The organism is Tumebacillus permanentifrigoris (assembly GCF_003148565.1).
Taxonomy (GTDB): domain Bacteria; phylum Bacillota; class Bacilli; order Tumebacillales; family Tumebacillaceae; genus Tumebacillus; species Tumebacillus permanentifrigoris.
In genome coordinates this window covers 208,003-298,076 of record NZ_QGGL01000004.1, presented here as the reverse complement: position 1 = coordinate 298,076, position 90,074 = coordinate 208,003, and the positions used below count along the sequence as shown (strand labels likewise).

At 52.6% G+C, this 90,074-nt stretch carries 60 protein-coding genes, 2 pseudogenes and 2 riboswitches (1 of these 64 running past the window's edge); of the genes and pseudogenes, 55 read left to right on the top strand and 7 right to left on the bottom strand.

Going from position 1 to position 90,074, the window contains the following annotated elements:
- A partial coding sequence (locus tag C7459_RS06475; protein ID WP_211320351.1) for a hypothetical protein occupies positions 1-860 on the top strand: 860 nt, incomplete at its 5' end.
- On the opposite strand, the gene C7459_RS06470 is transcribed toward C7459_RS06475, so the two are convergent.
- Positions 853-1,056: an aspartyl-phosphate phosphatase Spo0E family protein gene (locus C7459_RS06470; RefSeq protein ID WP_109687564.1), complete on the bottom strand. Its 204-nt coding sequence runs from the start codon at positions 1,054-1,056 to the stop codon at positions 853-855. The genes C7459_RS06475 and C7459_RS06470 overlap by 8 nt on opposite strands.
- A 467-nt stretch (positions 1,057-1,523) precedes the next feature.
- On the opposite strand from C7459_RS06470, the gene C7459_RS06465 reads away from it, so the two are divergent.
- From C7459_RS06465 to C7459_RS06420, 9 genes are all read left to right on the top strand, one after another.
- On the top strand, positions 1,524-1,745 hold the full coding sequence (locus C7459_RS06465) for a metal-sensitive transcriptional regulator (protein ID WP_109687562.1): 222 nt from the start codon (positions 1,524-1,526) through the stop codon (positions 1,743-1,745).
- Positions 1,746-1,762: 17 nt separating this feature from the next.
- Positions 1,763-2,743, top strand: coding sequence for an MATE family efflux transporter (locus C7459_RS06460; RefSeq protein ID WP_109687560.1), 981 nt, complete (start codon positions 1,763-1,765; stop codon positions 2,741-2,743).
- Positions 2,744-3,881: 1,138 nt separating this feature from the next.
- Positions 3,882-4,033, top strand: a riboswitch (cyclic di-AMP (ydaO/yuaA leader).
- 236 nt (positions 4,034-4,269) lie between these two features.
- Entirely contained in the window at positions 4,270-4,641 is a 372-nt protein-coding gene (locus C7459_RS06450) for a Na-translocating system protein MpsC family protein (protein ID WP_109687556.1), read from the top strand.
- Between the two features lie 277 nt (positions 4,642-4,918).
- Positions 4,919-4,999, top strand: coding sequence for a K(+)-transporting ATPase subunit F (gene kdpF, locus C7459_RS24140; RefSeq protein WP_109687554.1), 81 nt, complete (start codon positions 4,919-4,921; stop codon positions 4,997-4,999).
- Positions 5,000-5,016: 17 nt separating this feature from the next.
- Positions 5,017-6,702, top strand: a complete 1,686-nt coding sequence (kdpA, locus tag C7459_RS06440; protein ID WP_109687552.1) for a potassium-transporting ATPase subunit KdpA — start codon at positions 5,017-5,019, stop codon at positions 6,700-6,702.
- A 21-nt stretch (positions 6,703-6,723) separates the two neighbouring features.
- Positions 6,724-8,757, top strand: coding sequence for a potassium-transporting ATPase subunit KdpB (kdpB, locus tag C7459_RS06435; RefSeq protein ID WP_109687550.1), 2,034 nt, complete (start codon positions 6,724-6,726; stop codon positions 8,755-8,757).
- Positions 8,758-8,776: 19 nt separating this feature from the next.
- Positions 8,777-9,346 (top strand): potassium-transporting ATPase subunit KdpC, encoded by a 570-nt coding sequence (kdpC, locus tag C7459_RS06430; RefSeq protein WP_109687548.1) that lies wholly within the window; start codon positions 8,777-8,779, stop codon positions 9,344-9,346.
- Positions 9,343-10,485 (top strand): KdpD-like non-kinase potassium sensor, encoded by a 1,143-nt coding sequence (gene kdpDN / locus C7459_RS06425; protein WP_109687546.1) that lies wholly within the window; start codon positions 9,343-9,345, stop codon positions 10,483-10,485. The genes kdpC and kdpDN overlap by 4 nt, the downstream gene beginning before the upstream one ends.
- Before the next feature lie 166 nt (positions 10,486-10,651).
- Positions 10,652-10,972 carry a hypothetical protein gene (locus C7459_RS06420; protein ID WP_109687544.1) on the top strand — a complete coding sequence of 107 codons (321 nt, stop codon included), beginning with the start codon at positions 10,652-10,654 and terminating at the stop codon, positions 10,970-10,972.
- Between the two features lie 883 nt (positions 10,973-11,855).
- Here C7459_RS06420 and C7459_RS23955 read toward each other — a convergent pair.
- Positions 11,856-11,990 carry a low affinity iron permease family protein gene (locus tag C7459_RS23955; protein WP_146200958.1) on the bottom strand — a complete coding sequence of 45 codons (135 nt, stop codon included), beginning with the start codon at positions 11,988-11,990 and terminating at the stop codon, positions 11,856-11,858.
- A 117-nt stretch (positions 11,991-12,107) separates the two neighbouring features.
- Between C7459_RS23955 and C7459_RS06410 the strand changes: the two genes are divergently transcribed.
- From C7459_RS06410 to C7459_RS06390, 6 genes are all read left to right on the top strand, one after another.
- On the top strand, positions 12,108-12,329 hold the full coding sequence (locus C7459_RS06410; protein WP_109687540.1) for a DUF1659 domain-containing protein: 222 nt from the start codon (positions 12,108-12,110) through the stop codon (positions 12,327-12,329).
- Positions 12,330-12,358: 29 nt separating this feature from the next.
- Positions 12,359-12,577 carry a DUF2922 domain-containing protein gene (locus C7459_RS06405; RefSeq protein ID WP_109687538.1) on the top strand — a complete coding sequence of 73 codons (219 nt, stop codon included), beginning with the start codon at positions 12,359-12,361 and terminating at the stop codon, positions 12,575-12,577.
- Positions 12,578-12,784: 207 nt separating this feature from the next.
- Complete coding sequence (locus tag C7459_RS06400) at positions 12,785-13,048, top strand: helix-turn-helix domain-containing protein (protein WP_109687536.1); 264 nt, start codon at positions 12,785-12,787, stop codon at positions 13,046-13,048.
- Entirely contained in the window at positions 13,030-14,124 is a 1,095-nt protein-coding gene (locus C7459_RS06395) for a tetratricopeptide repeat protein (RefSeq protein WP_109687534.1), read from the top strand. The genes C7459_RS06400 and C7459_RS06395 overlap by 19 nt, the downstream gene beginning before the upstream one ends.
- A 16-nt stretch (positions 14,125-14,140) precedes the next feature.
- Complete coding sequence (locus C7459_RS23220; protein WP_170119310.1) at positions 14,141-14,314, top strand: hypothetical protein; 174 nt, start codon at positions 14,141-14,143, stop codon at positions 14,312-14,314.
- 208 nt (positions 14,315-14,522) lie between these two features.
- On the top strand, positions 14,523-15,812 hold the full coding sequence (locus C7459_RS06390; RefSeq protein WP_109687532.1) for a helix-turn-helix domain-containing protein: 1,290 nt from the start codon (positions 14,523-14,525) through the stop codon (positions 15,810-15,812).
- Positions 15,813-16,563: 751 nt separating this feature from the next.
- Here the strand turns inward: C7459_RS06390 and C7459_RS06385 are convergent.
- Positions 16,564-17,952: a hypothetical protein gene (locus C7459_RS06385; RefSeq protein ID WP_109687530.1), complete on the bottom strand. Its 1,389-nt coding sequence runs from the start codon at positions 17,950-17,952 to the stop codon at positions 16,564-16,566.
- A gap of 440 nt (positions 17,953-18,392) precedes the next feature.
- Here C7459_RS06385 and C7459_RS06375 point away from each other — a divergent pair, with 440 nt between their 5' ends.
- The 14 genes from C7459_RS06375 (at position 18,393) to C7459_RS06310 (ending at position 31,308) form a co-directional block, all read left to right on the top strand.
- Positions 18,393-18,545 (top strand): helix-turn-helix domain-containing protein, encoded by a 153-nt coding sequence (locus C7459_RS06375; RefSeq protein WP_109687526.1) that lies wholly within the window; start codon positions 18,393-18,395, stop codon positions 18,543-18,545.
- Positions 18,546-18,920: 375 nt separating this feature from the next.
- Positions 18,921-19,574, top strand: coding sequence for an IS21-like element helper ATPase IstB (gene istB / locus C7459_RS06370; protein ID WP_245884412.1), 654 nt, complete (start codon positions 18,921-18,923; stop codon positions 19,572-19,574).
- Between the two features lie 500 nt (positions 19,575-20,074).
- Complete coding sequence (locus C7459_RS06365) at positions 20,075-20,866, top strand: DUF5986 family protein (RefSeq protein WP_109687525.1); 792 nt, start codon at positions 20,075-20,077, stop codon at positions 20,864-20,866.
- A gap of 23 nt (positions 20,867-20,889) precedes the next feature.
- Positions 20,890-22,059, top strand: a complete 1,170-nt coding sequence (locus C7459_RS06360) for a helix-turn-helix domain-containing protein (protein ID WP_109687523.1) — start codon at positions 20,890-20,892, stop codon at positions 22,057-22,059.
- A gap of 559 nt (positions 22,060-22,618) precedes the next feature.
- Entirely contained in the window at positions 22,619-23,014 is a 396-nt protein-coding gene (locus tag C7459_RS06355) for a hypothetical protein (protein ID WP_146200956.1), read from the top strand.
- A gap of 169 nt (positions 23,015-23,183) precedes the next feature.
- Positions 23,184-23,351, top strand: a complete 168-nt coding sequence (locus C7459_RS23950) for a cyclophilin-like fold protein (protein ID WP_170119312.1) — start codon at positions 23,184-23,186, stop codon at positions 23,349-23,351.
- 80 nt (positions 23,352-23,431) lie between these two features.
- Entirely contained in the window at positions 23,432-23,629 is a 198-nt protein-coding gene (locus tag C7459_RS06345; RefSeq protein ID WP_109687517.1) for an SDR family NAD(P)-dependent oxidoreductase, read from the top strand.
- Positions 23,630-23,660: 31 nt separating this feature from the next.
- On the top strand, positions 23,661-24,815 hold the full coding sequence (locus tag C7459_RS06340) for an MFS transporter (RefSeq protein ID WP_109687515.1): 1,155 nt from the start codon (positions 23,661-23,663) through the stop codon (positions 24,813-24,815).
- 103 nt (positions 24,816-24,918) lie between these two features.
- The gene (locus C7459_RS06335) at positions 24,919-25,314 is read left to right on the top strand and encodes a MerR family transcriptional regulator (protein WP_245884419.1); all 396 of its coding nucleotides are present in this window, start codon (positions 24,919-24,921) and stop codon (positions 25,312-25,314) included.
- 121 nt (positions 25,315-25,435) lie between these two features.
- Positions 25,436-26,491 carry an NAD(P)-dependent alcohol dehydrogenase gene (locus C7459_RS06330; protein ID WP_109687511.1) on the top strand — a complete coding sequence of 352 codons (1,056 nt, stop codon included), beginning with the start codon at positions 25,436-25,438 and terminating at the stop codon, positions 26,489-26,491.
- Positions 26,492-26,506: 15 nt separating this feature from the next.
- Entirely contained in the window at positions 26,507-27,490 is a 984-nt protein-coding gene (locus tag C7459_RS06325; RefSeq protein ID WP_109687509.1) for an aldo/keto reductase, read from the top strand.
- 324 nt (positions 27,491-27,814) lie between these two features.
- Positions 27,815-28,429 carry a TetR/AcrR family transcriptional regulator gene (locus C7459_RS06320; RefSeq protein ID WP_109687507.1) on the top strand — a complete coding sequence of 205 codons (615 nt, stop codon included), beginning with the start codon at positions 27,815-27,817 and terminating at the stop codon, positions 28,427-28,429.
- 119 nt (positions 28,430-28,548) lie between these two features.
- The gene (locus C7459_RS06315; RefSeq protein ID WP_109687505.1) at positions 28,549-29,994 is read left to right on the top strand and encodes a DHA2 family efflux MFS transporter permease subunit; all 1,446 of its coding nucleotides are present in this window, start codon (positions 28,549-28,551) and stop codon (positions 29,992-29,994) included.
- A gap of 192 nt (positions 29,995-30,186) precedes the next feature.
- Positions 30,187-31,308 (top strand): NADH-dependent flavin oxidoreductase, encoded by a 1,122-nt coding sequence (locus C7459_RS06310; RefSeq protein WP_109687502.1) that lies wholly within the window; start codon positions 30,187-30,189, stop codon positions 31,306-31,308.
- 101 nt (positions 31,309-31,409) lie between these two features.
- Here C7459_RS06310 and C7459_RS06305 read toward each other — a convergent pair whose 3' ends face one another.
- Entirely contained in the window at positions 31,410-31,877 is a 468-nt protein-coding gene (locus C7459_RS06305; RefSeq protein WP_109687500.1) for a MerR family transcriptional regulator, read from the bottom strand.
- A gap of 15 nt (positions 31,878-31,892) precedes the next feature.
- Positions 31,893-32,438: a TetR/AcrR family transcriptional regulator gene (locus C7459_RS06300; RefSeq protein ID WP_109687498.1), complete on the bottom strand. Its 546-nt coding sequence runs from the start codon at positions 32,436-32,438 to the stop codon at positions 31,893-31,895.
- Positions 32,439-32,697: 259 nt separating this feature from the next.
- On the opposite strand from C7459_RS06300, the gene C7459_RS06295 reads away from it, so the two are divergent.
- Positions 32,698-34,053: an MATE family efflux transporter gene (locus C7459_RS06295; protein WP_109687496.1), complete on the top strand. Its 1,356-nt coding sequence runs from the start codon at positions 32,698-32,700 to the stop codon at positions 34,051-34,053.
- 694 nt (positions 34,054-34,747) lie between these two features.
- On the opposite strand, the gene C7459_RS23785 is transcribed toward C7459_RS06295, so the two are convergent.
- On the bottom strand, positions 34,748-35,461 hold the full coding sequence (locus C7459_RS23785; RefSeq protein WP_146200955.1) for a cohesin domain-containing protein: 714 nt from the start codon (positions 35,459-35,461) through the stop codon (positions 34,748-34,750).
- 156 nt (positions 35,462-35,617) lie between these two features.
- Positions 35,618-36,376: pseudogene (locus C7459_RS24135) on the bottom strand (RCC1 domain-containing protein); the annotation flags it as partial.
- A gap of 291 nt (positions 36,377-36,667) precedes the next feature.
- Here C7459_RS24135 and C7459_RS23610 point away from each other — a divergent pair.
- The 24 genes and pseudogenes from C7459_RS23610 to C7459_RS06200 form a co-directional block, all read left to right on the top strand.
- Positions 36,668-36,802, top strand: a complete 135-nt coding sequence (locus C7459_RS23610) for an FDLD family class I lanthipeptide (protein WP_211320350.1) — start codon at positions 36,668-36,670, stop codon at positions 36,800-36,802.
- A gap of 30 nt (positions 36,803-36,832) precedes the next feature.
- Complete coding sequence (locus tag C7459_RS06285; RefSeq protein WP_109687491.1) at positions 36,833-36,952, top strand: lantibiotic paenibacillin; 120 nt, start codon at positions 36,833-36,835, stop codon at positions 36,950-36,952.
- A 437-nt stretch (positions 36,953-37,389) separates the two neighbouring features.
- Positions 37,390-37,512: a hypothetical protein gene (locus tag C7459_RS23945; RefSeq protein ID WP_281272744.1), complete on the top strand. Its 123-nt coding sequence runs from the start codon at positions 37,390-37,392 to the stop codon at positions 37,510-37,512.
- A 197-nt stretch (positions 37,513-37,709) separates the two neighbouring features.
- Positions 37,710-40,880, top strand: coding sequence for a lantibiotic dehydratase (locus C7459_RS06280; RefSeq protein WP_146200954.1), 3,171 nt, complete (start codon positions 37,710-37,712; stop codon positions 40,878-40,880).
- The gene (locus C7459_RS06275; RefSeq protein WP_109687486.1) at positions 40,877-42,721 is read left to right on the top strand and encodes an ABC transporter ATP-binding protein; all 1,845 of its coding nucleotides are present in this window, start codon (positions 40,877-40,879) and stop codon (positions 42,719-42,721) included. Before C7459_RS06280 ends, C7459_RS06275 begins: the two co-directional genes overlap by 4 nt.
- Complete coding sequence (locus C7459_RS06270) at positions 42,718-44,091, top strand: lanthionine synthetase C family protein (RefSeq protein WP_109687484.1); 1,374 nt, start codon at positions 42,718-42,720, stop codon at positions 44,089-44,091. Before C7459_RS06275 ends, C7459_RS06270 begins: the two co-directional genes overlap by 4 nt.
- Positions 44,092-44,312: 221 nt before the next feature.
- The gene (locus C7459_RS23605) at positions 44,313-44,405 is read left to right on the top strand and encodes an FDLD family class I lanthipeptide (protein ID WP_245884417.1); all 93 of its coding nucleotides are present in this window, start codon (positions 44,313-44,315) and stop codon (positions 44,403-44,405) included.
- Positions 44,406-44,582: 177 nt separating this feature from the next.
- Positions 44,583-44,714, top strand: a complete 132-nt coding sequence (locus C7459_RS23940) for a hypothetical protein (protein WP_281272743.1) — start codon at positions 44,583-44,585, stop codon at positions 44,712-44,714.
- A gap of 431 nt (positions 44,715-45,145) precedes the next feature.
- Positions 45,146-45,277 carry a hypothetical protein gene (locus tag C7459_RS23935; RefSeq protein ID WP_281272742.1) on the top strand — a complete coding sequence of 44 codons (132 nt, stop codon included), beginning with the start codon at positions 45,146-45,148 and terminating at the stop codon, positions 45,275-45,277.
- Positions 45,278-45,396: 119 nt separating this feature from the next.
- On the top strand, positions 45,397-45,513 hold the full coding sequence (locus tag C7459_RS23600) for an FDLD family class I lanthipeptide (RefSeq protein WP_211320348.1): 117 nt from the start codon (positions 45,397-45,399) through the stop codon (positions 45,511-45,513).
- 264 nt (positions 45,514-45,777) lie between these two features.
- A complete protein-coding gene (locus C7459_RS06265; protein ID WP_109687482.1) occupies positions 45,778-46,503 on the top strand; it encodes an ABC transporter ATP-binding protein in 726 nt (241 codons plus the stop codon).
- On the top strand, positions 46,500-47,546 hold the full coding sequence (locus tag C7459_RS06260) for an ABC transporter permease (protein ID WP_109687480.1): 1,047 nt from the start codon (positions 46,500-46,502) through the stop codon (positions 47,544-47,546). The genes C7459_RS06265 and C7459_RS06260 overlap by 4 nt, the downstream gene beginning before the upstream one ends.
- A 51-nt stretch (positions 47,547-47,597) precedes the next feature.
- Positions 47,598-48,251 carry a TetR/AcrR family transcriptional regulator gene (locus C7459_RS06255; protein ID WP_109687596.1) on the top strand — a complete coding sequence of 218 codons (654 nt, stop codon included), beginning with the start codon at positions 47,598-47,600 and terminating at the stop codon, positions 48,249-48,251.
- Between the two features lie 56 nt (positions 48,252-48,307).
- Positions 48,308-48,503: riboswitch (cobalamin riboswitch) on the top strand.
- Positions 48,504-48,654: 151 nt separating this feature from the next.
- Complete coding sequence (locus C7459_RS06250; RefSeq protein ID WP_109687478.1) at positions 48,655-49,455, top strand: HoxN/HupN/NixA family nickel/cobalt transporter; 801 nt, start codon at positions 48,655-48,657, stop codon at positions 49,453-49,455.
- Positions 49,456-49,652: 197 nt separating this feature from the next.
- A complete protein-coding gene (locus tag C7459_RS06245; protein ID WP_109687476.1) occupies positions 49,653-50,684 on the top strand; it encodes a beta-ketoacyl-[acyl-carrier-protein] synthase family protein in 1,032 nt (343 codons plus the stop codon).
- A 13-nt stretch (positions 50,685-50,697) separates the two neighbouring features.
- A complete protein-coding gene (locus C7459_RS06240; protein WP_109687474.1) occupies positions 50,698-52,605 on the top strand; it encodes an HAD-IIIC family phosphatase in 1,908 nt (635 codons plus the stop codon).
- Positions 52,602-52,841, top strand: a complete 240-nt coding sequence (locus tag C7459_RS06235; protein WP_170119308.1) for an acyl carrier protein — start codon at positions 52,602-52,604, stop codon at positions 52,839-52,841. The genes C7459_RS06240 and C7459_RS06235 overlap by 4 nt, the downstream gene beginning before the upstream one ends.
- Positions 52,842-53,179: 338 nt before the next feature.
- Positions 53,180-56,614, top strand: coding sequence for a condensation domain-containing protein (locus tag C7459_RS06230; RefSeq protein ID WP_109687468.1), 3,435 nt, complete (start codon positions 53,180-53,182; stop codon positions 56,612-56,614).
- 39 nt (positions 56,615-56,653) lie between these two features.
- Positions 56,654-60,424 (top strand): non-ribosomal peptide synthetase, encoded by a 3,771-nt coding sequence (locus C7459_RS06225; protein WP_109687466.1) that lies wholly within the window; start codon positions 56,654-56,656, stop codon positions 60,422-60,424.
- A gap of 73 nt (positions 60,425-60,497) precedes the next feature.
- Positions 60,498-63,962, top strand: a complete 3,465-nt coding sequence (gene fabD, locus C7459_RS06220) for an ACP S-malonyltransferase (protein WP_109687464.1) — start codon at positions 60,498-60,500, stop codon at positions 63,960-63,962.
- 50 nt (positions 63,963-64,012) lie between these two features.
- The gene (locus C7459_RS06215) at positions 64,013-70,177 is read left to right on the top strand and encodes a type I polyketide synthase (protein ID WP_109687462.1); all 6,165 of its coding nucleotides are present in this window, start codon (positions 64,013-64,015) and stop codon (positions 70,175-70,177) included.
- Positions 70,178-81,796, top strand: coding sequence for an SDR family NAD(P)-dependent oxidoreductase (locus C7459_RS06210; protein WP_109687460.1), 11,619 nt, complete (start codon positions 70,178-70,180; stop codon positions 81,794-81,796). It begins immediately after the preceding gene.
- 274 nt (positions 81,797-82,070) lie between these two features.
- Positions 82,071-87,767, top strand: a pseudogene (locus C7459_RS24130) (SDR family NAD(P)-dependent oxidoreductase); the annotation flags it as partial.
- Positions 87,751-90,074, top strand: partial view of a beta-ketoacyl synthase N-terminal-like domain-containing protein gene (locus C7459_RS06200; RefSeq protein WP_109687456.1) — the 5' portion only. The gene runs 5,926 nt beyond the window's last position; the window shows 2,324 of its 8,250 coding nt (coding positions 1-2,324); the start codon lies at positions 87,751-87,753; its stop codon lies off the right edge, out of view. The pseudogene C7459_RS24130 and the gene C7459_RS06200, both read left to right, overlap by 17 nt.

Sequence of the window (90,074 nt, the reverse complement as noted above, 5' to 3'; positions counted from 1 at the left end):
TTCCTTTTCTAGGATATGTACGATGGTCATTATATCCGTCAACCTTTGGACAGGCAATAGCGTCAGCTTTTGGTCATTTAGCATCGTCGGTAACACTATTTGATAACTTGCTGTACAGTCAGCCCGTTCTTAAGGCCGAGGTGTTGATGCATCTTGCAACTGTAAGTAACCTACTTGGCGAGTACCAGGAAGCCCTCCTCTATTATCAGGAGGCGTACAAGATGCTTAACAAGACAGACAATCTCAAGGAGATCGGACTTCTCTACATGGAGATGGGGTCTGGGTACGCTCAAGTTCAGGAGTTCGAAAAGGCAGGCGAGTACGCGCAACATGCGATCGCGATTTTTGATGCCTTGAACATGATCAAACTTCGCTTGAAGATCAACATTCAGTACGCAGTTTCTCTTCGTGAGCAAGGGAAAGCCAAGGAATCCCTGCAGATCCTCGTCACTTGTATCGAGACGTGCCACCAGCAGTCACTCGAGGAAGAACGCTGCCTTATTTATGGAGAGATAGCTCTTCACCATTACTACCAACATGAATTCGATCAGGCACGAGAAGCCGTTCAGCATGGGCTTGCCTCCTTGTCGATTGATTCTCTACTTTCGGGGCATTTGTACAAGACGAAGGGTAAAATTGAAGCGGCGTGTGAGGACGTTACCTTGGCCCTTCAAAACTTCGAGGGTGCAGTCACAGTGTATCTAGAGCACAGCCGGCATCTCGACTTGGCGACGACCTACAAGGAGATTGCGGATTTGTATGAAAAAGCGGGCGATTTCAAAAAGTCCACGCAATATCTCAATCTCATGAATGAAGCCTATTTGGAAAACCTGCGAGAGCGCGGAATCCTACTCACGTAAACGTACTGGAGCTGGAAACATCGACTTCGGTTTTTACTTTAGACTTGAGGCTTTGGGCTCTCACGATGTGGGTATCCAGCTCCTGACTAATGGCAATCACACAGGCATCCGTGAGGGTGCCCTTTTCTTCATAGGCTAGCGTCATTTGTTGGCGTAATTGGTTGATCAGGGTCTCCAGCTCGAGTTCATCCTCCAAAAACCGTCACACCTTTCACAAAAAAACAAGGTAGCGCCAGGCTACCTTGGTTCAATCTATGTCGCTCTGGGGATACCAAAGCGACATTTAGGGAGGCCATCCAAAATGTCGTACTCCCCCTACCCATAGGTGAGAGAACCTACAAAATGAATGGTTTGCAAGGGCATCCGGCAACACTCATCTTCATGAATGACCTCCCTTGCAAACTAATCGTAACAAGGAGTGTTCACAACAACAATGGTTTAGTGAAATTATTGCCTTGTAGTAGCGATTGAAGTGTTGAAAAGCAAAAGCATCCATTGGAGACAGGGCTGCTATCCTACTTGAGTACGCTTGCTGAGGGCGTTGGATGCTTTTGCAAGGGCATCGTAGCTCGGTGTTCCAACAATATCAAGGAAACAGTAAATTGAACAAAAACTGCGCGATTGAAGGTTTGACTGCTTAGTAAGTGAAGGGTGTGCAAGCCGATGAGCAATGGTTGGAAAGAGGTAATTGTGAAATGGGAAGATGTGGAGGAGGGGAGGGTTCATAAAATAAATGGGGTATTGCTAACAGCGGATCTCGACAACACGGCGAAAGTCATTCTGCAAGATCACATCGAAAGCTGTGTTGCACATGCCATGACTCATGGCGAAGAGGGGCAGGTCTTGGAGGACCTTCGAAAAGCCTTGGAGCACTTCATTCGCTAGGGAAGGCCGGAACACATATGTATGAGAAGCTACGAGTTATCCTCGCACTGGCGGTGCCGGCCATTGTCGAGAACATTTTGCAGACGGTTGTTGGATTTGTAGACACGCTGTTCGTCTCCCGGTTGGGTTTGGTCAACGTGACCGCCGTCGGTGTGGCAAACTCGATCCTCGCGATCTACATCGCGGTTTTCATGGCGCTGGGGGTAGGAACTTCCTCGTTGATCGCCCGAAGCGTCGGAGCCGGTGACCTTATGCGTGCAAAAGCCATTGCGAGGCAATCGACTTGGATTTCAGGCGGGATGGGCTTATTGTTTGGCTTGATCACTCTGTTTTTGGCAAGTCCTTTGCTAGAAGTAATGGGTGCAGAACCTGATGTTCTCCAAGCCGCGACCGTTTATTTTCGAATTGTCGGGATGCCGGCTGTTTTTTTGTCGCTCATGACGATTTTCGGAAGCATACTGCGCGCGTCAGGGGATACCAAGTCGCCGATGCGGGTCGGTCTCTGGATGAACGCCGCGCACATCGTGTTGGACTACTATTTGATCTTCGGCCTGTGGAGCGTACCGGGTCTTGGTCTCGCCGGGGCAGCATGGTCCACGGTGCTGGTGCGGGCGGTCAGTACGGTCGCTTTGTATTGGAAGATTCGCCAATCACCCGTCTCTTTTCACTTGTTAGGCCGTTCCTCAGGAGATGAACGGGAAACAGGCAAGGAACTGCTCACACTTTCCACGCCAACTGCCATTGAAAGATTGGTCATGCGCGGCGGGCAAGTTCTGTATTTTGGTCTCATCGTTCATTTAGGCACGTCCACGTTTGCCGCGCACACGATCGCCGGAAACATCGAGTCGTTTGCCTATATGCCCGGCTATGGACTTGCCATCGCCGCCACGACTCTGGTAGGCAAAAGCATGGGGGCCAAGCAGGAGCGTGATGTCATTTTTGGTGATTTTGCCAGCAAGATAGACTTTTTTCATTTTATAATCCCTTCTTATAGGTAATTCGATCATACTTTAAATTAAGAGTGCGTAGCTGTTAATAAATGTGATCACTTTTGATCGTTGGGAACTTTTTCGAAATACTGAGAGAGAACATCTGTATCAGGCCGGCAGCACAACGAGGAGGATCTCGATAAGGAGCTGATCATTTTAGAATGCATTGCAGCCAAACGATTACAGAAATCATCCTTGCGGGGATTGAATAAAGTAAAATGTCTTACATTCCTCGTAAAACGTCTTACTTTAATCATCATTGGGTTAGTGGTCTAAGATTCAGAGGAAACGAGGACGTCAGATCCAAACGGAGTCTCGAATCATGTGACCAGTAGGTTCGTAGAACGCGTCCATAATTCCAAGGCAGGCTGGCACGATGACAGGGAGAATGCAACCTGAGATGGCCAGAGAAAATTAGGCACACGTATGATTCAACTTTATTATCACTCTTCAAGAGCAGGAAGTTTTACTGGCTCTATCTAGACCCGTTCAGTATAGAACTTTTTTATCACTGAACACATGGTACGAATCAAAAAATCACCTCTAATATAGGTTCGACATTGAAAACCCGTCAGCTCATCTAGCGAACTGTCCATGTATTTCCAGTGTACCCCATTTGGAACGCTCTAGGTGAAAGAATTTGGGGCTGTTGTACCCAATCAAGAAGGAAAGTACGCCAAGCACGCGATCGATTTTCGATGCCCTCAACATTATCAAACTCCGGGTGAATATCAACGTTCAGTACGCGGCGACTCTCCGGGAGCAAGGGCAGGCTTACGAGCACTTGCAGATCCTTGAAGCGTGCATCAAAACGTGCAATCAGCTCTTTATCATTACTTCCTAGGTGATTAAGAACATGCGAGAAATACGGTTCCGCAAGTGTTTGCCTCCTTGTCATCGGATTCGTTGCCTTCGGGGCATTTAACCATCTCGAGGAGATTCTCGAGATGGTTGGCTTTTGGATATCAGGAATCGGAACTTGAGATACTGGAGTATCTTTTGGTGTAATTCAAAGAAATAGTGAGTGGGAGTGAGAAAAACACCCCAACAATTCGGTTGGACAGCAATTACGGGCAAATCTGCATGATAATTCATCCAAAACCGAGAGTGTCAAACTCCCTGCCATCGGAGTATGATTATCTCAACAACTTCAACACGGCCTAAACTTGGGAATACTCAAGTACGGAGGAACCAATCTTTTGGGGTTAATCCTGCGCATCTGCGCGGGAGGGATGAGGAAGTCACTTCTCTGCCATCCTACCCGTCAGCTAACTTCGTCGGCTAAAGCAGGGAAGGTCAGGAGACCTTCGATTGAGATGGTCTTTTTGTGTGTTGAACATGGAGAGTCCCTTTGAATCGAAGATTCCGATTGAAGATGTCTGACAATGGATGACAGAGAGCAAAGAATGCCGATCAAAAGGCAGACTGGGCTTTACGTAGACCCATGCAGACTTTGACCACCTTACGATGCATTGCATTGAGATAGGTCAAAGCCGCATGGGTCTATTTTATGCGCAGTTTTAGGAGGCAAGGTCATGAGCCAATCGCTCAAAGCAAAAATGGAAGCTGACATTTCCGAGGCGTACGTCAAATTCCAGCGTGAAATTCTGGGACGTGGCCCGCAGGAAACGAAAACCTACATCCTTAAAGACATGGTCATCGTGCGCATGAAAGGCGTGTTGACCAAAGGCGAGGAAACGCTCGTCAAAACCGACAAAGGCAAACGGCTAGTCAAAGAGTTGCGGCAGACGCTACGCGAGCATCACAGCAGTGATATTGAGGTGCTGATCTCGCAAATCACGGGGTGTAAAGTCATCTCAAGCCACTTTGATATCTCCACCAAGATCGGCGAGCTGATGGAAATGTTCATTCTCGACCGAGACCTGGATAAAATTATTAAGGATTAAGGAGTCGGGACACCGGAAGACAGTGCACAAGGGGGCTTATAAAAGCAGCCGGGTGTGAAGTAGACCGATGTAGACTTCGAATTTTTGAGCATGAGGTATTCAACCGTGCTCTGAAAATTCGAAGTGTGCATCGGTCTTTTTTTGTCCCATATGACGAAATGGAGGAGTTGCGAATGGTGGATGTTTTGATGGTGGCAGGCATTCTCGTGTTGACGGGGCTGTCTCTGGGCACAACTCGTTGGGCTTCAAGGGTCCTGGAAGAAGGGAGTGAGCGCGCATGACTTTCGTGTTGGGCTTTCTCATCGCAGGTTTGTTTCTGTACTTGACCTACGCGCTCATTAACCCGGAAAAATTCTAACATTGTAGAAGGAGTGAATGTTTGTGAGTCTTACGATTGTTTCGGTCGCCATCACCCTGTTGATCGCGTTGGCTTTGGCAAAGCCGACTGGTAACTATCTGGCGAACGTGTTTGATTATGAGTCCCGTCGCGGGGGCGCGCGTTTCTTCGCCCCGATTGAAAAGCTTCTGTTGGGTATCGGCGGGGTTGAGGCCCGCGACCAATCGTGGAAACAGTATGCGAAGGCATTGGTTCTCGCGAATACCCTCATGATCTTGCTCGTCTATCTGGTCTTCCGTTTCCAAGGCGCGTTGCCGCTCAACCCGAACCATATCGAATCGATGGAACCGACGTTGGCGTTTAACACAGCCATCTCGTTTATGACCAACACCAACTTGCAGCACTACAGCGGCGAAAGCGGGTTGTCGATCCTCTCCCAATCAATCGGGATCGTCTTCATGATGTTCGTAGCACCGGCCTCTGCATTCGTGGCCGCCATCGCCTTTATGAGAGGCTTGGCGGGGAAATCGCTCGGAAACTATTTCGTCGACTTGGTTCGAAGCATCGTCCGGGTCTTGCTCCCGATCTCGCTGGTATGCGCCTTTTTCTTCATCGCGCAGGGCGTTCCGCAAACGATGGATGCCACGCACACCGTTACCACCTTGGAAGGCGCACAACAATCGATCGCCGTCGGTCCGGTCGGATCCTTCCTCTCGATTAAAGAACTGGGCAACAACGGCGGTGGTTTCTTCGGCGTCAACTCGGCACACCCGTTTGAGAACCCAACCGCACTCTCGAACGCACTGCAGATGATCTTAATGTTGCTGCTTCCGATCTCGCTGCCGTTCACGTACGGTCGCATCGTTGGAAACGCGAAGCAAGGACGCGTCCTGTTCGTCGCGATGGCGATGTTGTTCCTCGTAGGGCTTGGCATCACGTGGGGGATGGAGAATGCTGGGAACCCTGTGATCAACGCAATGGGTGTCCAGCATGACGCCGGTTCAATGGAAGGCAAGGATGTCCGATTCGGCACCGCACTCTCCGCGTTCTACGCGACAGTCACGACCGCTTCAGAAACGGGTGCTGTCAATACGATGCACGATTCGTTGACGCCGCTTGGCGGTCTGATGGCGCTCTCCAACATGTTGCTGAACACCGTATTTGGCGGTGTCGGTGCCGGGATTCTCAACGTCTTGCTCTACGCAATGGTCGCAGTCTTCCTGTCTGGACTGATGGTAGGACGTACGCCGGAGTTCCTCGGTAAGAAACTGGAGCCGCGTGAAATGAAGCTGATCGCGGCGACGCTGTTGATCCATCCCTTCTTGATCTTGGGCGCGACGGCGATTGCCTTCGCGACACACTACGGATTTGACGCGATCTCCAATCCTGGCTTCCATGGAATTACGCAAGCGTTGTATGAATACACGTCTTCCGCAGCCAACAACGGATCTGGTTTTGAAGGACTTGGTGACAACACTCCGTTCTGGAACCTCTCGACCGGGATCGTCATGTATCTGGGGCGATACCTCTCGATCATCTTGCTGTTGGCGGTCGCAGGATCGCTTGCTAGCAAACGTCATGTGCCGGAAACGGTCGGCACCTTCCGCACCGACAACGCACTGTTTGCAGGCGTTTGGGTCGGCACCGTCTTGATCGTCGGCGCGCTGACATTCTTCCCTGCACTCGTGCTAGGGCCGATTGCTGAGTTTCTCACGTTAGGGTAAGGAAAGAGAGGAGATTTCATCATGAGTCGCAATCAACGGAAAAGCCTGAGTGGAGAACTGGTTCGCTCGGCCATCCAACATTCGTTTATTAAACTAAATCCTCGGGTGATGTTCCGCAACCCAATTATGTTTGTTGTCGAAGTCGGTATGATCATCACCTTTTTGCTTTGCATCTGGCCGAACGCGTTCGGCGGAGAGAGTTCCCGTGCGTTCAACATCGTGACCACGATCATTTTGTTCCTGACGGTGCTCTTCGCCAACTTCGCTGAAGCCTTGGCAGAAGGCAGGGGGAAAGCGCAAGCCGACTCGCTGAAACAGACCAAGAAGGACGTCGCCGCCCGCAAACTCCAATCTGATGGCACGGTGAAAAACGTCCCGGCCACTGATCTGCGCAAAGGCGACATTGTGATCGTCGACGCCGGAGAGATGATCCCCGGCGACGGCGAAGTCATCTCGGGTCTTGCTTCTGTCGATGAATCGGCGATCACAGGTGAATCGGCTCCAGTGATCAAAGAGGCGGGTGGCGACTTCTCCTCCGTTACTGGCGGAACCCGTGTCGTGTCCGACTCGATCAAAATTCGCATCACTACAGACCCCGGCGAATCGTTCCTCGACCGCATGATCTCTCTGGTCGAAGGGGCAAAACGTCAAAAAACGCCGAACGAGATCGCGCTGAACACGGTGCTGATCTCGCTTACCCTGATCTTCTTGCTCGTTGTCGTCACGCTACCCGTTCTGTCGAAGTACGTGCACGTCTCTTTGGAAGTCCCGATCTTGATCGCCTTGCTCGTCTGCTTGATTCCAACCACGATCGGCGGTCTGCTCTCCGCCATCGGGATCGCTGGGATGGACCGCGTCACCCAATTCAACGTCCTCGCGATGTCGGGGAAAGCAGTTGAAGCCGCAGGTGACATCAACACGATCATCCTCGACAAAACGGGGACGATTACCTTTGGGAACCGTATGGCGAGCGACTTCGTGCCGGTGAATGGCGTGAGTATTGCAGACCTTGCAGGCTGGGCAGCGCTCTCCTCAATGGCGGACGAAACCCCTGAGGGTCGTTCGGTGCTGGAATATATGAAAAAACAAAACCTCGTCTACAACGCCGAACTGGCGCAGGGAAGCCAGTTCATCGAATTCAAAGCAGAGACCCGGATGTCGGGCACTGATCTGCGAGATGGTCGTCAAGTTCGCAAAGGCGCCGTCGATTCAGTAAAAAAATGGGTGCTCGCCAACGGCGGCAACGTGCCGTCTGATCTGGGCAGTAAAAGCGACGAGATTGCACGCGTAGGCGGCACTCCCCTTGCCGTGGCGGTCGACAACCAGATTTATGGCTTGATCTATCTGAAAGACACTGTGAAGCCCGGCATGCGTGAACGCTTTGAACAACTGCGCGCTATGGGGATCAAAACGATCATGTGCACCGGCGACAATCCGCTGACGGCTGCGACCATCGCGAAAGAAGCGGGCGTGGATGACTTTATCGCCGAATCGAAACCGGAGGACAAAATCGCCGTCATCCGCCGAGAACAGGCAGAAGGCAAGCTGGTTGCCATGACGGGCGACGGCACCAACGATGCACCGGCGCTGGCCCAAGCGGATGTCGGGCTTGCGATGAACACCGGCACCATCGCCGCGAAGGAAGCGGCGAACATGGTGGACCTTGACTCCAACCCGACGAAGATCATCGAGGTGGTTTCCATCGGGAAGCAGTTGCTAATGACCCGCGGGGCACTCACGACCTTCTCGATTGCCAACGACATCGCGAAGTACTTTGCGATCATTCCGGCGATGTTCATGGTTGCGATTCCGCAGATGGAAGCACTAAACATCATGCGCCTCGGCTCTCCGACGTCCGCGATCCTCTCCGCTCTGGTGTTTAACGCGATCATCATTCCGTTGTTGATCCCGCTGGCGATGAAGGGCGTCGCGTACAAACCGATGAGCTCGTCCGCCCTGTTGCGCCGCAATCTATTCGTCTACGGTCTGGGCGGCGTCATCGTTCCGTTCATCGGGATCAAACTCATCGACCTGATTGTCAACCTGTGGGTGTAAACGAGAGGAGTTCCATTTAATGAAAACCTTCATCACATCGCTTCGCCTGAGTCTCGCTTTCATGTTGCTTTGCGGTCTCGCCTACCCCTTCGCTGTGACGGGGGTGGCGCAGGCGGTTCTGCCGGACCAGGCGAACGGCAGTATCATTTCGAACCAAGGTAAAGAAGTCGGTTCCAAGCTGATCGGCCAAGACTTCCATGATCCGAAATACTTCCAAGGTCGAGTATCTTCTATTAAAAGTGACGCGGCAGGTTCGGGGACTCCGAACTACGCGCCGTCCAACGAGGACATGAAAAAACGCGTCGAGGAATCTATCTCCACGTGGAAGCAAACCAATCCGGACGTCCCGCTGAATCAAGTCCCAGTCGACCTCATCACCAACTCAGGTTCCGGTCTCGATCCACACATCTCGCCGGAAGCAGCCTTTGCGCAAATTCCGCGCATTGCGAAGGCAATTGGCCTCTCATCAGACCGCCTGCACCAGCTAGTGGAAAAAAACACCCAAGGCCCGGAGCTCGGTCTGTTTGGAGAGAAGCGCGTCAACGTGTTGGAACTCAATCTCGATTTGAACCGTGAACTGCAACGATGAAGCGACCCTGTCCCGATGACCTTTTGAAAAAAATTCAGCGGGAGTCACGCGGGTACTTTAAGCTCTACATCGGGGCGGCCCCCGGAGTTGGCAAAACGTACAACATGCTACGGCAAGGAAACGAGATGCTCGAGGAAGGCGTGGACATCGTCATTGGGTTGGTGGAAACACACGGTCGCTCCGGGACGGAGAAGCAGATCGAACGCTTGCCGATCCTAGCAAAAAAGCAGATTGAGTATAAAGGTAAGTTGCTCGAAGAGATGGATCTGGAAGGGATCTTGGCACGGCGACCGCAGTTTGTCATCATTGACGAGTTGCCCCACACGAACGTCCCAGGCTCAAAACATCAAAAGCGGTACGAGGACGTGCTGGAAATTCTACATGCGGGTATTAACGTGATCTCCGCCATGAACATTCAGCACTTGGAAAGCCTGAACGACACGGTCGAACAACTGACGGGCGTCAAAGTCCGCGAACGCATCCCGGATTTGATTCTGCACGAAGCCAACGAAATTCAATTGATCGATACCCCTCCTGGAGTTCTGCGGGAACGTTTGAAGTCCGGTATGATCTATAAACCGGAGAAGATCGAGCAATCGTTGCAACACTTCTTTAGGGAAGGCAACTTAAACGCCTTGCGTGAGCTGGCGTTACGTGAAGTGGCCGACGATGTAGATGAACGGCTGAATTCCTACAAGCAAGAAAACGGCATCGATGGCATGGTCGGTGCCAATGAAAAAATTCTCGTGTGCGTAAACTACCGCCCGAATGCGGAACGTCTGATTCGACGAGGGTGGCGAATTGCCAGCCGCTTGAAGTGCGATTTGCACATCTTGAATGTGCAGGCGAAACCGGTCGCAGAGTTTGCTCAAGCGACGTTACGCAAACGAAATGCCTTAGAACAATTGTCGAAGGATTTCGGGGCGGAATTTCACATCGAACCCCCCAACGGACGCAAACCGGCCGACGTCATCATCGACTTCGTCGTGCGATACGGCATTACGCAGATCGTGCTCGGTCAGTCGGCGCGCTCCCGTTGGGAGGAAATTCTCAAAGGTTCGATCATCAACAAGATTTTGAATGAAACCAAGTATGTCGATGTCTTGATCGTTGCAGACGGTGTGGACAATCGCGATTAGGCAGACTGAGTGCAAGGGGTCCGTGGACGCCGGGCCGTACGTAAGCCTGCGAGATCTCATAAGGTTTCGGTGCAAGCCCAAGGAGACATTCGGGCTGGTGCACGGAGATCGTTTGAGAGCCCGCAGGCTTTTTTTGATCCAAAGCAAGCAAAGGAGAATAACAACGATGTTCGTCTATGTATATGGAAACTCGACCGTAGCAGGAACTATCCGCGAAGCTCTTCACAAGCGGGCGGTGCAGGTTCTTGATCAGACAGCCGAGATGGAAGCCTTGGCTGAATGCTCAGTGGCTTTGTTGTGTGTTGATAGTCTGGCGCATGCAGAAAAGTCACTTCGTCCCGTGGAAGGGTTGAGAAGCCTGTTCAAAATTCTCATCGTGACCGACCCGAAGTTGTATCCCGTCTATCGTAAAATGGGCGCTGAGCTAGTGCTCTTGACTAGACAGAAGCCGGAGAATCTGGACTGGTTGATTGCAGACTTGGTGTAAGCGATGGAGGTGCTCGATATGCATTGTTCCAGATGTTGTGAATCGATAAAGTTGCAGCAAAAAAAGTGCGAGGTTTGCGGAAGTGTCGTGTTTCGGTTTGAGATAGAGCCCACCACTCAGCCATTGCCCCCACAACGAGCGGTAGACGTAATGCGTTTCTTCGTGCTCGTAGCGTTCATTCTGCTGTTGACGTTTGTATTCAAGTGAAAGGGTGATTCGTTTGGATCTGCATATCGCTTTACAGACGATAGCCGGACTGACAGTTGGATGCGTCTGCCTCGTTGTTCCTGTATTCATCATCGTTCCTATACTCGGGAAAAGGACCAAGAGGAAGCAGAAGGAGAGGAGATAAAACACATTGTTGTTCCTCTCAAAACATCAAAAAGAGCCACCAATTTATTGCGTGGCTCTTTTTGATGTTTTGAGATTCCTGATGTAAACCAAAAATACGAGGACTTCCTCGATATGATAATACAAGTAATTGTGGTGCGTTCCAGTATACAACTTTTTTGTCACAAAAAAATGTGCAGAGATTTCAAAGGGCATTTTGAGTATACAACTTTTTTGTCATCTACATAGTCCAAAGGAACGGTACATCAAGGCTTCGCGGGCTCTCCCAGTATACAACTTTTTTATCACTGAACAGGGCTCTGTGTAGCCTCTCTCTTTTTTTGTACGCTCTAGTTCATGCAGAGGGGTGGCTGTCCAACAAACTCGCTATGTGTGTACTTAAGAGACTACATCCAAAAGTCTATCATCAACCCGCATCAGGCAACACTCGGAACAAAGGCAAGCGCAACTGACGCACTGGTAGCGTATTTCAGAGCGCAGAGAAACCAAGTAGAGAGAAAAGAGAACGGGTCATGATGCCCGTTCTCTTTTTTTACGCCAATCGCTTACAAAGCTCCCGAAGTTCATGCTTGGTTAGGTGCTCCAGCAGTGCATTCTTTAACCGCTTCGGTTCCACGGAAGCGATGAGATCGTCCAGCGCGGCATCGCGATTGGGAACCAGTTCCACGAGGATGCATCTTAGCCTACCGGTGTTAAGAAAAAAATATTTTCCCGCTGTCCCAGAATCGCCCCTCTCATTGCATGGTAGAAGTGTAAGGCCAAACTCACCCAGGAGGGATGCTAGATGATCAATTCCAACCAAGGCTGGACGAGCATGATGCTACGTCTGCAAACGGGCTTCGACGAGAAAGGAACCCCGCAATACAAAGACAAGGCCTATTCCCGAGTCCTCCCGTCCGCCGCAGAGGACGATGTGTACGCCGTCGGCGAAGCGCTTGCCAGCCTGAGCACGTACAAACTGCACCACATCCAACTGCTTGAACGCGAAGACCTGACCCGCATCTAAACCACCAGACATAAAGGAGGGAACCGCTCATGCAAAAGCGCGATCTCGAACTGTTCTTCACCATCAACCTCAATAAAAAAGTCAAACTCGTCATCCCGGAACCGAAGCAAGACCTCACCGCTACTGAGATTCAGAATGTCATGGATCTCGTGATTTCAAAAGGGATTTTCGACTTCCCGCAAGGCGTTGCGGTCGCAAAACACTCGGCTCGCATCGTTGGGTCGAACGTGCAGAAAATCGAAATCTAAGTACAAATATGACAGGCCGAATCCCGGCCTGTCCTTTTTATAGAAAGACACTCTCAATAATTGAGGATTGGAGTCTATTTGGTAAACATCTTGAATGAATTCGATTACCGAGTAAGATGCTACATAGTAATTAAGAGAAGAATCTGTTATATTTATGAAATATTTGTTATAATTGTCTGACGTATAATAAAAACGGGAGGGCTCGACATGAGCGATAACATAAACATGCTAGTTCTAGGTCAAAAAATCCGTGAATGGCGAAAAGCTGCGGGTATGACCCAAAAGGAACTAGCAGAAGGGGTTACCTCAGAATCTTTGATTAGCCAATTGGAGAATAATTCGTATCCTACCCTTCCGAATGAGGATATCTTGGTGGGGATTTGCAATAAATTAGGAAAGCCGGTCAGTGAGCTTTTGCGGAATCGGGAATCGACAAGCGCCTCTGGGACAATGTGGTTTTACTTGATCTGATCAAGGTCCTGTTGCACCAAAAAGAGTTAGATCAAGCCTACGAATCGATCCAAGAACTCATGGGGCGTGACAACGTTGCTGAACACCAAAAGTACAGGCTCATCCTTTGTCTTGGGGAGTATCATATCCGAAAACAAGATTGGTCGCAGGCTATCGAAATACTCACAGGGTTGGCAGAAAAGTTGCAAGGCAAGCGAGAGGCATTTGGTCGTTTGTTCGCTGACCTGTACAACTTACTTGGGACTGCATGGTACCTTTCGAACAAGTTCTTAGATGCCTATAAATACTACTCGTTGGCGTTTCAATATAGTAACAGATATCACGAGACCGACTTATTGGTGGCACGAATTACATATAATCTTGGCAACACCTGTCGTCAATTGCGATTCCATGATGAGGCGAAGGAGTACTTAGAAAAAGCACGAACATACTTTATTGATTTGTCTGATCAATTGAACTTGGCAAGGTCCTTGTACCTCCTTGGAATCGTCCACCGCAACATGGACGACCTCGAAAATGCAGGGGGATATTTAAAGCAATCGCTTGCTTTATATGAATCCCTTGAAATCATTGAATGGGTTGAGACTGCCAAACGAGTATATGCATTTTATGTTCTGTCTTACGATCATCCGCAGGAAGCAATTGAAGAATTGAGGTCTCAGGCATTGATATTGAAAGAAGCGAAGGATTTCAATACCTTAGCTTTAACGTACGCACGAATAGCCGATCTGCATTTAGAGTCAAAGGAAACAAGTGAGGCAGGCCGTTTCGTTGGAATGGCAGCCAGTCTTTTCGAACATGTCATCGAAGAACCGAATAAAGAATATTTTGCTCATGTCTTGACGACGAACGCAAAGTACCATCTACAGATTAATAAGTATGAGGACTGTATTGAACTAGCATTCAAGTCTGCTGAGATTCTTGGTAAAATGGATCTAGACAGGGAGATGGCGGAATCATTGGAAATTGTCAAATCGGCCTATAAAGCAAAGGGCGACACGTCCAAGGCTTTGGAGACGGCGGAGCAAATTAACTCGGTACTGTTCCGGACATTGAGACCGCAGGTTATGCCCTAACCAAGGAGGATGAAAGATGAAAAAAATGCTACTTGCAGTCGTTGCTGTTTGCTTGGCATGGAGTTTTATTAGCCTTACGGTATCTTCTGCTATCACGGCGGCAGTTGAAGACCCGGGTCCTTTGTTCATAACCAAACAAGTGTCCTATGTTGAAGATCCGGGTCCCTTGGGTATTACGAGGAACGCCTAAATTGTATAACCCTTTTTGATCTCCCGCACGTAGCGGGGGATTTTTTTTATGCTCAAAACCACCGTATTTCTACAATTAACTAAAGATTTATTGTTGTTCGGAATGGAGTTAAGATTATTGCATATAAAGGGCTCCGTGCTAACTGCAAGTGATTTCAACAGCATGTACTAACAACCCTTAACTCTACGAAACAGGAGGCACATTCCACATGTCACTTGGGACGAAAATCAGAGCGTTACGGCTCACCAAAGGACTTACGCAGTCCGACCTTGGTGCAGGACTTGTTACACCCAGCATGATCTCGCAGATCGAGTCGGATAAGGCAAAACCTTCTTACAAAGTACTGGAGGCAATCGCCACAAAGTTAGAGGAGCCTCTGGAATACTTCTTGGCCGATATCGCTGCACAGATGGAGCAGGCTAGTAGCTTTAAAGTTGCGAGGGCTCTGATGAACGCAGAGAAGTTCGATCATGCGGTCTCGTTGTTGGAGAATCTGTTGGAGGACATGTCTTCGGGTTTGAATGAAGCGGAGGTTCGTTTCAGTCTGGGGATCTGTTACATGAACTTGGGGGAGTTGGAGAGGTCAAAGTTGTCTCATGAACAAGCTATCGAGCTGTACGAGTCCAAACTAGATTATGAGGGAAATATCAAAGCATTGATTCAGTTGGGGCTCGTCTTCAAGAATCAGAAAAAACCTCACAAGTCCATCTATGAGTGGAGAAGATCGTTAGTTCTTTTTGATAACTTGCTTCACAGTCAACCTGTGCTTAAAGCCGAGGTGTTGATGCATCTAGCCGCTGTATGTAACCAGCTAGGCGAGTACCAGGAAGCCCTCCTCGATTATCAGGAGGCGTATAAGATGCTCAACAAGACAAACCAGCTCAAGGAGATCGGACTTCTCTACATGGAGATGGGGTCTGGGTACGCTCAAGCTCAGGAGTTTGAAAAGGCAGGCGAGTACGCGCAACATGCGATCGCGATTTTCGATGCCTTGAATATGATCAAACTCCGCTTGAAGATCAACATTCAGTACGCGGTTTCTCTTCGGGAGCAAGGGAAGGCCAAGGAATCCCTGCAGATCCTCGTCGCTTGTATCGAGACGTGCCACCAGCAGTCACTTGAGGAAGAACTCTGCCTTGTTTATGGCGAGATAGCCTTTCACCATTACTACCAAAGTGAATACGATCAGGCACGAGAAGCTGTTCAGCACGGGCTTGCCTCCTTGTCGAATGATTCGCTACCTTCGGGGCATTTGTACAAGACCAAGGGTAGAATTGAAGCGGCATACGGCGACGCTTCCTTGGCCCTTCAAAACTTCGAGATTGCGGTCACCGTGTATATAGAGCATAACCGGCATCTCGACTTGGCGACGACCTATAAGGAGATTGCGGATCTGTACGAAAGAATAGGCGATTTCAAAAAGTCCACGCAATACCTCAATCTCATGAATGAAGCCTATATGGAAAACCTGCGAGAGCGTGGAATCCTGCTCACGTAAGCATACTGGAACTGGAACCATCGACTGCGGTTGTTACTTTAGACTTGAGACGTTGGGCTCTCACGATAAGGAGTTCCAGCTCTTGACTAAGGGCGATCACACAGGCATCCGTGAGGGTGCCATTTCTTAATAGGCTTTCGTCAGTTGTTGGTGTAATTGACTGATCACGGTCGTCAGCCCGAGTTCATCCTCCAAAACCGTCACACCTTTCACAAAAAAACAAGGTAGCGACATGCTACCTTGGTTCAATCTATGCGCTCAGGGACTACAAGAGCGACATTAGGGGAGGCCATCCAATATGCTGTTTCCCCCCTTACCCAGGTAGATACAGCAAAATGAACAGTCTGCAAGGGCATCCGGTAACACTCATCTACATGAATGACCTCCCGTGCAAAATTAGTTGTAGCAAGGCGTGTGAACAACAATTGTCTAGGGACATAGCTGGCACTCACTGTGAGTTTGATCTTGGCTGTTGCGTTGCAGGGCGCTGGTGACACAAAAAGCCCGATGTACAGCACGCTGATCGGGGTGTAGGTCATCAGGATCTTCGGCATATATGTGTTGGCAATCCTGATGGGCATGGGAATCGCGGGGGGTTGGTTTCTCAATTGTGATCGACTTGGTGGCACGGCCATCTATCTGTACGTACAGCATAAAACGGCTTGCCTATTCGTAGGGCGAGCAGTGGGAAAATGTGATAAATAAGTCCTCGTGCATACGTGCACGAGGACTTTGGTTTGTATTGAAAGGTTCATTTTCCTTTGACTATCGTTCCAACCTTGTCTAGCAAATTTAGCATTGCCTCTTGACTCATGATCTCGGGTTTGTCGTCGGCTGAAGAGACACCCATCATTTGGTCAGCTCGTCCAAAGAGTTTTTCCGCAAGCTTGCTCTTGATGTCCTTAGAGACCTCAGGCCCCAGAGTCGTAATGTACGGTTCAAGAGCAGAAAGTTCAAGCTGAGTTTGTCGGTTATACCTTTCATGTTTTCGATGCACGGTTAACTGTCTCAAACAGAAAGCAAGAAAAGAACCAAACGCAATCGAGACGGGAATCTTAGGTGCAAATTTAGCCCATGTGAAATCGTCCGTATTGCTATAGGCATTGTAACTAGTGACACCGATGAGCAGAACAAACACAATCGTAGAGATCCATTTCCAAAGGTTTTCGGACGATTTTTCACGGTCTGCGATACCTTTGTAAAAGCCGGCCATAGAAGTTATCGACACGGATCCTGCCAATTCTTCGACTTCGCTTTTCTTCTTTTCGAGATGCTTCCACAGTTCATCCAATTTATTTTTTTCAGTATCGATGAGTGTCGTTACTCTCTCTTCGAATGCTTTGATCCCATTTTCAGTGCTGTCTTGCATTGCGGTCGCACTCGTTTCGAGAGTGGCTGCGAAGACTTCCATTTGGGACTCAACAAGCTCATTAATTTGATTTTTGAGAGCGGAGAGATTTTCATCCCAGTTTGTGATCTTCTCTCTGGTTTCTTGATCGATTTCTTCGAGTTGATCCCTGAGTTTTTGTTCTGAAGTGGTAAGGTCTGCAACGAATTGTTCCCTGCCTCGTGTATATTCTTCTTTTAAAGTATCGACATCAGCCAGAAAATTTGAAACCGTATCTTCCGTTTGCTTTTTTAGTTCGGAGACTTGTTTTGTGATCCCCTGTAGTGATTGGTCAGCTTTTTCTGTTAGGGACTCAACCTGTTTGCTGGCATGTGAGATATGTTGACCGAAGGATCTCTTAAACCCAGTGATCGCTTCCTTCAGGGAAGTAAGGTCCTCAAGGTTTTGTGGGGTAAAGATGCCGGATTGTTGCTGTAGAATACTTATTAACTGGGTGTCAATGTTGTGTAGATGACCTACGTTTGCTGTTGAGACGAAGTTATTGATCTGTGATTGGATTTGGGATATGAGCTGATCTATTGTATTCAATGTGGTGATTGAAACTAATAAAGGATCTACACAAGCCAATTTATTCTGAATGTACTTCAGAACGTATTCAGCATGCTGAATATATTCGTCAGCGGGTATGTCATCATAGTGCCTTCGTTCCTTGATCTGGTCCAGCTCGTTAAGCATGTTCACGATAGAAGCATTCACTGGATGTCCATATACTCTATCAATCATTTGTTGCATTTTTTCCACCTCCGTATGCTATATTAGCATATCAATCGCAGTAATACGACTAACTTCATAAGGCGTAGCCGTTCACTTGGTCATCCACTTTGGCAACCAGCACGAAGTAATAATCCTGCCTAATATCGAACCGGGATTTCATGTATGCGAGGTTTTTCATCTGAGATTCAAAGGTTGCAATGCGGTCTACGAAAAAGCTGGCATCATGGGCTTTGCGAATGAGTGTCAATGAAATTACCTGTATGGAAGATTTAGTATTCTGGTTTTCTATACTAAAGTTGGGCCAAGGTAACAAAGAAAAGCTTCCCGAGTCGAGGACGCTAGATGCGATGGTATTGTACACTCATGAGTAGTGTGGACAACGGTTGTAAAATCCTCAATATAAACAGTTGAAAATCCCCACTTCCAACGAATAGTCTCTCCGAGAGGAGAGAGATTTCATGGTCAAGAATGGGGAGTTTTTTGTGATCAAAGAGATGAAACAGCGTGGCATGAGCATCACTGCCATAGCAAAAGAACTAGGTCGAGACCGCAAGACAATCCGAAGATGGTTATATGAGGATTATCCGGACACGTACCGATTCGGTTCGTAGGTCACCTCGTCCATGTGAAGGATGACCGTCGCGGCGGGATTCAAATCGACTACGAAAACAAGATCATATCTGAACATCGAAAGTCCTCTGGACAACGGGAAATTTTGCAAAACAAAAACCACTTCGAAGGCATTCGAGAAGACACTGTCGCAAAACCGGTTCCCCAACCAACACCGCGACTTATGCCCTCTTCACCAATACCCGAAGTGGTCGTACGCTCCCTTGCCGTGTATGAACAGTTCACGGAAGAGGAGGTGACGCGCTCATGATCATTCAAGAGCGCCTGCAATTGCCTTTCAACAGTTCGGATGGGTACGGATTCCCAAAACCCTCCATGCTCATGCGGAAGAAGCAACTAAACACAATCTAACGTATTTGGAGTTTCTGGACAAGCTTCTCCAGGAAGAATTAACGATCAAACACTACCGCTATCTTCGTATGAGGACACGTCTCGCCAAGCTTCCTTATCATAAGACGATTGATCAATTTGACTTCGATGATGAACGTCGTTTACGTGATCTGGCCACCTTACGATTCGTAGACCATCAGGAGAATGTCATCCTTCTGGGTCCACCCCGAGTAGGGAAAACACATCTTGCCGTAGCTCTGGCCATGCAAGCCATCACTCAACGCAAGACCGTTTACTTTACGTCAGCCCACGACCTCGTTATAACGCTTCAAGATGCTCATCACAGTCGATCTATTCAGCAAAAAATGTGGGTCTATACGAAGCTAGATCTGCTCATTATTGATGAGATTGGGTATCGAAAAATGGATGCAACTGCTGCCCATTTCATTTTTCAGATTGTGTCAGAGCGATACGAAAAAAGGTCAATTGTGCTCACGTCCAACAAATCGTTTGGCATGTGGGGGAACATCTTTGGAGATACAGTCTTGGCGACAGTCATTCTAGCCCGTCTACTCCATCATTCCAACACAATTAACATTAAGGGGGAGAGCTGTCGCGTGAAGGAACAGAAGAAAGCAGGGTTCTTTAGGTCGGAGACAACTGGGGATCAAAACGGATAAAAGTTTTGCTCGGACCGGCGAAATTGGGGTTTTTTCAAACGGTATTTTTGAGGAGTTCTCAACTGATGTTGACACATGAGTACAGTGTCCGTCCAAATCAGTGATTACCTTATGGTATTGGTGGAGGTGAAAACGGCGAACTCATCATCCCCAATGGCCTCCGGCACCCCTTGCTATCGGTGGTTAGTCTCTTCAGTTGTAATGGTTCGTCAGAAAGAGAGTTCAGACAATTGGTATTGATCTACTTCCTCCTGTAAGGATCTTGCGCATCCTAGCGACGGGATTAAGCGATCACACAGTCTCTGTGACTGTTTACCGCAATTCGTGTACTCATAGTACTCTGAACTGTATTGGGTGAAGATCTGGTCTCTACGACGAGGGCTCGAAGCGTTTAAAATCATTGATTATTACCTGTAAGGTAGACATTTCAGTTGACAAATTCCAAGTATTTTGTAGAATTGGTTTATGAAACTACGTTTCATCTAAAAGGAGGATGCAATATGGCAGATGTAAATCTGGATATTCCTATGAAGGATCGAAACAAAAAAATAGCAATAAATGGTGTAAAAGCTGCAATAAAGGACGATGTCGCAGAATTTCTGGCGATTCGAAAACTTATAACCTTCAATTCGCGGCACAACTTGAAATGGGACTTTATAAATACGAACGTTGTACATAACTTGCCGACAAGTGACTATCAGCATGTCTTGATTCCGAGAGGCAGTCTTTGGGAAGTTGCTTGTTTGTACGAAAAGGAGTCGGGATACTTATACGCGTTCATGAGAGATAAGAACTTCCGTTCCTTATCCACACGTCGTCGACGAGTCAAACCGCATTATTTGGATGCACTTGCCGCCATTAATAAGGATCTTTCAATAGATACAAACTACCGTGTAGGGCAGCAAATGCAATTGTTCGATACGCTCAGTGACGAATGGAATCAAGGGATGCAGGGGATTCTGTCTGAAATCACCGAACAACTGCAACAACCGCTCAATCGTTTTGTATTGATTTCGTTTGATACGCATCGGGAAGATTTAATTTCTGTTAACGCTTGTATGCTCACGCCCAACTTAGGGATTGCATATAAGGAGGATTGGAGTGAGTTTATAACGCTGGACTTCAGTGCAGCTCTTGCATTTGGTGACGGAGCTCAACTTGATCGTGAAGATGAGATTGAACTTAGTCTTCGTGAAGAGATTATAAACGATGAAAGTGATTATTTGTTAGGCATTAAAACGGAAGAAGACGAAAATGAAGGCGATAAAGATCATAAAAAGGGAAAAAAGTAACTTAGGTTTAGGAGGTCTTAGTGATGTCGAATCGAAGGGCTTTTAATGGAAGTAGACTAAAGCAGGCAAGAACTTTTCGAGGTATGACGATCGCTGAGTTAGCTGAGGAAACATCAGTCACAAAGCAAGCGATTTCAAACTACGAAAACGGTAAGGCTAACCCAAGTTTAGAAACACTCTTACGATTAATTAGTGCCCTTGGCTTCCCAAGGGACTATTTTTATGAGGAGGACATACAAGAAATAAAAGCAGGAACCACTTTTTTTAGAGCATTGCTTACTACCAATAAAAAGGATCGCCTATCTCAGGAGGAAAAAACGAAAGTACTTTCTAAAATATATTATGTCCTTGATAAGTATATTAAGTTCCCGAAACTATCAGTTCCAGTTATTACTCATGAAACAACCCCTGATATTGAATCTATAGCCCTACAAGTCAGGGAACATTGGAACTTAGGAACCGAACCAATTTCCAATATGGTACATCTACTAGAGAAGAACGGTCTTATACTAACTTCAATTTCCACTGGTGGGAATAATATCGATGCGTTTAGTCAGCGTCAAGAAGTGGATGGTCGTGAATTTTATTTTGTCGTTTTGGGTGACGATAAAGGATCTGCAGCAAGAAGGCAATTTAGTGCTGCACATGAACTTGGACATATCATTTTACATGATTGGTCTACCGATTTAGAGGTGATATCACGAGAAGAGTTTCGGGAAATCGAGAATGAAGCGAACCAGTTTGCTGCTGCATTCTTATTGCCTAAGGAATCATTTCTGAATGATCTAATATACCCCAATAAGCTTGACTATTATATTGAGCTAAAAAGAAAATGGAGAGTATCAATTTCTGCAATGGTTGTCAGGGCCTTTCAATTAAAAGCTATAAATCACAATCAATATCAGTATTTAATGAGACAGATATCAAAAAAAGGTTGGCGTAGCCAGGAACCGTTGGACGATGTGATACCGATTCCAAAACCATCGTTGCTAAAGAAAGCAATCGAATTGCTGAAAAGTAAAGGTGTATTATCGGGTGATCAATTGATACAACAACTATCAAAAAATAGTATCAGCCTAAATAAAATGGATGTTGAAGTCTTACTAGGTTTAGAGGAAGGTACTCTGAATGATGCACAGAGGGAATCAAACTCAGTTGTGATCGAAATTAAGAGCACTGGCGCGGTATTATGAATAAATATTATGATTTCCAGACCAAGGAGATGGGCCTTAATTTTAGGTCCTCTTGACGTTACAAGTAATAACTGGATGTCTCTTAGTCATGAATTGTATAATTAGGTTATTTTGATTTCACTGAGGGGGTTTTTCTACCACAATAAAAAAACTTATTTGCCTCCATGTTGAATAGCGATGGAAAATGAAGGAACCCTTTATTACCAATAATCACCGAATTAACGGTGGAATGCGGGTTCCAGAGTCTTCTTTTGAAAGAACTTTTTTGTCACTCTACTCTTGTTGTTTTGTTACCAAATAGTTGTCGTCTGAGACTGTCCCCTTGCTGGAGACGGTCTCTTTTTTTCTTCTAGGAGGTATGATATAGCGAAACGGTCGCAGGGATGGACTGAGAACGTGCCATCATGGCCGCTCCCATCGGTTCATTGGAATCAAAACGGGAGGAATTCATCATTGGCTCTTTGATCTTGGATGAAACTACTTTTATTAAATGTTATATACTCCCCACAAATAGTAGGGTACATTATGGATTGTAAAAACTTTCCGGAAAGGAAATCGCATGCGCATGCACCTATCTAAAGCAAAGAAAATAACCATCATCGTCCTTAGCCTGTTCCTGATTTTTGGTGGTTATGTTTGGAACTACAAACTTTCGATTACACGCGTCCAGAACTCTGTACAAGCGGATAACAATATGCAAAAAGAAACCTTTTATAAAAACAATCTGATGTACAAGGACATGTCCAATCTGGTAAGAGAATTTGTCCCCGAAGAAGAATTTGATAAGTGGTCGACTTGGAAAGATGTCGATCGCAGTTTCGCCAAAGTTTCACGCCCCGCTCATTCAGAAGCGGACTATGTGTTTCAAATTCCTCTGAAATTCGGTCTGGCACATGTCTACTACGACTTAGGTATTTCTGGGCTTAAATTGCGTTATGTAGATGTACAACCCTAAAGTATTGAGAAAAGAGAATGGGTCATGATACCCGTTCTCTTTTTTCTACACCAAACGCTTACAGAGTTCCCGAAGCTCATGCTCGGCTAGGTGCTCCAGCAGAGTATTCTTTAACCGCTACGGTTCCACGGAGGCGATGAGATCGTCCAGTGGGTGACTTGATTTCCAGATTGACGGTTCCCCAAATGGTACTTCGGCTTCTATTGGAGATAGTACGTACTACACTCCTTGGGGAACTCTGGCTATTTTTTATAAAGATTTTGGCTTTCAAGACGCCCCGCGGCGCCCTCGTGGCGGAGGAACAATGGGATCTCAATCGGTGGGTAAAGTTTTTTAGGGTTGACTTGGAGTCAACTCCAACTTGTAGGATTGTGTAACCAAGGCCATGACGAAGCGAGAAACGGAGGAAGTATATACATGTCACACGAAAAACGAGTTGCGCTCGTCACCGGCGGGAATCGGGGAATCGGATATGAGTTGGTCAAACAATTGGCTTTCCAGGGTTTTCAGGTCACCTTGACCCGTCGGGACCCGGAGAAGGGTCAGGAAGCTGCGCAAAAACTGATGGAGTCCAATCTGGACGTTTCGTTAAAGAGATCGACGTTTCGTTTGTAGAGATGATGTCGACGTAGCAGGGAGGAGTTTCATGAGCAGACAGAATCAGTTGTTGATGTGGATCTTGATCATCGGGGTGTTCGGCATCCTCACCACGGAAATGGGAGTGATCGGGATTCTGCCGTTCGTCGCGGATCACTTTCATGTGAGTGTCTCGCAAGCCGGGTTGCTGGTGAGCCTCTTTGCACTCGTGGTGGCCGGATCAGGCCCCACAATGCCGATGTTGTTTTCGGGGATCAATCGCAAGAAGGTCATGTTGCTGGTCTTGGGTGTTTTTGTACTGGGGAACATCGTCTCCCTCTTCGCCACAAACTTTGCCGTTGCCTTGATCGCCCGCGTGGTTCCCGCTTTTTTTCACCCGATCTATTGTTCCTTGGCGTTTACAACCGCAGCGGCAAGCGTCAGCAAGGAAGAAGCGCCGAAAGCTGTTTCAAAAATCATCATGGGAGTCTCAGCTGGTATGGTGCTGGGCGTGCCGATCACAAGCTTTATTACGAGCCACGCTTCGTATGAGATGGCGATGCTCTTCTTTGCGGTTGTCAATGCCGTCGCGTTCCTTGCGACATGGCTCTGGGTGCCGTCCATGCCGGTTCAGGATCAGCCGTCTTACCGGGAACAAGTCTTCGTCTTAAAAAAAGCAACAGTTTGGCTGTCGATTGCGGCTGCCATCCTCATCAATGCGGCCGTATTCGGGGTGTATAGTTATCTTTCGGAGTACCTGAAGACCGTTACGAACATGTCTTGGGATGCCATCAGTTTCATGTTGGTACTCTACGGAGCCGCCAATCTGATCGGCAACTTCGCAGCTGGGAAGTTGCTTACGAGATATGCTTTCCGATCCATCGCGGTCTTTCCTTTCGCATTGGGAGCCGTGTACATCCTCTTGTTCTTCTTGGGACATTTCGTCGTTGCGATGTCTTTTGTCGTGTTCCTGTGGGGAATCTTGGCGGGGATGGGTACGAATTACGGGCAATATTGGATCGCGTCTGCCGCTCCGGAAGCTCCGGATTTCGCGAATGGACTTTTTTTAACATCCGCGAACGTAGGAACCACGATCGGGACAGCAGCCGGAGGATTCCTGATCTCCGCAATCGGCACACAGTACGTCGTATTCGTGGGATATCTCGCGTTGATCTTGTGCGCGGCCTTTATTTTTATGAGAAACCGCACCGAATCAACGAGCTGATTCCGGCAGAACTTCGGGGTTGACTTGGAGTCAACTCCAAGTTATAAGATTGCCGTGTATAGATCTGTAGATTCCTAGAAAAGAGGTGCTCAACTTGGAGGCAATGTCGATCAAGCAAGCGGCAGTAAGAACAGGTCTCAGCGAAGATACGATTCGGTACTACGAAAAAATCGACCTGCTGCCGCGGGCGACACGAAACAGGAGCGGGCGACGGGTCTATGGGGCTGATGATCTGGAGCTCATGGTCTTCATTACGCATTTGAAGTCAGCAGGCATGTCGCTTGAGGTCATCAAGTATTACTTGAGTCTGAGCTTGGAAAAGGACCCGAACGCCGCTTCGGAACGACTGGTGTTGCTGACGGAGCAAAAGGAACTGTTGGAATCCAAGATTGCGGAATTGCAGGCCGCGCACAAGGTTCTTGAGCACAAAGTGGAGCATTATACAGAAGTTTGCTTGCCGGAGAAACTTCGTCCCCAAAAAGAAACGACCCCCAAGTAAAGAAACCAACTTCCATCCAGATATGGAAGTTGGTTTTTTAATAGATTGAGGGGGTTGACTTGGAGTCGACTCCAAGTTGTAGGCTTTACACAGACACACAGTACAGGAGGAGAAAACATACATGTGCCAAAATCATACGACAACTACCAAGGTTCTGAGCGTTGCGAGTGCAACTGCACCATTTGAACGTACCACGTTGGAGCGCAGAGTTCTGCGTCCGCACGATCTCTTGATCGACATTCAGTTCAGCGGCATCTGCCACTCCGATATCCACAGCGCCTTCGGTGAGTGGGGCGAAGGCATCTTCCCGATGGTTCCGGGTCACGAGATCGCCGGCGTCGTGGCGGCAGTAGGTTCAGAAGTGACCAAATTTGCAGTCGGTGACCGCGTCGGTGTGGGCTGCTTTGTTGATTCCTGCGGCGAGTGCGAATACTGCCTAAGCGGGGAAGAACAATACTGCACAAAAGGCGTCGTCTCCACCTACAACGCGCTGGATTACGACGGCAACCCCACCTACGGCGGATACAGCCAAAAAATCGTCGTCACAGAAGGCTTCGTCGTCCGCATTCCGGATGCGTTGTCTCTAGACGTGGCAAGCCCGCTTCTGTGCGCTGGCATCACCACGTACTCTCCGCTGAAACATTGGAACGCAGGCCCCGGCAAGAAAGTCGCCATCGTCGGCATGGGCGGGCTTGGCCACCTCGCGATTCAATTTGCGCATGCTCTGGGTGCTGAAGTGACTGTCCTCAGCCGCTCTCTGAATAAAAAAGACGAAGCCCTGAGCTTTGGCGCGGACCACTACTTTGCAACCAGCGACCCCGCAACCTTCACGGAGTTGGCGGGCCGTTTTGACCTGATCTTGAATACCGTGTCGGCGAATCTCGATGTGGACGCGTACTTGTCGCTACTGCGCATCGACGGAACGCTCGTCAATGTCGGCGCACCGGCCGAGCCAGACAAGTACCATGTGTTTTCCTTGATCATGGGCCGCCGTAGCATCGCCGGTTCGCTCGTCGGAGGGATTCGAGAAACGCAAGAGATGCTCGACTTTGCCGCCGAGCACGGCATTGCCCCGCAAATTGAAGTCATCAGCGCCGACCAAGTGGACGAAGCGTATCAGCGGGTTCTCAAAAGCGATGTGCGGTACCGCTTTGTGATTGATGTCTCGACTTTGTAAGGTGGGGGGTTCCAAATGGAATACCGTACAGTAGGCAAGACCGGCATTCAGGTCTCCAATTTGTGTTTTGGCACGATGTCGTTTGGCGGGAACGCCGACGTGGAAACCTCGAAGGCGATGTTCAAGCGCTGTCGGGAAGCGGGCATTACTTTTTTTGATACGGCGAATGTCTACAGCTTCGGGCGGTCGGAGGAAATCCTGGGCGAGTGCATCGCCGATTGCCGGGATGAGATCGTCCTCGCTTCCAAAGTCTATTACCCGACGGGAGCCGATATCAACGCGAGGGGCCTCTCCCGCCGTCACATCATGCTGGAAGTGGAAAACAGCTTGCGTCGGTTGAAGACCGACCGCTTGGATTTTTACTTCGTGCATATGTTCGATGACAACACCCCGATGGAAGAAACGCTTCGTGCGTTGGACGACCTGCAAGCACAAGGCAAGATCCTCTACCCGGCGGTCAGCAACTGGGCGGCTTGGCAGATCGCCAAAGCCTTGGGGGTCTCGGCGAAGGAACAACTGGCCCGCTTTGAATTGATCCAACCGATGTACAGCTTGGTGAAACGCCAAGCCGAAGTGGAAATTCTGCCGCTCGCCGCTTCCGAACAGGTCGGCGTGATTTCCTACAGTCCCTTGGGAGCCGGACTTTTGACCGGCAAATACGGCGTGAACAAACGACCCGGCCAAGGACGACTCGTGGAAGAAAAGCGATACACCGACCGCTATGCCGAGGAGATGAACTATGTCGTAGCGGAACGATTCACCGCCTATGCCGCAGAACACGGCATCAATCCAGCAACGCTTGCCGTCGCGTGGGCGATGTCCCATCCGGCGATCACAGCTCCGATACTTGGAGCCAGAAATGTAGAACAGTTGGAGGATGCGCTGGCTGCTGCAGATGTGGACATGACTTCCGAATGGCGAGATGAAATCTCTGCCCTTTCGGTTTCTCCTCAACCTGCAACCGACCGCGGGGAAACGCTGCTATCGAGTTGGAGCTAACAACCATGACAAAAGGAGTCAGGCGACATGGCCTGACTCCTTTTTTTCGCATCCTGAATCCGGATACTTGGTTGCCTGACTATCACGAGTCTGGAGGAAAAGTACAGGAGAAAAGCGTCGGGACCGCAAAAAAAAGGGAGACCTCCGGTTTTATGGAGCAGAGGGAGTCAATGTTAATAAGATATCGTTGCCCATCATGCATTTTTGCCTAAAGTGCAACATTGCCCAAAGTGCAAGTATGTGCTACTCTAGATTCTAGCAGAACCACAAATCACCACGATTACCCAGCCATCAACACGTAAAAAGGAGGCTATCCATCGACTCATGAACAAACCTAGCTTGCGTCGGATCAAGAGAGAAGCGACTGCACAGGGGTTGGCCATCGCGGCGTTCGAGCTGGCACTGGAACGGGGCATGGACGGCTTTGTCGTCGAGGATGTGGTACAACGCGCCGGGTACTCCAGAAGAACGTTCGCGAACTACTACTCCTGCAAGGAGGAAGCCGTGGCGACGGCCGTTGAGTCCTTCCAGAACGTCGAGGAAGCCGTGTCTCTGCTCAATGACTTGCCCGATGGCTCCACCCCGCTAGACATCATGTACCTGTTGATGAAAATGCAACTGACCGCAGAGTATCTCCGGAGGATGCGCAAACTCATCCTCCTTGCCAAGCAATATCCTACGCTGGAGCCGTACATCCTGAGCATTCTCCGACGTATGCAAACGGCGGCAGAGGAGACCTTGAGGAACTTATCCCAAGGGAAGTACCCCGAGGGATACACCCATCTGCTCGTCGGCGCGGTTTTTGGGGCCATGTCGCCCTTGCTCGATGGAAGCATCAACGTGTTGCTTCCCGGTCAATCGGAGGACGAAACCGCTAAGGCCATGACGTTCGATCAGTATCTGGACAATACGTTTCACTACTTGCGAAACGGGTTCTAAGTCTGCTGACAACAAACAAACAAACAATCAATCAAACTAGACTCTAGGTGTGGAAGGGATGGAAAGAATTGAGTAGTACAATAAACGCAACCACCGGTTCAATCAAAAAAGGCCCGCTCATGTTCATCATGATTCTGGGGGCCTTCCTCGCAACGTTGAACCAAACGCTCATGAGCGTCGCCATTCCTGAGCTGATGGTGGATTTTAACATCACAGCTGCAACGGCACAATGGCTGACAACCGGGTACATGCTGGTCAACGGGGTCTTGATTCCCATCACCGCATTCCTGATGCAACGGTTCACGACGCGTGAACTTTTTCAAACGTCCATGGTTGTTTTTCTGATCGGAACGATCGTTTCAGCCATCGCGACCGACTTTCCCGTTTTATTGACCGGTCGCTTGATCCAAGCTGCAGGCGCTGGTATCATCATGCCGTTGCTGACGAATGTCATCCTGTCGATCTTCCCTCCCGAGAAACGGGGCGGGGCTATGGGGCTGGTCGGTCTTGCCATCATCTTTGCCCCGGCGATCGGCCCTACCCTTGCCGGTTACGTTCTCGAAAACTACAAATGGGAAATGATGTTTTACGGGATGATTCCGTTCGTCATCATCGTCATCATTCTGGGCTTTATGTATCTGAGAAACGTGTCTGAGCGGATCAAAACCAAACTCGATCTGCTCAGTGTCATCCTCTCCACGATTGGGTTCGGGACGTTGCTGTACGGCTTCAGCCGCGCCGGAAGCCTTGGTTGGTCGAGCAATGAAGTTCTCAGTACGATTTCTGTAGGCGTTGTTTCACTCGCCCTCATGTCTTGGAGACAGTTGGCCTCGCGAACTCCGTTGCTTGACTTGCGCGCGTTCAAGTACAGCATGTTCTCGCTCACGACCCTCATCAACATAGTGGTGACCATGGCGATGTATGCGGATATGATGTTGCTTCCTCTGTACCTCCAGAACATCCGCGGATACACAGCTCTGGAAGCGGGCCTCTTCCTGTTCCCAGGCGCGCTGATCATGGGCTTACTGATGCCGGTGACCGGCAAGCTGTTTGACCGCTTTGGCGCCAAGTGGCTGTCGATCGTCGGGATGGTCATCATCATCGGCACCACGATTGGATTTGTGGACTTGACGGACTCGACGAGTTACAACTATCTGCTGCTCTTGTCCACGGGTCGCCGCATCGGGATGGCCTTGCTCTTGATGCCTTTGCAGACTGCCGGTTTGAATCAATTGCCGCAGCGCTTGAACGCACACGGAACCGCGATCAGCAATACGATTCGCCAAGTAGCCGGTGCCGTCGGGACTTCGCTCCTCGTGACCGTGATGTCGGACCGTACCAAGACCCATCTGCAGGACATGGTCGCCTCTGGCATCGCGAAGACTTCGACGCAAGCGCAACTGATCAAGGAAGCCTCCATTCAGGGAATTTCGGATGCCTATCTGGTGGTCGTCGGAATTTGTATCCTCGGTTTGCTGCTATCCTTCTTCCTCAAAAAGGTAAAACAAGCCTCTGACGAAGAGAGCCCTGCTGACTTGACGAAGGCTGTGCTCAAAGAAGTATAAGATCATTCTTGAAAAGGTTTTCTGAATACGATCTGAAGGGCTCCTACTTAGTAGGACCCTTTTTTTGCATGTCCGATTTTTCCGCCATTTGAAATGTGCGTTGGCACTGTATTTTTTGAAAATTTGACTTCGAGTGCACTCGAAGGGGTAAACTACGTGACATTGGTCAATCAATAAAAGGAGTTGTGTAACGTGAACGGTAAATACAACAAGTTATTCGAGCCTTTCCTTTTCCCAAATGGAGTTAGCATTAAGAATCGTTTCGTCATGGCACCCATGACAACTTGGTCCAGTAATGATGACCTTACGATTTCTGATGATGAAGTACAGTATTACAGCAGCAGAGTAAACGGAGTCGGGCTCGTTATTACGGGGTGTACTCATGTCACCCCGAATGGGCAAGGTTTTTCGAATGAATTTGCGGGATACGATGATAAGTTCATTCCAAGTTTAAGAAATCTGGCTGACGTGACGAAACGCAGTGGAAATGTTTCAGTGCTTCAAATCTTCCATGCAGGAAGTAAAGCAGTTCCCGAACTTGTTCCTAACATGGATGTCGTCAGCGCCAGCACAGTCACGTCAGAAACACCAGGCATGATTGAACCAAGGGCGATATCGCACGAAGAGATTCTGGATATGATTCGCGCCTTTGGTGAAACCACGAGACGAGCAATTGAAGCGGGATTTGATGGTGTCGAAATTCATGGTGCACATGGATTTTTAATTCAGAATTTCTATTCTCCGATGTCCAACCAGCGGACGGACCAGTGGGGAGGATCGCTTGAAAACCGTTTGCGGTTTCCTCTGGCAATTGTCGAAGAAATAAAAAAAGTAAGTAAAGAACATGCCACAAAACCTTTTATTCTCGGATATAGAATTTCCCCTGAAGAAAACAAAGAAGGGGGACTACGAATGAGAGATACGTATGAGTTAATTGATCGACTTGTCGAACAGGGTTTAGATTACGTGCACGCATCGTTAGATGATGTCTTCGCAAAGCCATTAGACGGTGAATCTGAAAAAAGCCGGATGGAACTAATCCTTGAACGAGTGAATGGAAAAATTCCTGTGATCGCTGCCGGTTCGATCAAAACACCAAATGACGCATTACAAGCTTTTGAATTAGGTCTGCCGTTGCTGGCCTTGGGTAAATCATTAATCATAAATCCAGAATGGGTTGAAATGGTCGCTGATGGGCGCGAGGATCAGATCGATACAGAATTGAGAATCTCAAAGTTACGTGAACTTGGTATTCCGGAAAAACTTTGGGAAGCCATTCGGGACACACCAGGTTGGTTCCCGATCCGAGATTAAGGAACCGAAGCTAAATAGAAAGGGCAGTCGGGGACATAAAATCAAGTCCCTGACTGCCCTTGTTCGTAAGCCAATACCTATTCCCTATCTTATACCACGAATTATCGGGCTGCTTTTATGTTCGGTGGCATATCATACTTATTGCCACAATCTGACCCGTGCATTGGGTTCCAACTATCTTTTTGCTGCTCAGCAGTAAGACTTTGATAGTAAGCTTTTTTCTGTTTGATGTGCATCAATTGCGTGTAGTATTCATGAATTTTATCTTCAAGTTCTTTTTCTTGTTTGGCGATCAACTCTGCCCTTTGAGGGATCGTTTCGTCCCCTTGCAAACACATCTCAATATAATGTCTCACTTCTTTGATCGGTAAACCGGAGATACGTAGAGAGTGAACCATTTTGATCCAATCGAGATCGTGGTCAGAAAATAACCTGATGTTTCGATCATCCCTCGAGACAAAGGGAATCAAGTTCTGATCATCGTAATAGCGGATGGTGTGTTTGGTTAATCCCGTAATTTCTGCAATATCTTTTACCGTGTATTTAGGTTCTTGCGAAGATTTTTCCATTTTCAATCCCCTACCTTACAGATTCCTCTCTAACAAAACCCCCACTTGTTCCGCCATGACATGAGGCGGATGAGGCATGCCATTCGTGATCCACCATTCCACGATCCCGACGTAAGACGTCACAATAAATTGAAGGAGGACATCTTCATGTAGTCCGTGATTTTTTCCTGCTGTTGTATCTACCTCCTCCTTGAATTCCTCGATCAGGAACTCAGTGAACTGACTGCGAAAGGAAGGGGCTCCCTTACTTGCTAACATCGTCGAGAAAAATAGATAATGACTTTCAAGGTATGCGAACCAGGGCAGGTTCCCCTCGTGATAATCCAATTCAGATGCAGAGTGGCAAATTTTCCGCATTTCGTTAATATGTTCTCCGATGAGCTTGTTCAGTAGATCAAATTTATCCGCGTAATGCAGATAGATGGTTCCTCGACTGACATTGGCCCTGTCGGAAATATCCTGTATCGTGATGTCATCAAAATTTTTGTCAGACATCAGTTCTAGAAAAGCTTTTTTTATCGCTTCTTGAGATTTGAGGATTCTTCGATCCACTTTAGACATTGTGAGGATCACCCAATTTCCTTAAAGATAATGACCAAATTCGATTGATTTGTTCAGTAATGCACATATACTGTTCGATTAACCAGTGCATGCGCAATGGATCTGTATATAATAATAGACAGGTGTACATTAATGGTCAACGGTCATTTCGAATAAGCAAGCTGACTGATTTCGATGGGTTAGCCAATTCAACTGGTTGACCCATCTTCTGTTTCATGAGAAGACATCAGCATATTTGGAGGATATTGGAGGGTTGAGATTGGAGCGTAAACTGGTAGCGGCAAAAAACCTATTTACGAACGGGGATCTGTTCCATTTATTTCTGCCGCTGATCATCGAGCAGTTTTTAGAGTATCTAGTGGGATTGGCAGACTCCATCATGGTCGCCTACGTGGGTGAATCAGCCGTATCGGGTGTGTCTCTGGTTGATTTTGTCATGGCACTGCTCATTAGTTTGTTCGCAGCTCTGGCGACCGGTGGCGCCGTCATTGCAGGACAATATGTAGGCAGGAAGCAGATGGATGAATCAAGAGAAGCCGTGACTCAACTGGTCTGGTTGGTCGGAGCCGTTTCGATCGGGATCATGGTCATTATTTATTTGATAAAACCGTTTATCTTGAATGGTTTGTTCGGACAGATTTCGGATGAAGTACGCAGGGATGCGGATACCTACCTCATGATTACCGCGCTATCCATTCCGTTCCTCGCCCTCTACAATGCCGGAGCTGCGATCTTTCGCACGATTGGGAATTCAAAACTGCCCATGCAGATCATGCTGGCGATGAACATCGCGCACGCGCTAGGAAATGCCATACTGATTTACGGCTTCCACTTTGGAGTTTCCGGTGTTGCGATCCCGACCTTGCTCTCACGAATTGCGGCTGGAGTGCTGATCATCGCATTGGCTTTGAACCAAAATCGAGAACTCTATATCAGGAAAAGTTTTACACACAATTTCAACTGGCCGATGATTAAAAAAGTCTTAGGCATTGGTGTTCCCTATGGATTGGAAAATGGGTTGTTCTATCTGGGCAGAATCCTCGTGCTCAGTCTGGTCGCTACGTTTGGTACGGCCGCAATTGCAGCAAATGCGGTGTCAGGCACCATTGTGATGTTTGAAGTGCTACCGGGTATGGCGATTGGTCTTGGATTAACGGTTATCATCTCAAGATGTGTTGGCGCAGAAGATTACGAACAAGTTAAGCAGTACACCAAAAAGATCATGGGGATTGTGTATGTGGCAAATCTACTAAGCTGTGCAGTGGTGCTTGCTTTACTCCCGACGATCTTACATGTCTATGGATTGTCAGAGGCCGCAACCGCATTGACCAAACAAATCGTTTGGTGGCATGCAGTAGGTACCGTACTCATTTGGCCGCTGAGTTACACCTTGCCTGTGACATTCCGTGCAGCGGGTGATGCCAAATTCCCGATGATGGTTGGAATTCTGTCGATGTTTTTCTGCCGGATTGCCTTGGCGTATCTGCTAGGCGTCTACTTCAACATGGGAATGTTCGGCACATGGGTGGCGATGTTTATTGACTGGATCGTCAAGGCGATTCTATTCGTGTGGCGGTATAGTAGCGGCAAATGGACGAGGGTAAAGGCAATCTAACCACCTCCCCCACGATTCAGTTGCTACATTAAATAGGGCACATCGGCTACATCCTCGGGAACCGTATCGTGGTTGTGGTCGTGGTGAAACGCAACTTGTACCGTTAGTAGAGGGTGGTCTCGAAGACGTCGAGCGGTCGGATATGTTGTGGGCTCCAACTTGGAATCCTGTATTCGAGATGAAATGGAAAAAGGAAATGTCCCCGACAAAGTGATCCAAGAGGCCGTAGCAGATAGGATCGCAGGAACTTTCAAGGGAGTTCCAGTCACGGGCATCATCGTTTGAACTCGCTGCATGTGGAGAAACTGCTTCCACCAATGTAAGAAAAAGAGCACGGAGCATGTCGCCCGTTCCCTTTTTTTGCTAGTTCAACTTCCTACCTCACATGGGCGACATTCATGCTTGTTATGAAGCTGAATATTGGGATGGGCGAAAGTCGGTTGTCTTTATCGGACCTTCTGTTGACGGCACCGATAAAGAATTCGTAAAAGTCCTCAGTGGGAATGTCGATCACAAGAAACCTTCCTTTGTATAGATAGCTCTCATCGCCAAAAAGACCCCTTCGTCACTACTGCTGGTGGTGGTTGTTCAACCTAGAAAAAAGACCATGATCTCTACAACTGGAGAAATCATGGTCTTTTTCACATTCGGTCACGAACTTACGATTGTGTGATTTGTAGCACTAGTTCCAAGATTAGTGGGACAACAGCGCGAGTACGATGGCAGTCAGGTCAAAATCATCGACCGCGTTATTCTGATCCACGTCCGCTTTCGGGAAGGTCCATTGGGATTTGTCCATGCCCATGTGGTGACCTGCGATTCCCAAGTCGCCCAAGCTGACCTTGCCATCTCCGTTCACATCCGCATCCCCCGTAAGCACGGATACCTCCGTACCCCCAAGTGTCGGGACGATCTCCTCGCCAAGGGAATTCGCTACCAGTCCCTCGGACACTGTGAACGTGCCTTTGCCACTGTGATTTTTCGCTTGCAAGTTCAAGGTGACTAACTGCGCTGAATCGTGAACGCCATACTGAGCACCCTGACTGACGACGACCAGATGCAACGTTCCGGGTGTGCTTTCACTCTGATGGTAAATTTTCAAGCCAGCGCTGGCCGATGTTGCACTGACAAAGGTGAACAAGGTCGGATCGTAGGTCACAGTTACGTCCTCGGCGTATAGATCCGAGGCATTTTCGATCGCCACGTGGGCTGTCACTGGGCTGCCCGGCGATACGGCCGGCTTGTCAGCAGTCACGAGGATTTTCGGGACGGTGGTTTCATGAGAATTCACCGTTGCGGACAATGTTTCGATCAAGGTATCGTGGACATCATAGGCCTCCACGGTGTAGGTGTACGGCGCATTGGGGGTCAACCCTGTGTCTGTGCATGACAGGCTCTTACCTGTCATGGGACAGTCGAGAAACTTTGTGCCTCTTTTGACGATAAATGTCTGCACTTTAAAGTTTGCGCCATACGTCAGATCTACCGATGTTGGGCTGGTCAAGACCGCAGCGGCATTGATTGAGCCTACGCCATGTGTTTGGACGAATACATTGGACCTGAGTTTGGAGTCATTTCCAAGTTGACCATAATAATTTGCCCCTGCTGCCCAGACTGTACCGTCTGATTTCAATATAGTCGAGTGATAACCACCGGCTGAGACGGCGAGAACATTTGTTTGAGTTGATATTTTCACTGGCTGTGGTTGGGGTGTATACGTTCCATTCCCCAACTGACCTGCGTCATTTCCCCCCCATGACCAAAGCGTACCGTCCGACTTTAAGGCTAAGGAGTGATAGAATCCAGCCGATACAGAGACAACATCGGATAGTTTCATCACCTGAACGGGTGATGTGCGCTCAATCGCAGAATTATCGCCTAGTTGACCATATCCGTTATCTCCCCATGCCCAGACGGTTCCATTTGACTTTACAGCAAGAGTGTGACTAGTGCCAGCTGAAACCGAGACAATGTCCGTCAATCCCGGAATCATAATTGGTGCTACACGATTTGTTTTCGTGCCATCCCCCAACTGACCAAGTCCGTTAAAACCCCACGCCCAGACGGTGCCGTCTGACTTTACAGCAAAGGCGTGCGAATCACGAGTCGAAATTGAGATGATGTTCGACAAGCCAGAGATTTTTATCGGGCTCGGATGAGCACCGCCGTCTCTATCAAAATAATAACTACTGCCCCAGTACCAGACAGTTCCATCCGATTTTAGTGCGAGGGATTGATTACCTTCAGATGAAACCGAAACAACACCAGCTAATTCTTTGACCTGTACAGGTGTCGGACTATACACAGTCGTGCCGTCTCCCAACTCACCGTTATCGAGCAGGGAAATTCCGACTCTTTTGCAAGCGCTTTCCCCGATACGTGCCCAGCAGGGACATAACGTCTAGAAGTAAGGTGGAGTAGGTAACAAAAAGTTAACTTCGGGAATTTAAAGAAGTCGCATTATTTTTTTTATATTATATTGAAATGGTCACTCTATCTATGTTATAACGTAGCTAGAGTGTAATTTGTTGGAAGGACTCCCGACAAATGTGCGCTCACACGACAACTGAGACCTACATCCTTGGACATTCTGAATCTCGAGGAGGTTGATCCAATGGAAAAAATGTTCGATCTCGACGTGCAAGTAAAGCCCACCGTCGATGGTGGTGGTGAGTGGCCGGAATACACGGGCACGCAGTGGTGTACCTTCACCTGCTCTGGCTGTACGGGAAGCTGTATGTTCTGCTAATCATAATCTAATCTCAAGGGGGTTGTTTCCATGGAAAAAATGTTCGATCTCGACATTCAAGTAAAACCGACCAGCACCACCGCTGGTGTTGCTTCTACGTGGACGAATTACCCGGAAGTGGGCACGATTCTCTGCACGCTCACCTGCTAAGGACGGTCTAAGCAGCGGATGGTCTGCTACTCGTAGTTTGATCGTGATAGTACCCGTTCTGTTCAGAACGGGTGCTATTTTTTTGAACGACGAAAATCTGAAATGAGCTGAGAGTTTCTCAAGAGTTAACTTACTTTTTTAAATATAATATAGAACTTTTTATAATTATATTGAAAACACAGAATTTTATGTTATACTAGATTTGAGAGTGATTTGTTGGAAGAGTCCCTGACAAATTCGCGCTCACTACACATCTGAGACACACATCCTGGTACACCATACATTTCTAGGAGGTTGATCCCAGTGGAAAACATGTTCGAACTCGACGTACAAGTAGTACCGACCAGCATCAACGCTTCGGTAAAAGACTCTAATAAATGGTCGCTCGCCTGCACGGAACCGCCCACGCTCGTATAAACTCTAGGAGGCTGATCCCAGTGGAAAACATGTTCGAACTCGACGTACAAGTAGTACCGACCAGCATCAACGCTTCGGTGAAAGACGCAGAAAAGTGGTCGCTCGCCTGCTCGGGTCCGCCGACAAACACACTCGCTGTCTAGGAAGCTGATTCTTGTGGAAAAGATGCTCAATCTCGACGTACAAGTGCAGCCTAGCAAGATTACCGATTCGGCATGGGGCACGATGATCAACGGCTCAGCGGATTCTGACTGCTGCGCATGGATTTAATCGGTCATCACCAGTTCTGTACAGAACTGGTGATGGTTTTTTTATTTTCGAAAACTGGAGTGTGATCCTCGTGTTGCGAGAACGAGAACTTTCTACGATACGTCCTATAGAGTCCCAATCTTCCGGGTTCCAAGCGCTCGATGTGTTTATGATGCGGACCCCTGTACTGCCTCTTCGTGTATTCGAAGAGCTGCAATCAGATGACCCAACAGCCCAATTGGCTGTGTACGCGCAAGATCCGATGATCCGCGAAGCGATTGCCGTGGCCAGTACATCGCTCCTCGAATCGCTCCCCCAAATGGACTTGTCGGCTCCCCCGCGCAAACGGGAACAAGCTGCCAAAGGCCTTATGCGCTATCTCATCCGCATGTCGACGCGGTCGACGCCGTTTGGACTGTTTTCTGGTGTCACGCACGGACATTTCGCCGATGTGTCGGATCTGCAAGTTTCTGAGCTACCGAAACATCGCAAGCGCTCTCGTCCTGATATGAACTGGTTGCTGAAGATCCTTGAACGGCTCGAATCGGACCCTGCTGTGATCCGGCAACTTCACGTCTCGACCAACCCGATGGCCTATCGTCACGGGTCACGCTGGAAACTCCCCTACGTGACCCGCTACGGGCAACGGGGCAATGGCAACGACATCGTCTCCATCCGCAACTCGCCCGTCGTAGAGTTCGGTTTGCAAAACCGGCCGGGACCGGTCCCCTTTGAGTCACTGATCCTCGACATCATCGAGGCATTCCCAGGCGCAACAGACGAGATGGTGCGCACCTTCCTCCTGCAATTGTTCGAGCAGGAGTTCCTCGTCTCCAACCTGCGCCCTCCGACGACCACGACCGACCCCTACGCTTATGTGCTCCACGAGCTGTCGAAGCTCCAAGGGGTCGACGAGCTCTATGCAAGCCTGCAAAGCATCCACGATCGCATGATAGCCTACGATGCCCTGCCGATCGGCGAAGGGGAGCAGCAGTATCTCGAACTGGTCGCTGAGATGAAGGCGATGGCGGAGGTGACAACTGCGCTGCAGGTCGACTTGGCCTTGCACAGTGAGCGGGTACACCTGCCCGAGTCGGTGCGGGCAGATGTCGAAGGGGCTGCCGAAGTGATGTGGCGCATGTCTGCCAGATACAAGGGACTCCCGCATATCGCCAAGTACCACGAGGACTTTGTTGAAAAGTATGGGTACCATCGCGAAGTTTCGCTGCTCGAACTGCTTGACGAAGACATTGGGATGGGTGCGCCATCGGGCTATCAGCATCCTGCGAGCAGACGCCAATTGGGCCAAGGCCATCTGAATCTTCAAAATCAACGGGAGCAGTTGGTGGCGGAGTGGTTTGCCGAGACGTTGCAAAAAGGTCTGCCGGAGCTAGAGCTCACGGCGGAGCACATTCAATTGCTCCAAGGGACAGACAGCCTCCAGTTGCACGAAGCGCCGCCCTCGATGGAGCTGTACTTCCAGGTGCTGGCCGATTCCCCAGAGGACCTTGATCAAGGGAAGTACGAGCTGTTCATCGGCGGGAATTACGGATCGGCGATGGCGTACAAGACGTTCGGTCGTTTCGTCGACATGATGGAGGACGGGTTTGCAGGTCCCTTGCAAGAGGCGGCGCGACGCGAAGAAGCGATCGAACCTGAGGCGATCTGGGCAGAGGTGTCCTATCTGCCGAACATGGGCCGCGCAACCAATGTGGTGTTGACCCGTCACGCCCGGTCTTACGAGATCCCGATGGGCACAAATGCTTCGACCGACCCAGAGCATACGATCGCGTTCCACGATCTGGTGGTCGGGGCCACAGACAAGTACCTGTATCTGAAATCCCGCAGCTTGAATCGGGAAGTCATCCCGACCGCGTGTCACATGCTCAACCACAAAAACACGCCGAATGTCTACCGCTTCCTGCGGGACATTGGGCTCGCGCGGTATGCGCAGTGGGCTCCGTTCCAGTGGGGGCAGCTTGATGCTGCGAGCTACCTGCCCCGCGTTCGTCACGGCCGCGTGGTCTTGCAATCCGCGCAGTGGAAGATGCGCAAACGCGATGCTTGGTACGAGGACTCGATGTCGGACGACGCTTTTTTCCAAGCGGTGCAAGCGTGGCGCGACGATTGGAAGGCGCCGAAATTCGTCTACCTGGCGCTGTTTGACAACCGCATGCTGCTCGATCTGACAAAGCCACACCATGTGGAAGAGATTCGCAAGGAACTGAAGCAAACGGGAAAAGTGACGTTGGTCGAGACCGGGCAGTTGGAAACGCGCAGCATCGTCCGCGGATCGGGTGGCGTGTACGCCAGCGAGTTCGTGTTCTCGCTCATCAGACGAGAGCCGGAAGGAAAGGCCCCAACCGGATCGAAGCGGTTGGCGAAACGCACGGGGTACGAAGGGCCACGGATCTATTTGCCGGGCAGTGAGTGGATGTACATGAAGCTGTATGGCATCGAGTCGCGGCAGGAGGAGTTCATGGCGACGAAACTGATCGAACTCTTGTCCGCCGTCTCGCAACAAGGGCTCGTGGACAAGGCGTACTTCATGCGCTACGCCGACCCGGATATGCACATCCGCCTGCGTCTGCACGGGCAACCGGATGTGCTGTCCAGCCGTGTCATGCCGCTGGTTCATCAATGGAGCACGGAGTTGCTGCAGGACGGGATGCTGTCGAAACTGGTCCTCGACGCCTACGAGCCTGAGGTGGAGCGATACGGGGGTCCAGAGTTGATGAAGCTCGTGGAGCAGGTGTTCCATGCGGATTCGATGGTGGTCGCGAACTGGGTGAAGGCCAATCGATTCGGTGGGCTGCAACTTCCGTTCGATCTGGTCGGCGTGCTGTCGGTGCTGGACTATCTGGAACAGTTCGGGTACTCCTTCAGCGAACAGGTGGAGTTGATGGATCAGGCATTTGGGAGCAAGGAACATCTCGACTTGTTCCGCACATATCGCAAGACGATCTTGGACATCGCCAATCCACAGGACGAGTGGGCCGGACTGCGCGCCCATCCAGACGGGGCGCTGCTGCACGGAATGCTGAAGTTCCGCGCTCCGATTGTCAAACGATATGCACAGGAAGTGCGGGCAGCCGATGAACGCGGGGAACTGTTCGGTCCGTATCGAGATCTGGTGTTCAGCGTGATTCATCTGCACATGAACCGCTTGTATGGGATCGATCTCGCACAGGAGCGCAAAACGATGATCCTGACCCGCCATGCGCTCAATGCCATGAAGCATTTCCGGAGAGATGAGCTGTGAGCGGACAAGCAGAGACTACACAGGGAATCGGTCTGCGAGATGTGCTCCAATCGTTTCGGCATTGGGGCAACTTGTTCGCATTGATCTGGGGTGCGAGCCCTGGCTATCTGATCCGAATCGTGATGTTGTATCTGTTGCTAGGAATCGTACCGATCCTCTCGCTGGTGGCGACGCAACAGCTGATCAATGGGGTCGTGACGGGGGTGTCCGCTGGGGGCAAGCAAGCGCTCGGTGCGTTTGCTTGGTACGTCGGAGTCTTGGTGTTCAAGCAAGGCTTGAGCCTCGCCCAAGCGTACTACGAAGGTCTCTTCCAGCAGTTGATTGCCAACACGGTACAGGGAAAAGTGATGGAAAAAGCCGTGACGCTTGGACTTGCTGATATTGAAAATACGCAGGTGCAAGAGCAGCTCAAACGGGCGCAACAAGACGTGATGTTCCGCCCGTATCAGATGTTTACGCAAATGCTCGGTGTGATCAACCACCTCGTCACCTTGGTCAGCACGGTGTTGCTCTTGATCGTATGGAAATGGTGGGTGGTCTTGGTCGTAGCGGCGACCACGGGGATTTCCTTTTTCACGATGCTCAGCATCAACCGAGAGCAGTTTCTCATCTCCTACGAGCGCGCGAGCAAGCACCGGGAAGCGTGGTATTACGGCTTCGTCCTCACCCATGACAAAGCCGTCAAGGAAGTCCGCCTGTTCCAACTGGGGAGTTTCTTCCTTGATAAGTTCAAGGCGATCTACCAAGACTTCTATCTCGTAGACCGCCGCATGGCGAAAAAGCGCCTGATCTGGTCTTCAGCCTATCAAGGGTTGAACTTGCTAAGCCTAGCAGGCATGATCTACCTCGCCGTTCGTGAAGCGTTCCAAAAGCTGATCCAAGTGGGTGACTTGTACGGCTATGTACAGGCGATCACACTGACGCAGTCCAGCGCTCAGACCGTGTTCAGCAATGTGCTGGCGATCTGTCAGCACAATTTGTATATCGAGCAATTGTTCGTGTTTCTTGCGCTGCCGTCCTCAGAGCCTGCATTGCGGCTGGCGGATGCGTCGGGCCAGGAGCAACAGAGTTTGGAGACGATCGAGACCTTTGAGTTCCGGAATGTATCGTTTCGCTATCCGGGGACAGAGCGGGACGTGTTGCGCAACGTGAGTTTTACGCTGCGCCGTGGGGAATGCATCGCGGTCGTAGGGCGCAATGGGTCGGGCAAATCCACCCTCGCCAAGCTCATGACTCAGCTCTACGAAGGGTATGAAGGCGAGATTCTGGTCAACGGATCGCAGACCAGCGCGTGGGGTGTGGCGCAGTTGCAGAAGCGCATCGGCGTGCTGTTCCAAGACTTCATGCAGTATGAGATGTCGGTGCGGCACAACATCGGGTTTGGCAATACGCTCGTTCTCGCACAGGATGACAAATTGTTGGAGGCGAGCGATCGCACGGGCATTGGTTCGTTCGTTCGAAATTTGCCGAAACAACTCAACACAGAGCTCGGTCGTTGGTTGGTCAACGGAGAGCAGTTGTCGGGGGGTCAGTGGCAGCGGATCGCCATCGCGCGGGCGTTCGTCCGCGAAGCCGATCTGTATGTGTTGGACGAGCCGAACGCGGCGCTCGACCCGATCGCGGAGAGCGAAGTGTTTGAGAAGATCCGCGACTTGTTGCGCGACCGGCTGGGTCTATTCATCGCCCACCGCTTAACGAGTGCCCGATTTGCCAATCAGATCTTGGTGATGGAAGACGGAGCGGTGATCGAGCAGGGCACACACGATGAATTAATGGCGCGAAACGGTCAATATGCCGAGATGTATCGTGTGCAAATGAAACTCTATGAGGTGAAGACATGAGCAATGTGCCAATGCAGAAACGTGCGTGGAAACCGCTGACCGATGTGGAGTTGCGCAAGGCGGTTGAGCAACGAGTCAAAACATCGGTGGAGCTACTACGAGATGCAGCAACTGTCAAGGAGCGTGCCATCCAGGAACCGGTCGATTTCCAAGGCATGATCTTGCCCCAATGGAGCGATCTATCGCTGGCGGACGGATATCCGGGCTTGTGTCTGCTGTTCGGTGAACTGGATCGTTTGGAGCCAGAGGCGGGCTGGGACATGGCGGGGCATCAGATGTTGGTCGCCGTGCAGCAATCGGTCACGCAGACCGGAATTTCAGCGTTCAACCTCTGGGGTGGGCTCGCCGGCGTGATGATGGGCATCCGCGCCCTGTCGCGTGGTGGCACTCGCTATGCGGGGATGCTGGCATCCTTCAACGAGTACGCCGCCAAGCAATTGCCGACCCTGATCAACGAGTGGACGGCGCGCATGGAAACAGACCTGCGGATGACCGACTATGATCTGATGGGCGGAATCACGGGGATCGGGCGGTACTTGTTGGCGTTCAAGGACGAGCCGAACCTGCAGCCCGCGTTGCAATCGGTGTTGCACTATCTGATCTCGTTGAGCGGCGACAAGGAGCTGGACGGCCAGAACGTCCCCCTGTGGCACATCACGAGAACCAATCAATTCCTGCCGTCGGAGCGCGAGCAATACCAGCAAGGCAACTTCAATTTGGGCCTCTCACATGGGGTGGCAGGGCCGATGGGGTTGCTGGCTTTGGCGAAGCTGCATGGGGTGGAGGTTGCGGGGCAGGAAGCGGCGATTCGGCGGTACGCCGAGTGGCTGTGCGAGTGGATGCTCGAAGACGAGGCTGGTTCGTACTGGCCCGGTCGCATCCCGATGGAAGTGCTTTTGGACGGGTGGGGGGAAGCGACCGTCCCTTCACATGAATCATGGTGCTACGGGGCTTCCGGTATCTCTCGCCAACTGTGGTTTGCTGGTGTTGCGCTTGGGGAGACGAAATGGAAGGAAATTGCCGTCGAAGCGGCCCTCGCGTCCTTGCGTCGCCCCACAGAAACAAGGGGTGTAGCTGCTCCGAACTTCTGCCACGGCCTCGCCGGTCTCGCTCATGCTGCCAATGTGATGTATGCCGAGACGGGGAACGAGGTATTCGCACAGGAGCGGGATCGACTCGTGGCACAAGTGCTGGATCTGTATGACGAGGAGCTGCCCTTTGGCGTCTATGAACTTCATCGTGTCGAGGTCGGACATCAACAACTGAGCAAGCCAGGGTTGTTGATCGGCTTGGCAGGCACATTGGTGGTGTTGGCGAGCATGCTTGCAGAGGAAGCACCTGAGTGGGATGCGGTGTTTTTGATGTCTTGAGGAGGGCAGTCCCAAGCGGCGAATGAACGGAAATTAACTTCGGGAATTTGAAGCGTACAAATAAAAATTAAATTATATTGGAATAAAATGTCCATTCTATGTTACAATTTAGACAGAGAGTGATTTGTTAGAAGGACTCCTGACGAATGAGCGCTCACCCGACAACTGAGACCTACATCCATGTACATCCTATATCTCTGGAGGTGTTTCCCGTGGAAAAAATGTTCGATCTCGACGTACAAGTTATGCAGACCGGTGGCAATTCGGTGAAAGAGCCGAATTGGTTTACCTCGTCGCTCTGTCAAACGGTGTAAAAGGGAAATCACCAGTTCCGTACAGAACTGGTGATTTTTTTTATTGAAAATGTCAAGCGATTACAAAACTTTATTTTTATATATTGAAATTCATTGTATACATATGCTATATTAAGCTCATCTACCAGCTAAGACAGGCATCCTTGGACAATATGAACCCGTAGGAGGTTGTATCCAATGGAAAAATTGTTTGATCTCGACGTGCAGGTTAAGTCGTCCATCTACACCGATGGTGCTGCATTACAAGATGTCTCCCAATCTTGTTTCTGCTCAATCCTCACCGACTGCTGGAAACAAGACCCGATGTGATTGGCTCAGACCCTCACCCTCACCCGTTCGCTACAGGACAGGTGAGGTTTTTTGTTCGTCAAGGCGAATTTTCCAAGAAACTGAACCTGACTCTGAATGGAAACGAGAAGAGTCAAAATCAAGATTTACTTTATTAAATATAATATAAAACATTTTATTGGTATATTGAAAATATTCAATATTTATGTTACATTGTATCTGGGAGTGGTTTGTTGGAAGAGTCCCTGACAGATTCGCGCTCACCTTGCAGCTGAGACATACATCCTTGCAAACGATAACTCTAGGAGGCTGATTCCAGTGGAAAGTTTGTTTGAACTCGACGTTCAAGTAACGCCTACCTGCATCAACGCTTCGAAGGAATCGAATGTTTTTGGCTCGCTCGGCTGCACAGATCCGCCCACACTATACTAATCGCTAGGAGGCTGATTCCAATGGAAAAAATGTTTGATCTCGACGTTCAAGTCAAGCCGTCCAACCTGAACATTGCTCGTGAAGGACTTGGCTGGTCCGCTTCTTGCTTCTGCTCGATTCTCACCGATTGCTGGAGAGAAGAACAAATGTAATTTGATAAGGCCCTCACCAGTCAAGTACTCGACTGGTGAGGGCCTTTACTTATGCGACCTTCACAAAACAGCCTAGACATGCCTACGTACCCAACTACATCTCGAGGAGGCTACTTTCAATGGAAAAAATGTTCGATCTCGACGTTCAAGTCAAATCGCCTAGCTATGCCGAGGATGGCGGTGGCACACCAGAGTACACGTATTCCTGTTTGTGCACGATCTCAGGTTGCTGGTAGTATGTACAGGCCGTCACGGGTGCTGTACTGCACGATTGATGGTCTTGTAGGTGATGAGATGAAAAGGCACTCCCTCAATCGGGGAGTGCCTTTTTGGGTGAGGGGAATTGTTCACCAACCGCAAGAGCCGCTGAGTAGAGTGTTCTCGCGTTGAAACAGTACGAAACAGGATAGCCTTGCCCTTGCTGGCCGTTATTGACACGGAAGGGGGATTTCGTATACTGAAAAAGTAACCACTCACTTTTTTGCGGAGGTATCGAGCACATGGATCTACCAGTCAAAGTGGACGGGGTCAGCAAAAAGTACGGCAAAAAAGTTGTGCTGAATCAGGTGAGCGTCACGATCCAGCAGGGACAGATCTACGGTCTGATCGGGCCCTCTGGAGCGGGCAAGACAACGCTCGTCAAACTGCTGGTTGGCATGGACATCGCGGACGCGGGGACTGTGCAAGTGTTGAACCAGCAGATGCCCAATCTGGAGGTTCTGCAGGAGATCGGGTACATGGCGCAATCGGATGCCCTCTATGCAGAGTTGACGGCAGAGGAGAATCTCAAGTTTTTCGCGTCCCTTTTTAAGTTGAAAAAAGCAGAACAGCGGGAGCGCATCGCGTATGCAGCCGACTTGGTCAAACTGACGCCGGAATTGAGCAAGAAAGTATCCGCCTATTCCGGGGGCATGAAACGCCGGTTGTCGCTGGCCATCGCCTTGGTTCAGAACCCAAAGGTGCTGATCCTCGACGAACCGACAGTCGGCATCGACCCTGCCTTGCGGTTGACGATCTGGAATGAATTGCTGCGTTTAAAGGAACAGGAAGGCAAAACCATCATCGTGACCACCCACGTCATGGATGAAGCCGAACGCTGTGATACCCTCGCGATGGTGCGAGAAGGCCAGATCATCACCAGCGGCACACCACAAGAATTGATGGAGCGCTTTCACGCTCGTAATTTAGAGGAAGTATTCCTGCGGGCAGGGGGGGAACAGCCGTGAGAACAGGGGCGCTGATCAAACGAATTTGCCAACAGATGTTGCGCGACAAACGCACGCTCGCGTTGTTATTTGTAGCTCCACTGCTCGTGCTCACGCTCATGTATTTCCTGTTTGCCAGCAACGCGGTAGCACCTACATTGGGCGTCGTAAACGTCAACCCAACCCTCGTGCAGGTGTTAGAAAAAGCAAATGTCAACGTCCGAGCGGTTCCCGACGCAACCAAGGAGCGGGTCGTTCAAGAGCAACTGGACGGTGTGTTGCAAAGCCACGATCAGAAACTGGAACTGACCCTTGAAAATAGCGATCCGTCAAAGGCGAAGCTCCTGCAGATGCTGGTCAATCAAGCCGCAGTAGCGGCGCAACTGCCAAGCAAAAGCAATCCGACCGGCGTTGCACAAGCGCCGAGCATCGCGACCGATTATGTGTACGGAAACAGTGAGACTTCGTTTTTTGATGTTCTGAGTCCCGTGTTGGTGGGTTTCTTTGTGTTCTTTTTCGTCTTTCTCATCTCCGGCATCGGCTTGTTGCGGGAGCGAACCACAGGCACGCTGGAACGGATCATGTCGACTCCGATTCGCAGAGGCGAAGTCATCACGGGGTATCTGGCGGGGTATGGGATTTTTGCCATCATCCAAACCGTCATCGTCGTGCTCTATGCCATCAACGTGCTCGATATGACGCTCGTCGGTTCGATTTGGCATGTGCTCTTGATTAACCTGTTGCTGGCCTTGGTGGCGCTGTCGCTGGGCATCCTGTTGTCGACGTTTGCAGCCTCTGAATTCCAGATGGTACAATTCATTCCGGTTGTGGTGATCCCGCAAATCTTTTTTGCCGGTATCTTCCCGATCGAAGGGATGGCGACCTGGTTGCAAGCCTTGAGTAAAATCATGCCGCTCTACTATGGCGCAGATGCACTAAAAGGCATCATGTACCAAGGCGCGACCTTCCGCGAAGTCAGTGGGGACATCGTGGCCTTGGTGGTATTTGCAGCGGTCTTCATCGTGCTGAATACGTTTGCCTTGAAGAAGTACCGACGCTTGTAAGCACGGGGAGTCAGGTACAGGGCGAACCTAGATGGAAAGGACTTGTTGGGGATGTCATCAAAAAATCTACTGGAAGCGATCCTGGCCCAATCGAAATTGTCCAAAAAAGAAACGGTCAAACAACAGAAAATCGTGGAGACCGCGATTGCCATGTTTGCAGAAAAGGGATATGCCAATACCTCGACCAAGGAGATCGCCACCGCGTCGGGCGTTTCGGAAGGCACCCTGTTTCGTCACTACGGGACCAAGGAAAACCTGCTGCTCGCGGTGATCCTGCCGTTTTTAAAAGAGTCGATCCCGAGTCTGGCGGAAGAGCTGCAGGAGCAAGTGAACCCCGAGCAATTCGGAAGTTTTGAAGGGTTTCTGCGAGCGTTGCTCACCAATCGCATGCAATTCATCAAAGCGAACAAAGAGATCTTTCAAATCATCGTGAAGGAATTCCTGTACCGGGACGAATTGCGAAAAGGCTTGCCCCCATTGTTCGACAATGACGTCTTGAAGTTTCTGAACCAGACGTTGGATCTGTTTAAAGCGCGTGGCGAACTGGTGGATCTCCCGAACCCGATCCTCTTGCGTATGATCTTCACGTGCATTGGCAGTCATTTCGTCATGCGCTTTCTGTTGTTGCCAGAGCCTGTTGTGCGGGACGATGCAGCGGAGATCGATCACCTGGTTCGATTTATTACGAACGGTGTCCAACGTTGACGACCAAGCAGGAATTTCAGCAGGAGACTCGAATAGATTGAATCGAAGTAAAAAACTACATAGGTCAGCAACGAGGTGCCCTTGTCAAGACACGCAAGGGGTAACAGGGAATCGGGTGAAAGTCCCGAGCGGTCCCGCCACTGTAACCGATGAGTTCGCTTTCATGTATGTCACTCGATCTGAGGATCGGGGAAGACGAGAGCGCGCGATGATCCGGAAGCCAGGAGACCTACCTACGTTCGCTACACCCAAGTGCCTTCGCGGAAAGGAGTGGTGTGTGCAATGGAACGACTAGGATCTCTATTCGGCTGTCGTCTGTCCACTTGTTCACACAACCCCATCCACTAGGATGGGGTTTTTTTGATGTACTGGAGTAGCAGGGATACCAAAGGGGGAAGGCATCATGGAAGATTTCTCATTGCTCGCGCTCGTGTTTGTGCTTGGATTGCGTCATGGGCTCGACGCGGATCATCTGGCTTGTATCGACGGGTTGACGCGCTACAACTTGCGCGAAGGTCGCAAAACGGCTCGGTGGGTCGGCACGCTGTTCTCCTTCGGTCACGGATTGGTGGTCGCCACGGTCGGTGTGATTCTGTCGATGTTCAGCAAGGAATTTACGTTTCCCGACTACTTCGACACGGTCGTGACGTGGGTATCGGTCTGTTCACTGGCGTTGATCGGCTGTCTGAACGCTGTGAACCTCGTGCGCAGTCGCTCCGAACAGAGCGACTTTAAACTGCGCGGGATCAAGGGGAGATTCATTCCCCGGATTGTGCGGGAGACGACGAATCCGTTCATGATCATCTTGATCGGGGGCGTGTTCGCCTTGGCAGCAGACACGGTTTCCCAGACGTCGGTATGGGCGCTGGCCTCAGGTAATGCGGACAATCCTTATCTGCCAGTTGCGTTAGGACTGACGTTCATGGCGGGGATGATGCTGACCGACACGATCGACTCGTTGATTGCCTATCGGATGCTGGCCCAGTCGGGTCAATTAGGGCGCACCGCTTCCAAAGCGATGGGGTGGGTGATCGTCGCCCTTGCGTTCGGGGTGTCGTTCTACGAGGCGTTTACCTATTTCTACCCGTGGGCCGAGTTAGACTTTGAAGTGGTGGGGGTCGTGATCTTCATCATGCTGTTGATTTGCTTCGGTGGGGTTCGATTCCTATCCCGCAACAGCTCGAAGCGCATTTCCTACCGGTGAGGAAAAAAAAGACCGTGTTCTCTACGCGAGAGCACGGTCTTTTTTTGTAATTTTTTAAGAGGAATTTTAGTTACTTCACATTGACTGAGCGGAAGATGATCATATAATCTATAGATAAAAGTTTTGTTACTATATTATAGTATTAAATTACTTCCATAGAACTACACACTTAAATTCGATATCATGGAGGAGACGACATGATCACAATCATGGGACTGGGAACGAGCTTGCCAGGTGAACCCATCACCAATGCGAAGATGGAAGAAATCTTCTCAATTCGCGCAGACTGGATCGACCAGATCATCGGCACGAAAACCAGGCACTTCGTGGTGGATCTCGATGACCGCAACGTCAAATTCCAGTTGGTTGACGTGTGCTACGAGGCGGCCGTGAAAGCGCTGGAAGCTGCACAGATGAAGCCGGAGGAGATCGACTTTGTCGTCCTCTCGACAGCAACACCCGACATGATCCTCCCGGCCACGGTCAACCTCGTGGCAGACAAGCTAGGTCTCCAGAACATCCCGACCTATCAGGTGCAGTCCGGTTGTTCTGGTGCTTTGCAAGGGATGGATCTTGCACACCGCTTTTTGCAGAGCGGGGAGTTCAAAAACGCGTTGGTCATCGGCGGTGACGTCTGCTACAAGTACATCGATTTCAACCGCGATTTCAAAAAAATGCGTTCCACAGAGATCATCAACTTCGCGTTGTTTGGCGATGGAGCGGGCGCTTGCATCCTGACAAACGCACCGGAGTGTCCGGGAATTCGCATCGACAAGATCGTCAACCGCTGCGAAGGAGTGAACCGCGAACCTGGTCAGATGATCAACTGGTTCGGTTCGCATATGGATACGGAAGCCCGTGATGCCAAGGGCAAGAAACTCCAAGTGCTGCGCGAGGATTACAAAGCGATTGAGACGCACGTTCCGCGGATGGCGCAGGAGATGATCGCTGAACTGCAAGCCACCCTGAATTGGCCCTCTTCAGAAGTGTCGCACTACCTGCCGCCGCAATTGGGCGGTCATATGACAGACAAGATTGTCAACTTCCTGCAGATCGACCCCGCGTGTGCGATCAACATCGTCGCGGACACCGGGAATGTCAGCAACGGTTTGCCGTACATGCAATTGGAAATTTTGGCGAGCAAGATGCAAGCGGGGGAGAAAGCAATCGGCGTTGCGATTGAATCTTCGAAATGGATCAAGACAGGCATTGCCCTGTCCAAAGAGTAGGAGGGTGTACGCTGTGCTCGATCAACAGGAACTGGTGAAGTCGATTCGCACGTGGAAGAAAACCGGGGAGTTGGCAGCCAAGCGCCAAGGAATTGTCCCGCATATCAGCGAGCTGTCCACCGCAAGGCTGGAGAAGGTCGGCAACCTCTTGAAGGATGTGCGTGTGCAGGACTGGCAAGCCAGCACCACCGAACTCAAGCCGCTGAAAGTGGCGATCCTCAGCAATTTCACCTGCCACTCCTTTGCCAACTACTTGCGACCGTTGTGCTTGCAGGAAGGCATCTGGCCGGAACTCTACACCGCTGATTTTAACCAATACATCTACCAACTGATGGATGAGCAGAGCGAGTTGTATCGATTCCGACCCGATCTGGTCGTGTGCCTCTTGGACGAGCATGTGGTGACCGACGAATTGCCCAAGTGCTGGACGGTGGAGGATGTGGCAGACGTTTGGCCGCGCAAAGTGCAGCAGTTGGAGGAGTTGATCTCCCTGTTTGAACAGCGCTCAGGCAGCTTGTTCGTCCTGAACACGATTCCGCTGAGCCTCGAAACCCACCATGAAATTCTCGACTACAAATCCAAGGCGCGGTTGAGTGTGCAGTGGCGCAAGTTCCAAGCGGAACTGCTGCACCTGAGCGATCGGCACAAGCAAGTGGTCACGCTGGACTTTGAAGTCCTGCAACAGGACGCGCCAAGTGCCACGTTGAACGACCCGCGGCTCGCCTACTACGCGAGCATGACAATCTCGGAAGACCTGTTGCTGTGCATCGCGCGGGAAAGTGTGAAGATCGCGCGGTCGGTGTCAGGTCTGGGCAAAAAGTGCCTCGTGCTCGACCTCGACAACACGCTCTGGGGCGGTGTCATCGGCGATGACGGACTGAGCGGGATCGCGCTCGGCGGCGATGCCCCTGGCAAGATCTTTGTCGACTTCCAAAAGCGAATCAAACACTTGAAAGCCCAAGGCGTACTGCTGGCGATCAACAGCAAAAACGAGACAGACAATGTGATGGAAGTGCTGACCGAGCACCCCGATATGCAATTGCGCCCCGCTGACTTTGTGCGGATCTGCGCCAACTGGGACCCCAAACCGGAGAATCTGCAAAGCATCGCCGCCGGCTTGAACATCGGTGTGGACAGTTTGGTATTTGTCGATGACAACCCGTTCGAACGCAACATCGTGCGGGAATTGGCTCCGACCGTCACGGTGTTGGAACTGCAGGAAGACCCCAGCACGTATGTGCGGACACTGCTCGCAGCTGGGTATTTCAACACCGTGGAACTGACTCAGGAAGACCTGCACCGCACGCAGTCCTACCAGGCAGAAGCGGAGCGCGAACAATTCAGAAGCACCGTCGCTTCCGTCGAGGACTACCTGCACGGCTTGGATATTCATCTCCATCTGTTGCCCCCGACGAACATGTACCTGCCCCGACTGGCGCAGATCAACGCGCGCACCAACCAATTCAACATGACGACGCGTCGATACTCAGAAGCGCTGATGGAGGAGATGGCGACTTCGAATTCCTTCCTGTTGCGCGGGTTCCGCTCGACTGACCGCTTTGGCGACAATGGCATCGTCGGCAGCGTGATCGTGGAGAAAGTCCAAGGGTCGAACGGAGAAACTTGGTGGATTCGCAACTTTTTGCTGAGTTGCCGGGTGTTCTCGCGCGGCCTCGAGACGGCGGTGCTGCAACACATCCTGCGTCTCGCCCAGGACGCGCAAGTCAGCGAGGTGTTTGCCGAGTACATCCCGACCGCCAAAAACAGGATCGTCCACGACTTTTACACCCGCCACGGGTTTGTGGCCTGTGCAGAGCAGGAGGGGATCCAGATCTTCCGCCACGACTTGCACGAGATCGGAGCAACACCGGCATGGCTTCACCTGCACACCGAATCGGAAATGGAGGAGACGATCCAGTGAAAACCAGCGAGAAAGTCATCGAAATCATTGCGGATGTTTTGGATGCGGACCCAGCGGAGTTGAGCCCGACGATGGGACCGCACAATTTGGAAGAGTGGGACTCGGTCAACGCCTTGCGCATCTTGACCAACATTGAAGCGGAACTCAAGGTGCGGTTGTCGCTGGAGCAGTTTGCGAGCGTGACCACGATCGGCGCGTTGACTGAACTGATTCAAAACATGATCCTGCTGGGATGATGGCATAGGGTTGCAAAAAAGCGGAGGTGGGCCAAGGCTCACCTCCTCTTTTTTTTTCAAAAATGCCTGTGGAAAACGCCGGATGCACAGGGAAAAAGCGATCAATAGTTGTCCACCGATAGGCGATATAAATTATCGAATTTTCAATAGAACCTAAATAAAATAACATTCACAATACGACGATCCTATGGTAAACTTTACCCAAGATATAAGTTTTGGGAGGAGGTACTATAAATAAGGTTCACTTTGGAAATATTACGAGACCAATTCGTTGATTTGGATCTTAACTAATAAGCGGTAAAAAAGCAGATTTTTAAGGAAGAGGCGGTCAATCACTCATGGGTAAAAAGGATAATTCTTACACAGGACATTCCCCAGAGGCACGTGATCTTGCAATCATTGGCATGTCGGGAACGTTTCCGATGGCTTCGTCATTGCAACAGGTTTGGGAGAACCAGATAAGGAGTCTGGACTGTATTCGGGAACTCCCTGCCAACCGACGAGAGGCCATTGACCACTATGTACAAGCTACCGGAGGCTCAGCAAGAGACGGGAACAGCTATGCGAAACGAGCCTACTTGGAAGAGATTGATGGATTTGATTACGCGTTCTTCCACCTCTCGCAGGCGGAAGCAAGCTTCATGGACCCCACGCAGCGGTTGTTTTTGCAAAGCGTTTGGCACGTTTTGGAAGAGGCTGGGTATGGTGGGAACCAACTGCAAGGCACGCGAACGGGTGTCTTTTACGGAACCAGTGAAACACCAGAGTACAAGTACAGCCAGATGGTGACGAATGTTCAACCAGAGGATCGGGTGCAAGCCACGCTTGGCAACTTGACTTCGCTCATTCCAAGCCGCATCTCTTACCTGATGGATTGGCGGGGACCAAGTATGGTCATCGATACCTCGGGTTCTTCTTCGTTGGTCGCTTTGCATCAAGCCTGCCAGTCGATTCGAGCAGGTGAGTGTGAGCAAGCGGTGGTCGGCACCGGATGGTTGAATCTCTTGCCGTTGGAAGATCCGGCTGCAGCGGGCAAGGGGTCTGGGGAAGCCGTGATGGCCGTCTTGGTGAAGTCGTTGGAAAAAGCCGTTGCAGACGGGGACCACATTCATGCTGTGATCAAAGGATCTTCCGTGAATCAGGATGGAAGGTCATTTGCAATCGGTGGCCCGAATGCGAGCGCGCAAGAATCATTGTTGGTACAAGCCTGGGAGGACGCCGGTATTGACCCTGCGTCGCTTTCTTTTATTGAAGCACATGGTGCGTTGGAGACGGAGGCAGACCTGCTCGAATTGGAAAGCTTGCACCGAGCGCTGACTTCCTACACAGATGCGCCCAAGCACTGTGCGGTGACGTCTGTGGTTTCCCACCTCGGTCACCTGCAACATGCTACCGGACTGGCAGGTCTGATCACATCCGTGCTGGCGTTGAAAAACAGACAGTTGCCGCCGATGCACCATCTGGCATCCAACCGAGCCTTGCCGGAATCCCTGGCCAACTCGCCGCTCTATCTGGCGGAGCAGGTGCAGATGTGGACGGAGCAACAACATCCGTTGCGTTGCGGGGTCAGCTCCTTTGGCATCAGCGGAACCAACTGTCATGTCGTCCTCGAGGAGGCGCCCGCCGTGCGCCGTGTGGACGAGCCATCGGGAGCAGACTTGCTGTTTACCTTGTCTGCCCGCAGTGAATCTGTCCTGCAAAAGCTGATTGGCGACTATCTCGATGTCGTCAAAGGTTGCGAGGAAGCCGACCTGCAACATCTCTGCTACACGGCGAATACAGGCCGCGGCCACTACGAGCATCGCATCGCGATGGTCATCCATAACCAAGCCGACTTCGTGGAGAAGTTAACCCAGTTGCGTGACCAGTCGCTGGCCAGTGTGCAGCGCGCAGAGGTTTACTATGGGTTCACAGCATCTGAGCTTGTCGAAGCTGCGCAGCCGGAGCTGTATCAACTCGGACTCGCCGCACTCTGCCAAGCGTATGTGGCGGGCACAGATCTGGAGTGGAGCCGACTCTATGCCCAACAGCAGTACCGCAAGCTGAGCTTGCCTGTCTATCCCTTCGAGAAGCACCGTTGCTGGATTGGCATGCAACCGACAGAGACGCCGGTTGTGCGTGAACACGAGCCGGTCGCGACGGCTGTGGCACAGGTGGAAGCTGCACCAGAAGCAACAGGCCCAACGCTTGAACAGACCGTGAAGGAACTGTTCTGTCATTATCTGGGCTACGACGAGATTGACGAAGCTGAAAGTTTCTATGAACTAGGCGGGGACTCGATCGTCGCCGTCAAGATCGTCAACGACATCAACAATGCGCTCCACCAAGATGTGACGATCGTCGATCTGTTCAATCATCCGTCTGTTCAGGAGTTCTGTGCGTTCTTGGAACAAGTGCAGGCCGATACCAGCCGTTCGGTGTCGACGATTCAACGTCTGGAACCGCGAGCGTTCTACCCCTTGTCGCCTTCGCAGCGCCGCGTGTTCGTGATGACGCAATTCGAACCGCAACTCACGATGTACAACATGCCGCATGCAGCGGTGATCGAAGGACGCTTGGATATCAACAAGTTCCAAGCGGCGCTGAACCGAGTGATTCGCAGACACGACTCGTTGCGCACATCGTTTGAATTCGTCCAGCATGAACCGATGCAAGTGATTCATGATCATGTGGACGTCGAGATTGAAATGTACTCGCATCCGATCGAGGAGGCGCAGATTCAGGACGAGCTACGGGCGTTTACCAAGCTCTTCGATCTGAAAAAAGCCCCGCTGATCCGCGTGGCTTTGGCCGAACTCACCAACCAGAAGCACGTCTGCTTCTTGGATATGCATCACATCATCTCCGACGGCACCTCGATGTCGATCTTCGTCAACGAATTGTTGCACCAGTATGAGTCGGAGAGCGAGCTTGCACCTCTGTCCATTCAATACAAGGACTATGCGGTCTGGCAGAACGATCGCCTGCAAGCTGGTCAGCAGGAGAAGCTGGAGCAATTCTGGGCAGACAAGTTCTCGGATCGACTGCCAGTGCTGGCCCTGCCTACCGATCACAGCCGACCGGAGCGCCGAAGCTTCGAAGGCGATCTCCTCCAAGTCACGTTGGGCAAGGAACAGACGGAGTTGCTGTATCAGTTCTCCAAGCGAACGGGCGTTACGACCTATGTGATCTTGCTGGCGGCGTATCACCTGCTCCTCACGAAGCACTCCGGTCAGGAAGACGTGATCATCGGAACGTGGGTCCAAGGCCGACCGGTCAAGGAATTGAACGAGCTGATCGGGATGTTCGTACAAACCATTCCGATGCGCAACCACGCGGGGCGCGAGATGACCTTCACCGAATTCCTGAAACAAGTACAAGCCAACACCCTGCAATCCTTCGAGCATCAGGACTACCCGTTCGAGGACATCGTCAACAACCTGAACCTCAAGCGCGACCTAAGCCGAAACCCGGTGTTCGACGTGGCGTTCTCGCTGCAAAATATGGACAAGCCGGTCATGAACTCACAATCGCTACAGATGGAGCTCCTCCCCACGCACAATGGCGTCGCGCTGTTTGATATCACGCTCTACATGTATGAAACAGAGGAAGGTCTCACGAGCAAATGGGAGTACAGCACCTCGTTGTTCGAAGCCCAGACGATCGAGCAATGGGGTCAGGACTACTACGAGCTGTTGCTGCATCTGGTGAACCATCCAGACGTACCGTTAGCGGAGAGCGATCTGATCTTCCAAAAACAAGTGGAAGTTGAAAACGTAGAGTTTTTATTTTAAAGAGACAAGAACTTCAGGAATAGGGGATGGAGAAAAACGATGAGTCCAAAGACAGAAAAGCTGAATGCTCAGCACTTGGAGTTTTGGAAGCGAGTGTTTGAAGACGAGGTTTCGGTGACCGCAATTCCTAGCGATTGGTCCCGGAGTACAAAGGGCGGTACGAAAGCCGTGTTGCAACGCGTGTTGCCGGCGGAAGTGACCGAGAAAATCTACGGGATGGCCCAGCGCTCCAACCTCGGGGTCTACATGATTCTGTTATCCGGCGTGAATTATGTGCTGGCCCGGTACACAGGTTCGAGCGACCTCGTGGTCGGCGCCCCGGTCACGATGCAGAGCGAGAGCGATGCGGATGAGCAGAATCTGCTGCTGTTGCGCAGCCAGCTCAACCCAGAGCTGACCTTCCGCGAATGGATGGGCGTGATCAAAAACACGGTCACGGAAGCTTTCCGCCACCAGACGACCTCCTTCCAACTGATCGCGGAGAATTACAAATTGATCCATCACGATGCGGAGTTGCCGCAAGTCGACACGCTGGTGTTGTTCAAGCCGATTCAATCGGAATCCAGCAAGGAGCGCGTGCTTTCCAATTCCGTGTTCAGCTTTGATTATGTGGACGGACAGCTGATCCTGCACCTCGAATACGAGCAAGACCTCTTCCATCAGGAGACGATGGAGTATTTCATGGATGGCATCACCGCCTACTATGAAGCGGTATTCCGCGATCCGAGTGCGAAACTGGCCGATCTGGATCTCCTCTCTGAGCAGAGCAGACAAGCCATCCTGCACAACTTTAACAAGCCGTATGAGGCACACCAATACGCTGGACAAACTGTCGAGCAGATCATTGCGCAACGGGTGCTCGCACAGCCGGATGAAGTGGCGCTGATTTTTGAAGATCAGAAGTTGACCTACCGCGAGCTGAACGACCAAGCGGATGCCGTCGCCCATCAGTTGCTTCATGAACATCACGTGAAGCCGGACGAAGCAGTCGCTGTCTATATGCAGCGGTCGGCCTTCATCTACGTCGCGATCCTTGGGATTCTTAAAGCAGGGGCGGCTTATGTTCCGATCGACCCGATCTTCCCGGAAGAGCGGGTCAAGACCATTTTTGAGGAAGCGAGCATTCGTGCAGCTGTTACCCTGCCGACACAAGCGCCCGTTCTGGATGAACTCCTGTCGAGCTGTGCAGACTTCCAAGCCTATATCTGTTTGAACACAGAAAACGCGGCTGCTCAGGCGAACGCCTCTGCATCGGACGTCTCCGTCCCGGTTTTTGAAAATGATGAGCGCCTGGCGTACATCATCTTCACGTCCGGCTCCACCGGGAAGCCGAAGGGGGTAGAACTCGAACAGCGCACCGTGGTCGAGTTTATCCAAGGGATTCACCAGATCGTCGAACCAGTGGCACCAAAAGTCGTCTTGAACGCGACGAGCATCTCGTTTGACATCTTCGTCGTGGAATCGTGGTATGCGCTCTCCCAAGGCATGCAGATCGTGATCGCGAATGAACGCGAACACATGGACCCCGTGGAAATTGCACGATTGATCACGGAACACCAGATCGAGTTGTTGCAACTCACGCCGTCCCGCTTGCAGTTGCTCTTGAACCACCCGACCGGTCGCGAGGCGTTGTCAAAAGTCAAGATGATCATGGTCGGCGGCGAAGAATTGAAGCTCAAGCAGCTCAAGGAACTGCAAGTCTTGACCACGGCTGCCATCGTCAATGTCTACGGCCCGACCGAGGCGACCGTGTGGGCAACCGCCGCTGTGCTGAACGATTCGACCTATGTCAAGATCGGAGCACCGCTGCGCAATTACACCTGTTACATCCTCGACGAACAGGATCGCCTGCAGATGATCGGTGGGATCGGGGAGCTCGTCATCGGCGGAGCAGGTCTCGCACGCGGGTACTTGAACAACCCGGAATTGACGGACGAGAAGTTCATCACGAGTCCGATCGACGGGAAGGAACGCTTGTATCGCACAGGTGACCATGCACGCTGGTTGCCCAACGGGGAGATCCAATGCTTGGGTCGTCGCGATAACCAAGTCAAAGTCAGCGGCTATCGGATTGAACTGGGCGAGATTGAAGCGGCGCTCACCTCGCATCCCGAGATCAGCGAGGCAGCCGTGATCGTCAAAACCGATGAGCACGGAAACAAATCGATCGCGGGTTATCTGGTGAGCGATCTGGACTGGACCCATTCGGAACTCTACGAATTCCTGAAACTGAAACTGCCGGAATACATGATTCCTGCGCAGTTTATCAAGGTCAGCAAACTGCCGCTGACGGTCAGCGGCAAGATCGACGGCATCGCGCTGCAGAGAATGGTCCAACAAGTGGTGGCCGGAACTGCTTATCGCGCTCCTGAAAATGACGTACAACGCGCACTGGCTGACGCTTGGCAACAGATTCTGGGCAAAGAGTCGGTCGGGATTGACGATAACTTCTTCCAGATCGGCGGCACCTCGCTGTCGGGTATCCAGTTGGTGGCGCTTTTGGGTGACCGCTACACGCTTTCGATTAACGATATCTTCGCCTACCCGACGATTGCCGAACTGTCTGTCCAACTGCAGGAGAGCGTAGGATACTTCCAGCAATTTATGGACATGTTCAACCAACCAGCGCCGACTGCCGAGGAGTTGGCAGAGGTTCGGGCGACCGATGAGCGGTTGCTTGCGGAATACCGGGAACGTTTCAGCGCGTACCAAGGGCTGGATCTGGAGGCGCGCAAGTCGTACCAACATATCTTCCTGACCGGTGGAGCGGGCTACTTGGGCACGCATCTGCTGCAGGAATTGCTGGCCAATACAGCGGCTCAGATCACCGTGCTCGTGCGGGCGCAAACGCATCAGGCGGCGCACCAGCTCCTGACCGAACGCACCGAGTACTATTTTGAAGCCCAAAGCAAGGAACTGGATTGGTCGCGGGTGCATGTCGTGGCCGGCGATCTGACGAAGCCGCATCTCGGTCTGAGCGCGGACGAATACGATCAACTGGCGCGCGAGACAGATTGCGTCATCCATGCGGCGGCGTTGATCAAGCATTACGGCTTGGAAGCGGACTTTAAAAAGAACAATGTCGAGGCGACACAAGCGGCGCTTGATTTCGCCAAAGCGCAGCAACGCAAAGACTTCCACCACGTTTCCACGGCAAGTATCGGCACGGGCACCGACATCAAAGTGTTCCACGAATTTATTGAAAATGTCGACGGAACCATCGATCACCACTATCTGCGCAGCAAAGGCGAAGCGGAGAAGTTGGTGCGCAAGGAACAGGCCGACGGGTTGAATTGCACGATCTATCGCCTGAACTCGCTCTCGCAGAATACACGCACTGGCAAATTCATGCTGGACATCGAGAGCAACGGTTTCCACACGTTTGTCCAAGGCTTGAATCAACTGGGCCTGTACCCGGACTTGAACGATCAGGTGCTGGACTTGACGGGTGTCGATCAAGCGGCAGAAGCGATCGTTCGACTGTTCGACCGCCCGGCGCTGCACAACCAAAACCATCACATCTTCAACCCGAACCGCGTCTCTTGGGCCAAGTTTGGACAGGTCATCAAGTCGGAACAACCGCGTGTGGAGCTGGTGCCCTTCGAGGCCTTTATCCAGACGGTGCGCGAGAAGTTCGATGATTCGGCGCAACGCAATGACATTTTGAGCGTTGTGATGAATCTGTTCATGCTCCGCAACACCGAGATGCTCGGGTACAAGCGGGTCTGTGAAAAGACAGAAGTTCTCCTGAAGCAACTGGACTTTGCATGGTCCCCGATTGAAGACAGCCAGATTCAATGCTACCTCTAATTTTTTCGAAGCACTTGACCATGACGGGGGAACTTCAGTCCGTCATGGTCAAGCGCTACCAAAAGGAGGATCTATGAGTCCAACCATTGTGTTCATGTATGCGGGCCAAGGGTCCCAATATTATCAGATGGGGAAGTCCTTGTATGAGGAGCAGCCTGTTTTCCAGTCCTGGATGAAGCGCATGGACCAGATCGTGCAGAGTTTGATCGGAACGTCCGTTTTGGACGAATTGTACAATCCCCTGCATACGGTCTCCCAACCGTTTCAACGAACTCTGCATACCCACATCGCGATCTTCATGGTGGAGGTTGCACTCACCCAAGTATTGCTTGAGCATGGCATCGTTCCCCAAGTGGTGATTGGAGCCAGCTTGGGTGAATTTGCTGCATCGGTAACAGCAGGCGTATGGGATGTGGAGGAGGGGTTGCATGCCGTTGTCGAACAAGCCCGGTTGTTGGAGGCTTATTGTGAAGAAGGCAGCATGCTTGCCGTCCTGCATCATCAATCGATTTATCGATCCAATCCCGTCATCTACAACAACTGTGATCTAGCCTCTGTGAACCATGATGAACATTTTATTGTCTCGGGACCTGCAGCGAAGATGGTGTTGGTGGAACAAGCCTTGAAGTCGAGAGGCGTCAACGGTCTGCGGTTGCCGGTCACCCAAGGCTTCCACTCCACGGCGATCGACCCGGCGGCTGGGGTGTACAAGGCCTTTTTGGAGAAACAACGCTTCCACAAACCGAAGATTCCGTTTGTCTCAAGCCTAACCGGACAGGAAGTGCAGCAGTTCGACCCCGATTACTTCTGGCGGGTCATCCGGGAGCCGATTCAGTTTGCCGAAGCGGTGTCCTATGTACATGACCGGGAACGGGATTGTGTGTATTTGGATCTGGGTCCCTCGGGAACCCTCATCAATCTCCTGAAGAAAATAAAGTCCGAGATTGGGACAGATGTTGCCCATCCTATTATAACGCCTTTTCAGCAAAATAGAAACATTCTAGACAAGCTGATCACGCAATACGCAAGCGAGGAAAAGACGGTAAAGGAGGAGTCGAAGCATATGCTAGCATTCGTGTTCCCCGGTCAAGGCTCTCAGAAAAAAGGGATGGGTGGGGACCTGTTCGACAAGTTCCCGGACATCACGAGCCAGGCGGATGCCATTCTGGGTTACTCCATCAAAGAACTGTGCCTCCACGATCCTCACGATCAATTGGGCCAAACGCAATTCACGCAGCCGGCCCTGTATACGGTCTGTTCGTTGATGTACTTGGATGCGATCCAAGAGACGGGGATCAAGCCGGATGTGATCGCCGGACACAGCGTCGGCGAATACAGTGCGTTGTTTGCCGCAGGGGCGTTCGATTTCGCAACTGGGCTGAAGCTCGTTCAAAAGCGAGGCGAATTGATGAGCCAAGCATTTGGCGGAGGCATGGCGGCTGTTGTCGGTCTGGATGAGCAAGGGATTCAGGCTTTGTTGGCGGAGCATCAACTGGATGGGATCGACATCGCGAACTTCAATACGCCCAAGCAATTGGTCATCTCGGGGCGCAAGGAAGATATCGACCGTGCCAATCCGCTGTTCAAAGCGGTCCCCGGCATCGCGTATATCCCGCTGAAAGTGAGCGGAGCCTTCCATTCCCGCTACATGTCCGAGGCCCAAGGGCAGTTCGCGACGCATATCCAATCGGCGAAATTCTCGGAATTGCAGATCCCGGTACTGGCGAACGTCACCGCTAGACCTTACCGATTCGAAGAGATTCAATCCAATTTGGTGAAGCAGATCACACATTCTGTGAAGTGGTGCGAGACGATTCAAGTCCTCATGGGGTTTGAGAATATCGAAATCAAAGAGATCGGCCCAGGCAAGGTATTGGCTGGATTGTTGAAAAAAACGGTCGCCGAAGCGCAACCGATCTACATCACGCTAGAGGACAAAGCATCGGAGCAGGCGCCTGCGGCGGCGACGATTTTTGCAGCTGACCCGCAGCCAGAGCCATCTGTTGAGACCGTGCCTGTGCAACACTTTGAGGCTGTCCCTGTACAGCATTTTGAAGCCGCACCTGTGCAGAGTTTCGAGCCGGTGCCTGTGCACAATTTCGAGCCAGCACCCGCGGACACTTATGAACCGGTGCCCGTGCACAATTTTGAGCCAGTCCCTGTGCACACTTTCGAGCCGCCGACCGCACAGGAATCCCGCCAACTGGCAGCTGAGTCGCTCGGAAGTCAGGCCTTCAAACAAGACTATCAAGTGAAATACGCCTACATGTCCGGCGCGATGTCGATGGGCATCGCTTCCAAAGAACTGGTTGTGCGGATGGGCAGAGCGGGCCTGCTCGGTTTCCTCGGCACAGGCGGTGTCGAGCTCTGGCAGACCGAAGAAGCGATCCGCTATATCCAACGGGAATTAGCGGCAGGCCAAGCCTACGGAATGAACTTGTTGCACACGCCCAAGCAGCCCGAGCGTGAGGAGCAACACGTTGACCTGTATCTGCAATACGGCGTGCGCAACCTCGAAGCCTCTGCCTTCATGAGCATGACACCTGCGCTGATCAAGTACCGCGCCCATGGCTTGGCGATGGAAAATGGCCGTGTCGTCGCACACAACCGGATCATCGCCAAAGTATCGCGACCGGAGGTTGCGGAGAACTTCCTGAGCCCGGCTCCTGACTATATCGTGGAAAAAATGGTCGACCAACGCAAAATTACGCGCGAGCAAGCGCACATGCTGAAGCAGATCCCGATGGCGGATGACCTGTGCTTGGAGGGCGACTCCGGGGGTCATACCGATGGGGGAAATGCGTTCGTGATCATGCCTTCGATCACGAAGTTGCGCGACGAGATGATGGCCAAGTATGGGTACCACAAGCAGGTCAGAGTCGGGGTAGCTGGCGGGATCGGTACGCCGGACGCGGCTGCGGCTGCTTTTGTTTTAGGGGCGGACTTCATCTTGACCGGGTCGATCAACCAGTGCACCGTCGAGGCGGGCACGAGCAACGCGGTCAAAGACCTGCTGCAACAGATCAACATTCAAGACACGGCCTATGCGCCGGCCGGAGACATGTTCGAACTCGGGGCACGCATCCAAGTGATGAAAAAAGGCGTGTTCTTCCCCGCCCGTGCGAAGAAATTGCACGAATTGTACCTGCAACACCAGTCCCTCGACGAAATCAATGAAAAAGACAAAAAGCAGATCCAAGAAAAGTACTTCAAACGCACCTTCGACGATCTCTATGCCGAATTGAAACGCACGCTTCCACAGCCGGAAGTGGAAAAGGCCGAGAGCAATCCCAAGCACAAAATGGCCTTGCTCTTCAAATGGTACTTCAACTATTCCGCCCGGATCGCACTTCAAGGCGAGCAAGACAAACAAGTGGATTTCCAAATCCATTGCGGCCCGGCACTCGGTGCGTTCAACCAGTGGGTGAAGGGAACGGAACTGGAAAATTGGAGAAATCGTCATTGCGATGAGATCGGCATCAAGCTGATGACGGAAACGGCAAAGTTGCTGCAGCACAAGATGCAACAGTTCGCCTAAGCAAGCCGCTTGGTCGTACTAATTTTGTTCGAGAAGGAAGTGTGAAACGAATGAGGCCTCCCCAACAGGATGTTGCCGTTGTCGGGATCGCATGCCGTTTTCCGGGTGCAGATGGGTATGAGCAATTCTGGGAAAATCTCGTGCAGGGCGTCAACTCGATTCGGGAAATGACCCCTGACCGCTGGGATATCCGCGACTTTTATTCACCGAACATCGAGGAGCCGAACAAAACCAACAGCAAGTGGTGCGGTCTCGTCGATAACATTTTTGATTTCGACCATCAGTTCTTCCAGATCTCCCCGCGTGAAGCGATCAACATGGACCCGCAACAGCGGCTCTTGCTGGAAGAGACACATCACTGCATCGAGGACTCTGGCATTCCGTTGCGCGTGCTCCAGCAAAAGAAAACGTCCGTCTACGTGGGCGTGATGACCGCGGACTACCTCCAAGGGCTTAGCGATCCCACGCTGACGACCGATAGCTATGCGGCGCTCGGGAACTACGAGAGCCTGATGGCGAACCGGGTTTCCTATACATTCGACCTGCAAGGGGCCAGTTTGCCGGTCAATGCGGCCTGTGCTTCTTCGATCATCGCGATCCACGAGGCCAAGCGCGCGCTGATCCAAGGGGATTGTGACTTCGCGTTCGCCTCCTGCGTGAACTTGAACATCCATCCCTTGAAGTACATCTCCTTCTCGAAGTCCCGCATGTTAAGTCCAGACGGACAATGCAAAACCTTCGACAAGGATGCGAACGGGTATGTTCCGGGCGATGGCATCGGGGTACTGCTCTTGCAACGTTTGGACAAAGCCATCGAGGACGGCAACCATATCTACGGCGTGATCAAAGGCTCGGCGGTGAACCACACCGGCAAAGGCCAGTCTGTGACCGCCCCGCGCATGAAGGCACAGCGCGATGTCATCCTGGGTGCCTACGAAACTGCGGGCTTTGGCCCGGACACCGTCGGGTATATCGAAGCGCATGGCACGGGCACCTCGCTTGGCGATCCGATTGAAGTCGAAGCGTTGACCCAAGCCTTCCGCGCCTATACGGATGACAACCAGTTCTGCCAAATCGGTTCGGTCAAAACGAACATTGGGCACTTGGAGAGCGCGGCAGGCATGGCCGGTGTGATCAAGGTTCTGATGATGATGAAGCACAGAAAAGTGCCGAAATCCTTAAACGTGCAGACGCTCAACCCCATTATTGATTTTGAGTCCACACCTTTCTCCGTCTCGACCGCTCTACAGGACTGGCGGCCCAGACAAGCGGGACTTCCACTGCGAGCAGGTGTGAGCTCCTTCGGTTTTGGCGGGGTCAATTCCCATGTTTTGATCGAGGAGTATCAAGAAGCGCGTGTACTGCCGGAGTCAGCTCCAGCGCGGGACTCCTACTTCTTCCTGCTATCGGCGAAAAACAAACACAGCTTGGAAAACGTGGTGGCCCAGTGGAGAGCGTTTGTCAACAAGCCTGATTTTGATGCCAGCCGCCTGTGGGACATCAGCAATACCCTGCTGACCGGGAGAGAGAGTTACCCGTATCGCTTCGGCAAGCTGATCCGCAACCAAGCCGAGCTGAAGGAATTCCTGAGATCGGACACGCCTGCGACAGCGAAGACCGTCCGCCAAGGTCGACGCTTGCATGTGCCAGAGACGCCGTGGAACTCTTTTGCTGAAATCAAGTCGTTGTATGTGGAAAACAGTGTCTTCCGCGATCAGCTAGATGCGCTGATTCGCCTGCTGGAGGAACTGCGCGTCCCGCAAAATGTGGTGCAAGGCTTTTTCCAAGAGCAATGGGTAGGGTCGCATCGCAACCTCTATTCCTTCCTCGCAGGCTATGCGTATGCGGCGACGCTGATTGAGCTGGGGGTCGCTCCGAAGCTGTTGGTCGGGGAGCAGTCAGGTCTCCGTGTCGCGCTGGCGATCAGCGGCGTGCTCGATGTGAAGGATCTGCTGGCGGTGTTGAGTGGCAACATGGAGCTTAGTGACGCTGTGCTACAGCGCCCGACGATTCCCTTCTACGATCCGGTGACCGGACAGATCTGGACGCCTGTCCAAGTGGACGGGGAGTACGTGCAGCTGCTCCTGAAAGCACTGGACCAGATTCCGAGCTCGCACAATGCCAAGGTCATCGAACGCTACGTACACAAAGCTCGATTGCTGTATGACTCCCAGTTTACGTTCAAGAAGTTTTTGAATGACTGGCACGATGTGCTTCAGAAACATTCGAGCTATGACCTGCGGGCGCTGTTGTTTACGGACGAGCTGTTGTCGTCGTCAGGTGCCGACCGCTACAAGCAAGAGATCAAGTTGCTGTTGGTGGTGCTGGTCAGTTCGCTTCGCAAGCTCAATCAAAAATGGGCGCTGCGGGACCCGCAGCTTTTGGATAACCCAGGCTTCTATGAACTGATCGATTTGCTGGAAGGCCAAGTCATGACGAAGGAAATGTTCGTCGACTTGCTGTGCAGCGACTACCCGGACACCGAGCAGGCCGCAAAAGTTCTACATGAACGCATCCAAGCGACCGAGCTGTCTCAGGGCTATGCCGTGCTTCGCGAGCACAACCAACGCCTGCAGGATTGGATTCAAGTCGAGGACTGGTTCGAAGTTGCAGCGCGAACGGAAGCGCGTGAGCCGGTTGGTGAGGCGGCGAAATATCTGCAGGTGGATCTGAAAGCAGATGGAGATGCGAACCGGAGCTTGAACGAAACCCTGCTGGCCCTCTGGCTGGAGGGCGCGGAGATCCGCTGGGATCTGCTGGTTCAACACCAGTCCTTCCGCAAGATCAGTTTGCCGGTCTACCCGTTCAAGCGCGACACGTTCCGTTTCGCCGCCAACAAGCCGGACCCACAGACGATCACGATCCAGCAACCAGCTGTTCCTGCCGCACATGTCATCAAAAAGTTGACACGGCCCAACGCCTTGTTAACCAAGCAATGGGCACCGAGCCCGGCGGCAGGGATCAAGACAGGCCACGGCACCGTCGCGATCTTGACCACCTACGCGACCCAATCCTTGGCAGATGCAGTTTCTCAACTGCTGCCAGGTGAAGTACGCATCCTGAATCTCGAAGATCTCCGAGCTGAGCTACAGCAACCGCCACACGTGTGGGAGCAATACGCTGGATGCATCGATCTGTTGGGGTGTGCAAGCGAGGAATCGAGCGATCGGGTTTGGATTTCTTGGCTGCAAAAATGGATCGAGTTCGGCAGACGAGAGGAACTCCTGCTGTTGTGTGTGACCAAAGGGTTGGAAGCCTTCAAGAATCAGCAGGTTCAACTGTCTGGCTCCTCCCGCGCCGGCTTGTACCGGATGTTGCAAAGTGAGTACCGCCACATCCGTTCCCGACATATGGACGGGGAGTCCTCCAGCGCGGATCGGGCGCTGGCGGAACAGATCGTCGCTGAGTTCCGAGCGGAGAGCGAGGAGACGGAGGTTTGCTACCGCGACGGTCAGCGATACCGCGCCTATCTGGAGGAACTGCCGGAGGTAGCGGGAGCGACCACGGCGAGCATTCGATTCTCCCCTGACGAAGTGCTGTTGATCACCGGCGGGACGAGAGGACTGGGCTTCCTCTGCGCACAGCATTTCGTGAAGCACTACGGTGTGAAGCGATTGGTGCTGACCGGGCGAGATGTATTCCCACCGCGAGAGCAGTGGAACTCGTATCAAGGGCAGAGCGGCGCACTGGCCGAGAAATTGCAGGCAATTCAAGAACTGGAACGCCACGGGGTTGATGTGCGGGTCTGGTCGTTGCCGTTGACAGATGCATCCGCCGTGCGCACCAACATCGAGGAAATCAAGCGAACGCTGGGTCCGATCGGTGGGGTCATCCACTGTGCGGGTTCATTGGATCGTGAAAACCCGGCCTTTATCCGCAAGTCGGTCGCCGGAATTGAGCAGACGCTGGGGCCGAAGCTCATCGGTGCTGATCATTTGTATCAAAGCGTCAAACAAGAACCACTGCGGTTCTTTGTCTTGTTCTCGTCGGTTTCTGCCGTCATCCCGACGCTCGCGGCAGGTGTCAGTGATTACGGGATGGCCAATGCGCATTTGGATTACTTTGCCCATGCTGTGGCACAGACGTGCCCGGTCGTCGCGATCCAATGGCCGAGCTGGAAGGAAGCGGGGATGGGCGAGTTCAAAAACACCGCCTATGAACAAACCGGCTTGATGAGCATCACGAACCAAGAAGGCTTGACGATGCTGGATCGAATTCTGGCGGAGAAACCGGGCCGGGTCGTTCTGCCCGCTGTGTACAACCCGGATGTCTGGCACCCGGAAAAATTGATGCAGCGCACTCTAAGGGAGGCTAAAAAAAGTGGAATTCAAACGAAGCAACCACCAGCTCCGGAGGTTCCATCGATGAACCAGAAGGAATTGATCACAGCGACCCAAACGTGGCTGATTTCCCTCTTCTCCAAAGAGATGAACATTGATGCCTCCGAATTCGAGTTGGATATCCAGTTCCAAGACTACGGCATGGACTCGATCCTGCTGGCACAAGTCGTGACACGGATGGACCGCGAACTGAAAACGGTCGCGATGGACCCATCCGTCCTCTTGGAGAATCCGACGATGACCAGTCTGGCGGACTATCTCGCGCAGACGTACCCGGAAGTGCTCGGGGAGCTGTTCTCGATCGGCGCGTCGCACGCGTCGACCAGCGCTTCCACCCAACAAGCGCCTGAGCCGGTTCAACAACAGCAAGTCCACCAACAACAAGTTCAGTCTTCCGCCCCTGAAGCGTCTCGCCAAAAGATGCAAATTGCGGTGGTCGGTCTGGCTTGCCAATTCCCGGATGCACCGAATGCACGGGTCTACTGGGACAACCTGCTCGCGCGCAAAGACAGCATGCGCGAGGTTCCGAAGTCCCGTTGGGACATCAACGAACACTACCATCCGAATGAACACCGCGACGAGAAAAGCATCTCCAAGTGGGGCGGGTTCCTGCCGGATATCGAACAATTCGATCCTGAGTACTTCCACATCCCGGAGTCGCTGGCCGTACAAGTCGACCCCTTGCAGCGCAAGTTCCTTGAAGTAGGGGCTGAAGCGATCGCCGATGCAGGCTATGGCAAAAAAGACCTCTGGAACCAGCAAGTCGGGGTGTTCGTCGGATCGCGGGTCAGCAACTTCCATCAAAAACTCGGCAAAAACAAAAAAGAAACGATCATCGCCACCGGACAAAACTTCATCGCGGCACACATCTCGCATGTGTTCAACTTCAAAGGGCCGAACATGGTCATCGACTCGGCGTGTTCCAGTTCGCTGACCGCCGTACACTTGGCAGCCAAGAGCATCCTGCATGGGGAGTGCGATCTGGCGTTGGCAGGTGGGGTTGAGATCTTGTTGGATGAGACGATGTACCTGACATTGAGTGCAGCCAGCGTCCTGTCACCGGATGGGCGTTGCAAGACATTCAGTGCCAACGCCAACGGGATCGGGCTCGGTGAAGGCTGTGGTGTCCTGCTGCTGAAACCGTTGCAGAAAGCGATTGAAGACGGGAATAAAATCTACGGCATCATCGACGGGTCGGCGATCAACAACGACGGAAATACGATGGGGATCACGACACCGAACCCAGAAGCACAGAAAGAACTGATCGAAAAAGCGATTGCCGATGCCAAGATCAAGGCCGAGAGCATCAACTACGTGGAAACGCACGGCACGGGGACCTTGATCGGGGACCCGATCGAATTGAAAGCCCTGACGCAGGTCTTCGGCAAGTACACGACCAAGCGCCAGTTCTGCGGCGTCGGCAGTGTGAAAAGCAACATCGGACACTTGCTCAGTGCGGCAGGTATGGCGAGCTTGATCAAAGTCCTGCTCGGCCTGACGGAGCGCAAACTTCCGTCTACGTTGCATTGCAGCGAACCGAACCCGCGCTTCCAGTTCCAGGATTCCCCCTTCTACATCGTCCAAGACCAGCAACCGTGGACCAGTGAAGACGGCGTGCTGCGGGCAGGGGTCAGTGCCTTCGGTTTGGGTGGCAACAACGCGCATGTTCTCGTGAGCAACGAAGGGGTCCCGGCATCCCTGCAAGCGCGCCTAGAAAACACCCAGCGAAACAACCTATTTAATAGGAAGAGATACTGGCCGTGGCCGGAGCAAACCGAGGCGCAAGCACCCAGCGCGGCCCCGGTGAACGTGAATCGAGAATCGGAATTCATGTCATTCTTCGATTCCTTTGAGGATGATGGGAGGAACGAATAAATGTCTAGTCAAACTCAAAAAACCTTCGTACAGCGTGTACTTCATAGCAACTATATCGTCCGTGACCACACGGTCCATGAGGTGCGCACATTACCCGGCGTCACGCTGCTGGATATGGTGTACAGGTTGGCTCCGAAATACCTTGGCACGCAAAAAATCGAACTTCGCAACATCCTGTTCATCCAGCCGGTCGTCACCTCCGAAGTGTTTGACAAAAAAGTATCGGTCACCTTCACCCCGCACCACGATCATTGGAAAGTCAACATTTCCAGTCAAAAAGTGAAGGGCGACACGATCCTCGAAGACCAGCAGGTTCAGAACATGGAGTGCCGCATGTACCGGAAGGAAACGGCAACGCAGATTCCCAAGTTCGATGTGCAAGGATTCATCAACCGTGCGGTGCGCAAGTATGACATGGATGATGTGTATGCGATGGCGCGCCAAGTCAAGATTCACCATGACACCTTCATGAAAACCCTCGGCACGGTCTACCAATCGGAACAACAGGAAGAACTGATGCAGCTCGGCTTGAGCGGATTGGCGGAGGAATTCCTGGGCCAATTTTATGCGCACGTCGCGTTCCTCGACGGCTCAACCTTCTCGGGTTCGTCGTACACGCTCAGCCACCAAGCCAAGGGCATTTTCCAAGACGGCACCGCGTATATCCCGTTCATGTTCCAACGGGTCTGCATGTACAAGACCTTCCCGAAAACCATCTATGTCTATACCAAGCAGAACGAAGTGAATGTGCAGAAGGACATCGTGAACCGCAATGTCACGATTTTTGACGAAACGGGTGACGTGCTGGCCGAACTGGAGCAATTGACGTTCAAACGGATTCGCGAGCCGCACTTGATCCGCAAATTGATCGAATGGACGCCCGAAGCGCCCCGTCCAGTCGAACCGGCGGCCGTCCGCCCGATCCAACAAGCAGCACCGGCTCCGACTCCGGCTCCGGCAGTGGTCCAACAAGGCGATGCGCTGGAAGTGGTCATCTCGTACTTGCAACAAGAGATTGCCAAGGAACTGAACAAACCAGCCGAGGACATCTCCATTCAAGCAGGCTTCTACGAGTTAGGGCTTGATTCGAGCCAACTGCTCGACCTCGTCAAAGTTCTGGAAGAGAAAGTGAAGGAACCGCTGTACCCGACCTTGTTGTTCGAGTACTCGACGGTCGAAACGTTAGCCGAGTATGTGCGAGAGAACTGGGCGAGCGTCTTCACCGCCCACGCGCAACCGCAAGTCCAAGCGCAAGTCTCAGCACCGACACCGCAAGCCCAAGTTGCGGCGCACGTTCAGGTGCAAGCCTCTGCACAAGACTCGCTACAGGCGGTCATCTCGTACCTGCAAGCTGAGATCGGCACCGAGCTGAACAAGCCAGCCGACGACATCTCCATTCAAGCCGGGTTCTACGAATTGGGACTCGATTCGAGTCAATTGCTCGAACTGGTCAAAGTCTTGGAGGAAAAAGTCAAAGAACCGCTGTATCCGACCTTGCTGTTCGAATACACGACGATCGAAACGCTGGCCGAATACGTGAAGGACAACTGGGCGTCCGCGTTCCAAACAGCCGCCCCGCAAGCAGCGCCGGCACAGCAGCCGATTGCGGCCGCACCTTCCGCACCGACGCCACAAGTTCTCGAACAAGCGGGGCAAACGATCTTCTTCGAACGGGTGTGGAGCAGACAGGAAGTGGTGGAGAGCGTCACGGTTCCGCCAGCGCGTCGCCATGTGATTGTGTTCTACGACGGTGCATCACCGCTGCAATCCTTCGTGCAAGCACATACACACGCAGAGATTGTCGTGTTGCAGCACGCGAAGGAAGCCAACCTCGTCGATCAGTTTGAAGCGAAACTGAAACAGATGGTGTTGTTGATCCAGTCCCATTTGAAAGAAAAGAAACAGCAGGATTGCTTCCTTCAGATCGTCGCAGAAGTCAAAGACCAAGGCCGCTATGTGTACGCACTGGAAGGGCTTCTCAAAACAGCCGCCTTGGAAACTCCGAAGATTCACACCCAGATCGTCGGCGTGGACTCGTTCGATGCTCTGTCACAGGAGACGATGACCGCCTTGCTGGAACGCGAAGCCCGCCACTTCGGGAAAGGAACTTCCAGCGTTCACTATCGAGGCAAGCAACTGGAACGCCATGTCCATCAACTGGGCGAACTCCATGTACAAGGCAACGCCAGCCAGTCGCCGTATCAGGACAATGGGGTCTACGTGATCACTGGCGGTCTGGGCGGACTCGGCCTGATGGTCGCACATCATATGGCGAGCCTTGCGAAAGTCAGACTCGCGCTGATCGGCCGTTCGAAGTTGAGCGCGGAGAAGGAATCGAGCATCCGCGAGTTGACGAAAAAGGGCGCACAAGTCCTGTACTTGCAAGCGGACCTCGCCAATGAATCCGAAACACTCCGCGCCCTGCGCGCCATCCGAGAGCGTTGGGGGACGATCACCGGGATTCACCACTGTGCTGGCGTCGTTAGAGACCAGTTCCTCGTACAGAAAAACCCGGATACGATCCGTGAGGTAGTACAGCCCAAGCTAAAAGGGCTTTGGAATCTCGATCAAGTGTTGCGCGATGAGCAACTGGACTTCTTGGTCCTCTACTCCTCGATCTCCGCTGTGATCGGGAACTTGGGCCAATCCGACTATGCCAGTGCGAACGTCTTCCTCGACTTGTTCGCTGAGCAGCGCAACGAGTTGGCGGCACAGGGCAAACGTCATGGCAAGTGCATTTCGGTAAACTGGCCGCTGTGGGCAGACGGGGGCATGCAAATTGATGCGGATATGAAAAACCGCCTGTTCGCCTCGACCGGTCTGCTACCGATGCCTTCCGCAGAAGGTCTCGCTGTGCTGGATGCTTCCTTGCAACAGAGCCGTCCGCAAGTCGGCGTCTTTTACGGAGACGAAGCTCTGATTCGCCAAAAGCAACAAGCGAACATCGCCACCGCAGCACTTGAACCTGTCGCGTACACGGCGTCTGCCGCTCCGGCGCAAGCACTGCCAGGTCTGCAGGAGGACATTGCCATCATCGGGGTCTCCGGTCGTTATCCGATGGCGAACTCGATGGAGGAACTCTATGCCAACCTGAAGGCGGGCAAGGATTGCGTCACCGGCCTGCCAAAAGATCGCTGGAACGATCAGATCTTCCCATATGAGGTGGAAGACCTCTATCAACATGGCGGGTTTGTCGACAAAATCGACGAATTCGATCCGATCTTCTTCAACATCTCGCCGTACCAAGCGGAGATGATGGACCCGCAAGCGCGACTTTTCCTGCAATCAGCATGGGAAGCTTGCGAGGATGCGGGGTTCCAGATCAACCGCAACAAGCATGAGTATGCTTCCTCCAGCGACCGCAGCGTCGGGGTCTTCGCCGGCGTCTTCTGGAACCACTACGAATTGTACGCAGCGGAGATGACGCAACAGGGCACGCCGATGTCGTTCGGGATCGGTTCGGCGCAGATTCCGAACATGGTTTCCTACAGTTTGAATCTGCACGGTCCTTCGTTGGCGGTGGACACGATGTGCTCCTCGTCCTTGACAGCGATTCACTTGGCTTCGGACAGCATCCGACGTGGAGAATGTCAGTTCGCGATTGCGGGCGGCGTAAACCTCGTCACGCACCCACACAAGTACTTGTTCCTCAAGCGGGCGCAATTCCTGTCCTCTGACGGGCGTTGCAGAAGCTTCGGCAAGGACGGGGACGGCTACGTGCCGGGTGAAGGTGTCGGGACGCTGTTGCTGACCACCGTGTCCCAAGCTGAAAAAGAAGGCTACCCGATCTACGGTGTGATCAAAGGCTCTGCCTTGAATCATGTCGGCAAAACCTCGGGACCGATGGTACCAGACCCGGTTGCCCAATCCGAAGTCATCGCCGATGCGATCAGACGCGCCAACATCGACCCGCGCACGATCAGCTACATCGAAGCACATGGCACCGGGACCTCGCTCGGCGATCCGATCGAACTGCAAGGGCTGGAGAAAGCCTTCCGCAAATGGAGTTCGGACAAGCAATACTGTGCCATCGGGTCTCTGAAATCGAATATCGGCCATCTGGAAGCAGCGGCTGGCGTGGCAGGCATCACGAAACTGCTGTTGCAGTTGAAGCACCACGAGATCTTCCCGTCCTTGCACTCGGAGGAATTGAATCCGTACCTCTCGTTTGAGAATTCGTCCTTCTATATGGAGCGCACACATCGCGAATGGAAGCGTCCTGAGATCGAAGTGGATGGCAAAGTCACGGTGTTCCCGAGACGCGCAGGCATCAGTTCGTTCGGCGCGAACGGAAGCAACGCCCATCTGATCATCGAAGAGTACATCCCGCAACCGTCGAAGCTCGCCTCCACGCCACACAGCGCCGACCCTGTCCTCGTGCCGCTGTCGGCAAAAAGCGCGGAGCGCTTGCTCCTGTCGGCGACCAAGCTGCTGCAGCATCTGAACGGGACGGAAGACCTCCAGAGCTTGGCCTACACGCTCCAAGTCGGGCGTGAAGTCATGAACACCCGAGTTGCATTTGTCGTGAACTCAACGGAGGAACTGATTCAGAAGCTGAGCGCGTTTGTCGAGGGGAGATCCGGCATCACCAACTGTTTCCAAGGTGAGGCCAAGGAAGGCAAGCGCTCGACCGGCAGTGTCGAGAACCTGGAAGACAGAGCCCAACTCGCACAACAGTGGGTAGAAGGCGCTACCGTGGATTGGAACAAGCTGTACGCGGGCACCAAGCCGCGTCGGGTACACTTGCCGACCTATCCGTTCGCCAACGAACGCTACTGGGTCCCGCAATTGGAAAAGCAAGTCACCGGAAACTCGGCACGCACAGTGCTCGCGGCGCTGCCCTCCACAACGTATCTCCATCCGTTGTTGCATCGCAACACGTCCGACCTGTACGAGCAGCGATTCAGCACCACCTTGACGGGCAGCGAGTTTTTCCTCGCCGACCATCAGATCAACGGACGCAAAGTGCTCCCTGGCGTCGCCTATCTGGAGATGGCGCGAGCAGCGATCACCGAAGCGGCGATCGCGCATGAGGAACAGCCCGACCAAGTCCGCGTCAAACTGAAGCATGTGGCGTGGGCCAGCCCGATTCATGTCGAGGAGGAGCCAGTCGACGTACACATCGGACTCTATCCAGAAGACAACGGGGAGATCGCCTTTGAGGTCTACAATGGCGAGCAGGAAGTTGCCAGCCAAGGCCGTCTGAGCCTGTCGCAAACAACGGAAGCACCGCATGTCGATCTGCAAGCCTTGCAAGCCGCCTGCCGCCTCCGTGAAGTCACCGCTGCAGAATGCTACGATGCCTTCCAAGAGTTAGGCTTCGCATATGGGAAAGGCCATCAAGCGATTGAGCGCGTGCTGGTCGGTGAAGGCCAAGTGTTGGCGCGCTTGCAACTGCCGACCACGTTGGAAACGACGGCGGACCTCTACACGCTGCACCCGAGTTTGCTGGATGCGGCGCTGCAATCCACGATGCTCCTCAGCGGCGAATGGCCGAGCAAGCAGAAGCTGCGCGTACCATTTGCGCTCGAAGAACTGGAAGTGTTCGGGGCCTGTGCATCCCAGATGTGGGCACACGTTCGCTACAGTGCAGGCAGCGTGGCGGGGGGCCGGGTCCAAAAGCTGGATCTGGATCTCACAGACGAGTCGGGCAACGTCCTCGTGCGACTGAAAGGATTCTCGTCGCGGGAGTTTGATGGTGACACCAGCTCGACAGATCCGTACACCACACTGCTGTTCGAACCGGCATGGACGGAGCAAAAAGCGTCATCCGACGCTGTACCTGACTATGCGCGGCATGTAGTGTTCCTCTGCGAGCCGGCCGATGGATTGTCTGAGCGTATCGCAAGCGAACTGAGCGGCGCAGTCAGCATCACCTTGCAATCTGCGGAGGCAGGCATCGCAGCCCGCTATCAAGCCTATGCCCTGCAAGTGTTCGAACATCTGCAAGAAATCATCCGCGAAAAAGCGGATGGCAACATCCTCGTCCAAATCGTCACCGCGCACCAAGGGGAGCAACGCCTGTTCTCCGGGCTGGCAGGGATGTTACAGACCGCAGGGCTTGAGAATCCGAAGATCATCGGTCAGCTGATCGAATGGGATTCCGCTCAGGACCAAGGCCTGCTGGTTGCGAAACTGAACGAAAACAGACAGAGCCCTGCTGATCGCTTGATCAAGTACGCAGACGGGACACGCTGGGTGGCAACGTGGCGTGAAGTCGAAGTCCAGTCCCCAGCGGTGCAACAACTTCCGTGGCAGGAGGACGGCGTCTATCTGATCACGGGTGGTGCAGGCGGTTTAGGTCTGGTCTTTGCAACCGAGATCGCATCGCACGCGAAGCAGGCCACCTTGGTTCTGACGGGCCGTTCGCAACTCAGCGCTGCGAAGCTGGAGCAGTTGAAGGCGCTGGAAGCGATGGGCGCGACCGTGGCATACAAACAAGCGGATGTAGCAGACAGAGAAGCCGCAGACGCATTGATCCAGAGCATCGTGCAACAGTACGGGAAATTGAACGGGATCATTCACAGTGCGGGTGTGATCCACGACAACTTTATCTTGAAGAAAACGACAGCAGAAGTCAGCGGCGTGCTGGCACCTAAAGTATCCGGGATCGTCCACTTGGATGAAGCGAGCGCTTCCTTGCCACTTGATTTCTTCGTCTTCTTCTCCTCGCTTGCTGGAGCGGTCGGCAATGCCGGTCAAGCCGATTATGCGGCGGCGAATGCCTTCATGGATCGCTATGCGCACTACCGCAATGGCTTGGTGGCTGCTCAACAGCGCACGGGCAAGACGCTCTCGATGAACTGGCCGCTCTGGAAAGAAGGCGGGATGCAGGTTCACGAGGATACGCAACAGATGATGTTGCGCACGATGGGAATTCTCCCGCTGGAAACCAAAACGGGGATGGAACTCTTTTATCAAGCGGTCGCAACAGACCAGCATCAGTTCGTCGGGCTGCAAGGACACGCGACCCGCATGAAGGACTTGCTGGGTGCGAAACGCGTGGTGCAGATGACCCAGACACCACAGGTCAAGGCGGAAACTCCGGCAACCTCGACCGTTTCTGCGGCTGAGCTGAGTGAGAAAGCTGTTCAGTACTTCAAAAAGCAACTGTCTTCCGTGCTCAAGCTACCGGCCAATCGGATTGAAGCCAAAGTAGCGCTGGAAGACTACGGCATCGATTCTGTCATGATCATGCAGTTGACCGATGAACTGGAGACAGTGTTCGGTTCGCTGTCCAAGACACTGTTCTTCGAATACCAAAGCATCCAAGAACTGACGCAGTACTTCCTGCAGTCCCATCCAGAGCAGATGAAGGAACTCTTGGATCTGAAGGACAAACCGCGAGCAGCCGCTGCTCCTGCGCAAGTCACCGCCGTCGCGGAACCGAAGCCGGCCAAAGGACGAGCGCGCGGTCGGAAGCGTTCGCGCTTTGCCACCGCTAGCACAGCATCTGAACCCAAAGCGGCGACGTCCCAAGACATCGCGATCATCGGGCTCTCCGGTCGTTATCCAGGTGCCGAGAATCTGAAGCAGTTCTGGGAGAATCTCAAGGCTGGCAAGAATTCCATCACCGAGATCCCCGAGGATCGCTGGAATCACCGCCTGTACTACGACGAACGCAAGAACACGGTCGGGAAAACATACGGCAAGTGGGGCGGTTTCGTAGACGGGGTCGACCAATTCGATCCGCTGTTCTTCAACATCTCACCGCGTGAAGCCGAGATGATGGACCCACAGGAGCGATTGTTCCTGCAGAGCGCCTACGAAGCGATTGAAGATGCGGGCTACACACGAGAGGGCTTGAACGGGGTGCGCGACCACGACTTGACTGGCAATGTAGGGGTCTTCGTGGGCGTGATGTACGAAGAGTATCACCTGTACGTCGCACAAGGAAAAGGCCAAGAGCAACCGTTCGCCATCGGTGGCCATCCGGCATCGATTGCCAACCGCGTCTCGTACTTCTTCAACTTCCACGGACCGAGTTTGGCGCTGGATACGATGTGCTCCTCCTCGTTGACCGCGATTCACCTCGCGTGCCAGAGCTTGCTCAAAAAGGAGTCGGAAGTGGCGATTGCCGGTGGCGTAAACGTCTCCGTGCATCCGAACAAATACTTGGAATTGGCCCAAGGCAGCTTCCTCTCCAGCAAAGGTCTTTGTGAAAGCTTCGGCGCAGGTGGCGACGGGTACGTGCCGGGAGAAGGCGTCGGCGCAGTCCTGCTCAAGCCGCTGGCGAAGGCGATTGCCGATGGAGACCACATCTATGGCATCGTGAAGGGAACCGCGATCAATCATGGCGGGAAAACCAACGGATACACCGTTCCGAACCCCATCGCCCAAGCGGCAGTCATCGGCAAGGCTCTGGAGGCAGCGGGCGTTCACCCGCGCACGATGAGCTACCTCGAAGCGCATGGCACCGGAACTTCGCTGGGCGACCCGATCGAAATTGCCGGGTTGAGCCGCAGCTTCAAAGCCTACACAACAGACAACCAGTACTGTGCGATCGGATCTGTGAAGTCGAACATCGGGCATTGTGAGAGCGCGGCAGGCATGTCCGGCCTCACGAAAGTACTGCTCCAGATGAAGCACGGGCAATTGGTACCGTCCCTGCACTCGCAGATCCTGAATCCGAACATTGACTTCAGCCAAACGCCGTTCGTAGTCCAGCAAGAGCTGGCCGAATGGAAGCGACCGATCATCGAGCTCGATGGGCAGACCCGGGAATACCCGAGAATCGCCGGGCTCTCGTCCTTCGGCGCAGGTGGCGCCAATGCCCACGTGGTCATCGAGGAATACATCCCGACCGCCGAAGCGTCCGACTCGACCCTGACGATCACCCCGCAGAATCCGGCCGTGATCATCCTGTCTGCGAAGACGGAAGAACGTCTGCAGGAGCAAGTGAAGCAACTGCTGACGGCGATCCGCGAAGAATCCTATTCGGACGCGCTGCTCGCAGATCTGGCGTACACGCTCCAAGTGGGCCGTGAACAGATGGATGAGCGCTTGGGCCTGATCGTTGAATCGGTTGCTGAGTTGGAAGCGAAGCTGAGCGGATATCTCGAAAAACCAGCGAGTGCTGAAGAGGTGTACCGTGGACAGATCAAGCGCAACAAAGAGATGCTGTCGATCTTCGCAGACGACGATGATCTGCAGGAAGCTGTCGACCGTTGGATTGAGCGCAGAAAGTATACCAAGCTGTTGGAACTGTGGGTGAAGGGTCTCTATCTGGATTGGAGCAAGCTCTACACCGAGCAACGCGCCCGCCGCATCTCCCTGCCGACCTATCCGTTCGCGAGAGAGCGGTACTGGGTACCTCAAGCCAAGGCAGCTTCGAACAGCCCAAGCGCCGCGGCAACGCCTGCCGTCTTGCACCCGCTGTTGCACCGCAACACATCGGTTCTGTCGGAACAACGCTACAGCACCACTTTGACGGGACAGGAGTTCTTCCTCACCGATCATCGCGTGCAAGGGCGTAAAGTGCTGCCGGGCGCTGCCTACTTGGAGATGGCACGCGTCGCAGTGGAAAACGCGACAGGCGGACCCGGTGAGGAGGCCGTGGCCTTCGCACTGAAAAACGTGGTCTGGAGTTCCCCGATCTTCGTCGACGACGAGCCGGTCGAGGTACACATCGGACTTTACGAGGAAGACCAAGGGGATATCTCCTACGAGATCTACCGCGAGCATGGCGAGCACGGCGAGCGAGTCGTGTACAGCCAAGGGATTGCGGAACATCGCGAAGACACGCTCGCACCGAGCCTCGATCTCGATGCGATTCGGGCGGACTGCAACCTGAACGTGCTGACATCGGAAGCGTGCTATCGTGCGTTTGGCAACATGGGGCTGGAGTATGGAGAAGCCCATCGCGGAATCGATGTCGTGTATGCGGGTCAGGACCAAGCCTTGGCGAAACTGACGCTGGCGTCCTGCATCAGCGGCACTGAGCAACACTATGTGCTCCACCCGGCCTTGATCGATTCGGCGATCCAGTCTTCGATCGGCTTGATCATCGGGTCGCAAGAACCGGCCCTGCCGTTCGCGCTGGAAGAACTGGAAGTGTTCGGCCCTTGCGTCTCCACGATGTGGGCATACGTCCGCTACATGGAGGGCAGCCAAGCGGGAGACAAAGTGCAGAAGCTAGACATCGATGTCTGCGATGCATTGGGCAACGTCCGGGTGCGGATGAGCGGATTCACGACGCGGCTGACCGAAAAGGGAACCCCGAACGAATCGACGGGAACCCTGATGCTGGAGCCGACTTGGACCCTGCAAAGCGTAGACCCTACGACTGCTGAGCCGCACTACAGCCAGCATCTCGTCTTGCTCTGCGAAGCGGATGAAGAGGTTTTTGCACACATTGGCGGCACCATGAGCGGTGCCACCTGCATCCAATTGCACGCAGAGGGCACGGGCATTGCGGAACGCTACCAAGCGTATGCGGCACAGACGTTGGAGCAGTTGCAAGGAATCATCCAGTCGAAACCGCAAGGCAATGTCTTGATTCAAGTGGCGACTTCCCAGCACGGCGAGCAGCAATTGTTCGCGGGACTGAAGGGGATGCTGCAGACGGCGAGACTTGAGAATCCGAAGCTCATCACCCAGATGATCGAGTGGGAGGGTGCGCATGACGCGACTGCGCGTGTTGCACAGCTCATGGAAAACAAACTCAGCCCGGCGGATCAGCACATTCGCTACGCAGATGGCAAGCGTTGGGTCGCAGGTTGGCAGGAGATTGAAGCTCTGCAAAACCTCACTCCCCAGTGGAAGGATGAGGGTGTGTATCTCATCACCGGCGGTGCCGGAGGGCTTGGGCTGATCTTCGCGGAGGAGATCGCTCGTCAAGCGCAACAGCCTGTGTTGATCCTGACCGGGAGATCGGAGTTGAGCGCTGAGAAGCAGGCGCAGCTCAAGATCGTAGAAGCCTTGGGTGCAAAAGTCAGCTACCAACGAGTGGACGTCGCCGATGCAGGGGATGTTCAAGGGCTGATGAACAGCATCCGAGCGGAATACGGCAATCTGAACGGCATTATCCACAGCGCAGGAATCACGAAGGACAACTACATCCTGCGCAAGACCGTCGGTGAGCTTCAGCAAGTCTTCGCTCCCAAAGTAGCGGGCGTGATGAACTTGGATGCAGGGAGCCGCGAGTTCGAACTGGACTTCTTCGTCCTCTTCTCCTCGGTTGCCGGCGCACTTGGCAATGCGGGTCAAGCAGACTACGCGGCGGCGAATGCATTCCTAGACCGTTATGCACAGTACCGCAACGAACAAGTGGCGGCCAACCAACGTCGAGGTCAGACGATCTCCATCAACTGGCCGCTCTGGCAAGAGGGCGGCATGCAGGTGGATGCCGAGGTTGAAAAAATGATGCTGCAGAACTTGGGCCTGAAACTGTTGCGCACAGGAGTTGGCATCGAATCGTTCCAGCAAGCCTTGTCCGTCGGGACATCGGAAGTGATCGTCGTGGAAGGGCATGTTCCCACGTTGAGAACTACGTTCGGAGCCGCTACAAGCCAGCCGGTGGAAACAGCGGATGAATTTTTCCTGGATATGATCGAGCAGATGTTGAGTTCAGACGTAGAGATCGACCAACTTATCGGGAGTGATTGGAAAATTTCCTAGAGGGAAAAAGGCGCAGGGGAACAGCCTATCATGGGGTTCCCCTGAGTCTAATAGGAGAAACCATGCGAGCGAGGTCATATGAATGAATGATCAATTGAAAGCATTGTACAGCCAGCTTCAAGCAGGGAAGATCACGAAGGACGAAGCGGCGAAACAACTAAAAGCGCTCATGTCTGGAACACCAGTACAACAAACAGCACCACAACCGCAACAGCAGACGCAACCACAATCGCAACAGCAACCGCCTGCCCCAGCGAATGGGGGAGTCCCCGATCGGGACAAGGCGATCAACTTTATGAAGCAATTATTCTCCAACGTTCTGAAAGTTCCGGTCGACCGACTGGATGCAGAGGATGACTTTGAGAAATACGGCGTCGACTCGATCGTGGTCATGCAGTTGACGAATGAATTTGAAGCGGTTTTTGGTTCTTTGTCCAAAACGCTGTTTTTCGAATACCAGACGATCCAAGAGATCACCGATCATTTTTTGAAGGCCCATGCGGAGCAGATGCGTGCCTTGCTGACCGAAAAGGAAGCGCCCGCAGCCCCGACGCAGCCCGTTCCAACGCAAGCGGCTCCTGTCACACCGACCAAAGCCCAGCCTGCACAAACACAAGCACCGTCCAAAGGTCGGAAACGTTCGCGTGCGCTGCCTGAAACAACGACCGTCACGACTGCCCTGACTGCACCAACTGCCACGACCGTCACAGCATCCCCGACCCCAGTGGATCAGGTGCACGATATCGCGATCATCGGATTGTCCGGTCGGTATCCCCAATCTGCTGACGTCAATCAGTTCTGGGAAAACCTCAAGTCTGGGAAGGATTGCATCACTGAGGTTCCCGAAGATCGTTGGAATCATGGACTCTACTACGATGAGGACAAGCACAAACCGGGCAAGACCTATGGCAAGTGGGGCGGATTCCTCGACGGGATCGATCAGTTCGATCCCTTGTTCTTCAACATCTCCCCACGCGAAGCTGAGATCATGGACCCGCAGGAGCGTCTGTTCCTGGAGTGCGTGTATGAAGCGTTGCAAGATGCGGGGTATACGCGAGACGAATTGAGTTCGATCCCTGGACAGGACCTGCCGGGCAATGTAGGCGTGTACGTCGGGGTCATGTATGAAGAGTACCAATTGTATGCGGCACAGGCCCAAGTCTTAGGCACAAACATCATCGCCAATGGCAGCCCGTCCTCGATCGCCAACCGCGTCTCGTATTTTTGCAATTTTCACGGACCGAGCATCGCGATCGACACGATGTGCTCCTCGTCACTGACGGCGATTCACTTGGCTTGTCAGAGCATTCGCAATGGGGAATGTTCGCTGGCGATTGCGGGCGGCGTCAACGTGACGATTCACCCGAACAAATATCTGGTGCTCGCCCAAGGGAACTTCCTCTCCAGCAAGGGACGTTGCGAAAGTTTCGGGGAAGAGGGAGATGGGTATGTGCCCGGTGAAGGCGTCGGAGCTGTCCTGCTCAAACCGCTGGCACAAGCAGTTGCTGACGGGGATCATATCTACGGCGTGATCAAAGGCACAGCGATCAATCATGGCGGGAAATCGAACTGGTACACCGTTCCGAATCCGGTCGCACAAGCGAGCGTCGTCGGACGAGCGTTGAAGGATGCCGGCATTCATCCCCGGACCATCAGTTACGTGGAAGCACACGGAACCGGGACCTCGCTCGGAGACCCGATTGAGATCACCGGATTAACCAAGTCCTTCGCGGAATACACGACCGATCGACAGTACTGTTCCATCGGATCGGCCAAGTCCAACATCGGTCATTGCGAAAGCGCCTCTGGCATCGCCGCATTAACCAAAGTGCTGTTGCAGATGAAACACAAGCAATTGGTGCCTTCTCTCCATTCCAAGACCTTGAACCCGAACATCGATTTCAGTCAAACACCCTTTGTAGTGCAACAAGAATTGACCGAATGGAGAAGACCGGTCATTGAAATGGATGGTCAGGTGCAGGAATACCCGAGAACAGCCGGGATCTCTGCGTTTGGCGCAGGCGGAACGAATGCACATGTGATCGTGGAGGAATACATTCCGGCTGTCGAGGTGCACCAGAACGCCTCGCAGACGCTGACTGACCCCGTGATGATCGCGCTGTCTGCCAAGAACAAGGACGCCCTTCAAAAACAGGCGCGCAAACTGCTCGTCTCGATCCGCGAACAGGGCTATCGCGAGGCCGACCTGCCGAATATCGCTTACACCCTGCAGATCGGACGAGAAGCGATGGAGGAGCGCTTGGGGATGTTGGTGTACTCGATTCAGGAGTTGGAGGACAAGTTGAGAGCCTTCTTGGAAGGCCGAACGGGCATCGCCAACCTGTACCAAGGCCGCCTCAAACGCAACCAAGAAGCCGAGGACAAAACCGCCTACCCAAGCCTGTTGGAGTCATGGGTGCATGGACAATCGGTGGATTGGACGAACTTGTACACGGGCGCGTTGCCGCAACGGATCTCCCTGCCGACCTACCCCTTTGCCAAACAACGCTACTGGGTTCCCAAACCCGCTCAACTGACCCAAGTCGATAGTCAACCGCCCGTCAGTGCTTCCGAAACTCCGGCACAGACGGACACGCTCGTCTACGTCAAGGAGTGGGAAGAGAAAGCGATCGCCGGGAACGCCGAGTTGACCGGGGGTCTGGTCGTCGTCTGGGCGACACCTGCCACCAGCGCTCTGGCCTCCCAGATCTTCAAGGACCGTACCGATGTGCAAAAAGTGATCGTGATTCACAACGGAAACCAGCACACAGCAGAGGCGTGGACGGCAGACTTCTACTCCGAAGTCTCGGGCGAATCGCTCTACCATGCGATGAAGGAAAAACAGCGCACCCAACAACTGCTGGGCGTGATCGATCTCACCGCGTTTGACGCGGCCTACGAACAGTCGAAAGCGCTGGAAGTGGGGAAACTGCGCTTCTTGCAACTGCTACTGGAACGCGACCGCAATGATGGCTTCAAACTTCTGCAAGTCACCCATCGTTTGCAGAACCATCTCCTGTCGCAAACCACGATGCAAGGTGCGCGGATGGCTGGGTTGTATCGGATGTTCAGTTCGGAATACAAGCAAGTGGTTTCCTTGACGATGGATAGCGAGATTCCCGTTCACGAAGTATCGGCATTGGCGAAGCAGATCGAGGGAGAGTACGTCCTCGGCAGTCAAGCCAACAGCACCGAATGCTGCTACCGGAACGGACGGCGTTATGAGCCCAAGCTCTCCCTGGCGCTGACGAAGCAAGAAGTGCAGACGCACTCCTACCGCACCGGCACCTATCAGGTGGAGGATGTGATTCTGATCACCGGGGGTTCACGCGGAATCGGAGCCTCCGTTGCCGAGCATATCGTCGCCCAAGGCGTGCGAAATCTCGTGATTCTAGGTCGGGAAGCTATGCCGGCACGGTCAGAGTGGAAGTCGATCGTATCCGGGCATGAAAAGCCTGCGTTGCAGGCGAAGCTGCAACGGATGCAAGCGCTGATCGATCGCGGCGTGAACGTGTACTACAGCCATACCGCACTGACGGATGAAGCGGGATTGCGCGCCATGCTGCAAGCCGTTCGTCAGGAGATGGGCGCTGTCACCGGCGTGTTCCATTGCGCAGGGTCGGCCAGTGCGAACCCGGCCTTCATCAACAAGCCGATCTCGGACATCGTGGCTGTCTGTGAGCCGAAGATCTCCGGCTTGGAAACGTTGTATGAAGCCCTGTCGCACGAGCCGCTGAAATTCTTCACGCTGTTCTCCTCCGTTTCCGGCGTCTCGCCGAAGTTGGGGGCGGGACAAAGTGACTACGCGATGGCGAATTCCTACATGGATACCTTCGCTTTGCACAAACGGGGACAAGGCAAAACCCGCGTCACCTCGATCCAATGGCCGGCATGGGGGGAAACCGGGATGGCCTCGTCCGGCATGCCACCCGCTTTTTCCAAGACGGGCCTCGTCGCGCTCAGCACACGAGAAGGACTTACGTTGCTCGACGGAATTCAAGCGGCTGATCTCCCGGTCAGCATGCCTTGCGTCATCCGCCTCGACCTCTTCTCGCCCGTTCAGTTCCTGAAAACCGAACTCCCGCCGAAACCCGATCAGCAGGGGGGAGCGCGCACGGTTGCCAAACCGATCGAAGCTCCAGCGAAGCCAGTCGCAGTTTCGAATCAAGGCCAGCAGGCGGAGATTCGTGCGTGGTTGCAGCAATTGTTTATCTCCGAGTTGAAATTGACGATGGAGCAGTTGGATGATGACACGCCCTTCGACGAGTACGGCGTCGATTCCGTCCTGTTAGCGCAATTGGCGCACAAAATGTCCAGCCGACTGGGCGGCGTCATGTTAGACCCCTCGCTGTTGCTGGAGTATTCCACCATCACAGCGCTGATTCAGTACTTTATTCGTCATCATGCGGATGCCTTCGGACAAGCGGAAGCAGAAACGAACACGAACACTGTCGCTCCGACCCTCCAAGTACTGCCAGAACCAGCGCCAGTTCGCGAGCCGGTGACGGTACAGCAACCCGTTGTCGTTTCGCATCCGTCGGTGCAGGCAGACGATGAGATTGCCGTCGTCGGGCTGTCCTGCCGATTCCCTGGAGCCCCGACGAAGGAAGCGTATTGGGAACTCCTGACACGCGGGACCTCTGCGATTCAGCCAGTGCCGCAGTCGCGCTGGACACCTGTAGCTGGCCGCAAGGATTTTGCGGGCTGGGTTGATGGTGTCGACCTGTTCGACCCGAAGTTTTTCCTCATTAATGAGCAGGATGCAGCGATCATGGACCCACAGGCACGGGTGATCTTGGAGGAAAGCTTGAAAGCGATCTATGATGCTGGATACGCGCACAAGCAGTTATTTGGCGAAAAAGTCGGCGTCTACATCGGCGGGCGTGCCCAGCCGCGAACCGACATCCAAGCTGTGCTGGAAGCGCCCAATCCGATCCTCGGCATCGGCCAGAACTACTTGGCGACGAACATCTCGCGCTTCTTCAACTTCAGAGGCCCGAGCCTCGTGGTCGATACCGCTTGCTCGTCTGCGATCACCAACATGCAGTTCGCCATCGATTCCTTGCGTGGTGGACGAATTGAGATGGCGTTGGTAGGGGCTGTGAATCTGATCCTGAGCCCTTATACACACGAGATCTTTGCGGCGCGCAACCTGCTGAGCAAGGACGGCGTGATGCGGATTTTTGATAAACAAGCAGAGGGCGAAGTGCTGGGTGAAGGTGCTGGTGTCGTGCTCCTCAAGCGCTTGCGTGACGCGGTTCGCGATGGCAACCAGATCTATGGTGTCATCAAAGGGGTCGCTGTGAACAACGACGGCCGCACACTTGGACCTGGATCGCCCAATCTCGCCGCGCAGAAGCAAGTGATGCAGGAGGCACTCACGATGAGTGGGTTGCAACCGGCGGATATCGGGTATATCGAAGTGAATGGCGGCGGTTCGCCAGTTACAGATTCCCTCGAGATCAAAGCCCTGTCTGAAGTGTACGATCTGAAAAACACGGCCCTGCAGCCTTGTCTGCTCGGTTCGGTCAAGCCCAATATCGGGCACTTGTTGCTGACTTCGGGCATGGCGGGCTTCATTCGTTGTTTGCTCAGTGTGCATCACAAGCAAATTCCGCTGTTCCGATCTGCATTGGACCCCTTTGATCATTATGATTTTGCAGCATCGCGCATCCAGTTTAATCGGGAGACGATCGATTGGAAGGCAGTGCCTGGCAAGAAGCGGATTGCTGCTCTGAATACATTCCCGGACGGCGGTACGAACTGCCACGCGCTGATTGAGGAATTTGTTCCGGATGAATCGTACCGTAGAACGGCCTTTGCCCAACCGCTGCCGACTATGGACAGAAAAAGCTTCCCCTTGAATTCGATGCCTCCCATCCAGAGCGACTTGAAACAGCCGCAGGGAGTTTCTAGTCATTCGATGTCTATCTCTACAATGTGGGGGAATTACGATGAAAAAGTCATTTAATACACAGATCACGGCGGCCCATCCCATCGTGAACAATCACGCCGTCTACGGCCAGCGGATTCTCCCCGGACTAGGCTATATCGACATGGTCTACCAATTGGGACACGCTGCACTTGGGCTGGACCCCGTACAACATACCTTGAACCGGATCTCGATCCACAACCCGCTGGTTGTGGGCGAGCAAGGTCACGTCGCGCTGCGAATCGGCTTCGAGCCCATGAACCGTGGTTGGAAAATCACGGTGGAGGGCACGGAGGTCGGTTCGCACGGCGCGACCCCGCAGGACAAGCTCTACATGACAGCCGAGCTGTTGGAGGAAGCCCGCGAGTTGCCGTTGCGCGTATCCGTTGAGGAATGGAAGCGTTCGGCGGGGCAGCGAGTCGATCTGGAAGCGATCTACTCCAATGCTCGCAATCGCGGGTTGGTACACCAAGGGTTGATGAAGGCGAGCGGAGCCGTCTATCGCAGCGGGCAATCGTACCTGATTGAGACCCAGATGGACGGAGCCTACCGCGAACTCTCGCAATCCATGCTGTACCATCCGACGCTCATCGACAGCGCGGCCGTTGCGATGGGGTTTCAGGACGAGTCCCTCGAAGGGGCAGATCCACAAGACCTGTTCATCCCCTTGTACTTCGAATCGTTTTACGCCAAGGCTCCGATGCGTTCGGATGGGTATGCCTATGTAGACCAAGCGACCTTTCGCCGGGTGAATGACATTCTCACGGTCGACATCGCCTACTTGGATGCCCAAGGCAATCAAGTGGCCCTCCTGAAGGGGGTGACCTCCAAGCGCGTTCGGTTCAAGGAACAAATCAACTCGGCCGCGACAGCCGCAGCTCCACGTCCGGCTGCAACGCCTGCTCCGACCCCGACTCCCGCTCCGGCGCACGCAAGCGTTGGGGCTCACGCAGGGAGTGCGTCCCCGCAGGAGTTGGAAAGCAACGTGCGCGTTGTGTTTGGACGCTACCTGCAGTTGGAGCCATCCGGGATCGATGTGAACACCGGTTTTTATGAACTGGGCTTGGAATCCTCCCAACTGCTGTCCCTCGTGCGGGATCTTGAGGCGGTATCAGGGGCTTCCTTACAACCGACGCTCTTGTTTGAATACACGACCATTTCAGAACTCTGCACCTACATGGCGACCGTCGTCCCGCAGGGACAGGCACAGCCACTCTACTCGGCGGAGCAGGAAGTCGCCGCCGCTGCGGAACTGCCCAGTCTGGTGAGCTACGAGGCGCCGCAAGCTCCTGAAGCCGTTCTGCGCCCAGAGGCAGAGGACATCGCCGTGATCGGGATGGCAGGTCGCTTCCCCGATGCAGATAACCTGCAGGAATTTTGGGCGAATCTAGTCGCGGGCAAGGATTGCATTCAAGAAATCCCCGCGTCCCGTTGGGATTGGAAGCAATATGAGAATGTCACTTCCCCGACTGGCAAAAAGGTTTCGAAATGGGGCGGGTTTATCAACAACCCGGATTACTTCGACCCCCAATTCTTCCGCATCTCGCCGCGTGAAGCCGAAGTGATGGACCCGCAAGAGCGTCTGTTCCTCGAAACGTGCTGGGAAGCGATGGAGGATGCCGGGTATACACCCAAAACGTTGGTTCCGCCTAGAGGCCCCAATCAGAGAAAGCCGGTCGGTGTCTTCGTAGGGGCGATGCACAAGGACTACGCGATGATCGGCAGCGAAGCGTTTGCCCAAGGTCAGTTGTTCGCCTTGTCCTTGCAAAACGCCCCGATTGCCAATCGCGTTTCGTACTTCTGCAATTTCCACGGGCCGAGCATGGCGATCGATACCCTCTGTTCCTCCTCGCTGACCGCCCTGCATCTGGCGCTGGAAAGTCTGCACAGCGGAGAAAGTGAGGTCGCCATCGCGGGCGGGGTGAACTTGTGCCTGCATCCGCATAAGTACTTGTCCTATGGCATGTTGGACTTCTTCTCCAGCGATGGTTACTGCCATACCTTCGGCAAAGGTGGCGATGGCTATGTTCCGGGTGAAGGCGTCGGTGCTGTCATCCTCAAACCGCTGTCCAAAGCACAGCGCGACGGAGATTCCATCTACGCGGTGATCAAGGGGAGCACGGTGAATCATGGCGGTACGGTGAGCGGCATCACGGTGCCAAGCCCTGTCGCACAAGCTGACTTGATCCAAGCGTGCTTCGAGAAAACCAACATTGATCCACGCACCATCAGCTATGTAGAAGCACACGGCACGGGAACCTCGCTCGGCGATCCGATTGAGATCGACGGCTTGGTCAAATCGTACCGCCCCTACACACAGGACGTTCAATACTGCGCGATCGGTTC

Bases quoted from the DNA above. Each gene is read 5' to 3' on its own strand.
- kdpB (WP_109687550.1), top strand. From the start codon at position 6,724: ATGAGTCGCAATCAACGGAAAAGCCTGAGTGGAGAACTGGTTCGCTCG.
- C7459_RS06405 (WP_109687538.1), top strand. From the start codon at position 12,359: ATGCAAAAGCGCGATCTCGAACTGTTCTTCACCATCAACCTCAATAAA.
- C7459_RS06375 (WP_109687526.1), top strand. From the start codon at position 18,393: ATGGTCAAGAATGGGGAGTTTTTTGTGATCAAAGAGATGAAACAGCGT.
- kdpF (WP_109687554.1), top strand. From the start codon at position 4,919: ATGACTTTCGTGTTGGGCTTTCTCATCGCAGGTTTGTTTCTGTACTTG.
- C7459_RS06255 (WP_109687596.1), top strand. From the start codon at position 47,598: ATGTCATCAAAAAATCTACTGGAAGCGATCCTGGCCCAATCGAAATTG.
- C7459_RS06365 (WP_109687525.1), top strand. From the start codon at position 20,075: ATGGCAGATGTAAATCTGGATATTCCTATGAAGGATCGAAACAAAAAA.
- C7459_RS06315 (WP_109687505.1), top strand. From the start codon at position 28,549: ATGTTCATCATGATTCTGGGGGCCTTCCTCGCAACGTTGAACCAAACG.
- C7459_RS06390 (WP_109687532.1), top strand. From the start codon at position 14,523: ATGTCACTTGGGACGAAAATCAGAGCGTTACGGCTCACCAAAGGACTT.
- C7459_RS06355 (WP_146200956.1), top strand. From the start codon at position 22,619: ATGCGCATGCACCTATCTAAAGCAAAGAAAATAACCATCATCGTCCTT.
- C7459_RS06225 (WP_109687466.1), top strand. From the start codon at position 56,654: ATGAGTCCAAAGACAGAAAAGCTGAATGCTCAGCACTTGGAGTTTTGG.
- C7459_RS06300 (WP_109687498.1), bottom strand. From the start codon at position 32,438: ATGTCTAAAGTGGATCGAAGAATCCTCAAATCTCAAGAAGCGATAAAA.
- kdpA (WP_109687552.1), top strand. From the start codon at position 5,017: ATGTTTGTGAGTCTTACGATTGTTTCGGTCGCCATCACCCTGTTGATC.
- C7459_RS06285 (WP_109687491.1), top strand. From the start codon at position 36,833: ATGGAAAAAATGTTCGATCTCGACATTCAAGTAAAACCGACCAGCACC.
- C7459_RS06250 (WP_109687478.1), top strand. From the start codon at position 48,655: ATGGAAGATTTCTCATTGCTCGCGCTCGTGTTTGTGCTTGGATTGCGT.
- C7459_RS06335 (WP_245884419.1), top strand. From the start codon at position 24,919: ATGTCGATCAAGCAAGCGGCAGTAAGAACAGGTCTCAGCGAAGATACG.
- C7459_RS06230 (WP_109687468.1), top strand. From the start codon at position 53,180: ATGGGTAAAAAGGATAATTCTTACACAGGACATTCCCCAGAGGCACGT.
- C7459_RS06330 (WP_109687511.1), top strand. From the start codon at position 25,436: ATGTGCCAAAATCATACGACAACTACCAAGGTTCTGAGCGTTGCGAGT.
- C7459_RS23785 (WP_146200955.1), bottom strand. From the start codon at position 35,461: ATGACAGGTAAGAGCCTGTCATGCACAGACACAGGGTTGACCCCCAAT.
- C7459_RS06340 (WP_109687515.1), top strand. From the start codon at position 23,661: ATGAGCAGACAGAATCAGTTGTTGATGTGGATCTTGATCATCGGGGTG.
- C7459_RS06460 (WP_109687560.1), top strand. From the start codon at position 1,763: ATGTATGAGAAGCTACGAGTTATCCTCGCACTGGCGGTGCCGGCCATT.
- C7459_RS23940 (WP_281272743.1), top strand. From the start codon at position 44,583: ATGGAAAAATTGTTTGATCTCGACGTGCAGGTTAAGTCGTCCATCTAC.
- C7459_RS06400 (WP_109687536.1), top strand. From the start codon at position 12,785: ATGAGCGATAACATAAACATGCTAGTTCTAGGTCAAAAAATCCGTGAA.
- C7459_RS06215 (WP_109687462.1), top strand. From the start codon at position 64,013: ATGAGGCCTCCCCAACAGGATGTTGCCGTTGTCGGGATCGCATGCCGT.
- C7459_RS06320 (WP_109687507.1), top strand. From the start codon at position 27,815: ATGAACAAACCTAGCTTGCGTCGGATCAAGAGAGAAGCGACTGCACAG.
- C7459_RS06270 (WP_109687484.1), top strand. From the start codon at position 42,718: ATGAGCAATGTGCCAATGCAGAAACGTGCGTGGAAACCGCTGACCGAT.
- C7459_RS06360 (WP_109687523.1), top strand. From the start codon at position 20,890: ATGTCGAATCGAAGGGCTTTTAATGGAAGTAGACTAAAGCAGGCAAGA.
- C7459_RS06325 (WP_109687509.1), top strand. From the start codon at position 26,507: ATGGAATACCGTACAGTAGGCAAGACCGGCATTCAGGTCTCCAATTTG.
- C7459_RS23605 (WP_245884417.1), top strand. From the start codon at position 44,313: ATGTTCGATCTCGACGTACAAGTTATGCAGACCGGTGGCAATTCGGTG.
- C7459_RS06465 (WP_109687562.1), top strand. From the start codon at position 1,524: ATGAGCAATGGTTGGAAAGAGGTAATTGTGAAATGGGAAGATGTGGAG.
- C7459_RS06265 (WP_109687482.1), top strand. From the start codon at position 45,778: ATGGATCTACCAGTCAAAGTGGACGGGGTCAGCAAAAAGTACGGCAAA.
- C7459_RS06245 (WP_109687476.1), top strand. From the start codon at position 49,653: ATGATCACAATCATGGGACTGGGAACGAGCTTGCCAGGTGAACCCATC.
- kdpC (WP_109687548.1), top strand. From the start codon at position 8,777: ATGAAAACCTTCATCACATCGCTTCGCCTGAGTCTCGCTTTCATGTTG.
- C7459_RS06420 (WP_109687544.1), top strand. From the start codon at position 10,652: ATGTTCGTCTATGTATATGGAAACTCGACCGTAGCAGGAACTATCCGC.
- C7459_RS23220 (WP_170119310.1), top strand. From the start codon at position 14,141: ATGAAAAAAATGCTACTTGCAGTCGTTGCTGTTTGCTTGGCATGGAGT.
- C7459_RS06385 (WP_109687530.1), bottom strand. From the start codon at position 17,952: ATGCAACAAATGATTGATAGAGTATATGGACATCCAGTGAATGCTTCT.
- C7459_RS23935 (WP_281272742.1), top strand. From the start codon at position 45,146: ATGGAAAAAATGTTTGATCTCGACGTTCAAGTCAAGCCGTCCAACCTG.
- fabD (WP_109687464.1), top strand. From the start codon at position 60,498: ATGAGTCCAACCATTGTGTTCATGTATGCGGGCCAAGGGTCCCAATAT.
- C7459_RS06410 (WP_109687540.1), top strand. From the start codon at position 12,108: ATGATCAATTCCAACCAAGGCTGGACGAGCATGATGCTACGTCTGCAA.
- C7459_RS06450 (WP_109687556.1), top strand. From the start codon at position 4,270: ATGAGCCAATCGCTCAAAGCAAAAATGGAAGCTGACATTTCCGAGGCG.
- C7459_RS06210 (WP_109687460.1), top strand. From the start codon at position 70,178: ATGTCTAGTCAAACTCAAAAAACCTTCGTACAGCGTGTACTTCATAGC.
- C7459_RS23600 (WP_211320348.1), top strand. From the start codon at position 45,397: ATGGAAAAAATGTTCGATCTCGACGTTCAAGTCAAATCGCCTAGCTAT.
- C7459_RS06345 (WP_109687517.1), top strand. From the start codon at position 23,432: ATGTCACACGAAAAACGAGTTGCGCTCGTCACCGGCGGGAATCGGGGA.
- C7459_RS06305 (WP_109687500.1), bottom strand. From the start codon at position 31,877: ATGGAAAAATCTTCGCAAGAACCTAAATACACGGTAAAAGATATTGCA.
- kdpDN (WP_109687546.1), top strand. From the start codon at position 9,343: ATGAAGCGACCCTGTCCCGATGACCTTTTGAAAAAAATTCAGCGGGAG.
- C7459_RS23610 (WP_211320350.1), top strand. From the start codon at position 36,668: ATGGAAAAAATGTTCGATCTCGACGTGCAAGTAAAGCCCACCGTCGAT.